This window comes from Luteibacter sp. HA06 (assembly GCF_054061215.1).
Window position 1 is genome coordinate 1,303,973 of record NZ_JBSSDZ010000001.1, and the last position, 114,683, is coordinate 1,418,655.

Sequence of the window (114,683 nt, forward strand, 5' to 3'; positions counted from 1 at the left end):
ACTCAACACCACGGCCAGCAACATGGCCAACGCCGACAGCCTCGCCAGCAGCGAGGCCGGCGCGTACCACGCGAAGCAGCCGCTGTTTTCGGCGGTGCAGCAGCAGGTCAACGGGCAGATGGAAAGCGGCGGTGTCCGCACGCTCGGCGTCACCGAAAGCCAGGCGCCGATCCAGGCGCGCTACGAGCCTTCCAATCCGCTCGCCGACGCGAACGGCAACGTCTATTCAAGCAACGTCAACACGGTCGACGAGCTGGTCAACATGATCTCCGCGTCGCGCTCCTATCAGAACAACGTCGAAGTCATGAACAGCGCCAAGCAGCTCATGCAGAAGACGCTCGACCTCGGCAAGTAAGGAATTCCCATGGTAGACGCCGTCAGCGGTAACAGTTCCTCGTCTTCATCGTCTTCAACCGGCCAGTTGCAGCAGCAGACGCTGAGCCAGTCGGACTTCCTCAAGCTCATGGTCACGCAGATGACCAATCAGGATCCGACCAAGCCAATGGATTCCACCCAGATGGTGGCCCAGATGGCGCAGTTCTCGCAGGTTGCCGCGACGCAGGAGCTGCAAAGCTCTTTCGACACGCTCGCTTCGGGTCTTACCGGCGATCAGTTTGTCCGCGCCGCGGCACTGGTGGGCCAGGAAGTGCTCGTCCCGTCGAACGCCGGCAAGCTCGAGGATTCCTCGCTCAATGGCGCGGTGAACGTGGGTAGCTCGGGCACCTACGTCAACGTGCAGATCAAGGACACCGCCGGCAACGTCGTTCGCACGATCGACCTGGGCCAGCCGGACGCAGGTCTCGCCCAGTTCAGCTGGGACGGCAAGTCCGATGACGGCACCCAGTTGCCCGACGGCACATATCAGATGTCCGCAACTTCCGGCGGCACGGCGATCGATACCTTCGTTCGCGGAAAGGTGGAAGGCGTCGGTGCCTCGGGTACCGATGGAACTTACGTGCAGGTGGCCGGCTTCGGCGGCGCCCTGCTCAGCCAGATCGCGCAAATCCTGTAACTCCAGCAAGGAACCTCCACCATGCCATTCGACATCGCCCTAAGCGGCATCAATGCGGCGTCTTCCGACCTGGAAGTCACCGCGAACAACATCGCCAACGTCAACACCGTCGGTTTCAAGGGCTCGCGCGCCGAGTTTTCGCAGGTCTACTCGGCAGCAGGAAACAATCTTTCCGCTCAGGTCGCCGGCAGCGGCGTGCGTCTGACCAATATCGCCCAGCAGTTCAGCGACGGCGCCGCGACGCAGACCGGTAACTCCTACGATTTCGCGATCAGCGGCGCGGGTTTCTTCACGCTGCGCGACGGCTCGGGCTATTCCTACACCCGCGCTGGCAACTTCCATCCCGATGACAACGGTAACGTCGTCAACGCCACGGGCCAGAACGTGCAGGTCTACCCGCCGACCGCCAACGGCGGCTTCGACGTCAGCAGCCTCGCCGACCTGAAGCTGACCACCGGTTCGGCGCCTGCAAAGGCCTCGACCGCCATCGGCCTGACCGCGAACCTGGCAGCCAGCGCCACGGCGCCGACCGGCGGCGCATTCGATCCGACCAACGACAAGACCTACAACACGTTGTCGACGTTCCAGGCCTACGATTCCCTTGGTGCCTCGCATACGGTCAACATGTACTACGTGAAGGATGCGACCAATCCGAACACGTGGAACACCCACATGACCGTGGACGGTACTGAAGTGGGCACGGCCCAGCAGATGACCTTCAGTGCGGGCGGTGCGATCACGACCCCGGCCGGTGGCAAGCTCAACTACGGCGCCGTTTCGCCCAACCCGGGTGCCGCACCGCTGAACCTCACCGTCGACATGAGCAAGGTCACCCAGTTCGGTGACAACTCCTCGACCACGGCCGTGTCGAACGACGGCTACGCCGCCGGTACCTTCTCCAATATCGACGTCGCCAAGGACGGTACGGTCTCGGCGAAGTATTCCAACGGCGTGAGCACCCCGCTGGGCCAGCTCGCCATCGCCACGTTCGCCAACGACCAGGGCCTGCGTCAGCTGAACGACACCAACTGGGCGCCGTCGTCGGAATCGGGCCAGCCGATCCGCGGCACGGCCAACTCCGGTGATGTCGGCAGCGTGCAGTCCGGCTCGCTCGAGGCGTCGAACACAGCCGACCTGACCGCGCAGCTGGTCAACATGATCAAGGCGCAGCGCAACTACCAGGCGAACGCGCAGGTCATCTCGACCGACAACACGCTCACCCAGACCATCATCAACATCCGCAACTAAGCGTGATCGCTGGCGCGGCCTTCGGGCCGCGCCGGTACGTTTCCGCCGTCGAACAGGGATACCGCCATGGACCGCTCCGTATATGTCGCGATGACCGGCGCCACGCAGATCATGCGCGCGCAGGACGAAGTGGCACACAACCTGGCCAATGCCAATACCACCGGCTTCAAGTCGGAGTTGTCGGCGTTCCAGAGTCTGCCGGTCCAGGGCGACGGCATGCAGACGCGCATCAACGGCGTGGCCCAGGGCACGGGTTGGGACACGACCCCCGGCGCCCAGATGCAGACCGGCAACGATCTGGATATCTCGGTGCAGGGTGACGGCTGGATTGCGGTGCAGGGTGCGGATGGCAACGAGGGTTATACCCGTGCCGGCAACCTGCGTATCAATGCCGACGGTTTGTTGACGGACGCTCGCGGCAATGCCGTGGTCGGCGGGGGCGGTCCCATCACCATCCCGCAGGCCTCCAGCGTGAAGATCGGCACCGACGGCACGATTTCCGTCGTTCCCCTCGGTGAATCGCCGTCCACGATCGCAACCACGGACCGCATCAAGCTCGTTAACCCGGGCAACGACCAGCTGACCTACGGCAGCGACAGCCTCATGCACATGAAAGATGGCAGCACGCCCCAGGCGGACGCCGATGTGCGGGTGGTCTCCGGCACGATCGAATCGAGCAACGTCAACCCTTCCGACGTCCTCGTGAAGATGATTTCCCTGTCCCGCGAGTTCGAAATGCAGGTCCGTTCCATCAAGACTGCCGACGACAACGCCCAGTCGGCATCGAAATTGCTACAGGTGGGTTAACCACCGCCACGCGACGCATTTCCGTCGCCGGCATGTAAAGCGCCCAAGCGCAGGAGTCAACGATGTTCTCGTCCCTCTGGATCGCCAAGACCGGCCTCGATGCGCAGCAGACGCGCATGGACGTCGTTTCGAACAACCTGGCCAATACGAACACGACGGGCTTCAAGCGGGCCCGCGCCGAGTTCGAGGATCTGACCTACCAGAACCGCGGCCAGGCCGGTGCACAGACGACCGAACAGACGCAGTCACCGACCGGCTTCATGATGGGCACCGGCGTGCGTGTCGTCGGCACCCAGAAGATGTTCGACCAGGGTGGCTCACAGCAGACCGACAACCCGCTCGACGTACGCATCGACGGCCGCGGCTTCCTGCAGGTGACCCTGCCGGACGGCACCGTCGGCTATTCGCGTGACGGTTCGCTCAAGCGCGACCAGGACGGCCAGATCACCACCAACGACGGCTATCCGCTCGAACCGTCCATCACCATCCCGGCCAATGCCAGCGCGATCACCATCGGCAAGGACGGCACGGTGAGCGTTACCACCGCCGCCAATGCGACGTCGCAGCAGATCGGCACGATCCAGCTTGCCGACTTCGTCAATCCCGCCGGCCTGCAGCCGCGCGGCGACAATCTCTACCTGGAGACCGCGGCCAGCGGCGCTCCGCAAACGGGCACCGCCGGCCTCAACGGCCTCGGCACCCTCGACCAGAATGCCCTCGAAGCGTCCAACGTGAATGTCGTCGAGGAAATGGTGAACATGATCGAGACCCAGCGCGCCTACGAGATGAATTCGAAGGCGATCTCGACGGCCGATCAGATGCTTCAGTTCATCTCCAACAAGACCTGAGACACGTCATGAATCGTTCCTTCGCTCGCATCCTGCTCGCCGCGCTGCCGTTCGCCGCCCTCACAGGCTGCGCCATCGTGCCGCCGACGCCGAAGCCGATGTACACGGCCACGTTGCCGCCGGAACAGACGGCCGCACCGCAGGCGACCGGCTCGATCTACGCGGATCAGACCTCGCTGGAGCTGTTCTCCGATCCGCGCGCGCATCGTGTCGGCGACATCCTGACCATCTCGCTGGTGGAAAGCACGCAGGCCAGCAAGAAGGCCACGACCGCGACCAGCAAGAAGAACGGCAACAACATCACCGCTCCCACGATCCTCGGCCATGGGCTGAAGATCGGCGGCAACACGGCGAACAGCACGCTCGAAAGCGACAACTCGTTCGCCGGCGATGGCTCGTCCAGCCAGAGCAACGCGCTGACCGGCCAGATCACCGTGACGGTGGCGCAGCGCCTGTCCAATGGCGCGCTTATCGTGCGCGGCGAGAAGTGGCTGACCATCAACCAGGGCGAAGAACTGGTGCGTATCTCCGGCATCGTTCGTGCCCAGGACATCGGCAACGACAACATCGTGCCGTCCAGCCGCGTCGCCGACGCGCGCATCGAGTACGTGGGTAAGGGCACGCTGGCCGATTCGAACACGCGCGGCTGGTTGTCGCGCTTCTTCGACTCGAAGTGGATGCCGTTCTGATGAAGACCTTCGCACTCCGTTTTCGCAGTGTCGTCCGCACGGCCGTGGCCGTGCTGGCCCTGGGTGCCATCGCTCCGGCACAGGCCGATCGCATTCGCGACCTGGTCCAGGTTGGCGGCGTGCGCACCAATCAGCTGATTGGCTACGGTCTCGTCGTCGGCCTCGACGGCAGCGGTGACCAGACCAGCCAGGCTCCCTTTACCACGCAGAGCCTGGAGAACATGCTCCAGCAGTTCGGCGTGACTGTGCCGGCGAACGTGCGTCCGCAGCTGAAGAATGCCGCGGCCGTCACGATCACCGCCGAGTTGCCGCCATTCGCCAAGCCGGGCCAGCGCATCGACGTGACCGTCGCTTCAATCGGTAATGCGAAGAGCATCCGCGGCGGCGAACTCCTCATGTCGCCGCTGAAGGGTGCCGACGGCACACATCTACGCGATCGCCCAGGGCAGCGTCATCGTCGGTGGCGTGAGCGCGCAGGGCAAGAGCGGCTCCAGCGTGCAGGTGAACATTTCCGCGAGTGGTCGCATCCCTGGCGGTGCCAGCATCGAACGCAGCGTGGCTTCGTCGTTCGACAAGGGCGGCGACCTCATGCTCAACCTCAATACCGCCGACTTCACCACCGCCGCGCGTATCGCCGAAGCGGTCAACCACAATTTTGGCTCGGGTACGGCTAATGCCATGGATTCGGGCTCGGTTGCCGTACGCGCACCCCTGGATCCGTCGCAGCGTGTCGCGTGGTTGTCGACCATCCAGTCCCTGGAAGTCACCCCGGGCGATGCGCCGGCGCGCATCATCGTGAACTCGCGTACCGGTACGGTCGTGATCGGTTCCGACGTCAAGGTTGGCGCGGCCGCCGTCGCCCACGGTTCCATCCAGGTCACGATCAGCGAGCAGCCGCAGGTCAGCCAGCCCAACGCGTTCTCGCGTGGACAGACGGCCGTCGTGCCGAGCAGCCAGGTCGCTGTGAGCGAAGATGGCGGCCACATGTTCAAGTTCGGCCCGGGCACCAGCCTCGACGCCATCGTGCGCGCCGTGAACCAGGTCGGCGCCTCGCCGAGCGATCTCATCTCGATCCTGCAGGCCCTGAAGGAATCGGGCGCGCTGCACGCGGAACTGGTGGTCATCTGACATGGCTAACACGGTCGACGCACAGAAGCTTGGCACTTACTCGGACATGTCCGGGTTTGCCGGACTGCGCGCGGCTGCACAGCAGAACTCCAAGTCGGCACTACCTGCCGTCGCAAAACAGTTCGAATCGATCTTCACCCAGATGATGTTGAAGTCCATGCGCGACGCCAGTTCCGCGATGGGCGACGACATGATGGGTTCGCAGGCAGCCAACTCCTACCGTGACATGTTCGACCACCAGCTTTCGGTGACCCTCTCGCAGGGTAAGGGCATCGGCATCGCCGACATGCTGATGCGGCAGCTCGGCGGTACGCCGTCCGTGAAGTCCGACTCGGCCGACAACGGCCTGTTCACCGGCGTGACCGGTGACGCCAGCACGGCGGATGCCGTGTCTTCCAAGTCGGACCAGGACAGCGGCCTCATGGACTCGCTCGAGCGCATGCTTGGCAAGGCAGGCCAGGCGGTGGGCGACGGCGCAAACGCCGTGGCCAACGCGGTCGGCAAGATGTCCATCTCGAGCCCCGAAGACTTCGTGCAGAAGCTCGCGCCGCACGCGATCGAGGCGGCGAAGAAGCTGGGTGTTTCCGTGCGCGCACTGCTCGCCCAGGCCGCCCTCGAAACGGGCTGGGGCAAGCACATGCCGGCGCAGGGCACGACGGCGAGCAACAACATGTTCGGCATCAAGGCCGGCAGCAGCTGGGACGGCAAGCGTGTCAACGTCCCGACGCTCGAATACGAGAACGGCGTGGCCGTGCGCAAGAAGGATGCGTTCCGTGCGTACGATTCACCGTCGGACTCGTTCAAGGATTACGCAAACATGGTCGCCAGCAGCCCGCGTTACGCGAATGCTGTCGGCCGTGGCGATGATATCGCCGGTTTTGCGAAGGCACTCACCAGCGGCGGTTACGCCACCGACCCGAGTTACGCGCAGAAACTCACCGATATCGCCAACGGGCCAGTGATGAAGCAGGCGCTTGCAGCGCTCAAGCAAGTCGCCGGCGATCTGTAAGCACGGGCCCATGAAGAGTTAAACGAAGGAATAGACGATGGCCGATCTGCTCTCCACCGGTGTATCCGGGCTACTTGCCTCGCAAGTGGGCCTGTCCACCGTTGGTCACAACATCAGCAACGTCAATACCGCGGGTTACACGCGGCAGACGACGACATTCAACGCGCGTACGCCCGAATTCAGTGGCGGCTATTACGTCGGCCAGGGCGCCGATGCGATCAGCGTGCAGCGCGCGTACAGCCAGTTCCTGACCCAGTCGGTGTGGTCGGCGAGCTCGGGGCAGAGTCGCGCATCGCAGTATGCCAATCTCACCGCTTCGGTGAACAACGCCGTGAGCGGCTCGGCAAACCTGCAGACGGCACTCGACGGATTCTTCGGCTCGGTGAGCGACGTGGCTAACGCGCCGATCGACACCGCCAGCCGCCAGGCCATGATCGGCAAGGCCAACACACTGGTCGCGACGTTCAAGTCGCTGTCGTCCCAGTTCCAACAGCTGGACCAGCAGACCAACCAGCAGATCAGCGCTGCCGTCGACAGCATCAACTCGCTGGCCAAGAGCATCGCCGATCTGAACGGACAGATTCAGAAGGCCTATGCGGGCGGCGCGGCGCCGAACGACCTGCTCGATGCACGCGACCAGGCTGTGTCGCAGCTGTCGCAGGTGGTTGGGGTAAACGTCACTCAGAACAGCGACCACATGTATACGGTGTCGGTGGGAAACGGGCAGCCGTTGGTCAGCGGCACCAATGCCACCACGCTTAGCACGGCCAGCAACCAGTACGATGCCTCGCGCCTGGAAGTGGTCGGCCCCGGCGGTTCGGTCATCAGCAACCAGCTCGGCTCGGGATCGCTCGGTGCGACCTTCGACTTCCGCACCAACGTGCTGGACCCGGCGCGTAACCAGCTGGGCCGCGCGGCCATCGCCATGACGGATGCCTTCAACAAGCAGAGCGCGCAGGGCATCGACCTGAATGGCGCCGCGGGCGGCGATTTCTTCAGCATTTCCGACCCCGCCGTGTTCAACAATACGTCGAACACGGGTACGGGCACGGTATCGGCCACGGTCAGCGACGTGTCGAAGCTAGATGCGTCCGACTACATCATGCGATTCGACGGTACGAACTGGTCCGCGACGACGACGGCGGGTGTCAGTGTCCCCATGACGGGCGCTGGCACGGCCGCGAGCCCGTTTGTGATCGGCGGCATCAGCGTCACCGTGGGCGCTGGTGCTGCCGCGGGCGACAGCTTCCAGATTCAGCCGACGCGCAATGCGGCGTCCACGATGTCCGTTGCGATCAGCGACACCAACAAGATCGCGGCGTCGGGTCCGCTCGCCGCGACCAAGGGTGCAGGCAACACCGGCAAGGGCGTGCTCGGCAATCTTACGGTCACGGACGTCACCAACCCGGCGTTCAATACCCCGGCCACGATTACCTTCACCTCGCCGACCAGCTATTCCATCAATGGCGGCGCCCCGCAGGCTTACGCCGATGGCGACACCATCACCGGGCCGGGCTGGACGCTAAAGCTAACCGGTGCACCTGCCGCTAACGATACGTTCTCCGTAAAACCGGCGGGTTCGGCCAGCGGTGACAACGGCAATGCACTTGCGATGGCGAACGTGGCCACGAAGGGCGTGCTCGACAACGGCGTCACCACGGTGGGCAAGTCCTATAGCCAGCTGATCGCCCAGGTGGGTACGGCGGGTGCGCAGGCGAACACGGCACTGACGGCGCAGCAGAGCATCCTCGACCAGGCGACGGCGTCACAGCAGAGCCTGTCCGGCGTGAACATGGACGAAGAAGCGGCCAACCTCCTGCGCTTCCAGCAGTCATACGCAGCGTCGGCGCAGGTGATCAATACCGCCAACACGATCTTCAATTCTCTCCTCTCCGCAGTGCAGGGCACCTAATGCGTATCTCGACATCCTGGAGCGCGCAGCAGTCGGTCAACACCATGCTGGATCGCCAGTACGACCTGTCGCAGACGCAGCTCGCGCTCGGCAATGGCAAGGCCATCCAGACGCCCGCGGACAACCCCGCCGCAGCCGCTCGCGCGATCGACGTGAGTTCGGCCAGCGCGCAGAACGACCAGTACACGCGCAATATCCAGTCGGCGAACACCAAGCTTTCCGCCGAGGAGAGCACCATTTCCTCCGCCAGCGACATTCTCGATCGTATTCGCACGCTCACGCTGGAAGGCATGAACGGCACGCAGACCGATGAGTCGCGGCAGTCGATCGCTACCGAGCTGCGGCAGACGCTGGGCCAGCTCGTATCGTTGGGTAACACCAAGGACGGGCAGGGCGAGTACATCTTCGCCGGCAGTCGTACATCCACCCAGCCGTTCACCCAGTCCGACCTGAGTGTGAGTTACGGCGGCGACCAGAACCAGCGCATGGTCGCGGCGGCGGCAGGCTTGCAGGTGGCGACGGGTGACAGCGGGTCCGACGTGTTTATGTCGATTCGCGGTGGTAACGGCACCTTCGTGACATCTGCGGGTGCGACCAATACGGGTACTGCGGTCGTGGGTGCCACGTCGGTGACGGATGCGTCGCAGTGGGACGGCGGTAGCTATACCGTCAATTTCACCTCGGCGACTACCTACGAAATACACGACGCCACGAACCCCGCGGGTCCGGCGCTCTCGACGGGCACGTACTCCGGCGATAGCGGCACGATCAACTTCAAGGGTGCGCAGCTCAACGTGACGGGCACGCCGGCTGCCGGCGATTCCTTTGCCGTCGGACCGTCGTCGTCGCAGGATGTCTTCTCGACCGTGGCGGGCATCATCAACGCCTTCGAAACGCCGGGCGGCGGTACGGGCATGAGCAACCAGCTCAATGCGCAGTTGCAGAACCTCGACCAGGCACAGACGAGCTTCACCGATACGCGCACGAAGATCGGCGCGCGCATGAACATCCTCGATCAGCAGACGCAGATCAGTGCCGATACCTCGCTGCAGTATTCCAGCACGTTGTCCGACCTGACCGAACTCGACGTCGCCAGTGCGGCGAGCAAGTTCTCGCAGCAGCAGGCGGCCCTCGACGCTGCCCAGCAGTCGTACGTAAAGATGCAGAACCTGTCGCTGTTCAATTATCTGAAGTAAGCGCTAGAGATGTGGGAGCCGCTTCAGCGGCGATGGCTGTGAAACACCGAGGCGGCCGCAAGGCCGCCTTCGCTTTTTGCAGGAGCCGATTCATCGGCGAGCTCTTCCCTCAAAATCAGGCCTAAACCTGCGGCCCGAAGTGCCGATAAGGAACCCGACAGAGCCTGGGGCGCAGTTTCTTCCGGACCCTGATCAAGAAAGTTGTTGACAGGCAGAAAAAGTTCTCAAGTTTCTCCCCGGCGTGCCGTAAACCTCTCTGAGGCGGAAGGCTTCCATTACGGAACCCCGCCGGACTACGCCGCACAACCTCCGGCATTTCGGTTCCGCTTACAAAGGATTATTCCCATGGCTCTGACCATCAACACCAACATCATGTCGCTGAACGCTCAGCGTAACCTGGGCGCTTCGCAGACGAAGCTCGCCTCGGCCATTGAGCGTCTGTCGTCGGGTAACCGCATCAACAGCGCGAAGGACGACGCCGCCGGCCTCGCCATTTCGACCCGCATGACCACCCAGATCAACGGCCTCAACCGCGCCGTGCAGAACGCCAACGACGGTATCTCGCTGTCGCAGACGACCGAATCGGCCCTCGACGAAGTCACGAACAACCTGCAGCGCATCCGCGAGCTGGCCGTTCAGTCGACCAACGCTTCCAACTCGGACAGCGACCGCTCGGCCCTCGACGCCGAAGTGCAGCAGCGTCTGTCGGAAGTCACCCGTATCGCCACGCAGACCAACTTCAACGGCATGAAGGTCCTGGACGGCTCCGCCCAGAACCTCAGCTTCCAGGTCGGCGCGAACGTCGGTGAAGTCATCAACGTCAACCTCAACAGCGGCATGAAGGCCAACCAGGTCGGCCAGCTGGCCACGGGTTCGCTCGCCGCCGCCACCTTCCCGAAGGGCCTGACGCTCGGCACCGGCGACCTGACGATCAAACTCGGCGCTGGTACTGCGGTGAATGTTGCCGCTGGCAACTATGGCAGTGTTTCTGACCTGGCCACGGCGATCAACAAGGCTGCTGGCTCCAGTGTCGCCTCGGTTGACGGCACGACCGGTGAGCTGAAGGTCACGGCTGACGCGACCAACACCATCACGTTCGGCGGCGCCGCTCAGGCGACGCTTGGCCTCCCGGCGACGGCTATCGCCGTATCCACCTCTGGCGCCTCGACCGCTGCTGTCGCCAAGACCGCGACCAGCATCGACCTCAAGGCGGGCGAAGCCTCCTTCACGGTCGGCGGCCAGTCGTTCGACCTCGTCGGTTCGTTCAAGTCCGAGCAGGACGTGGCTGACGCGATCAACTCGAAGTCGGGCAAGGGCATCAATGCCTACGTCTCGACGGACGGCTCGCTGAAGTTCTCGTCGGCTTCCGAAATCTCCATCACGGCGACCGGTGCGGGTGCCACGGCCCTCGGCATCACCACCCAGGACGACAAGGTCAGCACGACGCAGACCCTGGCCGACTCCAGCGTGAAGACGGTCGACGGCGCGAACGACACGATCAATCGCATCGATGCCGCCCTGCAGTCGGTCTCCAGCCTGCGTTCCACCCTCGGCGCGGTGCAGAACCGCTTCGATTCGACCATCTCCAACCTGCAGAACATCTCGCAGAACCTGACCTCGTCGAAGTCGGCCATCACCGACGCCGACTTCGCTCAGGAAACGGCGAACATGTCCTCGGCTCAGATCCTGCAGCAGGCCGGCGTCTCGGTCCTCGCCCAGGCCAACCAGAGCCAGCAGATCGTCACCAAGCTGCTCCAGTAACAGCCTTGGCAGGGTAATTGCTTAGTTGTCCGCGGCTGGTCCTCGCAAGGGGGCCAGCCGTCGACAAATTGGCGCCCAGGGCAGTGAGGCGTCCACCAGGAGAGCTTCATGGCCACGACCCCCATCACACTCGGTTCCAGCTCAATCGACGTCGCGTCGATCGTCACCAACCTCGTTGCTAACAAGCGCGCGGCGACGGACAAAGCGCTGGCCGATCAGGCCACGGCCAATACCACCCAGGTTTCCGCGATCGGCAACTTCACGTCGTCCCTGACGAGTTTGCAGAACGCGATCAAGGCGCTCACCGACGGTTCCGCGTTCAGCACGCAGAAGACCTCGGTCGGCGACTCGACCATCATCGGCGCGAGTGCCGACGCTACCGCCCAGCCGAACGACTACAACATCGTGGTCAGCCAGCTGGCCACCGTGCAGAAGACGACCTCCGCGGGCTTTACCGACGCGACGTCCGCGGCTGGCACGGGTTCGCTCACGATCTCCATCGGCGGCAAGTCGATGAACCTGAATGTCGCGACCGGCGCGAATTCATTGCAGAACATCCGGGATTCCATTAACAAGTCCTCGGACAATCCTGGCGTTACTGCCAGTATTGTCACCGGTACGGACGGCGCGCATCTCGTGTTGACGTCCACGGCTACCGGCGCGGCGAATGCCTTCACGGTGACTACCAGTGGGGGCGACGGTAACCTGTCCAAGCTCGACTTCGATCCGGCCACGGACACGGCGACGACCAAGGCACAGGATGCCGCCTTCACCATCGACGGCACGCCCGCTACCAGCACGACCAACTCGGTCGCCGGGGCGATCGACGGCGTGACGCTCACCCTGTCGAAGGTTGGCTCCAGCTCGCTTACGATCGCCAACGATCCGTCGGCGGTGTCCGGGGCCCTGCAGAGCCTGGTGACCTCCTATAACGCGTTCGTGTCCACGTACCAGTCGCTGACCAAGTACGACTCGACCACCAACGAGGTCGGCGCGCTGATCGGCGATGCCACCGTGACATCGCTCAAGAGTCAGGTGACCAGCCTTATCGGCTCCCAGCTTTCGAGCAACGCCCCGGGTCCCACCTCGCTGAGCAACCTCGGCGTGTCTTTTCAGGTGGACGGCACGCTGGCCTTCGACCCGACCAAGCTGACCTCAGCGCTCGCGTCCAACCCGAAGGCCACGCAGAACCTGCTCAGCGGCACGAACGGCATCGCGCCGAAGCTCGACGCCATGATTACCAGCTGGACCTCGTCCAGCGGCATCCTGACTGAGCGCACGACCAACCTGAACCAAAAAGCCAAGGACATCGCGCAGCAGCAGAGTGACTACGAGGTCACCATCCAGGCCTACACGACGCGGCTGACCACGCAGTACACCGCGCTCGACACCATGATGACCAAGCTGAGCAGTACGAGCAGCTTCCTCCAGCAGCAGTTCGATTCGCTGACTGCCTCGAAGAGCTGACCGGACACCCCAGGACAAACTAATGGCACTCGGATATTCCCAGGGCGCAGGCGCCTACCAGCAGGTCCGTACCGGTGGCGGCGTCGAAACCGCCGACCCGCACGGCCTGGTCACCATGCTCATGGATGGCGCCCTTGAGCGCATCCGTTTCGCACGCGGCTGCACGGTCAACGGCAACGTCGCTGGCAAGGGCGAGGCGATCTCCAAAGCGATCGAAATCGTCGGTGCGCTGCAGGGTGGGCTGAACCACAACGTCGAAACGCCGCTCGTCGGCCAGCTGGACAGCCTGTACGACTACATGAGCCGCCGGCTGCTCCACGCCAACCTGCACAACGATATCTCCGCGCTGGACGAAGTCAGCAGCCTGCTTGGCCAGATCCGCGAAAGCTGGGTCGCCATTCCGGCCGAGGCCCGTCAGGCTGCCGGGACCGGGGCGTGAACGACACCGTCTGGTGTGACCTCGACCGCGTGCTCAGCCTCACCGAGGCGATGCACGCCGCCGCGAGCGAATCTCAATGGGACGACCTTGCCGCCCTGGAAGCCGAGCGCGAGCCGGTCATCCGCAGCGGCAGCATGCGCGACACCCCGGAATCCATCGAGTCGCTCAAGGCGATCATGCTGACCGACGGCCTGATCAAAGACCTCGTGTCCGCGGCGCGCGACGAGGCGGCTGCGGCGTGGGATGCCTCCCGGCGCGTGCGCCGGGCCGTCGCCGCGTATAGTTCGTTCTGACCGACGTATCCTCTGGCAGGGGCGGGACGCATGAGTGACGAAGGCTGGGTCGAATTCTCCGAACGCGTCGCCTGGGACGCCCGTTTCCACGCCACGTGCGAGCCGGGCCCGCGCCCGGATGCCGCGGCGCTGGCGCTGATCAACGATCGCAACGCCAGCGTGCTGGTCGCGGTCTCGGCCCTGATGGACCGCCGCAGCGACACCAGCGAGGATGACAGCCCGCTCACCCAGGAAGTTGCCAGGCTCGACGCCAAGCTCAACGTCTTGATGGAGATCGTCAACCGCCTGCTGCTGCCGCAATCGGGCCTGCCACCGCGCATCGCCCTCCGCTTCAATGCCTCCGGGGCTGTGTTGCCCTGGGACGGCCTCCCGCCGGTCGGCCAGACAGCCCTGCTGAAGATCCACTTCGACGCCTGCCGGGCGTTACCTCTGGAGCTGCCAGGCGTTCGCCTCGCCGGTCCGACGGACGGCAAGGGATTTCTTGGCTTCGAGGGACTTACCGAGCCCGTCCGCGACGGCATCGAACGGCTGGTTTTCCGCCAGCACCGGCGCCAGATCGCCGAGGCCAGGGCGCACGTCCGCCCGCAAGAACCCTCGGAAGGGTGAAGTGACATTTTACGTCACGTGACGTTTGAACGTCGCGTGGCGCCCTGCGTCACATTCGTGACGCGTGTCGTCAGCGTTGACGCTCAGGGCCGTCTTCACGCCGCCCACACTTGCCGAAAAGGTTTTCTTCACAGTGGGGGAGGCCGCGACAGAGCGTGAGTTCTTGCCGCGAGGCGCCGGAATTCCGGCGTTGGCACGCTCCTTGATTGATACCTTGCAACGAAGCCGACGGGATTCCACCGCGAACCCTGCTCCGGCCCTTCGATCACACGCAACGTGAGGTATTTCAGGTGAAGTCTTCCAACTTTCTGGTCATCGAATCCGACGCCGCTCGCGCCGACAACGTCATGTCCGCGCTGGCCTTCCTGGGCTACCGTCCGGTCCTGGCGAGTCGCATGTCGACGCTCGACGCGAGCGAGAGCTGGCGCGGTGCCTTCGTCGGCACGGTGGAAGACGAGATCGAACTGGAAGGCTACCTGGCCAGCCTCGGTCGCCACGGCCGTAACCTGCCGCTACTGATCGCCGCCGACTCCCCGATGGCCACGCCCCTGATCGCCGGCGACGATGCCCGCAGCCAGAACATCGAGTTGATCGACGTGCCGCTGCGTTACGAGCGTCTCTCCGAAGCCCTCCGCGCGCTGCATTCGCGTGTCGAGCCGACCCCGTCCAGCCGCCGTCTCGTCGGCCAGTCCGGCCCGATGCAGCGTGTCAACGCGCTGATCCGCCAGGTGGCTCCGTTCGATTCCAGTGTGCTGGTGCTCGGTGAGTCCGGCAGCGGCAAGGAGTTGGTCGCCCGCACCATCCACGATTGCTCGCCGCGCAGGGACAAGCCGTTCGTCGCGATCAACTGCGGCGCCATTCCCGCCGAACTGCTCGAAAGCGAGTTGTTCGGCCACGAAAAGGGTGCCTTCACCGGCGCCATCAGCACCCGCAAGGGCCGCTTCGAGATGGCCGAGGGCGGCACGCTGTTCCTCGACGAGATCGGCGACATGAGCCTGCCGATGCAGGTCAAGCTGCTCCGCGTGTTGCAGGAGCGCGTCTTCGAGCGCGTCGGTGGTAACCGCGCGCAGCGCTGCGACGTGCGCATCATCGCGGCCACGCATCGTGATCTCGAGTCGGCGATCGAGCGCGGCGGCTTCCGCGAAGACCTCTTCTATCGCCTGAGCGTGTTCCCCCTCGAGATGCCGGCCCTGGGCCAGCGCCTGGAAGACCTGCCGGCCCTGATCTCCGAGTTCAATCAGCGCCTGGTGCAGCGTGGCCTGTCGTCCGTCCGCTTCTCGCCCAGCGCCATGAACGCGCTGTGCCAGCATCCCTGGCCGGGCAACGTGCGCGAACTGTCGAATCTGGTCGAGCGCATGGCCATCCTCATGCCGCACGGCGAAGTACGCGCCGCGGACCTGCCGGAAAAATATCGCGGTGCGCAGCCGGTGGAAGAAGTATCCGGTGCCGCCCTCATCGCCATGATGGAAGCCGAGCCGGAGCCGGTGACGGAAAGCTTCAGCTTCAGCGAAGGGGACCCCGCGGTGCTCCCGCTTGGTGGCCTCGACCTCAAGGATCACCTTGCCGGTATCGAGATCGGGCTGATTCGTCAGGCGTTGAATTCAGCCAACGGTGTTGTCGCCCATGCGGCCAAGCTGCTTCGCGTGCAGCGCACGACGCTGGTCGAGAAGCTGCGCAAGTACGGTTTGTCCGAGACGGCGCAGGTGGGCTGATCGCCTGCGTCACAAACGTGTTCGGTTGGCATAGCTCGTGCATCGAGTGTCATTAAGCCGATAACGCGTTGGAAAACCGTCATGACCACCATCGATGTCAACAGCCTCCTGCTCCAGATGCGCCGCATCAGCGCGCAGACCGAGATGCCCGCCATACGTGGCGTGGGCGAGGCGGCCGGCACCGAGAAGAGCTCCTTCGGTGATCTGCTCAAGCAGTCCATCGACGGCGTGGCCAAGACCCAGGAGAAGGCGGGCCAGATGGCCGCCGGATTCGAGCGAGGGGATCCCGGCATCGATCTGGCGCAGGTGATGATCCAGGGTCAGAAAGCCGACCTCTCGTTTCGCGCCATGACCGAAGTGCGCAACAAGATGGTCGATGCCTACAAAGAAATCATGAACATGTCGCTCTAAGCGGCATGCGTCTCCCGAAAGGACTGAAGTCGAACCATGGCAGATAACGGCGTAGCCACCACGGACAAAAACGACGGCAAGCGCATGGACTCGTTGAAGTCGCTGGCGCAGACGCCGGCGGCGCGTCAGCTTTTCATGCTGGCCGGTATCGCCGGTGCGGTCGCCATCGGCATCGCCGCGGTGATGTGGTCGCGGGCGCCGAACTACGGCCTGCTTTACGGTGGACTGGAGCAGAAAGACGCCGCCGCCGTAACCCAGGCACTACAGACGGGAAACACGCCTTACACGCTCAGCGCCGACGGTAGCTCCATCTTCGTCCCGGCTGCCGACGTCGCTGGCGTGCGGCTCAAGCTCGCAGGGCAGGGCCTGCCCCAGGGCAGTGCCGCCAGTGCCGTGCCGCAGGCAGACTCGCCGTTCGGCATGAGCGACATGGCCGAGCGTTCGCGCTACCAGTCCATGCTCGAGAACGATCTCTCCAGCACCATCGCCGGCTTGCAGTCGGTGCGTGCGGCCCGTGTGCACCTTGCGCTCCCCAAGCCTTCCGCCTTCGTCCGTGACAACAAACCGGCCAGTGCCTCGGTCGTGGTTTCGCTGTATCCCGGTCGTCAGATGGACCAGGGCCAGGTCGCCGCCATCGTCCACCTCGTGGCCGCGAGCGTGCCGGATCTCGACACGCGGCAGGTCTCGGTGATCGACCAGGCCGGCAATCTCCTGACGGTGAGCGATCCGGATAGCGCCTCGGCCATCGGCGATAGCCGCCTTCGTTTGTCCAACCGCATCGAAGCTACGTACACCCAGCGCGTCGAAGACCTGCTTACGCCGTTGGTCGGTGCCGGCAAGGTGCGCGCTCAGGTCTTCGCGGATCTCGATTTCTCGCAGACCGAGAAAGCCAGCGAAACCTTCAATCACGACAACCCGGCGCTGCGCAGCGAGCAGACCAACAGCGAGACGCGGACCGACGCTGCCAACAACGGTGGCGTACCGGGTGCGCTGAGCAATCAGCCGCCGAACACTGGCGCGAACGCGACCGCCGCGAACCCTGCAGCGGGTGGGGCCGCAGGTGCCAAGGCCGGCCAGAACGCCGCGACGCAGACCGCGCAGACGCCGACACAGAAGACCGATAGCGCCACGCGCAACTACGAACTCGATCGCACGGTCAGCCACGTTACCGATCCTGCCGGCAAGGTCGCGCGCCTCTCCGTCGCCGTCGTCGTCGACAACAAGCAGGTGCCCGATAAAGACGGCAAGAACAAGAGCGTGCCGTTCTCGGCGGAAGAAATCGCCCGCCTCACCGAATTGACCAAGAACGCCGTCGGCTTCAGCGCCGCGCGCGGTGACAGCGTCAGTGTCATCAACGAAGCCTTTCGCGGCGCCATCGCGGACGACGAGCCGCAGTCCACGCCCTTCTGGGAGCGGCCGGGCATGCTCGACCTGATCAAGCAGGGCATGGGCGTGATGATCGCGCTGCTGGTCGGCTTCTTTGTCCTGCGTCCTATCCTCAAGGGCCTGCTCAAGCCTGCGCCGCTGGCGATGAACAATGTGGCGCTCGCCGGTCCGATGCCGACCGTGTCGGTCATGGTCGACGACGACGACATGACGCCGGACCGTGTTAGCACGTCGCCGCAGCTGGGTTCGCCCGCGCTGCTGGCCTATGAACAGAAGGTCGGCCTGGCCAAGCGCATGGCCGCCGAAAATCCCAAACAGGTTGCGCAAGTCGTGAAGAGCTGGGTATCCGACGATGGCGCTTGAACAGAAAGAAGCCCTGACGGGCGCGCAGCGCGCGGCGATCCTCTTGCTCACCCTGGGTGAGGAAGACGCCGCCTCCATTCTCAAGCACCTCGGCGCACGTGACGTGCAGGCCGTCGGTACGGCCATGGCCGCGCTGAAGAACGTCTCCAAGGAGCAGGTCGAGACCGTCCTTACCAAACTCCAGGAAGACGTCGGCCAGCACACCTCGATCGGCGTCGGCACCGAGGAATATATCCGCCGCATCCTGGTCAACGCGCTCGGCGAGAACAAGGCGGGCGGTCTTATCGACCGCATTCTCCTCGGCCGCAGCAGCAAGGGCCTGGAATCGCTGAAGTGGATGGAAAGCCGCGCCATCGCCGAAATGATCGGCCAGGAACATCCGCAGATCATCGCGCTGGTCATGGCTCACCTCGAAGCCGACCAGGCTGCTGAAGTCATCGGCTACCTGCCGGCGCGCACGCGCAGCGACGTCGTGATGCGCATCGCCACGCTCGATGGCGTGCAGCCGCACGCGCTGAACGAGCTCGACGAAATCATGGAGCGCCAGTTTTCCGGCAACTCCAACAAGCTGAAGTCGGCCAGTGTCGGTGGCCTCAAGGCGGCCGCGGACATCCTCAACGCGATGGAGACCTCGCGCGAAGCCGAGCTGATGGCTTCCATTCGTGGCATCGACACCGGCCTGGGCGAGCGTATCGAAGAACTCATGTTCGTCTTTGACGATCTTGCCGATCTCGACGACCGCAGCATGCAGACCTTGCTGCGCGAAGTACCGTCGGCGCGTCTCATCACCGCGCTCAAGGGTGCGGAAGTCGCGATTCGCGAGAAGATCTTCGCCAATATGTCCAAGCGTGCCGCCGACATGCTGCGCGACGATCTCGAGGTCAAGGGTCCGGTTCGCCTCTCCGAGGTGGATGCGGCGCAGAAGGAAGTGCTGGCTACGGCGCGTCGTCTTGCTGACGCCGGCCAGATCAATCTCGCCGGTGGCGGGGAAGAATTCGTCTGATGAGTCTTACCTCGATCCTCGCCCGCGAACGCTTCGACCAGTTCGAACGCTGGGAGCTGCCCGTGGTGGGTGGTCCGGAACCGCATGTCGCACGCCCCGACGTCGAGGACGAAGGTCCACGTCGGCCTACCGTCGCGGAGATCGAGGCGATCGAGCGGCAGGCGCGCGAGGAAGGATTCAATGCGGGGCTGACGGAAGGCCGCGCTATGGCCGCACGAGAGCTGGCGGAACAGGTCGCGCGACTGGATGCCCTCTTTGCTGCGGTCGAGCGGCCGTTCGCCGAACTCGATCACGACGTTGCCGCCGACCTTGCTGTGCTGGCCACGATCATCGCCGAGCGTGTTCTGGGCTATGAGATCACCACGCAGCCGGAGAAGATCCTCGACGTAGTCCGTCAGGCGGTCGACGCGCTGCCAGCGGCCACACGCCATATCAAGATTCATCTGCATCCCGCCGATGCGGCGATCGTTCGCGATCACCGCACCGGTACCGAACACGACGGCAGCGTGGTGGACGATGCCGCGCTGGAGCGGGGCGACGTGCGCCTGGAGAGTGAGCAGTCCCGGCTCGATGCGCGCGTGCGTACCCGCCTGGCTGCCGTGATCGACAGTGTGCTCGAAGGTCAGGTCGATCCCTCGTGACTGCCGAGAGCCACACCGCCGCCCGCATCGCGCACTGGCGTGAATCCCTTGCCGCGCAGCGCGCAAGCGCCGAACGCGTTCGTCCCTTGCAGGCCGAAGGCAAGTTGCGCCGGGTGGTCGGGCTCACGCTCGAGGCTGTCGGCTGCGAAGCGCCGGTGGGTGCCCGCTGCATGGTCGCGGGTGCCGATGGCCGGCAGCTCGAGACCGAGGTAGTCGGGTTCTCCGACGGCCGTCTCCTGCTCATGCCCACGGGCGAGATGCACGGCGTGTTGCCCAATGCGCGCGTGACGCCGGTAGCGGCTATCTCGGGTGTGCCCGTCGGTGATTCGTTACTCGGTCGCGTCATCGGTCCCGATGGCGCGCCGCTGGATGGCCTCGGCCCGCTGCTGGCGCGTGAGCGTGCGCCACTACGCCGCGATCCCATCAATCCGATGATGCGTCGGCCGATCGATACGCCACTCGACGTCGGGGTGCGGGCCATCAACTCCCTGCTCACCGTCGGCCGGGGTCAGCGTATCGGCCTCTTCGCAGGCTCCGGTGTGGGTAAGTCCACGCTGATGGGCATGATGACGCGCTTCACCGATGCCGACGTCGTCGTGGTCGGGTTGATCGGTGAGCGCGGTCGCGAGGTCAAGGAATTCGTCGACCACACGCTGGGCGAGGAAGGGCGCCGTCGTGCAGTCGTTGTTGCCGCACCGGCGGATGCGCCTCCACTGAGTCGCTTGCGCGGTGCCCAGGTCGCTACCGCCGTGGCCGAGCATTTTCGTGACCAGGGCCTGCGTGTGCTTCTGCTGATGGACTCGCTCACCCGTTATGCGCAGGCACAGCGTGAAATCGCGTTGGCCATCGGCGAACCGCCGGCGACGAAGGGCTATCCACCGTCCGTGTTCGCCATGCTTCCCGCACTCGTCGAGCGCGCCGGTAACGACGCTGAAGGTCGCGGCTCCATTACGGCGTTCTATACCGTGCTCACCGAAGGCGACGACTACCGCCACGATCCGATTGCCGATGCGGCGCGGGCCATCCTCGACGGCCACATCGTGCTGTCGCGCGACCTGGCCGAAGCCGGTCATTACCCGGCGATCGACATCGAGGCGTCGATCAGCCGTGTCATGCCGGCCGTGGTCAGCAAGGAGCACATGCGCTCGGCCCAGCGCTTCCGCCAGGTCTACTCGGCGTACCGCCAGCAGCGCGACCTCATCGCAGTGGGTGCCTACCAGAAGGGCAGCGATCCACGTACCGACGAGGCGATTGCATTCTATCCACGGTTGTCGGCCTTCCTTCAGCAGGAAACCGACGAGCCGGTGAATCTCGCCGATGCCGAGTCCGCCCTCGCTGATACGACGAAGGCCGGCTGATGCCCTCGCGCGCCGACCGCCTGCAACCCGTCGTCGACCTGGCCGAAGAAAAGGCCGAGGACGCCTTGCGCGTGCTCGCCACTCAGCAACGTGCACTCGCCGAAGCCGAGCATCAGCTGGTCGAGCTACGTAAATACCGCAACGAATACGCCGAGATGCCCGACGGCATCGGCATCAGTGCCTTGCTCAACCGGCAGCAGTTCCTGCAGAAGATCGACATGGCCATCGTGCAGCAGCTGGGTGAAGTGCAGCGCCGCGAGCAGGCACTGGAGCACGCACGCCGGCTTTGGACGGATGCGCGGGGTCGCGCGAAGGCGCTGGACTCGGTCACTACGAAATATCGTGAGCAGGAACGCAAGTCGGACGATCGCCGCGAGCAGGCCCAGGCAGACGAACGCTCGCAATACCGCCGCAATCCCCGGAGCGAGGCATGACGCACGCGTGCGTGAGCCAGCTCCTGAACGACCTCATCGAGTATCCCGCATGAACAACGCCACGATCGCACTCAATGTCGCCCGCCCGCCCGCTCCCACGCCGTCGTCGACGTCGTCGGTCGGCAATACGTCTTCTGTCACGGGCAACGGGAATGACGACACGGTGTCGAACAAGCGCTTCGACGCAGCGATGAACGCGGCGCACGCCGATGCCCGCAAGACCAAGGACGAGCCGTCCGACAAGGGTGCGACGACCTCGACAGGGTCCACGACGCCTTCGGGGGGGAAAGACCCGGCTGCCGACAAGACGTCATCGGCCCAGGCCTCTGACAAGAAGTCGGATGATGACGCGACGAAGAAGGATGATGCGGGCGACGCTGACACGTCGCTCGCGACAAGCGTGCTCGCGCTGATCGGCGTACCGCCCAAGTTGGGTGATCTCGCGGCGAAAGCGCTCGCGACGGCGACCACCGCCGCGGGCAAGCTCGGTGGTGCGCTCGGCGCGCTCACCGGTACGGGTGCGACGCCTGGCCTCCCCGCCGCCGCGGACGCCACGGCCGTGGCAAAAGATGGCGCTACGACCGGCACTCAGCTCACCGATGCCCTCGCCACGACGCCGGTGCCGGTCGCTGCCGTCACGGCTTCGCCCTTCGCCAGCCTGCTTGCGGTCCAGGGCGGCGATCTCGCGGCGACGAAAGACGACACCTCGGCGACCGATCCCGCCAACCTCAGCCCCATGCCTCTCGCCCACGCGCCGGCCATGAACGGCGTGACCGCTCCGGCCGTCCAGGTTCAGGCGACGCAGGCCGCCACCTCGCCCCAGTTCAGTCAGGAGCTGGGTGAGCAGATCGCCTGGATGGGCTCGGGCGACGTCAAATCGGCGCGTATCAAGTTGCACCCGGAAGAGCTCGGCAGCATGGACGTTCACGTGACCATGGACGGCGGCAAGGTCAACGTCGCCATCCTCGCGCAGCATCCGGCGGCAGTGCATGCGGTGCAGCAGACCCTTTCCCAGCTGGACACCATGCTCGCGCACCATGGCCTGTCGCTCGGCCAGGCCGACGTCGGTCAGCGTGACCCCGGCCAGAATCCCGCCCAGGGTAACGCGGCGGGCGGGCAGGGCGGTGCGGCCGACGATGCGGCGACCACGGAGACGGTGGCGACCTCGCGCGTGTCGCGTAGCCTGGTCGACGAGGTGGCGTGACGCCGTTCGCGTGACGTGATGCTGACGGGTGTCAAAGTTTCGGCTCGCTCGCCTCGTCCGCACCGCGACGAGAACCGCGTCACAGCGCCATCTTTCCATTCGGCTGGGCCGCGACGCGCGCCGATGGCACGTGGCTTGCAACAATACCCGCAAGCCCCACGGGCACGATCGTTTACGTATTCGCATTCCAGAGGTTCCACGCATGGCCGCAGCACCCAAAGATCCCGCCGAAGTCGCTCCCAAGAAGAAGGGTAAGGGCAAGCTGATCCTGATCGCCGCCCTGGTGGTGCTAGCCGCCGGTGGCGCGGGTGGCTATTTCATGATGAAGGGTGGTCACGGCAAGGCCGGCCCGGCGGACGCGACGGAAGTCGCCAAGTCCAAGCCGGCCGTTTATCTGCAGCTCGACCCCGCTTTCGTGGTTAATTTCCAGGACGAGACCGCTCTGCGGTTCCTGCAGATCGGCGTCAACGTGATGTCCCATGACCCCGAGGCGATCGCCGCCGCCAAGGAAGCCGATCCCGAGATTCGCAATGCACTGCTGATGCTGTTCTCCGCGCAGGACGTGAAGACGCTTTCCGACGTGAAGGGCAAGGTCAAGCTGCAGGCCGCCGCGCTGGCTGAAATCCAGCGCGTGCTCAAGGAAAAGATCGGTCGTCCCGGCGTGGACGCGGTCTACTTCACCAGTTTCATCATGCAGTGACGGGACGTATCGGCCATGAGTGACATCCTTACCCAGGAAGAAATCGACGCCCTCCTGGCCGGCGTGGAAGGTGGCTCGGTTGAAACCGAGATCGAGCTTCCGCCGCCCGGCGGCATCCTGGACTACGATTTCACCCAGCAGGATCGCATCGTGCGCGGCCGGCTGCCGACGCTCGAGATGGTCAACGACCGTTTCGCCCGCTACTTCCGCGCCAATCTCTTCAACGTGCTGCGGAAGTCCTGCGAAGTCTCGGTGCTCGGCGTGAAGATGACCAAGTTCAACGAGTACGTGCACTCGCTGGCTGTGCCGAGCAACCTCAACCTGATCCGCATCAAGCCGCTACGCGGCACCGCGCTGATGGTGTTCGAGCCGCGCCTGGTTTTCACCGTCATCGACAATTTCTTCGGCGGCGATGGTCGCTACCATGCGCGCATCGAGGGTCGGGATTTCACCCCCACCGAAAACCGCGTCATCCAGATCGTGCTGCAGGAGGCCTTCACGGCCATGGCCGAGGCCTGGGCGCCGGTGCTGAAGATGCAGTTCGAGTTCCTCAATTCCGAGATCAACCCCCAGTTCGCCAATATCGTCAGCCCGACCGAGACCGTTGTGGTGTCGCGCTTTCACATCGAACTCGATGGCGGTGGCGGCGAAGTGCACCTGACCCTGCCGTACTCGATGGTCGAGCCGATCCGCGAGTTGCTGGATGCCGGCGTGCAGAGCGACCGTGCGGAACGTGACGAGCGCTGGATCCAGAACCTGCACGAGGAAATCCTCGACGCGGAAGTGGAAGTCACCGCGATGCTTGCCGAGGCGCGCCTCACGATTGGCGACTTCCTGCACCTGCGCAAGGGCGATGTGATTCCGATCACCTTGCCGGAATGCGCCACGATCTTTGCCGAAGACGTGCCGATTTTCCGTGGCCGCATGGCCAATTCCAGCGGTAACAAGGCCATCCAGTTCGATTCGCTGATGCGCAAGCGCGGCGAGAGCAAGGCTATGCCGGTGACTACGACCGAGCCGATGCCTGAGTTGGTTTGAAGCCTGAGCATGGTTGATGCCTGGGCATGTCCGAAGCCTGAAGAGCATCGCCGCTGAAGCGGCTCCCACAAAAGAGCGCGCTCTCGCAGAAGAGTCGGCTCCGCTTTGTGTGGGAGCCGATTCATCGGCGATGGGTCCTTGCCCCAGTCCGCCAACCTGACGTCAATTGACCGTCCCGGTGCGCAACTGCCGTCACGCGTCAGCTTTCCGTCTAGCGTCAGTTTCCGGTCGGCCGGCAAGGTTCGCCGCACCCTGCCAAACGCCTGAAAAAACACAAAAAATTCACTGTCCCCGGGTCGCCGGATCCATGGCACGCCGTTTGCTTCTATGGGTTCATACCCCAGCAACGCGAACACCGGAACGGACATGAACGAACCTACGACGCTCGAAGAGATGGAAGGCGCCAACGAGGCCAACCTGCACAAGTCCATGGGACTGGGCGCCGAGGTCAATCTCGACGTCATCCTGGACGTGCCGGTCACCATGGCCATGGAAGTGGGCCGTACCAAGATCAGCATCCGCAACCTGCTCCAGCTCAACCAGGGCTCGGTGGTCGAACTCGACCGTGCCGCCGGTGAGCCGCTGGATGTGTTCGTCAACGGCACCCTGGTCGCCCATGGCGAAGTGGTCGTCATCAACGAAAAATTCGGTATCCGGCTGACTGACGTGATCAGTCCGGCCGAGCGCGTCCGCAAGCTGCGGTGATTGCCATGCGCCGTATCGTCGCCGCCCTCGTCGGTGGCTTCCTTTCCTGCGCCCTGATGGCGGACCCGGTGCTCGCTCCGGCCGCCACGCCCGCGGTGGACTCGGGCGCGGAACTGGTTCGCGTGCTGATCAGCCTGCTCGGCGTCGTCGCACTCATCTTCTTCGTCGGCTGGCTCAGTCGCCGCGCCCAGGTGCGCGTGCGTCCGGGCGGCCGGAAGATCCGCGTCATCGAATCGATGCCGGTCGGCATCAAGGAAAAGGTCATGCTGCTCGAAGTCGGCGGCACGCAGATCCTGGTCGGCGCCTCGCCCACCGGTGGCCTGCGTACGCTGTATGTCCTGGCTACGCCGGTGCAGGAGGACGCTACGTCGACGGCCAACGCGCCGACGATTCGTGGCTTTCGTGATGTGCTTAACCAGTGGAAGCGGCCGTGATCGGGGCGGCTATCGCGGGCGCAGCCCGCTCCCATAAAAAGCAGGTGCCCAGCGAGCCGTCCCGTAAGGTGCGCTGCTGGTCGCTTCTCGCGCTCCTGTTGCTGCTTCTGCTGCCGATGGCTGCCTTCGCTGCGGATCCGCTGCCGCCGCCGGGTATCCAGCTGCTGAACGTGCAGCCGGGTGCCAATGGCAGCCAGAACTGGTCGCTGTCGATCCAGATGCTGGCGCTGATGACGGCGCTGACGGTCCTCCCGGCGATCCTGCTGATGATGACCTCGTTCACCCGCATCGTGATCGTGCTCGGTTTCCTGCGCCAGGCGCTGGGTACCAACAGCACGCCGCCTAACCAGGTAATCATCGGGCTGTCGCTGTTCCTCACCCTGTTCGTCATGTCGCCGGTGATCAACAAGGCTTACGACACGGGTATCAAGCCATACATGGACGGTCAGATGACCGTGCAGGACGCCGTGCCGCTTGCCGCCGCGCCGTTCCGTCACTTCATGCTCGACCAGACGCGTGAGCCCGATCTGCAACTGTTCACCAAACTGGCGGGCGAGCAGCCGTATGCGAACAAGGACGCGGTGCCTTACCGCGTCGCGCTGCCTGCATTCGTCACCAGCGAGCTGAAGACGGCCTTCCAGATGGGCTTCCTGCTGTTCATCCCGTTCCTGATCATCGACCTGGTCGTGGCCAGCGTGTTGATGTCGATGGGCATGATGATGGTCTCACCGATGATCATCTCGCTGCCGTTCAAGATCATGCTGTTCGTCCTGGTCGACGGGTGGACACTGCTACTCGGCACGCTGGCCGGGAGCTTCTACCAATGACGCCGGAATCGGTCATCGCCTTTGGCCAGCAGGCCCTGCATGTCGCCTTGCTGGTCGGCGCGCCGCTGCTGCTCACTGCGCTCGCGGTGGGCCTGATCGTCGGCATGATCCAGGCGGCCACGCAGATCAACGAACAGACGCTCAGCTTCATCCCGAAGCTGATCTCCATGTCGCTGGTGATGATCATCACCGGGCCGTGGATGCTGCGCACGCTGGTCACCTTTACCCGCACCCTGATCGAAAGCCTGCCGCAGGCGGTTCGTTAATGCCGATCGACCTGAACCAGCTCGAAGGGTGGGTAGGCGGGGCATGCTGGGCACTGGCCCGCATCTCCGGCCTGCTGCTCGTCTCGCCGGTACTGGGTGCGAACACGATCCCGGCCCGGATCAAGATGGGCCTGGCCATCATGCTGACCGTGCTGCTGGCACCGCTGGCACCGATGGAGCTTCGGCCGCTGTCGGCACAGGGCGTGGCGACGCTGGCCCAGCAGGTGCTGATCGGCGCGGCGCTCGGTTTCATCCTCAAGCTGGTATTCGAGGCCGTGGCCTTCGGTGGCCAGTTCGTTTCACAGGCGATGAGCCTTGGCTTCGCCGAGGTACTGAACCCCGGGCTTGGCGGTACCACGCCGGTGCTCAGCCAGTTCTACACGATGATCGTCACCCTCCTGTTCCTGGTGATGAACGGCCATCTGCAACTGATCAACCTGCTCGCCGACAGCTTCCGTACGATGCCGGTGAGTGACCACGGTATCGGCGCGGATGGCATCTGGGGTGTGCTCCAGTTCGCCACCCACCTGTTTGCCGGTGCCGTCCGCGTCGCGCTGCCGGCGCTGACCGCCTTGCTCGTGGTCAACCTCGGGTTCGGTGCGATCAGCCGTTCCGCACCGTCGATGAACCTGTTCGCGGTCGGCTTCCCGATCACCATCTGCCTCGGCATCATCGCCGTCTGGCTCGCGCTGCGCGGCCTGCCGAGCGCCTGGGATTCCCTGCAGACGGACGCCTGGGAAGCCATGCGTTCCATGGTCGGGAGGTCCTCGCCGTGAGTGAGTCCGACCAGGAAGACAAAACCGAATCACCTAGTGACAAACGCCTTCGCGAAGCCCGCGAAAAGGGCGACCTGCCGCGCTCGCGCGATTTGTCGACCGCCGTGGTGGTGCTCGCCGGCGTGACTTCGATGATCGCCTCGCGTGAGCAGATGGCCGTCCACGCTGCCAACATCATGCACGTGGGTCTGCGCTACGGCCGCGAAGACTTGTTCGCGGCCAACGGGATCAGCCGCGCGCTGATGACGGCCGCGGGCGAGGGCCTGAAGATGCTGGGCCCGGTATTCACCGTCACCGCGGTCGCCGCCGTTGCCGCACCCGCGCTCATGGGCGGCCTTAATTTCTCCTTCGAAGCCCTGGTGCCGAAGTTCGATCGCCTGGACCCGATCAAGGGTTTCGGCCGCCTGGTCTCGATGAATGGCCTGGTGGAACTGGGCAAGTCCGTGTTGAAGCTGTTCCTGATCGGCGGGGCCCTGGTGTGGTTCCTCAACCGCACCACGAAGGAGATGTACGCGGTGGGCAGCGGCCCGGTCGCGGACGGCATCGCCCATACCTTCAGCGTGCTCGGCCATGCGTCGCTGATCTTCGCTTGCTCGTTGGGGCTGATCGCCCTGGTCGACGCGCCCTGGCAGGCCTTCAGCTTCACCAAGAAGATGCGCATGACCAAACAGGAAGTGAAGGACGAGCACAAGGAAAGCGACGGTAGTCCCGAACTGAAGTCAAAGATCCGTCAGATGCAGCACCAGATGTCGCGCCGGCGAATGATGGAAGACGTTCCTACGGCGGACGTGATCGTGGTGAACCCGACCCACTTCGCCGTGGCGCTGAAGTACGACGAAGTAAAAATGGGCGCGCCGCGGGTCGTGGCAAAGGGTGTGGACGTCCTGGCCCAGCAGATTCGCGACGTGGCCGGCCATGCGAAGGTTCCTGTCGTCGAAGCGGCGCCGTTGGCACGCGCCTTGTATGCAACGACGGAAGTCGGTCGCGAGATCCCCTCGGCGCTGTATGTCGCCGTGGCCCAGATCCTGGCCTACGTGTTCCGCCTCAAGCAGGCGATCGCCGTTGGCGACCTCCCGCCCGATCTGCCCGAGCAGGAGATCGATCCTGAACTGCTCGGCCCTTACCGTATGGATAACTGACGATGGCAGCGACGACCACCCTCATGGGCACCTTCCGGCAGATCGGCCGGCGGGGTATTGCCGCGCCGGTGGTGATGCTGGTCATGCTCGGCATGCTGATGCTGCCGCTGCCGCCGTTCATGCTGGACCTGCTGTTCACCTTCAACATCGCGTTGTCCCTGGTGATCCTGCTGGCCACCATGTACGTGATGCGGCCGCTGGAGCTGGCTTCGTTCCCGACAGTGGTGCTGTTCGCCACCTTGTTGCGCCTGGCGCTGAACATCGCCTCCACCCGCGTGGTGCTGCTGCACGGTCATAACGGCCCGGGCGCGGCCGGCAAGGTGATCGAGGCCTTCGGTGAGTTTGTCATCGGCGGCAACTTCGCCGTCGGCTTCGTGGTCTTCGCCATCCTCACCATCATTAACTTCGTCGTCGTCACCAAGGGCGCGACGCGAGTGTCCGAAGTCACCGCGCGCTTCACCCTCGACGCCATGCCCGGCAAGCAGATGGCGATCGATGCCGACCTCAACGCCGGCCTGCTCACCCAGGAACAGGCGCGCGAGCGCCGCCAGGAAGTGCGCGAGGAAGCCGACTTCTACGGCTCGATGGACGGTGCGTCCAAGTTCGTCCGCGGCGATGCCACGGCGGGCATGCTGATCCTCGCGATCAATATCATCGGCGGCTTCTTCATCGGCATGCTGCAACACGGTCTCTCCGCTTCCGAAGCCGCGCGCACGTACACGCTGCTGACGATCGGCGATGGCCTGGTCGCCCAGGTACCCGGCCTGATGCTCTCGATCGCCACGGCGGTCATCGTTACCCGTGTCTCCAAGTCCCAGGAAATGGGCAAGCACGTCATGGGGCAGCTCTTCGGCCAGCCGAAGGCACTTGCCGTGGCTGCGGCTGTACTCGGGGCGATGGGCCTGGTCCCGGGCATGCCGAACCTGCCGTTCCTGCTGCTCGCCGCGGGCGCGGGCTTTGGCGCATGGAAGCTCCAGCAGAACAAGGATCGCCTGGCCGACGCCGGCGCGGTCGGTGGCCCTGCTACGCCGGGCACCGAGCTCGCGCTGGAATCGACGCCGCCGGGTGAGCGCCTCGAGCTGTCGTGGGAAGACGTCGCCCAGGTCGACACGATCGGCCTGGAAGTCGGCTACCGCCTGATTCCGCTGGTGGACAAGGCCCAGGGCGGCGAACTGATGGCGCGGATCAAATCCGTGCGCCGCAAGCTCTCGCAGGAGCTCGGCTTCCTCGTGCCTTCGGTACACATCCGCGACAACCTCGATCTTTCGCCGCATGGCTATCGCATCTCGCTGATGGGCGTGCCGATGGGCGAAGCCGAAATCCATACCGAGCGCATGCTGGCGATCGATCCGGGCCGCGTGCACGGCACGGTCAATGGCATCGCCACGCGTGATCCCGCCTTCGGCCTGGATGCCGTCTGGATCGAGCCGGGCCTGCGCGAACATGCGCAGACGCTGGGCTATACCGTGGTCGACCCGGCCACGGTCATTGCGACCCACCTGTCGCACATCCTGCAGAACCACGCCCACGAACTCATCGGCCACCAGGACGTGCAGCAGCTGCTCGACCGTCTCGCCCAGCAGACGCCCAAGCTTGTCGAAGATCTCGTGCCCAAGCGCTTGTCGCTCGGCGCGGTGGTCAAGGTGCTGCAGAATCTGCTCGCCGAACGCGTTCCCATTCGTAACTTCCGCGGCATCGTCGAATCGCTGGCGGAGCATGCGGGCCAGAGCCAGGATCCCGGCGTCCTCGCGGCCAGTGTGCGTGTGACGCTCGGCCGGCAGATCGTGCAGGAGATCGCGGGTCTCGGAACTGAGGTTCCCGTCATTACTTTGGCGCCGGAACTGGAGCAGATTCTTCTTCAGTCCCTGCAGGGCGGCGGTCCCGCCGGCGCGGCTATCGAGCCGGGTCTGGCAGATCGTCTTCAGCAGAACGTGGCCGAGGCGGCGCGACGTCAGGAAGCGGCGGGTGAACCGGCCGTCCTGTTGGTCTCGCCGGCGCTTCGTCCGTGGCTTTCACGCTTCACGCGGCATGTGGCCCAAAACCTGCATGTACTCGCCTACAACGAGGTACCGGACAACCGTCGCGTCAAGCTGGTGACGGCCCTCGGTCGATAGGGATGAGGATCTAACGCATGAAAATCAAACGATTCGTTGCCGCCGACATGCGCCAGGCCATGCGCCAGGTCCGCGATGAGCAGGGCCCGGACGCCGTGATCCTGTCCACGCGTCGGATGGACGACGGCATCGAGATCATCGCGGCGCTCGACTACGACGAAGCGCTGGTCCGCGAAGCGGGCTTTGCCTTCGAGCCGCCGACCGCGGAAGAAACCGCTGCCAAGCATGCCGCCGCGCTGGCTCCGATCCGCGCGACACGTGACAGCGACCGCGCCGCTCGCATCGACCAGGCACGCGCCGCCACGGCCGCAGCCGTCGAGCGCGCTGCCAAGGGTGGCCCGATCAATCCGAATGCGCCGCAGCGCCAGTCCAGCGCCGCGCTCGCATCCAGTGTGGCCGATGTGGTTCGTGCTGCTACGGCGAACCCGAACAGCGATGCAGCCGTGAATGGCGTGCGCGCCGAGATCAACAACCTGCGTGAGATGCTGGAAGTACAGCTCTCCACGCTGGCCTGGAACCAGATGGACCGCGAGCAGCCGCTGCGCGCCCGCGTCCTGCGCGAAATGACCCGCCTGGGTATCGACGGCGACGTGGCGCGTGCGCTGTGCGCCGAGCTGCCGCCGGGCATGACCTCCGAGCAGGCGCGTTACCTGCCGCTGGGCATCCTCTCGCGCAACATCCGCACCAGCGGACGTAACTTCGATACGGTCGGCGGCGGTGTCACTGCGCTGGTCGGCACCACCGGCGTCGGCAAGACGACGACGATCGCCAAGCTCGCGGCTCGCGCCGTCCTCCGCCACGGTGCGTCCAACGTCGCCCTGATCAGCGCCGACCAGTACCGCATCGGTGCTGGCGCGCAGCTGGAGCACTACGGCCGCCTGCTCGGCGTGCGCGTGTATAACGCCCATGACGCCGACAGCCTGCGCAACGTGCTTCTTCAGCTGCGCGGCAAGCACACCGTGCTGGTCGACACCGCCGGCATGGCCGGCAACGATCCCAAGCTGCAGCAGCAGTTCGACACGCTGCGCGCCACGTCGAACCTCCGCGTCTGCCTGGTGCTCGCCGCCAATGCGCAGGCGCAGGCCATCGACAATGCGATCCGCTCATACACGCCACTGTCGCCGCAGACCGCCATTCTTACCAAGCTCGACGAGGCCCCGCTGATCGGCGGCGCACTGTCGGCACTGATTCGTCATGCGATGCCCCTGGACTACACCACCGACGGGCAGCGCGTACCTGAAGATATCGCCTCCGCCGATGCGCGCAAGCTGGTCTGCCTCGCAGCCCAGTTGCTCAAGCAGCGCAACGAGGAGCCCGACGACGCCATCCTTGCCGATCGTTTCGGCACGGCAGCGCCCGCGCTGGCCTGACCGGGAACCCGCAGAACGTGACTACCGCAACCGCACACTCTTTCACGGCAGTGAACTCCTTCATGACCACACACGTCGATAGCACCCAGGCCGCCGGCCTCAACTGGCTTGACGACCGTCGCCCCACACGCAGCATCGCGATCGCGGGCGGCAAGGGCGGTGTCGGCAAGACCACCGTGGCGGTCAATCTCGGTATGGCCCTGGCCATGGGCGGACGCGACGTCGTCCTGCTCGACGCTGACCTCGCCATGGCGAACATCGACGTGCTGCTGGGTCTGCAGCCGACCCGTCACCTCGGGCACATGCTCGAGGGCGAATGCCGCATCGAGGACCTGATCCTCCAGGCGCCGCACGGCCTGAAAGTGATTCCGGCCACCTCGGGCGCGCGCCGCATGGCCCAGCTGCCGAACATCGAGCACGCCGCGGTGATCCGCGCGTTCGACGAATACCCGATCGCCCCTGAATACCTGATCGTCGACACCGCGGCCGGCATTTCCGACAGCGTGTCCATGTTCGCCGCGGCTTCCGATGAGGTGGTGGTGGTCGTGTGCGACGAACCGGCCTCGCTGACCGACGCCTACGCCCTGATCAAGGTCATGAGCCGCGAGTTCGGCGTCAACCGCTTCCGGATCGTGGCCAACATGGTTCGCCACGCCCAGGAAGGCCGCCAGCTTTTCGAGAAGCTCTCGCGGGTGGCCAACCGGTTCCTGGATGTCTCCCTGGATTTCATGGGGATGGTCCCGCACGACGAGTACCTGCGCCAGGCCATTCGCCGTCAGTCGGCCGTGGTCGACGTCTGGCCGAGCAGCCGATCTGCCGTCGGATTCAAGAATCTGGCCAGGTCGGTCGATACATGGGGTGAACCCGAACCCCGTGCTCAGGGTCGCATCGGCTTTTTCGCCGAGCGGTCCCACCTGGGAGGAGGGTTGCCACTGTGAGCGTTGCGACGGAATACCTTGAAGTCACACGGATTCCTGCAGATCAACTGGTGCGCACCCACGCACCGCTGGTCCGCCGGATCGCCTATCACCTGATGGGCCGGCTACCGCCGAGCGTGGATGCGAACGACCTCATGCAGGCCGGAATGATCGGACTGCTCGAGGCCGCAAGAAATTACTCGCCGACTCGCGCGGCCAGTTTCGAGACCTATGCGGGTATCCGCATACGTGGCGCGATGCTGGACGAACTGCGCAAGACGGACTGGACCCCGCGCTCCGTCCATCGGAAGTTGCGCGAGGTGGCTGAGGTAACGAGACAGATCGAAAATGAGACAGGTGGGGATGCCGAAGACGCCGAGGTGATGAAGCGGCTTGGTATCGACGCCATGGAATACAACCAGATTCTGGCCGACGCGGCGAGCGCGCGGTTGCTCAGCCTTACGGCGCCGGAAGGCGACGAAGGCGCAGCGATCGATGTCGCAGACCCCGACGCCGCAGGTCCGGAAGGGATCTTCGAGCAGGACGGCTTGCGCGATGCGCTGGCGCAGTCCATCGACGGCCTGCCCGAACGCGAGAAGCTGGTGATGTCGCTGTACTACGATGAAGAGCTCAACCTGAAGGAAATCGGTGCGGTACTCGGTGTCAGCGAATCGCGGGTGTGCCAGATCCATGGCCAGGCCCTGATTCGCCTCCGCGCTCGCATGACAGGTTGGAAAGAAAAGCATTGACGGCATTACGGTGCCGTCGCCGGTAAGAAACGCGCAGTCAGGCGGAGACGAGTTTTGGACAAGAACATGAAAATCCTCGTGGTGGACGATTTCTCCACCATGCGACGCATCGTCAGGAACCTCCTGGTCGAGCTGGGATTTACGAACACCCTCATCCAGGAGGCTGAAGACGGTACCGCGGCGCTCGTGATGCTGCGTGCCCAGCCCTTCGATCTGGTCGTGACCGACTGGAACATGCCCAACATGACGGGTATCGACCTGCTTCGCGCCATCCGCGCGGATGCCGCGCTGAAGTCGATGCCGGTGCTCATGGTCACGGCGGAAAACAATCGCGACCAGATCATCGCCGCCGCGCAGAGCGGCGTGAACGGCTACGTGGTCAAGCCATTCACGGCGGTCACGCTGAAGGAAAAGCTCGACAAGATCTTTGAACGACTCGCCGCGGCTGCGGGCTAAGGGAATGACGATGAACACCATGCTTACCGCCGGCCACGAGGTCGTTCCCGAGCTGCGCGAGCTGCTCGATGCCGATGACAGCGTCGCCTTCGAACAGGCGCTCGACCGCCTGCTGCGCAGCCGTGAACAGCACCTGTTCCTGGCCTTGGGCCACCTGGCGCGCGATCTCCACGAGTCGGTGCGCCGCCTCGCTTCCGACATCTCCAGCGATGGCGTGCCGGGCAACATGAGCGATGCGCGTAAGCACCTGCGCGACGTCCTCGAAATGAGCTCCCAGGCAGCGCACCGCACCCTCGACTTCAGCGACAAGCTGCGTCCGCAGGCACAGGCGCTGGCCAAGCAGGCCGACGAAGTGCTCGTGCTCGATCACGCTGATCCGTCCTTTGCGCCGAACGCTACGGCGCTCGCCGTCCGCGTGGGCGATTTCGCGCAGAGCTGCGACATCGGCCTGGGTGAGATGGTCGAAGCGCAGTCCTGGCAGGATCTCTCCGGCCAGCGTGTCGCCCAGGTTGAAGCCTTCATGGCCAAGGTGGAATCGTCCCTGATTGAACTGGTGCGCCTCACCGGTTCGCTCGCGGGCGGCACCCATGCACCCGCCGCGGACAAGGTCAGCCAGGACGAAGTGGATCGACTGCTCAGCGAATTCGGGTTCTGAGCGCCGTATGAGCGTGGAGCTGGACAACGAGCTACTCAATGTCTTCCTGATCGAAGCACGCGAACTGCTCGAGAGCCTGGGCGAACAGCTCGTGGACCTCGAAGCATCGCCGGGAGACGCCGAGCTGCTGAACGCGGTCTTCCGCGCGTTCCATACCGTGAAGGGCGGTGCGGGCTTCCTTGGCCTCAACGCCATGGTGGAGCTGTGCCATCGCGCCGAGGACCTCCTCAACGAGGCCCGTAACGGTGCCGTGGTATTGAACCCCGGCTTCATGGATGCGTTGCTCGAATCGCTGGACCTCCTCAACGATATGATGCGTGCGGCCGACGCGGGCGTTCCTGCCGAACCCGCACCGCGTTCCGTGCTCGACCGCCTGCTGATTCCCGGTCGCGCCGGTTCGGCGCCACCGGTAGCCCTGTCACCGGCGGCGACGCCGGCGCCAGCGGTGTCGGCTTCGTCCGCAGCATCGTCCCAGCGTGCTTACGATCCGATCGAAGACGAATTCGAAGCCATGCTCGACGCCGCGCGCAACGATCGCGCGCCGACATCGACGCCCTCGGCCACGATCAACGACGACGAATTCGAAGCCCTCCTAGACTCCCTCTACGGCACCGGCGCCCCCGGCGCCGACACAGCAATTGTGGGAGCCGATTCATCGGCGAATTCTCCTGTCGGAGCCGCTTCAGCGGCGATGCCCCCCGCCGACCCCAACGCCATCAGCGACGACGAATTCGAAGCCCTCCTCGACAGCATCCACGGCACAGCCGCCCCCGGCGCCCTGAACACGCCGGCCGTCGTAGGTGCCGATCCATCGGCGAAGCCCCCTGTGGGAGCCGCTTCAGCGGCGATGCATTCACCGCCAATGAAGCCCGCAGCAACCACGGAAAAACGCACCGCCTCCACCGCCGACACCACCGTCCGCGTCGACACCTTCCGCCTCGACAGCCTCGTCGATGCCGCAGGCGAGCTCGTGCTCGTCCGCAACCGCCTCACCAACCTCGCGCCCCGTGGCACGAACGACCCGATGGAACGCGCTATCGGCGAACTCGAGCGCGTCGCCGAAGATCTGCAGAACGCCGTCCTGCGCATGCGCATGCAGCCGGTCGGCAAGTTGTTCTCACGTTTCCCGCGCATCATCCGTGACCTCGCACGTCAGCTCGGCAAGGACATCGAACTCGTTACCGAGGGCGAAGACACCGACATCGACCGTACCGTGGTGGAAGCGCTGGCCGATCCTCTGGTTCACCTGCTTCGCAACGCGGTGGACCACGGCATCGAAATGCCCGATGTCCGCGAGCGTTCCGGTAAGCCGCGTTCGGGCACCGTGCGCCTGGCCGCCGGCCAGTTCGGCGACCGCATCGTCATCACCGTGACCGATGACGGCAAGGGCATGGATCCCGAAGTCCTCCGCCGCAAGGCCGTGGAAAAGGGCTTGATGGACGAAGAGCAGGCCGCACGTCTCGACGAGCGCGAGTGCTTTGAGATCGTCTTCCGTCCCGGCTTCTCCACCGCGGCCGAAGTCTCCGACATCTCCGGTCGCGGCGTCGGCATGGATGTGGTCAAGACCAAGATTGTCGAGCTCGGCGGCACGCTGTCGATCGATTCGCGTGTCGGCCACGGCAGCACGGTGCGCCTCTCCGTGCCGCTTACCCTCGCGATCATGCGCGTGCTCATGGTGCGCGTCGGCAATCGTCTGCTGTCGCTGCCGCTGTCCAACGTCACCGAAGTCTTCGAGCTCGTTCCGGGGCAGATCCAGGAACTCGACGGCCGCATCGTCGCCTCGCACCGGCAGCGCGCGCTTCCGCTCGCCGACCTCGGCAACTGGGCTGGCGCGGCGGGGAAGGGCGGTCATGTCGTGGTCGTGCACATCGGCCACCAGACACTGGGCTGCCTGGTCGATGAAGTGCTCGGTCGCGAAGACGTCATGGCCAAGCCGCTTGGCCCGTTCCTCAAGGATGTTCCCGGCGTCGCGGGTGCGACGATCACCGGCGATGGCCGCATTTCGCTCGTGCTCGACCTCGCCGGCCTCGCCGACGACGCCGGGCAGGTGCTGCCTTCACTAAGGATGGCTGTCTGACATGGATATCGTGAGCGTCGTCGGAACGATCCTGGCCTTCGTGGTCATCATCGTGGGTACCATCCTCAAGGGCTCGAGCCTCGACGCCCTGTGGAATCCGGCTGCGTTCGTTATCGTCTTCCTCGGCACGCTCGCCGCGTTGCTCGTGCAGACACCCGGCCCCGTGCTCAAGCGCGCGTGGACCATGCTGCCGTGGGTGTACCGGCCACCGGATATCGAATCGGAGAACCTCGTCAGCCGCATCGTCGGCTGGAGCGAAATCTCCCGCCGTACGGGCCTGCTCGGCCTGGAGCCGGCGATCGAGCGCGAATCCGATCCCTTCATCCGCAAGGGGCTGCAGCTTCTGGTGGACGGCACCGAGCCCGATGCCATGCGCTCCGTGCTCGAAGTGGAAGTGTACGCACGCGAGCACACCGACATCGAGGCCGCGAAGGTCTACGAGAACGCCGGTGCCTACTCGCCGACCATGGGCATCATCGGCGCCGTCATGGGCCTGATGTCGGTCATGCAGAACCTTGCCGATCCCAGCAAATTGGGCCACGGCATCGCCGCGGCCTTCGTCGCCACCATCTACGGTATCGGCCTGGCCAATCTGCTCGCGCTGCCGATGGCGTCGCGATTGAAGGGCCTCGCCCGCCAACGCTCGCAGATGCGCGAGATCCTCGTCGAAGGCCTGGTCTCGATCGCACAGGGCGACAACCCGCGGCACATCGAAAGCAAGCTTCAGGGGTACCTCTCGTGAAGCGCCGCCACCACGAAGAACACATCAACCACGAGCGCTGGGCTATCCCCTATGGGGATCTCATCACGCTGCTGCTGGCGTTGTTCGTGGTGATGTACGCCGTGTCGGCCGTGAACGAAACCAAGTTCCGGGTCATGGCGCAGTCGATCAACGAAGCCTTCAACGGCACCGGCAAGGTGATCGAGCCGATCCGCGAGGCCACGCCTGCGGCGCAGGTGCCGCTGCCGAACCAGTCACGCGCACCTGTCGCCGCACCGATCGCCAAGATCGACGTGCCGATTCCGCCGCGCAACCTGCCGCTGCCCGGCCACGAGGGCGCGGCGCCCACGCGCCAGGAATCGGCCAACATCAACACCGCGACGGCGGCGAACACCACGGTCGGCAAGACCGAGGACGCCAGCCTCAGCCAGATTTCCGACGAAGTGCAGCGCGCGATGAAGCCGCTGATCGACAAGAACCTCGTCAGCGTGCGCCAGACCAAGGACTGGCTCGAGATCGAAGTCCGCACCGATATCCTTTTCCCGGTCGGCGTGGCCAAGCTGCAGGGCACCGCTGAAGACGTGCTACGCAAGCTCGCCGGCATCCTTGGCCCGTTCCCGAATGCCATGCGCATTGAGGGCTACACCGACAACACGCCGATCGCGACCGCCACCTTCCCATCGAACTGGGAACTCTCGGCGGCACGCGCGGCCACCGTCGCGCGCCTGCTCACCACGAGCGGCGTGGACCCGCACCGTGTCGGCATCGTCGGCTGGGGCGAGTTCCGCCCGACCACCGACAACGGTACCGACGAAGGGCGCAATCGTAATCGCCGCGTGCTCATCGTCGTGATGAGCGACAAGGCCGAGCCGGCGCGCTTTTACAGCGACGCTGACCGTTTGCCGGTTGTCGGCGCCGTGGCGGCGCCCGTGACTAACCCTGTAGCAGGGGCTCGCTGATGCGCGTCTGGGCGATCTCGAATCAGAAGGGCGGTGTCGGCAAGACGACGACGACGGTCGCGCTCGGCAGTCTGCTCGCCGCCTCCGGCAAGCGCACGCTGCTGATCGACATGGATCCGCATGCGTCGCTGTCCGGCTATATCGGTGTCGAAGGTGGGGCGCATGGCAGCGTCTACGACCTGTTCGGCATCGGCGGTAATCCACTGCCGCCGGGTACCCTCGTGCATGCGACGAAGTGGGATCACCTGAGCGTGCTGCCGGCCTCTGCGGCCATGATCACGCTGGATCGCCAGCTCGGTACGCGTCCCGGCATGGGCCTGATTCTTTCCCAGGCGCTTGCTGAACTCGCCGTCGACTTCGACCATGTATTGCTCGATTGCCCGCCGACGCTCGGCGTGCTTATGGTCAATGCGCTTGCGGCGAGCGATCGCCTTCTCGTGCCGACGCAGACCGAGGCGCTCGCCCTGGCCGGCCTCGAACGCATGCTGCGCAGCCTGTCCATGATCGAGCGCTCGCGTGGCCGCCCGCTGCCGCGGACCATCGTCCCGACGATGTTCGACTCGCGCACGCATGCCTCGCGTGCCTGCCTCGAGCAACTGCGCGAGAAATACGGCGAGGGAGTCAGCGAAGCCGTGATCCCGACCGATACGCAGATCCGTGAAGCCAGCGCAGCTGGCGTGCCCTTGGCCTCGTGGCCTGCCGCGCGCCGCGGTGGCCTTGCGTATCGGCAGCTTCTCGACGAATTGCTGGCCTTGCCGGCAGCCACCGTCGCGGACGCGGCCGCGTGATGCGCGCCTTGCAGGATGCCGAGCAGATCGTCGCCGACTACCTGGCGGAATTGCTGACACCTGCGTTACCTCCGGCCGTGCCTGATGCCGAGGTCAAAGTCGTCTCGATCGATCCCTGGCGGACGATGCTAAATCCTGAGTCGCCGGCACCGGCCGACGCTCGCTACCTGCTGTGCCTGGCCGCGGGCGTGCGTCTCGCCGTACCGATGGCCGACATAACCCACATGCTGCCGATGCCGCCGCTGACGCCGCCGAACACGACGAACCCGATCTGTCTCGGCCGCTGGCGCCATCCGAGCGGTGAAGCACGCGTGGCTGACCTGGCGGCGATTCTGTCGCCCGACATGGCCGGTGCGCAGGCATCTACGCTGGTGCTCCTCGGCGACCGCGCCTGGGCGCTCGCGTGCATCGTCAACGACGAGCCGGTCGAACTCGACGCCTCGGCCATTCAATGGCGCACCGGTGCAACCACGCGTCCATGGCTTGCCGGCATGTCTCAAGAACCCAAATGCGGCGTGGTAGCTACCACGGCGCTGATCGATTGGTTGGAAAAGGAGCTGGGCCCGTGACCGATACCTTCCGCGACGGGCGTGGCGCCTGGCTTGGGTTTTCCCTGAAAGGACAGCGCTATGCGGTGTCGCTGGCCAGCGTGCGCGAGGTCATTCGCTGCGGCGACATCACGCCCGTGCCCGGCGCTCCCGAAGATGTCCTCGGCATCGTCAACCTGCGCGGCCAGATCGTGCCCGTGCTCGACGGCCGTCGCCGCTTCGGCCTTGAAGGCCGCATCGACGTGGCCGATGAAGACGCCCAGCGCGTCATCGTCTTCGACGACTCCGGCAGCATCGTCGGCATGCGCATCGACGTGATCGGCGACATGCTCGAGTTCAACCCCGCGGATGTCGCACCCCCGCCGCCCGGCCGCGCCACCCGACGCGACGACCCCGTCAGCGGCGTCATCACCCGCGACGATGGCTTCATCGCCCTTGTCGACATCCCGAGGCTCTGCCGGGCCTGAGGCTCTGCTGGGTCTGCGGCTCTGCTGACCCAGGGCCTGCTGGCCCCAGGCTCTGTGTGGGAGCCGGCTACGCCGGCGATTGGGTTCACCGCTACATCGCAAGACATCACGCTTCTGCCCGCACCCCCTTTGCGCTACCGTGTCCCCGCTCTCCAGGGAATCACCGAATGAACCCCGTCATCGGATACGTGCTGATCGCACTCGCCGTCCTCAACCTGGTCGGCCTCCTGCTGCTGTTCCGCCGTCTCGGCACAGCGCCTGTCACCGCCCCGGCCGCGACGCCCGTCGCTCCGGCCACAGGTGCCGCGACCGCCTACGAAGACATCCGTGACCTCCGCGACGATGCCACACCAGCCGTCCCGCCCGACGCGCTCGCCGCGATGCTTCGTCGCCTTGAAAACCCGGCTTGGCGATATCGAGGAGCAGGTCCGTCGCAATCCCGCCGTGACAGTCGCCGGTGAACCCGGTGCCGCGACCGACCGGGCGCTTGCGCTTGCCCAGCGTCTTGCTCGCCAGGGTGCCTCGGCGAAGGACATTTCCGAGACGTGTGGGATCTCGTTGACGGAAGCGGAGTTGTTGCAGCGGTTGCACGCGCCTCGCTAATGCACTGTGACGCTCGTCACACTCGGCCTCATCGCGCCGGGACGTCTCGGCACCGAACAGAAGTCAGCGTTGTGGATGTTCATCGCTGTCGTGATGTCAGCTGATGCCGAGCGGTGAGGCAACCTGGTTTTCGCCGATGAATCGGCTCCCACAGGGGTTCCCGCGTTAGCGTTCGAGCCGGTAATTCAACGTGGCCCGACTAAACTCCGTCGCGTTCTGCGCTTCGAAGTTCCACTTTTTGCTGAAGATATACCTCAAGGTAATCACCTGGCCCGGCTCGAACAGGCCGACGCCGTAGCTCAGGTAGAGACGCGGAGATAGGTACTTGCCCACGGTGAACGCGGACGTGCCGCCGAGGGCATCGTTGCTCGACACGCCGATGTCGTCGACGCCGATTTTCGAGCCCACACTCTTCGCCAACAGGTCGCCTGCCGCGGAACCGAGTGCCTGCGCTGCCGCGCCGACCATATTGCCTTCGCCACCGCTTACCTGCGACAGGGGCTTGCCAGTGACGAGATAGGACAGGGCGTCCGACTGTTCCATCACCGGGTTGGAGAACACGGTGAGGATCGGACGCTGCGCTGTGCCTGAAACGTAGAGGCCAACGGTCTGGCCATCGTCGATCGTGGCGTTCGGATTGAGCGTGCGTGCCGCGCGGATGTTGAGGCGAGGGTTGTCGATCGGCGTGGAGGCAAACAGCAGCTGGCCCTGCTGAATTTTCAGGTCCTGTCCGTATGCCTTATAGGTTCCGTCGACGCCAATCTGACCTTGGCCGGTAGTGGCACGGCCCGGTCGCTCGCGTACATCGAGCTGGCCGGTGATGCGGCCGTCGATGCCGAAGCCGACGAGGTGGACTTTCTGACCGAGGTCGACACGAATGTCCGCGGAGATCGGTGACGCCTCCGCAGCGGCTTCCTGCTGCTTGTCGTCAACGACAACGACGTCAGGCGACGCCTTCGTCGCGCCAGCGCCGGGCAGTCGTTCGACGTTGACGTCGGCAAGGTCGATGTTGAGCTTGCCGGTGACGTTCATCCCCTTGGCGTCCTGCACGATCGTGATGTCGGGCGAGACGATGGCTTTGGCGGCGGGAATATCGACGGCTGTGAACTTCGAGCCCTGAACGCCGAGCCGGATCTGCGCGCCGGCGCCGAGCGCAGCGGTGCCCTTGATGCCGAGCGTGCCGTCACCCGAAGCGATCGTGCCGTCAACGGCATAGTTCTTCGCGTCCGTCGTCGTGACGCTGATGCGTCCGTCCTTGAGCTTCAGCCCCGCGCTGGGCACCTCGGTAGCGAAACCGGCAACCAGCGCCTGGCCCGTGATCGCCGGCGCGGCGATGGTGCCGCCGAGATTGAAGTTCGCATCGAGGCCACCCTTTACATCGGCAAGCTCGCTGGTGAACAGCTCGATGACGCCCAGGTCCGTGAGATGCAGGGCGACCGTGCCACCGAGCGCTTGCTGTGCACCACTTATCGAGACGTTGCCGTCCAGCGTGCCGCCCTTGTTGAGCGAAGCACGCACGGTGACATGTTGGTTGTCCGGCGAAAGCTGTGCGTTGGCGACGAGGTTGTCGTAGACCAGCAGCGGATTCTCGCTGCGATCCGTATACGCCACCGAGCCGTGCGCGCTGGTGATGTTCGCCTGACCCGACAACGCGCCCGCCGCCGTGCGACGAATGCTGCCGTCACCTTCGATGATGCCGTCCGCGCGCATGGGGCTGTCCGACGCCTCGGCTGCCGTCATGATCAGGGCGAGCGGCACCTGACGCAGGCGATAGCTGGCATCGAGATTGCCGCCCTTGTCCTGCTTCGCGGCGACGCAGAGCAGCGGCTCGCCCGCCGTGAGGCAGAGATCGCTGAGGCTGGCCGCGCCGTCTTTGTAAGCCAGCTGGCTGGCGTTCTGCAGGCGCCAGCGGGGTAGGCCCTGGTAATCGATGTTGAGCGTGGAGAGCGTGCCGTTCCAGGCACCGTCGCGCAGCGAGCCGGAAAGCTGCAGGTCCGCAGCAAGCGGGCGGCCCGTCGCGTCGATGCTGAGCTGGTGTTTGTCCTGCGTCCCGTTGGCGTTCACAGAGAGGCGGTCGAAGACGAGACCGCCCGACACGACATGCGTGCCGACGATGTCGACCTTGCCCCCGGGCGTACTCACATCAGGGATATCGGCGTTGACGGTGAGCGCGTCGACTTTCTGTCCAGCATAGACAAGAGCACTGCCACGCACGTTCGCCTTCACCGCCAGCTTCGGCACGTTACCCTTCGCGGAGATATCGCCCTGGATCCGCCCGCCGGCATCCGGTAGCCAGTCGCCGAGCGATGCGATCGCGAGATTGAGCGTGGCATCGTTGGCGGTGTCGCCCCTGGCGTCGAGGTGAATCGTGCTGCCGCCCGAGGCGACGTCCAGCGTGCCGTTGACCACTTCGTTGGGCTTGAGCGTGAGCTTGCCGCTGCCGCGCAGCTGGCGCTGCCGAAGCGTGCCGTCGAGCCTGCGCAGGTCCAGCGTGCCGAGAGGGCCGTCTTTCGCCATCTGTCCTTCGGTGGCGATATCGAGATTCAGCGCGCCCGGCCATTCGGCAAGCAGCTGGCTCGGGTCGAAGCGCTCGCCCTTCAGCTCGACATTCCAGGCGAGCTGGGGCTGCAGCGTCAGCGTGCCGCTGGCGGCGAGATTGCCGTTGGGCTGATTCAACGCCACGGTATGCAGGGCGATGGCATCCGGCTTGCCATCCACGTCCAGCGTGAACTTGCCGACGTGTCCGGGCGGACCGATGTCGACGTCGCCCGCGGCGTGGTAAGCGTCTGCGCTGCCTTTGAACGTGAGCTGGCCGACACTGGCAAGGTCCTGCCCGGCGACGTTCGCGGGCACCAGGACATCTTTCCAGTTCAGCGCGAGATCGGCGGAAACCGGTTGGGCGGCGAGTTGAACAGTGCCACGTGCGGTTAGCGAACCTTTGACCTGCGGCGAGCTGACGGTGAGCTCGTCGAGGGTGAGCTGCTTGTACTCGTGATCGAACGCGGCCTTCACCGGTGACAGTCGCACGGCGTAGTCGTTGAGATCGATATCGCCGGTCAGGTTGGCGTGGTACCGGTCGCCGGAGCCCTGCAAGGCGACACCAAGCGCCTGCAGGCTGCTGTCGCCGATGAGCGGTTTCGGATCGAAACGGGGCGCGTCGATCTTCGCAGTCCAGGCGAAGTCCCCGCTCTGTACGAGGTTGGCATCGACCTGCGCGACGAAGGGCAGGGTGAGCTTGACGATGGTGTGCGCCTTGGCACCATCGCTATGCGCTTCGAGATCGCCGGCGTAGTCGATGTCGCCGAGCTTCCAGCGGAAGCTGGCCTTGCCGTCGCCCTTGTAACCCTTGCCCACCGCGAGCGTGCCGCCGAGATCGGCCTGTCCGTCGGGCGCACGTAGCGCGAGGGTCTGCAGCGCAATGCCCTTCGATGTCCACGAACCGACCAGGTCGAGCGAGTTGGATTCAAAAACAGGCTGGCCGGCCTGGGTGACTTTCACGTGGCCGACCTTCACCTTGTCGAGCACGATGTCCAGCGGCGGCTCGAGCGAGAAGGGCTCCGAGGCTGTGTCCGGTTCCGGCTGGCTCGGTGGCAGCGCCACGTCGATCCCATCGGCCGTGAGGTCGTAGACGTGCGCACGCTTGCGTAGCAGGGAGCCGAAGGAGAAATCGACGTGCGCGCGAGCCACGCGAACATCCATGCCCTTGCCGTCGCGGTAACGCACACCGGCGAGATCCAGCGGACCGGCAAGCCGGCCTTCGGCATGCTCGATCGTGAGCGCGTTGTACGTGAACCCCTGTGCGCGAGAGAGGGCGAATCGAAGGCCGGAGGCACTTCCCACCAGCCACCAGACGCCAAGCACGACGACCAGAAGCAGCACACCGAGGGCAGCGCCGGCGCGGATCAACCATTTCATGCCGGTGCTCCTCACAGGTCGGGCCCGATGACGACGTGCAGATGGATACCGTGCGACTCTTTGTTGCCCACAGGTACGGCAAGGTCGGCGCGGATCATGCCGACCGGCGAGAGCCAGCGCACGCCCAGGCCGGTGCCGACAAGCGGCTTATAGTCGGTGCCACTGAATGCGTTGCCCGCGTCCACGAAAGCGGCCATGCCCCAGTTGCGTGTGAAGTAATGCTCCACCTCGGTGCTGCCGACGAGCAGGTTCTCGCCGCCGATGACGCGGTCGTAGGAATTCTTCGGGCCGATGCTCTCGAAATCGTAGCCGCGCACGGAGCGGTCGCCACCGGCGAAGAAACGCAGCTGCGGAGGCAGGGCGCTGAAATCGTCTGTCCAGATCTTGCCCGCCGTGCCGCGGAGAATCAGGCGATTGCGGCCCCAGAAAGACTGGATCCACTTGGCGTCGCCCATCAGCTCCGAGAAGCGTGCATCGGAAAGCAGGGTACCGGCGGTGCTGCGCGCGGTGAGCGTGAGCGACCAGCCGCTGCGTACGAAGGTCGGGTTATCGCCCTTCTTCCGGCTTAGCGTGAGTTCGGGGTAGAGCAGGGTGCTCTGGCCATGATCGAGGCCGAGGGCGTTGTCGCCTTCACCGCCGCGCTTGCCGACGGTGAACGTGCCGGACAGCACATTGATGCCGATGGTGCGGGTCCATCCGTGCCACAGCCGCGTTTCATTGGCGACGAGTTGCACGGTGCGCGACTTGGACGTCACCGTGTTGGCGTCGCGGTAGTTCGCACCGAAGTTGAAGCTGCGTTGGTTCGGGCCCGGCATTGGAATCTGGTAAAGCGTAGAGATGGTCTTCAGCCGTTCCGCCACCACCAGTTCGTTCTTCCACTTGTGGCCGCGGTCGTTCACCCAGCGCTTCTCGATACCACCGCGCAGGCCCGGGCCGGTATCGGTTCCGAAGAACGGGCCGCCGGTGTAGATCGTGCGCTTGGCCGGCGCGAGCTCCACGTTGATGTCGATCGTGCCGTCCTTTGCGTTATCCGTGTCGGGCATGACGTTGACCACGGCGAAGTAGTCGGCGCCATTGAGCGCCTGCTGCAGGTCGAGAAGTTGCGTCTGCGAGAAATAATCGCCGCTCTTGAAGGGCACGTAGCGGTCGAGGAATCCATCGCGGAACTGCGAGTTCTCGAAGTGGATCTTGCCGTAGCGGTATCGCTTGCCCGTTTCCCAGGCCAGTTCCACGGTGGCGCTGTGTTCGGCGCGGTTCACTTCGACCCGATGGGTTACCAGCTTGGCGTCGAGGAAGCCAGTTGCGGTGAGCGCTCCGCTCACGGCGTCGCGCGCTGCATCGTACTGGCCGTCGTTGAGAGGCTTGTCCTTCAGGCCAGTGACACCGCGCATGGCGCGGGCGATCGGCGGTAGCTTGGCCGGTTCCTTGTCGATGCTGACGTTCACCGCTTTGACCGTGACCGGCGTGCCGGGCACCACATGCAGCGTGACCTGCCAGTCGCTTCCGACTTGCTTGATGTCCCCGGTAGCCGTGGCCTCGTAATACCCGTAGGGCCGAAGCGCAGCCTGCACCTCGTCCGGGGCCTTGTCGTAGAGCCGTCGGATCTGCGCCGCGGTGGCGTCACGCTTGGCGTACTGACTGAGCTCCACGCCGGCGACGACGGCGTTCTTCAGGTTTTCGTCGACACCGTCCACGGTGAGGACGACACCGGCATGGGCGAGGCAGGGCAGGAGGAACCACGGCAGAAGCAGCAGTCCATGGCGTCTGGTTCGGCGCATGAGCATCCCGTTCCGTTCGTGGTCCAACGCCGTGGGGCACGGCGGCGAGCGGGGGCGCCTCCGGCGTCCCCTGACATGAAGTCTGGGCGTAACTTACCGCGCGTAGCGTGCAGGGTCGATACACATACGTGAAAGACCCCCCCGCTTGTTCAGCCTGCCTCGTCACCCGCCGTGTGCGCAATCCAGGCGCCGACCAGTGCCGACACGTACGGAATGGACTGTGCGGCGAGGATGAACATCCACAGCACGCTCTCCACATAGTTCGTGCCGTAGTGCAGCGCCATGCCGATCACCGCGCAGAGCAGGGCGATCGCCATGAGACCTTCCTCACGCACCGGGGCAAAAGCGGCAAAACTGCTGCCACCCATGCGACGGCTCTTGGCGGTCACCACGAAGGCCGTTTTCTCGCGCGTCAGGCCGTGCAGGATGCCGCGTGCGATAGCGTGCGACAGGCCCATGCTAGCCACGGAGGCCATGATGGTGTCGTACCAGCTACACGGGACACGGGCGCGATACAGCACGAAACCGAAGATCGCCTTGGCGAAGAAGAACCCGATCACGGGGATCAGGAACAACTGCATTGGCAGGTTGAAGTACTGCGGCGCGTAGATCATGCCGGCCGTCCACAACAGGCCCATCATCGTGAAGATGAAGTGCAGGGCGTCGGCGAACCAGCTGAACCACCCGGTGAGGAAGTGGAAGCGCTGGCCGGCCGAGAGCGGCCCCTTGCGGGTCATCCAGCTCCAGCGACCCTTGAGGATCTGCATGGCGCCGAAGGCCCAGCGGTAGCGCTGGCTCTTGTATGCCTTGAAGTCGGCAGGGGTCAGGCCCTTGCCCATCAATTCATCGACGTAGACCAGTTCGTAGCCCGCATGCATCAGGCGCAGGCCGAGCTCGGCGTCCTCGCAGATCGTCCACTCGGACCAGCCGCCGGTGCCTTCCAGCGCCGAGCGACGCACCATGGTCATTGTGCCGTGCTGGATGATCGCGTTGCGCTCGTTGCGGTGATGCATGCCGATGCGGAAGAAGCCGTCGTATTCCCAGGCGGTCATGCGGCGGAAACGGTTGTTCTCGAATTCGCGATGGGCCTGCGGGCACTGCACCACGGCCACCTTGGAGTCGTGGAAGTAGCCGGTGAGGGCCGCCAGCCAGTCCTCGCGGACCTCGTAGTCGGCATCGATCACGGCGACGACGTCGGCGCGCTCGTCCGTGGCGGTGAGGCCGAAGTTCAGCGCACCCGCCTTGTAGCCCGGCCAGGGCTCGAGGTGGAAGAAGCGGAACTTCGGACCGAGCTGTTCGCAGTACGCCTTCACCGGTTCCCACACCGCGGGATCCTTGGTGTTGTTGTCCAGCACCAGGACTTCGAAATTCTCGTAGTTCAACCTGGCCAGCGAATCCAGGGTGATCTGGACCATTTCCGGCGGCTCGTTGTGGCACGCCAGGTGGATGGAGACGAAGGGCTGCTTCTCGACCGGGTCGTACGGCAGCATGCCGGCATGGCGGATCCATTCGCGACGCCACAACACTTCGGTGAACTCGAAGCCGTTGATCAGGAGAATGGCGAGGATGGCGATCTGCGCCGGGAACAGCAGGATCAGCATGGCCCAGTCGAACGGGCTCAGGTAGAAATTGAACGGCAGGGTGGCCGACCAGACGATCAGGCCGCAGGCCAGCTGCAGCAGGGCCATGAAGAACAGGCGGCCCATCAGCTTGAAGCGGCGGAAGCGGCTGCCGAACCAGACCATCGGGAAGAAGGCCAGCGCCGAGGCCGCGAACGCCTTCCACGGCCAGCTGGTGTCTTCGGTCACCGGGCCCTTGAACGGGAATTTCAGCTGGCGATCGGCATTGAACATGCCCCAGTACGCGCCGGTGCGGCCTTCGCCCAGGTTTTCCTTCCACGGCTGGTCGATGGCTTCGAGGACGTAGTAGTCATCGATGCCCTTGCGCTTGGCGACGTTGAAGAAGTCGCGCAGGAAGATCGCTTCGTTCGAAATGGTGGGGTAGGCGTACTCGTGGCGGTCGCCGTTCGAGGGCCAGCCAATCTCGCCGATGACGATGTGCTTGCCCGGGAAACGATGCTGCAGGGCCTGGAAGCTGCCGTCGGTGTCCCTGGATCCATCTGCTTCGCGCGTGCCGATCGAGTCGGGTACGGCGTCCTTGCGGTCGATGCCGTTCCAGTAAGGGAACAGGTGGACGGTGATGAAGTCCACGTGGTCGGCCAGCTCGGGATTCTGCATCCAGATGTGGAAGGGTTCGGCGATGGACACCGGCTGGCGCACGGCGGCGCGCACGCGATCCAGGTAGGCCATCATCTGGTCGGGCTTGAGATCGCCGCGATAGAGCACCTCGTTGCCGACGATGACACGCGAGATGGTCTTGGGGAATCGATGCGCCTGGGCGATCAGCGCGTCGATCTCGCGCTCGTTGTTCTCGATACGGGTATCTATGTTCGCGCCGGCCATGACGTCCAGGCCTTCCTTGTCGGCCAGCCGGATCGTCTGCGGGTTCTCCAGCATCGAATAGGTGCGGATGCGCGGCGAGTAGCGATGGACCAGGCGAAGGTCGCCCGTGATCTCGGGGTCGGTGGAGAGATCGCCCCGCATCGGATTCTGGTAGCGCTGGTACGCCGTGAAGGCGAAACCGGAGATGGGTCCGTTCCAGTCGTCCGGGCCACGCGGGATATTGCCCAGGAACCACAGGCCCACGTTGAGGCCCGCAACTAGGACCGCCAGCAGCAGCGCGGTAAGGATCGGATGGCTTCGTTCGGTCGTGGTAACAGCGCTCAAAAACAATCCCCGGACCGGTCGGCCCCCAAGTGGCATCAAGTGAGGTAACCGGGGGAGCTTAACGAACAGGGCGTTACGTCTCAACGCATAACGGGTCGACCGGTCAGGCTGAACTCAGAGAGTGGGGTGTTCGGGGCCTGTCTGATGTCCGCGCCGCTGGGCTACCCAAGCCCCTGTGGGAGCCGCTTCAGCGGCGATCCCGCAGCAGCGGGCAGGGGTGGGGCGAGCACCGATTTCGCCGCTGAAGCGGCTCCCACATGAGGGCCGGGAGCGCTTACCTCAGCAGCGAGCGGAGCATCCAGGCTGTCTTCTCGTGGTCCTTCAGGCGGCCCGTGACCATGTCGGCGGTGCCTTCGTCTCCGGCAGCCTCGGCACCCTTGATGGTGTCGCGAGCCGTTGCGGCGGCAATTTCATGGCCTTCGACCAGCTGGGCGACCATGTCCTTCCACTCCGGTACGCCAGCTTCTTCCTTGATCGAGGTGAGCTTGCCGAACTGGCTGTACGAGCCCGGTGCGAACACGTCGAGGATGCGGATGCGCTCGGCAACTTCATCGGCAGCCAGCCACAGGGCGTTGTACTGGACCTCGAACATGGCGTGCAGGCTGTTGAACTGCGGGCCCGTCACGTTCCAATGGAAATTATGGGTCTTCAGATAAAGCGAATAGGTGTCCGCGAGGAGCTTGGACAGGTGCTTCGCGACCGCTTCACGGTCTTTCTTGGCAATACCGATATCGATGGCCATGTGACGACTCTCCTTGGTTTTTTCTTTCTTGAAGCAAAATCTTAACGGGCGGGGCGGTCTACGTGAAATGAAACGTTCCGATGTCGTCGATAGACGCACGCTATTATTGTCGTTCCCATGAGTACCTCCACAAGCCCCGCACGACACCCCTCCCCGGATCCGCGCCTGCGCGAGCTTCGCGATGCGCTGGGCCAGGTCACCAGCCGTGACTACGGCCGGCTGTCCGGCCGCTGGCGCGCCCTCTCGCGCAAGCCCGAACCGGCGAAGATCGACGCGCTCGCAAAGGACATCGCCACCTCGGTGGCGCGCCGAGCGGCGCGCGCGGCTTCCAAGCCGCCGATCAACGTCGATGAGTCGCTACCGATCGCCGCACGGGCCGAGGACATCGTCAAGCTCATTCGCGAGAACCAGGTGGTGGTGCTCGCCGGTGAGACCGGATCGGGCAAGACCACCCAGCTGCCCAAGCTGTGCCTTGCCGCCGGACGAGGCGAAGCGGGGATGATCGGTTGCACGCAGCCACGCCGGCTGGCGGCGCGCTCGGTGGCGACCCGCGTGGCCGAGGAGCTCGGCACACCGCTGGGCGACAAGGTCGGCTTCCAGGTGCGCTTTACCGAGAAAGTCTCGGACCAGGCCCTGATCAAGTTCATGACCGACGGCATCCTGCTGGCCGAGACCCAGTCGGATCCCTGGTTGTCGGCTTACGACACGATCATCATCGATGAGGCGCACGAGCGCAGCCTCAACATCGATTTCCTGCTCGGCTACCTCAAGCAACTGGCGAAGCGCCGGCCGGAGCTGAAGATCATCGTCACCTCGGCGACGATCGACACCGAGCGCTTCTCCGCGCATTTCGACAACGCGCCTGTCGTCGAGGTGGAAGGTCGCACCTATCCGGTCGACGTGCGCTACCGCCCGCCGGGCGAACGTGGCGAGGGCAACGTCGCCCAGATGATCACCGATGCCATGGACGAGATCACCCGGGAGGACCCGCGCGGCGACGTGCTGGTGTTCCTGCCTGGCGAGCGCGAGATCCGCGACACCCATCTGTTGCTTTCGCGCAAGCAATACCGTGAAACCGAGGTGCTGGCGCTTTATGCCCGCCTCTCGGCCAACGAACAGGACCGGGTGTTCAAGCCGGGGACCAAGCGCCGCATCGTGCTGGCCACCAACGTCGCCGAAACCTCGCTCACGGTACCGCGCATCCGCTATGTGATCGATCCCGGCACGGCTCGCGTGAAGCGCTACAGCCAGCGTAGCCAGCTCGAACGTCTGCATATCGAGCCGATCTCGCAGGCGGCGGCCAATCAACGCAAGGGCCGTTGCGGCCGCGTCGGGCCGGGTATCTGTTACCGGCTTTATGACGAAGCGGACTTCAACCTGCGCCCCGCCTTCACGGATCCGGAGCTGTTGAGGTCGTCGCTGGCGAACGTCATCCTGCGCATGCTCGCCCTGGACCTGGGCGACGTAGAGCAGTTTCCTTTCCTCGAAGCACCGGACCCGCGCGTGGTGGCGGACGGTTACCGTCGCCTGGCAGAGATTGGTGCCATCGACGAGAGCCAGCGCCTGACCACGATCGGGCGTACGGTCGCTCGCTTGCCCATCGACGTGCAACTGGCGCGCATGCTGGTTGAGGCGCGCCGTCTGGGTAGCCTCGCCGAGCTCACGACCATCGTGGCCTTCATGAGCATCCAGGACCCGCGCGAGCGTCCGCCAGAGGCTCGCGGCCAGGCCGACGCGGCACACGCGCAGTTCGCCGATCCCAAATCGGACTTCGTCGGCGTGCTCAATCTGTGGCGCGCCCACGGCGACGCCGCCGAAGAACTCACCTCGTCGAAGTTGCGTGACTGGTGTTCGCGCCACTTCCTCAGTTTCATGCGCATGCGCGAATGGCGCGAACTGCACCGGCAGCTCGTGCTGGTCACGCGCGAGCTCGACTGGGGCAGCAAGGCGCCGGCCGCCACCGGTGCTCTCGAAGGCGATACGCTTTTCGAAGCCGTTCACCGCAGCCTCCTCGCGGGCCTGCCAACCCAGGTGGGCCACAAGGACGAGAAGGGCATCTTCCGCGGCACCCGCGAACGTCGCTTCCAGGTCTTCCCCGGCTCTGCACTGGCGAAGGCGCCTCCGGCATGGATCTTCGCCGGGCAGATCATCGATATCGGCGGGCGCGTCTGGGCCATGATGGGTGCCCGTGTGGATCCCGCATGGATCGAATCGCAGGCCAGCCATCTGGTCCGTGCCACGGCGCGCGATGCGCACTGGTCGCGCAAGCGCGGCACCGTGATCGCCTACGAGCAGGTCACCTTGTTCGGGCTCGTGCTGGTCGAGCGTCGCCCTGTCACGTTCCACAAGCAGGACCCCCGGCTCGCCCACGAGATCTTCGTGCGTGAAGCGCTGGTTCGGGCGGATATCGACAGTCGTGCCGATTTCGTCCGCGCCAATGCACGCGTCCTCGAACAAGCCCACGACATCGAGGCCAAGCAGCGCCGCGCCGGCCTGCTGCGTTCGGAAGAGGAACTCTCCGCTTTCTTCGACGGCAAGTTGCCGGAGGAGATCGCGGACGTGCGCGCACTGGACGCGTGGTACCGCAAGGCGGCGCCCGGCGAGCAGGCCGCTTTGCGCTGGACGCTTGCCGATGTGATGGACAGCGGCACCGGTCTCGACCCGAAGGCCTTCCCTGCGTCGCTCGATATCGACCAACATCGCTATCGACTGGAATACCGCTTCGTCCCGGGTGACCCGGCCGATGGCGTCACCATCCAGGTGCCGCTCGCCTTCCTCAACGCCTTGCCCATCGCGCGCGGCGAATGGCTGGTAGGCGGTCTGGTCGTGGACAAGGTCGCTGAACTGATTCGTGCCTTACCCAAGGCACTCCGTCGCAACTTCGTGCCGGCGCCGGACTTTGCCCGCGCGTTTGCCGAAGCGGAAGCGCCGCGCGACGAGCCGTTGGCCCGGGCGCTGGCACGTTTCCTCAAGCGTACGACGGGTGTCGACGTGGATCCTGCGGCATTTGCGAGCGCCAAGTTGCCGGCGCATCTGCTCATGCGCTACCGCATTCACGACGAGAACGGACGCACGCTGGCAGAAGGGCGCGACCTGGCCGGCATCCGCGCCGGCTGGGAGGACAAGGCGCGCGAAGCGTTCTCGCGCAAGACGGATATCGAGCTCACTCGCGAAGACATCGTCGCCTGGGACTTTGAATCGATTCCGAAGGAAGTTCGCTCCGAAGGTGGCCTGACCGCGTATCCCGCCCTCGTCGATCTTGGCGAGGCGGTTGCCCTGCGCGTGTTCGAACGGGCCGACGAGGCGGCGGAAGCGCATGTCGGTGGCGTCGAGCGCTTGCTCCGGCAGGCGCTGGCTCCCGAGTTCAAGCGTGCGCGGCGGCAGCTGCCGATCGCGAATCCGTTGTCGCTCAAGTACGCCCCGATGGGTAGCGTGGAAGGCCTGCGCGAGGATCTGGTCGAGGGGGGTTTCAGCGACCTGATTGCCGATCGCCGCCTGGATGCCCGCACGCAGGGTGAGTTCGAAGCCCTGCATGTGCAGCTCGGCCGGGAACTGTTTGCCGCCGCGATGACCCGGCAGAAGCTGGCCGAGCCGATCATCGAGGCCCAGGCCGAGCTCCGGCCGTGGATGGAGCCGCCGCTGATGGGCTTTGCCAAGGCCAGCTACGACGACCTTCGCGAGCAGCTCGCCGGCCTGCTGCAGCCCGGCTTCCTGCGTGAGCTGCCAATCTCGCGCCTCGCCCATCTCCCGCGGTACCTCAAGGCCATGCGCCTGCGCGCGGAACGCCTGCGCCAGGACCCGGCGCGCGATCAGTCGCGTATGCTGCAGGTGTTGCCGTACTGGCGCGCATTGCTCAATGCGGGGGGTACCGCCCTGGATGCGGTGGTCTGGAGCGAACTGCGCTGGTTACTCGAGGAATGGCGCGTGTCGCTGTTCGCGCAGGAGCTGAAGACTGCTGAGCCGGTGTCGGCCAAACGCCTTGCACGCGCGTTGGACGTGGCCCAGGCAGCACAACGATGACCACCCGGAAGGACGACGCGACGATGAGCGAGCCCCGCTCCCCCGACGCCAAGGCTGCGGCACTGCCGCTGACCGACCGTGCGCGCGAGGCCTGTGCGTCATTACCCGTGGCGGCGCGTGCCGAAGCGGAAACCGTCATCGAGCTCCTGCGGCTGCTCGGCTGTGATGACGAGACGTGTGCATCGGCGCTGTGGTTCTCATTGATCAACGGGGCGCCGGGCGCCGCGGACGAAGCGTCGAAAACTTGGAAGCCGTCGCTTCGCCGCCTCATTGAAGGTCAGGGCGAAGCCGAGAAGGTCTGGGCGCTGCATGCGCAGAAGGGGCCGGTCGGTGGTGCAGAGGGACTGCGCCGTCTTCTGCTGGCGATCATCCGCGACCTCCGCGTGGTCTTCGTGCTGCTCGCCCGTCAACTGGCAGCCATGCGCACGGCCATGGCCCTGCCAGACCACGAACGTCGCGAACTGGCCCAGCTCACCTCCGACATCCACGCGCCGCTGGCGAACCGGCTGGGCATCTGGCAGCTGAAGTGGGAGCTGGAAGACCTCGCTTTCCGCTACCTCGAGCCGGACACCTACCGGCGCATCGCGCGGTTGCTGGACGAGCGCCGTACGGATCGCGAAACCTTCATCGCCTCGAGCCTGGCGACGCTACGCAGCACGCTGGAGGGCGCGGGCGTGCACGCGGAACTGGCGGGCCGGCCGAAACACATCTTCTCCATCTGGAAGAAGATGAAGAAGAAGGGCTTGGAATTTTCCGACCTCTACGACATCCGCGCCGTGCGCATCCTGGTCGACAGCGTGGCCGACTGTTATGCCGCGCTGGGCCTGGTGCACAGCCTGTGGCCGCACCTTCCGGGTGAGTTCGACGACTATGTGGCCCGACCCAAGGGCAACGGTTACCGCTCGCTGCATACGGCGGTGATGGGGCCGTCTGGCAAGACGCTCGAGGTGCAGATCCGCACGCACGAGATGCACCGGGCGAACGAACTCGGCGTCGCCGCGCACTGGCGTTACAAGGAAGGCGGCGGTGCCGATGCCGAGTTCGAGGCGAAGATCGCCTGGATGCGCAAACTGCTGGAGCCACGCGGCGAGGACGAGGCCGAGCTGGCTGCCGGCTTCGAAACCGAGCTCATGGAAGATCGCGTCTACGTGCTCTCGCCCAAGGGCGAAGTCATCGACATGCCGCGCGGCGCCACTGTGCTCGACTTCGCGTATCACATCCATACCGAAGTCGGGCATCGCTGCCGTGGCGCCAAGGTCAATGGCCGCATCGTGCCGTTGACCACGCAGCCGCGCAGTGGCGACACCATCGAGATCCTGACGACGAAGAGCTCCGAGCCGAGCCGTGACTGGCTCTCCTCGCACCACGGTTACCTCAATACGTCGCGCGCAAAGGAGAAAGTACGCGCCTGGTTCCGTCGCACTGCGCATGACGCGAACATCATCGCTGGCAAGGCGGCACTCGAAAAAGAGCTGCGCAAGCTCGCGCTCGACGATGTGGACCTGGCCAAGCTGGCCACGCACTTCCGTTTGAAGGGTGTCGAAGAACTCTTTGTCACGATCGCGCTCGGCGAGGTCTCGCTGGGGCAGATCGCCCGCTCGCTGCAGGAGCCCGTCGAGCAGGAGATCACCCAGTCGGGTACGCCCGTGGCATCGCGCGCCGCACAGCACGACCGCGGTGCGCTCTCCATCGAGGGCGTCGGCAACCTGCTGACCACGCTGGCGCGTTGCTGCCAGCCCCTGCCCGGGGATCCCGTGCGCGGCTTCATCACGCGCGGACGCGGCGTCTCCGTCCACCGGGCCGACTGCGCCAGCCTGTCACGTCTTGCGCGGAAGAATCCCGAGCGGGTGATCGACGTGAGCTGGGGCAGGGTGGAAGTGCAGAACTACGAGATCGACATCGAGTTGCGCGGCTATGACCGCAAGGGCCTGCAAAAAGACGTAGCCACCACCATCAGCAATACCGGGCCGCATATCGTCGCGTCGTCCAGCCGCGTGCACGTGCAGACCGGCGAGGTGGAGATGCGCTTCACGCTGCGAGTGAAGGATTACGAGCAGCTGTCGATGGTGCTGGGGAGGCTTGGGGCGTTGCCGAATGTCACCGATGCCCGCCGTTTGGGCGGTAGGTGACCTGCGGGAGCCGCTGACTTCAGCAGGAGCCGTTCTCTGTGGGAGCCGCTTCAGCGGCGATGAACCTTGCCCGCTGCCGCGGGATCGCCGCTGAAGCGGCTCCCACAAGAAGCAGCGGCTCCTGCGAGAAGGCGTCGGTTAGAGCCCGCCCATCATCATCGCCACGCCCCAGTCCTTGATCGGCGCCGCAACAAGCATGCGTGCCAGGATCAGGGCGAGGATGACCACCGTCGGCGAGAAATCCAGGCCGCCCAGCGTCATGCGACCGCGCAACGGGCGCACCAGGGGATCCGCCAGGCTGGTGACCAGCCGCGCCACCGGGTGGTAGCGATCGGTCGAAAGCATGCTCATCAGCGACCAGACGAACACCAGAACCACCCAGGTCAGCAGGAAGAAGTCGAGCGTCTCGCCCAGGCTGACGATCACCAGGCCGAGCACGTTCGGCATGATGCCGGCCATCGCCATGACCAGCAGCCACTTCACGCATTCCAGCAGGAAGACCGCCAGCAGCGCCCCGGTATTCACCCGGCGGATGCTGGGCAGCACCTTGCGCACGGGGCGCAGGATCGGGTTGGTGAAGCGGTAGAGGAACTGGCAGATCGGGTTGTTGAAGTCCGCGCGGAAGGCTTCGGCCAGCAGCCGCAGCACGAAGAGAGTGACGAGGGCCCCGAAAATGAAGTCCAGGATCAGGGAGCCCGCGTTGGTCAGGTAGTTCACGTGTTCGATTCCATGTCTTCGGAAAGTTCAAAGCTGCGGCGGCGAGCGGAGTCGACGGCACGCGCCACGATGGCAGGGAAGTGGTCGTCGCGGAAGCTGTCGAGCGCCGCCTGGGTGGTGCCGTTGGGCGAAGTGACCCGCTGGCGCAGCGTGGCCGCGCTTTCGCCGCTCTCGATCAGCATGCGGCCGGCGCCGAGGGCGGTCTGGGCGGCGAGGGCCCGCGCCGTTTCACGCGACAGACCTTGAGAAAATGCCGCGTTCTCGAGGGCTTCGACCATCAGGAAGAAGTAGGCCGGGCCACTGCCGGACAGGGCGGTGACGATGTCCAGTTGGTCCTCTTCCGGTACCCACACGGTGAGGCCGGCGGCGTCGAGGACATGCTGGGCTTCGGCACGCTGCGGTGCGCTGACCCGGCCGTTGGCGAACAGGGCGGTTGCCCCGGCACTGATCATGGCCGGGGTGTTCGGCATGCAGCGGACGACGGGTAGGGCACCGTCCAGCCAGCGTTCGATCTGGGCGATGCGGATACCCGCAGCGATCGAGATGATCACTGGACGGTACTTCTGAACCACCGGCCGCAGGCCCCGGCAGACATCGGCCATCATCTGCGGCTTGACCGCCAGGACGAGGATCGACGCGCCTTCGGCGGCGTCCAGGTTGTCGGTGTAGGTGGCCACGCCGTACTCGCGGGAGAGCTCCTGCAGGGCCTCGGCGCGCGGTTCGGCCACGGCGATGCCGCCAGGTTGGGCGCCGTGGCGGATCATGCCGGCGATCAGCGCCGTGGCCATGTTGCCGCCGCCGATAAAGGCGATCCGATTCATGGGGGTGTCCGCTCCATACGCGACGTCTTTCACAGTCATCGAAGCATATATGGTGCCGCGCCTTGCCGCCGACCCCCGGGCGTGTTTACCTATGCCCACAAAGATAGGGGACCCAAATGGATATCGCCGAACTCCTTGCCTTCTCCGTGAAGAACAAGGCCTCCGACTTGCACCTTTCTGCGGGCCTCCCGCCGATGATCCGCGTCGACGGCGACGTGCGCCGGATCAACATCCCGGCCCTGGAGCACAAACAGGTCCATTCGCTGATCTACGACATCATGTCGGACAAGCAGCGTCGCGACTTCGAAGAATTCCTCGAGACCGACTTCTCCTTCGAGATCCCCGGCCTGGCCCGTTTCCGCGTCAACGCCTTCAACCACAACCGTGGCGCGGGCGGCGTGTTCCGTACCATTCCGTCGGAAGTGCTCTCCCTGGAAGACCTCGGCGCGCCGAAGATCTTCCGTGAGCTGATCGAGCAGCCGCAGGGCCTGATCCTGGTGACCGGGCCGACCGGCTCGGGCAAGTCGACCACCCTCGCGGCCATGGTCGACCACATCAACAAGACCGAATACGGTCACCTCCTCACCGTCGAGGACCCGATCGAATTCGTCCATACCTCGCAGAAGTGCCTGGTCAACCAGCGCGAAGTCCACCGCGATACCCATGGCTTCAACGAGGCCCTGCGTTCCGCACTCCGCGAAGATCCCGACTACATCCTGGTCGGCGAGCTTCGCGACCTGGAGACCATTCGCCTGGCCCTGACTGCCGCGGAAACCGGCCATCTGGTGTTCGGTACCCTGCATACCTCGTCGGCGGCCAAGACCATCGACCGCATCATCGACGTGTTCCCGGCCGGCGAGAAGCCGATGGTCCGCTCGATGCTTTCCGAGTCGCTGCGCGCGGTCATTTCGCAGTCCCTCCTTAAGAAGGTCGGTGGCGGCCGTATCGCGGCGCATGAAATCATGACCGGCATCCCGGCGATCCGTAACCTGATCCGCGAGGACAAGGTCGCGCAGATGTATTCGGCGATCCAGACCGGCCAGCAGTACGGCATGCAGACCCTCGACCAGAACCTGCTGGATCTGGTCAAGCGCGGCCTCATCACCCGCCAGGAAGGCCTGATGTACGCCAAGAACAAGGAAAGCTTCCGCTAAGTCGGTTCGGGCAGCCGTTCTGCCGTGGGCAGAACGGCTGCAGACCGTGAAGGCGGTCGCTGCAGGTCCCATCGCGGCGGTATATGATCGCCCCAGGGGCGCCGGCCCGGTCCGGCCATGGGGATACACGCGATGAGCGACTTCGATTTCACCTCTTTCCTGAAGCTGATGGTGCATAAGCAGGCATCCGACCTGTTCATCACCGCCGGCGTCGCGCCGTCCATGAAGGTGCAGGGGCGCATCGTCCCGATCACGCAGAGCCCGTTGTCCGCGCAACAGTCGCGCGACATGGTGCTTAACGTGATGACTCCCGCCCAGCGCGAGGAGTTCGAGAAGACCCACGAGTGCCAGTTTGCGATCAGTGCATCGGGCGTCGGCCGCTTCCGCGTGTCGTGCTTCTACCAGCGCAACTGCGTCGGCATGGTGCTGCGCCGGATCGAGTCGAAGATCCCGACGCCGGAAGAGCTCAACCTGCCACCGGTGATCAAGCAGCTGGCGATGACCAAGCGCGGCATCATCATCTTCGTCGGCGGTACCGGTACGGGTAAGTCCACCTCGCTGGCCTCGATGATCGGCTACCGCAACCAGAATTCCACCGGTCACATCATCACGATCGAAGACCCGATCGAATACGTGCACAAGCACGAGGGCTGCATCGTTACCCAGCGCGAGCTCGGCATCGATACCGACAGTTGGGAAAACGCGCTGAAGAACACCCTGCGTCAGGCTCCGGACGTGATCATGATCGGCGAAGTGCGTACGCGCGAGACCATGGAACACGCGATCAACTTCTCCGAAACCGGCCACCTTTGCCTGTGCACGCTGCACGCGAACAACGCGAACCAGGCACTGGATCGCATCCTCCACTTCTTCCCGGAGGATCGCCGCAGCGCGCTGTTCATGGATCTTTCGCTGAACCTCAAGGGCATCGTGGCGCAGCAGCTCATCCCGACGCCTGACGGCAAGGCGCGTCGCGTCGCGGTTGAAGTGCTTCTCGGCACGCCACTGGCCCAGGATTACATTCGCCAGGGCGAGGTGCATAAGCTCAAGGAGCTCATGCGCGACTCCAATCAGCTGGGCATGCGCACCTTCGACCAGAGCCTCGTGGAGCTTTATCACGCCGGCGAGATCTCCTACGAAGACGCCCTGCGCCACGCCGACAGCTCCAACGAAGTGCGCCTGCGCATCAAGCTCGCCCAGGGCGGCGACGCGCATACGCTGTCGCAGGGGCTCGAGGGTGTCGAGATCGACCAGGCCAACGACAAGCAGACGTTTGGCGGCATGCTGAGCCGCTGACGCGTTGTTCCATGTGGGAGCCGATTCATCGGCGATGTGCATCGCGCACAAAAAAGAGGGCGCCACGAGGCGCCCTCTTCTCATTTGTAACGACTATCCGAGAGCAGCGATTACTTCGCAGCTGCCGAAACAGTCAGACCCGAAGCATCGACGCTCTTCACGCCCTTGACGGCCTTGGCAATCTTCTCGGCGTTGCTCTTTTCCTTAGCCGTCGAGACCGTACCAGTCAGCGCTACGACGCCTTCGGTGGTGGTGACCGAGATATCGCTACCCTTGACCGCCTTCTTGGTGGCGAATTCCGACTTCACCTTGGTGGTGATCCAGGTGTCGTCGGTCTTGCCAGCGACGGTCTGGTTGTCAGCCTTGGCAGCGGCCGGGGTGGAGTCCTGCGCATTCACCTGGGCGAACGGGACCGTACCGAGACCGGCGACGAGGGCAGCAGCGAACAGGGCCTTGCGGAGGTTGGCATGGTTCATGGTGAACTCCTTTTTACGAATCTGTTTATGGGACTGGGGAACGGCGCCACGGGCTGTGGCTGCCTGTCCGGGACCTATGGAAACAGCGCATCCGTGAACGATTTGTGCCCAAACAACAGCTTCGTTCAGGATTTGCCGAAGTCGCGTCCAGGTGCCGTGTGGGAGCCGCTTCAGCGGCGATAACGGGCCGTCGTCAACCTCCTGACGGCGCAGCGCAGAGCCTTCGGTGTCCACCCTCGCTACTCAGACACCCCTTCGCGTTTCGTACCGGAAAGGCCGTCGCGCGGCACATGTATCCATCTGGCCTACGGCCGCTCGCCCAAGCCCCGGTAATCCGCGAAGAACCAAACAAAAAGCCTGGGTCCGGTGTAGCCGGACCCAGGCTTTCTTTGCCACTAAATACCGAGAAGTCGGCTTACTTGTATTCGACCGCGCCGGAGATCACGAGACCCTTCTCTTCCATGTGCGCTTCGCCAGTGACCTGGACCACGCGAATGGCCTGGGCCTTCATCGCGTCGAACTGCGCCTTGGAGCGCTGCGCTGCTGCGGTGTCGTCGGCCTGGCTATCCGGGGCACCGTCAGCGCCCGCAGCCGTGGTCATCGCGTTAGCGTAGGTCTGGGCCTTCTCGGCCATCACGTCGACCCATGCGCGGTACATGTCGCCATTGAGGTGCATGCGGCTGAGGCGGCCGGCATCGCCGGTGCTGGCCATGAGCACTTCATCGAGCTTGGCGTCTTCGCCCGGACCGACGCCGATGGCGATCGCCTGACCGTTCATGGCGGCCCAGCCCGGCATGCCGAGCATGCCGACGATGTTCGCCGGCAGGGCAGCCGGCTTACCGTCGCCAGCGAGCTTGAAGTCACCACCGAGCACAGCCTGGCCCATGGCCAGCAGGCCCGGGGCGTTGCGCGTGGCAAGCACGACGCGTCCGGTGATCTGCGGCATCTGCGCCGCGGAGGCCGCGGGCTTGAACGAGTCGATGACGATGCGTACGCCACGGATGTCACCAAACGGCGGAATCGCCGCCTGCTGCATCGTCGAGCCCATCTTGGTGAAGCTGTCGTTCATGCTGGCGAAGGCCGGGCATTCGAACGGCTTCGCGGCCACGGCTTCGGACTGCGTCGTCATGAACGTGCGGATCTGCTCGACAGGCAGCGCGAGGCTGACGTCGAACGGTGCGCTGGCGTCCTGGCCGAGGCCCGGCAGCTCCACCTTCAGACCCGAGAAGGCCTTGGTGATGTCGTCGGCAAGCGTGATGTCGACGCGCTGGGCCTGGTGGTGCAGGTCGAGCTTGGTATAGCCGAAGCTGATCGACGGCACGCGCGCAGCGATGCGCGAGGCTTCGGTCTGGCAGCTCGGCGGAAGCACCGGTGCCGGCTCGCCCGTTTTCACCGACTGCTGCTTGATGAAGGCGGCGAAGAGGGGATCCTTGCCCGTCGCGATCAGCGGCAGGAGTCGGGTCAGGTCGACCTGACCGACAGCGTAGTCCTTGTAACCCTTGTCCTTGGCGAGGTCGGCGAGGCGGCCGTCTTCCTGCAGGCTCTTTTCCGGACGGTCGGCACCGAGTGCCTGGCGGATCGTCGGCTGCGGCGCATCGGCGGGCAGCAGCGAGACCACGGCCTGCTTGCCCACGGTGGCGATGACCAGCTGGATGCCGGTGTCCGAAATGGCGACATGGCGGTAAGCCTGGCCGCCGGCATCGGCGGTCTCGAGCTTCTTGCCGTAGGCAGTCTCGAGACGGCCGACAAACGCTTCCCAGGCGGCGGGATCGGCCAGCGAGACGCGTGCGACGGGGCTGAGGCCGAGGCCATAGATGGCCGAACCGGTCTTGATGTCGAGGCCGAGGTTCTTCAACGCGGCTTCGGCGGTCTTGCCGTCGAATTCAGCGGCCACAGCCTTCATCAGGTGCGAGCCGTCGACGTTGCCCTTGGCTTCCATGTCCTGGGCCAGGGCCTTCATCTGGGCGACCTGCCCGGGCAGCTCGGTGTTGACCTGGCTGAGCATGGCCTCATAGGCATCGTCGTCCAGCTTGTCGAGGCTGGCCGCAACGTACGGTGTGTCGGCCGGCACGAAGGCCAGCGGGGCGTCCTTGTCCTTGTGGCCGCAGGCCGCCAGCAGCACGCTGACGACGCCGAGCGCGATGAGTCGCTTCGTCGGTCGCATTTCGTATCCCATTGTTTGAGTTGTCCCTTGGTCGGGCCATTATGCCGGAAGCGGACCCCGGCGCGGGATCAGCGTCCCATCACCTCGGCAAGCACCGCCATTCTCACGAACACCCCATTGCCCACCTGCTCGAGAATGCGCGACTGCGCGCCGTCGGCGACCTCGGTGGCGATCTCGATGCCGCGGTTGATCGGGCCCGGATGCATGACCAGGCAACCCTTCGCAGCGCGCGCGAGGCGGTTCGTGTCCAGGCCGAATCGCTCGAAGTAGGCGGCTTCGTCGGGTAGATCCGTGGTGGCCATGCGTTCTTTCTGAAGGCGCAGCATGATCACCGCGTGCGCGCCCTCGATGGCTTCGTTGAAGTCGTCATGCAGCGTGACGCCTTCCAGTTCGCCCTCCGTCGGCAGCAGCGAGGAAGGACCGACCAGGCGAATGTCCTTCGCGCCGAGCGCCGCAAATGCGTGTACGTCCGACCGGGCGACGCGCGAATGCCGTACGTCGCCGCAGATCACGATGCGCAGCTTGCGAAAATCCGGATGATGGTTGCGGATAGTCAGCGCGTCGAGGAGGCCCTGCGTCGGATGGGCGCGGTTGCCATCGCCGGCATTGACCACGGCCACGCCGCTCATCGCATGCTTGACCAGGGCGTCAGGCGTACCCGACTCCTTGTGCCGCACGATGATCGTGTCCAGGTGCATCGCTTCGAGCGTGTGCAAGGTGTCGAAGAGTTCTTCGCCCTTCGCCGTCGACGAGAAGCCGATATCGAAGTTGATCACGTCGGCGCCGAGCCTGCGCGCCGCCAGCTCGAACGAGGTGCGCGTGCGCGTGGAGGGCTCGAAGAACAGGTTGAGCACGGTACGCCCGCCCAACAGGTCGAGCTTCCGCGTGCCGTGGGCGGTCGCTTCACGCATGCTGTTGGCGCGATCGAGCAGGCGCTCGATGGTTTCGCGCGGCAGGTTCTCGAGGGTGGTCAGGTGGCGCAGGCGTTGTGACATGACGTCGACGTCCTCAAGGTGGAATCAGGGTTGGGCTAGATGCGTTTCGAGAATGACAGCCGCGGCTTCGGCATCGATCGACTTCACATCGGATTTCTTGCGCGTGCCGGCTGCGCGGGCCGCAGCGAAGCGTCGCGCGGCTTCCTGTGAGCTCATCCGCTCATCGGCGAATGCGACCGGCAGGCCATAACGTTCGCCGATGCGTTCGGCGAACCGGCGCGCGGTGCGCGTCATCGGTTGTTCCTTGCCTTCATTGTCGAGGGGCAAGCCGACAACCAGTTCGGCGGGCAGCCATTCGCGACGTAGCGTATCGAGGATTTGCCAATCCGGCTGGCCATCACGGACGGGTATGGCGGCAAGCGCACGTGCGGTGCCGGTGAGGCGATTACCAACGGCCACGCCGACGATCTTCGTCCCGACGTCGAACCCGAACAGACAGCTCATCGTGCCCCTTGCTCAGGCGTGGCCGGCATAGCCGGCGATCTGGGAGGGGTCGGTCACACCCAGCTTGCGCGTGGCGGCGGTCCAGCGTTCGTCGAGTGGCGTGTCGAAGATGATGCGTTCGTCCGCTCGGGTGGTCAGCCATGCGTTGTCCATGACTTCCTGCTCGAGCTGGCCGGCTTCCCAGCCCGCGTAGCCCAGGGTGACGAGGGCGCGACGCGGGCCTTCGCCCTTGGCCATGGCGACCAGGATGTCGCGCGAGGTCGTGACGGACCAGTCTTCGTTGACGCGGTAGCTGGAGTCCCAGCGGCCCGGCTCGCGGTGGAGGACGAAACCGCGCTCCTGCTGCACAGGGCCGCCGATGAGTACCGGGTAATCCACGATCTCGGGGTCTTCGCAGTCGAGCTTCATCTGCGCGAGTACATCGCCGAGGCGGTACTCGGAAATCTGGTTGATCAACAGGCCAACCGCGCCGTCTTCGCCGTGCTGGCAGAGAAAGGCAACGCCTCGCGCGAACGGCGGTTCGGCGAGGGAGGGCATCGCGATAAGGAACTGCCCCGCGAAGGTGTTGGCGATCGTCATGGCTTCATTGTAGCCGCTACGAACATGACTCGTGCGCGAATGTTCAGCGCCGGAAGGCTACTGTGCAGGCCTATGCCGAAGGAGGTTGCCTGATGGGGAAGATGATGTTTGCAAAGGCTTTTGTCGTGATCACCGGAGTCGCCGTGGCCTCAGCCGCACTCGCTTCGTCTCCTTCTGCCTGGAAGGACTATGACCAGCGGCTGACGAAGGCCTGCGTAGCCGCGAGCGGGCTGAAGGACGTCAAGCCGGTGGGTGGGCCGATCCAGTATGACGACCGGGTCCCCGTCACGGCGCTGGTCCTGGCGGGGCGCTATCCGCAGAAGCACATGAACAACCGGCCCGGACGGGAGTTGTGCGTCTGGGACCGCAAGGCGGAGAAGGCGTACGTCAGCGAGGCCGACCAGCTGTTGCCCAAATAGGCAAAAAGTCCCCACTGAGCCCTTCAAACCCTCAGTAATTCCTCAGCACGTTCCCCGGCAAAAACTGCCAGGTACGCGTGATGTACAACTCGTCGACCCGCGTCTTGTCCGTCGGCAGGGACGGGAAGGGCGCGGCGAGACGCACGATGCGCTGCGCTGCCTCATCAAGCAGCTTGTGCCCGGAACTCTTGATCACGTCCATGCTCTTGATCGTGCCGTCGCGGTTGAGCCCTACCGTGAGTACGAGCTCCCCATAGACGCCCTGGCGGCGTGCCTCGTCGGGGTAGTTGAGGTTGCCCACCCGCTCGACGCGACCCACCCAACCCTTCATGTAGGCCGCGTAGACATACTCGCGAGTATTCGACGAGATGAATTTCTTTTTCGGGCGCTTCGCATAGGCCTGCGACTGCTCGCGCACCTCGGCCGAGAGCTTCGCCATCTCCAGCTTGCGCTGCACGTCCTCGTCCGAGACCGGGACGGGACGCTCTTTCTGCTCGGCCTGCTCCTTCGTGGAATCGACCGTAAAACCGGTCTCACCCGACGTAGTCAGCAGCTGGGCCGGCGTGCGCTCGGTGGGCGCGGGCGCCTGCGCCTCCTTGGGTTCCGCCGTCACGCCCTGGGTGGGCGTGGGCAGCGGGCCGGACACGGGCTCTGAAGGCCGTGCGGCCTTGTCCCGGTCGCCGCCGCCCGAATTGCTGGCCTGGGCAAGGAAGTCGGCCTTGTCCGGCTGCTCCTGGTTAGCGACGTCCACGAGCGTGACGTCGAGCGTGGGAACGCTCGGTTTGGGCTTCTCCGCGTCGAAGGTGATGCCAAGGATGACGACACCGTGCAGCAGCAGCGAAAACAGCAGGGTCGCGCCGAACAGGTCGGCGCCGGTGGTGCGGGTCGTCATCGGGCCTCGATTGCGTCGAACATCAGCCCCGCGATGTTAATGCCGAACTGGGCATCCAGTTCGCGTATGCACGTCGGAGATGTGACGTTGATCTCGGTCAGGTAGTCGCCGATGACGTCCAGGCCGACGAAACGCAGCCCGCGGCGGACCAGTTCCGGACCGACCTGGGCGGCGATCCACCGATCGCGGTCGGAAAGCGGGATGCCCTCACCGCGACCACCGGCCGCCAGGTTGCCGCGGAATTCGTCGCCCTGCGGGATGCGGGCGAGGGCGTAGGGCACGGGCTCGCCGTCGATCAGCAGGATGCGCTTGTCGCCAGCGGTGATCTCCGGGATGTACTTCTGGGCGATGGCGAAATGGTGGGCGCCGTCGAGCAGAGTCTCCAGCATGGAGTTGAGGTTCGAGTCGCCGTGCTTGACCCGGAATATGCCGCGCCCGCCCATCCCGTCCAGCGGCTTGAGTACCGCCTCGCCGTGCTCGGCTACGAAGCGTCGTAGCTCACCGGCATCGCGCGAAACCATGGTCGGGGCGATGCACTGGGGGAAATCCAGGGCGAACAGCTTCTCGTTGCAGTCGCGCAGGCTGCGGGGGTCGTTGACCACCTTGCAGCCGGCTCGCTGGGCGCGTTCCAGGACCATGGTGTCGTAGATGAACTGGGAATCGACCGGCGGGTCCTTGCGGGCCAGGACGATGTCGATCTCTGCCAGGGGGCGCCATGACGACTCGCCGAGGGTGAACCAGTCCTTCGGGTCCTCCTTCACCGTGAGCGGGCGCAGGCGGGCCCAGGCCTCGCCGTTGCGCAGCGCCAGGTCGCCCTGCTCCATGTAGAACAAGGTGTGGCCCCGGCGGGAGGCTTCCAGCAACATGGCGAAGGTGGAGTCCTTGGCGATCTTGATGGCGCGGATAGGGTCCATCAGGACGGCAACGGAGAGCGACATGGCGGTGTCCCGGAAGAGCAGGAAAGGTGCCAAGTCTAGTGGGGGAGGGCTCGCAATTTCACAAGGATTTGTCCCTTTAAGAACAATTCATCTTGACGGCGACCCGGCCAACCATTAAACAGCGAACGGGAGGAACGCCGAAGAGCGGGCCACCGGAGCCCAGGTTCCGGACGACGACCCAGCGCACGGATAAGCCGGCACAAACCAGCTATCCTGCGGTGGGATTTGCGGTTTTTTTGTGCGTGCTACGGGGGCGCAGTGAACGAAAACGGACGTGGTACCGATCTGACCGGCTTGCGGGTCATGGTCATCGACGATTCGAAAACCATCCGACGCACGGCCGAAACCCTGCTGAAGAAGGAAGGCTGCGACGTTCTTACCGCGGTCGATGGGTTCGAGGCGCTGGCAAAGATTTCCGACCAGAAGCCGAACATCATCTTCGTCGACATCATGATGCCGCGCCTGGATGGCTACCAGACCTGCGCGCTGATTAAGAACAACGCCCAGTTCCGCGGAACGCCAGTGATCATGCTGTCTTCCAAAGACGGCCTGTTCGACAAGGCGCGTGGGCGCATCGTGGGCGCGGAGCAGTACCTGACCAAACCCTTCACCCGCGACGAGCTTCTCGGCGCGATTCATCGCTATGCGACGGCAAGCTGACTCAAAATCCGCTTAACGACGTCCAGGGGGACGTGTGGCAAACATCCTGATCATTGACGACTCGCCCACCGACGTACGCGTGTTCACCACGCTGCTGGAGAAGGCGGGTTTTTCCGTTTCCAGTGTCGACAACGCCGAGTCGGGTATCGATCGCATCCGTGCGAGCAAGCCCGACCTGGTCATCATGGACGTCATCATGCCCGGCATGAACGGCTTCCAGGCTACCCGTACGCTGAGCCGCGACCCGGCCACGGCGGACGTGCCCGTGGTGATGATCACGACCAAGTCCATGGAGACGGACCGCGTATGGGGGCTGCGCCAGGGCGCGAAGGCCTTCATCACCAAGCCGGTGAACGAGAAGGAACTTCTCTCGACCATCGCCAGCCTGCTTCCGAACAAGCACTGAGGGCGCCATGAGCGAGAACACGGCATTTACGCCTTTCGAACTGCTCGCCCACTACGAACGCGCCTGCCTGGCGCACTCGGCGGGCGCGCCCGAGCGGGTCGAATCGCTGGGCCTGTGGCGCGGCATCGGCTTCCGTATTGGTCGGCGCGCCTTCGTCAGTGGCATCGAGGAGATCAACGAACTGCTCGCCGTGCCTCCGCTCACCAATGTGCCGGGCACGCAGCCCTGGTTGATGGGCGTGGCCAACGTGCGCGGCAACCTCGTCCCGGCGATCGACCTGGGTCGGTTCCTGTTCGACGAGCGCACGCCTTCGTCCGAGCGTACGCGCCTGCTGCTGGTTCGCCAGCACGGCGGAACCGTCGGCCTGCTGGTCGACGAAGTGTTCGGCCAGCGCACCATGGACGAGGCGCAGCGCGGTACCGGTAGTGAGGAACACGATCCGCGCCTGGCGCGGTTCGTCGCGGAAAACGTACAACTGGGCGAGCAATCGTTCGGGCTTTTCAGCATGAGCCGCCTGGCTCGTGCGCCGGATTTCCGGCAGGCGGCGCTCTAAAGCGTCTCCAAGGGGGGACGGGACGGCCGGATGGTCGCCCCGCACCAGGATCGGCGGGGACGGGAACGTCCTTGCGATGGGAACGGAGGGGCGGCCAGTGCGGCCGCTTCGTCATGCCGACGACCTCATTCGGGGCGCCGGTGACTAGCTTTGCCAGGTTTGGTCGAGGTGAGTATGAGTACGACAACAGGGGGCGCAGGCCGGGAACGTGGCTACACGATGGTTATCGTGGCACTGCTTCTGGCTATCGGTTTGGCGTCGGTCGACTTCTGGTGGCTGAATATCAAGAACGGTGAGGATCGCGAAGCCATCGCGCTGACGACCCAGGTGCAGGTGCTTTCGCAGCAGACCGCGAAGTACGCACTCGAGGCGTCCGACGGCAACCGCGATTCCTTCCGCGAACTGGCGGCCACGCGCAACACCATCGATTCGGCGGTGCAGCGACTGGTCAAGGGCGACGACAAGACCGGCATGCCTTCCTACGCCGAGAATGACGCGACGCCGTCCGGCCGTTCGGTGGGTGCGCTGGCCAACGCCTGGCACCAGTTGGACGCGGACATCGGCAAGATCCTCTCGAACAAGGACCTCGTCCTGAGCTCGGGTGAGCGCGCCGACCTGTTCTCCAAGCAGATGCCTCTGCTGAACTCGCGTACGGACGAAGTGCTGAACATCGTCCAGCAGAAGAATGCATCGTCCGAACAGACCTTCACCATCGCCCGCTGGATGCTGATGGCTGACCGCATGATCCGCCGTGTGCAGGAAATCCTGCAGGGTGGCGACGGCGCGCAGTCCGCGGCCGACGGTCTCTCTCGTGACGCGCAGCTCTACGGCGCGGTGCTCAAGGGCCTGATCGACGGTAACGCCGATGGTGGCGTCCGCGCGATGACCGACACCAACGCACGCAAGATCCTCGAAGGCATGCAGACCTCCTGGGGTGACCTGGTAGATCCGGTGGCCCAGCTGGTCGCGGCATCGCCCAACCTGCAGGACGTGAAGCGCGCCGGTAACCAGGCCTCGCTCGATTCGCAGACCGTGTTGCTCCGCGCGAACGAGTCCGCAGATCAGATCGCGAAGAAATTCCGTCTCTTCCCGAACGTGGGCTGGGGTCTCGTCGGCGCGCTCGCGACGGTTGCCTTCGCCCTGCTGCTCGTCGTCACCCTGGTCCGCGACCAGCGCCAGCGCCTCGAGAGCACGTCCGAACTGAACCAGCGTAACCAGACCGCGATTATGCGGTTGCTGGACGAGATGGGCACGCTCGCCGAAGGCGACCTGACCATCAAGGCCACGGTGACCGAGGACATCACGGGCGCCATCGCGGACGCCATGAACTCCGCGGTCGACGAGATGCGTAACCTCGTGACCACGATTAACGAGACGGCGGTTCGCGTCTCGGCGGCGGCACAGGAAACGCAGGCGACCGCGATGCACCTGGCCGACGCAGCGGAACAGCAGGCGCAGCAGATCACCTCGGCGACCTCCGCGATCAACCAGATCGCGACCTCCATGGATACCGTGTCGAAGGATTCCGCGGAATCCGCGGACGTGGCGCAGCGCTCGGTGCAGATCGCATCGCGCGGTGCGGAAGTGGTGCGCGAGACGATTCAGGGCATGGACTCGATCCGTGACCAGATCCAGGAAACCTCGAAGCGAATCAAGCGACTGGGTGAATCGTCGCAGGAGATCGGCTCGATCGTGGAACTGATCAACGACATCGCCGAGCAGACCAACATCCTCGCGTTGAACGCGGCCATCCAGGCGGCGTCGGCCGGTGAGGCAGGCCGCGGTTTCGCGGTCGTCGCGGACGAAGTCCAGCGCCTCGCAGAACGTTCCGCGAGCGCGACCAAGCGAATCGAAACGCTGGTGCAGACCATTCAGTCCGATACCAACGAGGCGGTCAGCTCGATGGAACAGACCACCGCCGAGGTGGTCGCCGGTGCGCGACTGGCGGAGGACGCGGGTACCGCGCTGGGTGATATCGAGCGCGTATCGAACGATCTGTCGGCGCTGATTCAGAACATCTCCGCCGCGGCACGCCAGCAGTCCGCTGCGGCGACCGATACCTCGGCGACGATGAACGTCATCCAGGAGATCACGTCGCAGACGTCGTTGGGCGCAAGCCAGACGGCCGAATCGATCGGCAACCTGGCCCAGCTCGCGAATGACCTGCGCCTGTCCGTCGCGAACTTCAAGCTGCCGGGCTGATGCCGTGAGACTTCAAGACCATACCGATTTCACTACGCTGCATTGGGTCAAGGCGGAGCTCGACGACGCCCTGTCCAAGGCACGCCAGGCCCTCGAGTCGTATGTCGAGGATTCTCGCGACGCCTACGTCATGCACACTTGTGCCGCCGACCTGCACCAGGTCCACGGGACGCTGCGTATGGTCGAGCTCTACGGCGCCGCGATGGTAGTCGGCGAAATGGAGCAGCTGGTCGCCGCGCTGATCGACGACCGCGTCGCCCACCGCGATGACGCCTATGCCGCACTGATGCGCGGCATGATGCAGATGCCCGATTACCTCGAGCGCCTGCAGAGCGGCCACCGCGATGTGCCGATCGTGCTGCTGCCCCTGCTCAACGATCTTCGTGCGAGTCGCGGCGAGCAGTCGCTTCACGAGTCCGCCCTGTTCACGCCGAATCTCGACACGATGCTGCCGGTCGGCGCACCCGGTGCGAGCGATCCGTCGGTGGCCGAGGCGCATCGCGCCGAGCTGGCCGAACTGCGCGTGCGTTTCCAGCAGCAGTTGCTTGCCTGGTTCCGCGGGCAGGGTAACGAACGCCAGCTTCTCGGCATGCGCGCCACGCTCGATGCGATCGCCGCGCGCTGCTACACGATCGCCGGCCGTCGCCTCTGGTGGATTGCCGCCGGCGTGCTCGAAGGCCTCGAACGCGGCGTGTTGCGCGCTCATGAGAAGGATGTTCGCCAGCTGATCGGCCGCGTGGATCGTTCGATCCGCGAGCTGGTGGAAGGCGGTGAGGAAGTACTGCTCACCGGCGAGTCCGACGATCTCGCGCGCAAGCTGCTGTATTACGTCGCGCAGGCGAAAACCGGCAGCGACCGTATCGAAGAGCTGCGTCAGACCTATCGTCTCGACGGCCTGCTGCCGCGTGCCGCCGAACTCGAACATGCCCGTGGCTCCATGTCCGGGCACAACCGCGCGCTGCTCGACACCGTGTCGGTGGCGATCAAGGAAGACCTGCTGCGGGTAAAGGAATCGCTCGACCTTTTCCTGCGTCGTCCTGACGGCGACCCCGCACAGCTCGGCCCGCAGGCTGACGTGCTGGACCGCGTCGGCGATACGCTGGGCATGCTTGCCCTCGGCGTGCCGCGTCGCGTCGTTGGCGAACAGCGCCGAATCCTCGGCGAGATCGCCACGGGCCAGCGCCTGCCGGACGAAGAATCGCTGCTCGATGTCGCTGGCGCGCTGCTCTATGTCGAAGCGTCGCTGGATGACCACATCGAACGCCTCGGCGCGGAAGGCGACGTCGAAGCCCAGGTTTCCGATTCCGGTCCGTCGCCGTTGCCGCGCAGCGAAGCGCGGCACATCCTTTCCACGCTGATGCGTGAAGCGACCGCCAATACGTCGAAGGTGAAGGACGCGATCGTCGCCTTCGTCGAATCCTCGTGGGATCACTCCCAGCTTGAGGGGACGCCCGAACTCATGGGCGAGATCGGCGGCGCCATGAACATGCTCGGTGCTCCGCGCCCGGCGGAACTGGCCGACGGCATTGGCCTGTTCATTCATCGCGAACTGCTCGGTGACCGTCGCGTACCCAATGGTGCGCAGATGGATCGCCTCGCCGATGCGCTGGCCGCACTCGAGTACTACCTCGAAGCCGCCCGCGAACATCGTGGTGGCCTCGAGCACATCCTCGACGTCACCCAGCAGAGCCTCGCCGAACTCGGTTACTGGCCCGTACCCGCAGCGGAAGAGCCGGAATCGCTCGGTGACGCCGCGCTCGAAGCCATCGACAGTGCGGCTATCGAGCACATCGCCGTGCCGTCGACCAGCGTCGACGCAGGCGAGACGGTCTCCAGCTTTGCCGAGACGTTCGACCTGCTTGACGAGCCGCCCACCGAGGCGGAGATCGAAGCGGCGCATGTCCATGCCGGCGAAGCCGTGACGCACGATGCGGCTGCTGCCGCAACGGGCGAAGAAGACTGGGTCGAGATCGAAGAAGAAGTCGAGCAGGAAGTCGGTGGCAGCGGCAATGCCGAGTTCGCCGGTTTCCAGATCACCGTCGACGGTATCGACGACGAGATTCGCGAGATCTTCCTCGAGGAAACCGAGGAAGAGATCGGCAACCTGCTCGCCGCACAGGACGCCTGGCTGAAGGATCCGGAACGGATCGAGGCGCTGGTGCCGATTCGCCGTTCGTTCCACACCTTGAAGGGTTCCGGCCGCCTGGTCGGTGCTCGCCTGATGGGCGAGTTCTCCTGGAAGGTCGAGAACATGCTCAACCGTGTGCTCGATCACACCATCACGCCGCACGACGGCGTGCAGGCGCTGATTCGCCATGCGGTGGATGCACTGCCTCAGTTGAAGTCCGCGCTGGAAGGCGAGTCGACGCCGGGTGCGCCGATCGCCGCCATCATGGAGACAGCCGATCGTCTGGCCATGGGTGACAGCGCTTTTGTCGAAGATGTCGCCAAGAGCTCGGTCCACACCGTCCGCACGAAGGTCAAGCGTCGCGTTCCGCGCGACACGATCGCCGCGGTACCGACCGCCGCGTTCGCCGGTTACGGCCACACGCCGTCGGAGCCGGTGGAAGCCGCCCCGATGGATCCGCCGTACATCGCGCCGCCGCTTCCGCCGGTCGATGCGGTGCTGCTGGACATCCTGCGAACCGAGGTGGCCCAGTACCTGCATGTGATCCGCGCCAACCTCGCCCTTGCCGGCGACGGCGATCTTCCCGTGGACGACGGCCTGCTGCGCGCGGTGCACACGTTGCATGGCGCCATCGGCATGGTCGACATCCCGGTGCTCATCCAGGTCCTTGCGCCACTCGAAGGCCTGATCAAGCGCGTTCGTGCCAGCGGCGTGCCGCTGCGTCCGGCAGGCGTCGATGCCCTTACGGATGCGGCCGACCTGGTCGACCACGTGATGGAGCAGTTCGATGCTCCGGATCCGCGCGTGCCCGATGTTTCGGCCCTCGCCGCGCAGATCATCGCGTTGCGTGACGAGCAGCCGGAAGCCACGGTTGCGCACATCCTGTACGAGCCGGATCCGCAGCCGCTGGAAGACGAAGTGGCGCCGGAAGCGGAAGCATCGCCGGAAGCTCCGGTCGTGCACGACGAGGCACCGGTTATCGTCGAGAAAGTCGAGCCGTTTGCGGAGTTCGAGGGCATCGACGAGCTTGAGATCGTTGAAGCGCACGACATCGCTGAAGACGTTCCGGTTCTCCACGCCACCGAGGTGTCGCTCGATGACGTCACGTTCGACGAGGACGAGCTGGAGGCCTTCCTGCGCGACAGCGCCCCCTCTGTTGAACAATCGCCCGTCAGCGAACCGGTTGCCGTGTCCTTCGTTGCCGAAGAGCCTGTGGCCGAGGAAGCTTCAGCCGAGGAATCCGTCGCCGACGAACCCGTCGCCGAGGAAGCCGCGGCCCCGATCGATATGTCTCTCGAGGCCGAACTCGAAGCGATGCTGGCTGGCGAGCTCGCTGCTCGTGAGGCGGCCGCGGCCCAGCACGCACAGCAGCATGCCGTCAGCGAGCCGGTCGAGTCCGTTACGGCCGCCGATGCACTGGACGAGAACGATGCCATTCCCGGCATCGAACTCACCCCGATCGACACGACCGACGAGACCGCCGATCTCACTGCCGAACTGCTCGCTTCTTTCGAGGGCTTCCAGATCGACAAGCCGGAAGGCGACGTCAAGCCGATCCTTAAGTACGACGCGGAAGAAGACGCTGCCTGGCGTTCGCTGATCGGCAACCTTGCCGATGAAGCGCCTGCCGTCGAGGCGCCTGCCGCGGAAGAAGCCCTGCCGCAGCCGATGTCGCACGACGGCGACGTCCTGCACGGCGACGACGGCCTGGTCGATCCGCGTCTGGGCGACGATGAAGAAATCATCGACGAAACCGCGTCTGAGGAGGAAGGATTCCTCGCCGATGAGGCCTTCGCGCTCGATACATCTTCCGCCGAGTCTGCACCTGCAGAGCACACGGAACTCACCGAGCTTGCCGACATTGACGAGACCGTGGGCGTCGACGACGAAAACGTCGTCGAACCGTCGCACGAGCCCGTGGTGATCGAAGACCAGTCGCACGAACCCGTCGCCACGCCGGTGCACACGCCGGTCGAGCAGCCGGTCGTCGCCATGGTTCCCGAGCTTTCGCCGTACGCCGATATCGATCCCGACCTGCTCGAGGTCTTCGTCGAGGAAGGACGCGAGATCCTCGATCACGCCGATGGTGCCCTCGCGGCATGGCGTATCGAACCGCAGATGGCGGAGCACATCACTGCTCTGCAGCGCGACCTGCATACGCTCAAGGGCAGCGCGCGCATGGCCGGTCTGGCCGTGTTGGGCGATCTTGCCCATGCGATGGAAGCCTTGCTCGACGCGGTGGCCGGTGGCCAGCGCGACAGCGATCGCCCGTCCATCGAAGCGACCGAGGTGGGTTTCGACCGCCTGCACGGCATGATCCAGAGCATCGCCCTGGGCCGCGCGATCACGTTGAACGATGCCGACATCGAGCCGTTCGCACGCCTCGCCGGCGCCCCGATCGCGCCGGACACGCTCACGGCGGAAAGCTACCGCGAAGAGCGCGAAGCCGAGATCATGGAGCCGTCGCCGATTCCCACCTTCGAGCCGATGGCGGATATCGAGACGATTCCCGTGCTCGATCGCGACCTGCCGGAACTCCTGCCGGAGTTCGAGGAAGAGGAACTGCAGCGTTCGTCGCAGGAGCAGATCCGCGTTCGCGCAGACATGCTCGACACGCTCGTGAACCATGCAGGCGAGGTGTCGATCTACCGCTCGCGCCTGGAACAGCAGACGGCCAGCTTCCGTTCGACGCTCACCGAGCACGAACAGACGGTCAGCCGCCTGCGCAGCCAGCTGCGCATGCTCGAAATCGAAACCGAAGCGCAAATCATCGCGCGCTATCACCAGGAACATCGCGAAACGGGTGCGACGAATTTCGATCCGCTCGAGCTCGACCGCTTCTCGCAGCTGCAGCAGTACTCGCGAGCACTGGCCGAGTCGGTCTCCGATCTCGTGTCCCTGCAGACGATCCTCGATGAGCTGACCCGTCAGTCCGAAAACCTCCTGCTCCAGCAGCAGCGAGTGAACGCGGAACTGCAGGAAGGTCTCATGCAGACGCGCATGTTGCCGTTCGACGCGATGGTGCCCAACCTGCGCCGCACGTTGCGCCAGGCGGCCGGCGACGTTGGCAAGCGGGCCCAGCTGGTGGTGGAAGGCGCCAACGGCGAAATGGACCGCAACATGCTCGACCGCATCAAGGCGCCGTTCGAGCACATGTTGCGCAACGCGGTTGCCCACGGCATCGAGTCGCCCGACACGCGCGAGGCCACCGGTAAGAACCCGGAAGGCACCGTTCGTATCCAGGTGTCCCGCGAAGCGACCGAGGTCGTGGTGCGCCTGTCCGACGACGGTGCCGGCATGGATCGCGATGCGATTCGCGCCAAGGCCATCGAACGCGGCCTGCTGCGTCCGGAAGCCCGTGTCTCCGACGACCAGATCTTCCAGCTCACCCAGGTGCCTGGCTTCTCCACGGCGGAGAAGGTCACTCAGGTTGCCGGTCGTGGCGTCGGCATGGACGTCGTCGCCAATGAGATCAAGCAGCTCGGCGGCACGCTGGGCATCGAGTCGCAGAAGGGCGTCGGTACGACGTTCGTGATGCGCCTGCCATTCACCCTCGCGGTGACCCAGGCCCTGATCGTTCGCATCGGCGAAACCAACTTCGCGATCCCGATGACGTCGGTACACGGTGTGGCGCGCGTGGCTCCCAACGAGCTGGCGCATCGCATGGCCGACGCCGAGCCGAGCTTCGATTACCTGGGCGACGACTACACCATCCACGACCTGCCGCAGCTGCTTGGCGTGCATGTCATTGCCTCGCCTGAGGAAGGTGACGTTCCGCTGCTGCTTGCCCGCTCGGGCGACCTGCGTGCTGCGATCCGCGTCGATGCCGTGCTCGGTTCGCGCGAAATCGTGGTCAAGCCGGTCGGTCCGCAGGTCAGCTCGGTGCCGGGTATCCTGGGTGCGACGATCATGGGCGACGGTTCGGTGCTGATGATTCTCGACCTCGCGCCGATGGTGCGTCACGGCGTTGCACGCCGTGCATTCGAAGCCGAGGCGGAGATTCCACATGCACCGCGCGTGCAGGACGAAGTCCGCGTGAAGCCGCTGGTGATGGTGGTCGACGATTCGATCACCATGCGCAAGGTCACCGGCCGCGTACTGGAGCGCCACGAGTTCGAAGTCATGACGGCGAAGGACGGTATCGATGCGCTCGAGAAGCTCAATGAGCGCGTCCCCGACCTGATGTTGCTCGATATCGAAATGCCACGCATGGACGGCTATGAGCTGGCAACGCAGATGAAGGCCGACGAACGCCTCGCCGGCGTGCCGATCATCATGATCACGTCGCGTACCGGCGATAAGCATCGCCAGCGCGCTTTCGATATCGGCGTCAATCGCTACATCGGCAAGCCGTACCAGGAGAACGACCTCATCGTGCAGATCAACGACGTTCTCGGAGAGACTCATGGATGATCGCGAGACATCGGTCGCACTGCTGTTCGACGATGCGGGGCTGGCCGCACACCTGCGCGACGCTCTCGTCGCGCACGGTGCGCGCATAGTCTACGAATCGGACCTGCGGGCTTTCGCGCCGGCCGAGCTGGTCGGCTCGTCGGCCGATGTCGTGGTCGTCGACCTCGACGACCCCAGCGACACTGATCTCGACCGTCTCTACGACACCGTCGAGGGCGGTCACCCGCGGCTGGTCTTCAACGACGCGGACGCCAGCCGGAATCTGGAAGGTTGGGATCGCGCCCGCTGGGCGCGTCACCTTGCCGCCAAGCTCGTTGGAACGGACCCGCTGGATCCGCCGAGGCCGGAAGACGCGCGTGCGATCGAGCCGCGCATCGAAGCGATCGCCGGTGTCGCCGCACCGTCCGAAGAGCGTTTCGACGAGGTGCTGGTCGACGATCTCGCTATTACCGGGAGTCACGGCTATGCCGAGACGCCGACGGTCGCCAGCGATGACGTTACGGACTACATCGTCACGAACGACGAGCCTGCGACATCCGGCGCCGATGATCTGGCCGATACGCTGAACTTCTCCACGCCGCTGGCCGACGATCCGGAGGACGGCGAGGGTACGGATCCGCAGGCGCTCGCGGCTGAACTCGAAGCCCTGCTCGCAGACAGCGATGCGGCATCGATCAACGGTTCCGACGGCCTCGAAGACATTCCTTCCGCGCCGCTGGAGCTCACCGAGCTGGCGTCGCTGGATCTGTCGGGTTTCGAAGTGGTCGACGAAGCGCCGCCCCCGGCGCCCGCCGTGGAGCGGGAGTTCGACATCAACCAGTTCAGTCTCGCGGACGATATGGCGGCAACGCCGGAGCCGATCGACGCTGGTGTCTCGTCGGTCCAGATCGAGTCCCGTGCCACCGAATATGTTCCGCCGCCGGCCCCGGAATGGGACCTGCTGGATCACGACACCATCGTCATCGAAAGGCCCGCGCCGGGTAATCCTTCCGATTTCGGCATCGAGACGATCAGTGCCGCGGAATTCCTCGCGCAGGACGTCGTCGACGACGGAACCCATGGTCTCGAGGCGGGTTTTTCCCTCGAACTGGTGTCGATGGAAGAGGCGATTGCCCCGCGTACCGATGGCGACTTCTCGCACGAGATGTTCCTGGAAGGCAGCTCGCGAGCGGTCCGCCGAATCGTCGCGCTGGGCGGCGCACGCGAGAGCGAGGCAACCGTGGCGACGTTCGTTGCCGCTTTGCCGAAACGCATGCCGGCTGTGATTCTGGTTGCAGTCCATCACGATGCCGATCCGAACGGCTTCGCGCAGCGCCTGGGGCGCGCGCGCGTTGCTACCGATGGTTCGCACACCGAACACGGTGAGATCCTCGTTGTACCGCGTGGCTCGCATGTCCAGATTCGTCGCGACGGCAGCGTTACCGTGCGCGAGGATGGCAGCCCGGCGTCCGCGCCGGGTCCCTCCATCGACGGCATCTTCAGCACGCTTGCGGGTGGCTTCGGCTCGGACGCCCTGGCGATCGTCTTCGCGGGGCAGGGCAACGATTCCGTGGCCGGTTCCCAGGCGGTGTATGACGCCGGCGGCCGCGTATGGGTCGAAACCGTCGCTCCCGACGTGGAAGCAGGACACATGGTTGCCGGTATCCGCGAGGAACGCGTGGCCGGCTTCGCCGGTGACGTCCACGCGCTGGCGCAGAAATTGATCGAGGAATTCCCATGAGCGAGCCGTTACCGCGCGAAATCCGCTGCGTCCTGATTCCCAGCGGTGGTGTTCGCCTGCTGTTGCCGAACGCCGCCGTAGCCGAAGTGATCACCCTGGCCGGCGTCGAGCCTGTCGCCGATGCGCCGGAGTGGCTGGTCGGGCGCATCGCATGGCGCGGCTGGCGGGTGCCCCTGGTCCGTTTCGACCATGTCGCCGCGCTCCCGGAAGACGGAAGCAACCAGGCGTCGCGCGTGGCCGTCATCAAGGGCGTGTCCAATCATCCCGACATGCCCTATCTCGCGGTGCTGACCCACGGCTTCCCGCGTCTGACCACCCTCAACGCGGAACTGCTCCTGCCGACCCACGACGGCCACGACCTTCCTTTCGGCGTCCGCGCCCGTGTCCTCGTCCGCGACGATACCGCCGTGATCCCCGACCTGGAAGCGCTGGAAGACACCCTGGTGGGCATGCTCGCCGAGGCCTGATGCGCGGGAATTGTGTGGCACCCCTTGACGTGTAAATGAGAATCGTTATCATCAGAGTCGAACCCAGACACACGGAGTCGAGCCATGTTGATGAGAACGCTTCCCCTGACCGACAACGGCGGCCGTGACAAGGTCGTTGCGCTGCGCGCCGCCCCCTCTGTGACCCGTCGCATTGAAAGCGCGCATCTGCTGGACGGCTCGCGTGAGCTCGTCATCGAGCACCAGGGCAACGAGTACCACTTGCGCCTGACGCGCAACGACAAGCTCATTCTTACCAAGTAAGGGCCCGCTCCAGTAGGCCTGCTCCACCAGGTACATTCTCCCCGACGCCAAGCCACGCAGGCCCTCCCAGGCCGCCCAGCCAGGCATCCCATTCCGGCAGTCACCCGGGAGACACGGCATGTTCGGCTGGTTAGCTTCCTTCGGCATGCACTCGCGTGCCCGTTCAACCCCCACCACGCGCTGGCTCGCGATCACCCCGCGCACGCTGGTTGAAGGCCTCGGCCAGTTGGGTGGCGTGCTGTACCTCTCACCAGGATCGGCGGCGTGTCCGCTGGCGGAGCAGGCGCCCTCCGGCTGCCTGGTCGAATCGTCGGACCTCGCTCCGCTTCTGGCAACGCGTCATGCCGGACTCACCTGTGCGATCACGGCGGAAGGTCCGCGCGAATGGATCGACTGCGTAGGCACGGGTGGCGAGGCGCTCGCTCGTATCTATCTTCTTCCCGATACCGACTACCTGGCGTGGGACGGCCTCTTCGCAGGCGCGACGCCCGCCGAAGCCCCGGACCGCGAACTGCCGGATCGCGAATGGCTGCGTGCGTCGCGTGCGCGCGTACTTTCCTTCACTCGCCTGCGGCTGGTCGGATTTACCGTGCTCGGTGCCCGTGATGTGCCGATCTCCTCGCTGGGCCGCGGGGTGGCGCGCGACATCGCTGTCTCCGAGTCGGTGGGTATCACGGTCTGACCGGCCGTCTGTCCGGTCGGCGCAGTGTCCGGACATTCTGTCCGCGGACACGGCTCCGTTCGCCGGAAAGTGATCTAAGGTATTGTTTTATAATGATCTAATGGCTTGGCACGCGGCTTGCTCTGTTTTCTTCAAGAGAATCCAGGGAAGCCAGCATGATCCGCGATACCTCCGCTACGGACCGCCTCGTCGCAGTCGGTTCCACCCGTAACCGTAAGCTGATCTACATCGGCGCAGGCGTCGTCGCCGTCGCCGCACTGGCTTTCGCGGTCCCTCACGTCGCCACGATGTTCTCGGCCGATAGCTCGGTGAGTGCCTCGCGTCTTAGCTTCGCCACCGTGACGCGCGGCCCCTTCGTGCGCGACATCGCTGCCGAAGGCAAGGTTGTCGCCGCCGTGAGTCCCACGCTTTACGCGACCTCCGCCGGCGCGGTCGTGCTGACCGTGCATCCGGGCGATGTGGTGAAGAAGAACCAGGTGCTCGCCGTCATCACCAGCCCGGACCTCGCCGCAAAGCTCGCGCAGGAGCGTTCCGCCGCCGATGCCGCGAAGGTCGACTTCCTTCGTGCGCAGGTCGACGCGACGAAGAAGCGCTCCGAGCTGCAGAAGTCCTATGACAACGCCGTGATCGACCAGACCGCCGGCCAGCGCGACCTCAAGCGTTATGAAGGCGCCTTCGCCAAGGGCGCGGTGCCCGTTGCCGACGTCGACAAGGCGAAGTCGACGCTCGACAAGGCCGACGTCACCGTCAAGCACGCCAAGTCCGATCTCACTACCGACAACGGCAGCCTGACCTTCGATATCGAGGCAAAGAAGCTCGCTTATGACCGCCAGGTGCTGCTCGTGCAGGATCTCGAGCGCCAGGTGGAAGAGCTCAATGTGAAATCACCGGTCGACGGCCAGGTGGGTCAGGCGTTCATCGCCGAGCGCGCCACGGTGGCGAAGGACGCCCAACTGGTCAGCGTCATCGACCTCTCCGCCCTGCAGGTGGAAATGAAGGTGCCCGAGAGTTTTGCACGCGACCTCGCGATCGGCATGCCCGGCGAGATCAGCGGCAACGGCAAGGTGTGGAATGGCAAGGTGAGCGCGATCTCCCCCGAAGTGGTCAACGGCGAAGTGGCTGCGCGCCTGCGCTTCGACGGCGCCACGCCCAGCCAGCTTCGCCAGAGCCAGCGCCTTTCCGTCCGCGTGCTGCTCGACAAGCGTGACAACGTGCTCACCGTGCAGCGCGGTTCCTTCGTCGACGAAAGTGCCGGCCGCTACGCTTACCTGGTGGCAGACGGCATGGCCGATCGCCGCGACATCCGTGTCGGCGCAAGCAGCATCGACAAGGTCGAAATCCTGAGCGGCCTGAAGGAGGGCGACAAGATCGTCATCTCTGGTGCCGACACCTTCGGTGACGCGAAACACGTCGCCATCAGCCGCTGAACCAACGACATTCCCTTACCAACGAAGGAACCGCCATGCTCAAGATGACCCATCTCGCCAAGGTCTACCGCACGGAAGTCGTCGAGACCTACGCCCTGCGCGACTTCAACATCGACGTGAAGGAAGGCGAGTTCGTCGCCGTCACCGGCCCGTCCGGCTCGGGTAAGACCACCTTCCTGACCATCGCCGGCCTGCTTGAAACGTTCACGGGCGGCCAGTACCACCTCGACGGCGTCGAAGTGAGCCAGCTCGACGACAACGCCCGTTCGCGCATTCGCAACGAGAAGATCGGCTTCATCTTCCAGGCCTTCAACCTGATTCCCGACCTCAACGTGTTCGATAACGTCGAAGTCCCGCTGCGCTATCGCGGCATGAAGGCTGCCGAACGCAAGCAGCGCATCATGGATGCACTGGAACGCGTCGGTCTCGCCTCGCGCGCCAAGCACTATCCGGCCGAACTCTCCGGCGGTCAGCAGCAGCGCGTCGCCATCGCGCGTGCCCTTGCCGGCTCGCCGCGCCTGCTTCTGGCGGATGAGCCCACGGGTAACCTCGATACGCAGATGGCCCGCGGCGTGATGGAACTGCTCGAAGAAATCCATCGCGAAGGCGCGACCATCGTCATGGTCACCCACGATCCCGAACTCGCCGCACGCGCCCAGCGCAACGTGCACGTGATCGACGGCCAGGTGGTCGACCTCTCCGAAGAACCGCGGTTCCACACACAGCCGCACGCCGCTCTTTCCTGATCCGTCGGTCCAACGTTCCGGGGACACCCATGTTCAGTTATTACCTCCAGCTCGGCCTGCGCAGTCTTCGCCGCAACCCGGTCCTCACCGGGTTGATGGTGATGGCGATCGGTTTCGGCGTCGCCGCGTCGATGACGACGTATTCGGTGTTCCGCGCGACGTCCCGGGATCCGATCCCGCAGAAGTCGAGCCAGCTGTTTAACACCCAGCTGGACAACTGGGGCCCCGATCACATCGAGAAGAGCGAACCACCCCAAGCGTTGAGCTACAAAGACGCCACAGCCTTGCTGCGCGCCCATAAAGCCAAGCGGCAAACGGTGACGTACCCGATTGGTGTTTCAGTCATTCCGGACAATGCCGGCCGCTTGCCGATCCGCGAGGGCGCGTATGCCACGGGTGCCGAGTTCTTCCCGATGTTCGACGTGCCGTTCCTGCAGGGTGGGGGCTGGACGCTTGAGGACGACGAGAAGCATGCCAGTGTCGTTGTCATCGCCAAGTCCCTCAACGACAAGCTGTTCGACGGCGGGCAAAGCGTGGGCAAGGAGCTCAACCTCGACGGTCACCTGTATCGGATCACTGGCGTGATCGAAGACTGGGCGCCGCAACCGCTTTTTTTCGACGTGCCCAATACCGGCGGCTTCGACGACGGCGCGAAGGTGTACGTGCCGTTCAATCGCGCCGTGGACCTCAAGCTGCCAAACGCAGGTAACAACAGCTGTGTCGCGGAACCTGGCGAAGGCTGGGACAACTACCTTCGCTCCGAGTGCATCTGGCTATCGCTGTGGAGTGAACTGCCCACCAAGGCGGACGTCGACGCCTACCGTCAATACATCGAGGGTTACGCCGCCGACCAGCAACGGGCCGGTCGCTTCAGCTGGGCGCCGAACGTCAAGGTGCGTGACGTGATGACCTGGCTGGACGTGCAGCACGTCGTGCCGAAGGAATCCCAGGTTTCACTGATCGTTTCGCTTGGCTTCCTGGTGATTTGCCTGGTCAATACGATCGGCCTGCTGCTCGCCAAGTTCATGCGTCGTGCCCCGGAGATCGGCGTGCGTCGCGCCCTCGGTGCGTCGCGCAAGGATATCTACGCGCAGTTCCTCATCGAAGCGGGCACGATAGGTATCGCCGGCGGCGTCCTCGGACTGATCCTTACTGGCATAGGCATTCTGGGTGTCGGCCTGGTGTTCCCCGAGCCTGTCGCACGCCTTGCGAAGCTCGATCCGGTGCTGATCATGCTCACGCTGGTCGTTGCGATCGTCGCCTCGCTGATCGCCGCCTTTTATCCCACATGGCGCGCCGCACAGGTCCAGCCGGCCTGGCAGCTGAAATCCAATTGAGGACATGATCATGCAGATCAAGCCCATTCTTTCCGCGTTGCGCCGGCACAAGTCGGGCACGATCCTCATAGCGCTGCAGATTGCGCTCACCCTGGCCATCGTCTGCAATGCTTTGTTCATCGTGCACGAGCGCGTCGACAAGGTGAACCGCACGACTGGCCTGGACGAGACAAACCTCATTGCGGTCTCGAACGATTACGTTGGCGCGCCGGACGACTTCACGCCGATCATGAAGACCGACCTGCAGACATTGCGTTCGCTTCCCGGTGTCGTGGATGCATATGTCACCAACTCCTATCCGTTGCGACAGGGTGGCTGGTCTACCGGTGTGCAGGTCGACCCGGATTCGAAGAAAGCGATCCTCCAGTCTGCCCTGTACTTCGGTGACGAGCACTCGCTGAAGACGCTGGGCGTGCGCCTGATCGCGGGAAGGAACTTCAACGCTGGCGAAGTCGTTACCGTCGGGCGCCAGCAGCAGCCGGGCACCGCACAGGTTATCGTCACCAAGGCGCTGGCGGACAAGGTGTTCCCGGAAGGTAACGCGCTCGGCAAAGCAATCTACCTCGCCAAGGGCAAGCCCTCGACGATCATCGGCATCGTCGAAAAGCTCACGACGCCGTGGATCCAGAACGACTTCGTCGAGGGTGATTACGTCACGATCATGCCGGTCATGTTCAACAGCAGCTTCCAGCAGTTCCTCATCCGCACGCAGCCTGGTCAGGAAGACGCCGTGTTCAAGGCTGTCCCTCCCGCCCTGTACGCCTCTAATCGCATGCGTGTGCTGCCGGATAAAGTGGGCATTCGCAAGTTCGAAGAGGTGCGCCGCCGCGCCTATGACGCCGACCGCGGCATGGCAATCCTGATGAGCGTGGTCTGCGGCGTACTGCTGGCCATCACGGCAGCGGGTATCGTCGGCCTGTCGAGCTTCTGGGTCGGTCAGCGCCGCAAGCAGATCGGCGTGCGGCGTGCATTGGGTGCGCGGCGCAGTGACATCCTCAGTTACTTCATGACCGAGAACTTCCTGATCGCCCTGGTCGGCGTCATCGTCGGTGTGATCCTGGCGGTGGGCTTGAGCCAGTGGATGTTCACGCACTTCGAGATGAAGCGTCTGTCGCTCACTTATGTCGCCATCGGCGTGGTTGCCTTGCTCGCACTAGGCCAGGCGGCGGTGTTCGCACCGGCGCTGCGTGCGTCGCGGGTGTCGCCCGTCGAAGCGACGCGCAGCGTCTGACGTTACATCACGGAGAACGGAATGTTTGGTTACTACATGGAACTCGCGCTCCGCAGCCTCAAGCGGAGCCGGGCACTGACGGCACTGATGATCCTCGCGATCGCCCTGGGCATCGGCGCGTGCATGACCACGCTCACCGTGTTGCACGTGCTGTCGAGCGATCCCCTGCCGGGACGCAGTGCATCGATCTTCTTCCCGCAGATGGATCCGCGCGATATGAAGGACTACGCCTCGGACCAGACGTCCCCGGGTCAGGAATTCCCCCGGCAGCTCACCTGGGTCGACGGTATGAATCTGCTCCGTTCGCGGCGGGCGGATCATCAGGCCCTGATGGTTGGTGGGCAGATCGCGATGCAGGGTCCTGACGAGCGCACCGACCCGTTTTTCTCGGCGTCGCGTTACACCACGACCGATTTCTTTCCGATGTTCGAGACACCATTCCGCTATGGCAGAGCATGGACCGCGGCGGAAGACGATAATCGCTCGCGGGTCGCCGTAATAGGCAGCAATCTTAACGACAAGCTCTTCCACGGCGAGGACAGCACCGGCCGCATGGTCCACGCCGACGGCCACGACTTGCGTGTGATCGGCGTCCTCAAACCGTGGCGGCCGGCGCCGCATTTCTTCGACCTCAACGTGGGAACGTATTCAGGACAGGATGACGTTTTTATTCCCCTGTCGACGGCGCGCGATTTCCTGCTCACACGGGCCGGTGGCATTCAGTGCTGGGGGAAAGGTTCGGCCGACGAAGCCTCGCTGGAGACTTCCGATTGCGCGTGGCTGCAGTTCTGGGTCCAGCTCGATACTCCGGCAAAGGTGGCAGCCTACCGTGACTTCCTTGCCCACTACGTGGCAGAGCAGAAAGCCATCGGTCGCTTCGAACGTCCGGCGAAAACACGCATGCTCGACCTCATGGGCTGGCTCGACCACGAGAAGGTCGTGCCGAGCGACGTGCGTCTGCAGGTGTGGTTGGCACTCGCGTTTTTTCTTGTCTGCCTCATCAATACCGTGGGATTGATGCTGGCGAAGTTCATGCGTCGCTCGGGTGAAGTGGGCGTCCGCCGCGCGCTCGGCGCGTCGCGCACGAGTGTGTTCGCGCAGCTGTTGACCGAGGCCGGCATGGTCGGCCTGGCAGGTGGCCTCGCCGGTCTTCTGCTGTCGTGGCTGGGCTTGTGGGTGGTCAGGTTGCAACCCGTGTCCTACGCTTCGCTGGCCCATCTGGACGTGCTGATGCTCGGCGCAACCTTCGCGGTTGCGATCGGCGCGACGGTGGCCGCAGGTGTGTTGCCCGCCTGGCGTGCCTGCCGCATCACTCCCGCGCTGCAACTGAAGAGCCAATAATATGCTGAAGGACATCGGTCCGATTCTTTCCGCCTTGCGCAAGCACCGGCTCACCGCCAGCCTGGTCGTGCTCGAGATCGCCCTGACCTGTGCGATCGTGTGTAACGCCATTTTTCTCGTCGGTGACCGCTTGGCTCTCGCGGATACACCCAGTGGCATCGACGAAGCGAACGTGGTGCACATCGTCGCTTCGGATATGGGCAAGCACGGCGATGACCACGCTCGTGCCGAAGCCGACCTCGCCGCGCTTCGGGCCATTCCCGGGGTGGCGGCCGCCACCATTTCCAACAGCGTGCCGTTCGGCGATACCAGTTGGGGTAGCACGCTAAACCTGGCACCCCACCAGCAAGCGTCATCTGTGGATGTGAAGAATTTCTATGGCGAAGCCGTCGGCGAAACGCTGGGCACGCGTCTTGTGGCTGGACGCTATTTCAACCCGTCCGAGTACGTCTGGCTGGACGATCTGGTAACCGGCAAAGCCAAGCCGTCGCCCGTCATCGTGATCACCCAAGGTCTGGCCCGACATCTCTTCGGTGACGCCTCGCCGCTCGGCCGTTCGGTCTGGGTGGGTAGCAGCGACACGGAGATGCGCGTGATCGGCGTTGTTGAGCGCCTCGCGGCTGCGGGCGGTGTGAATCGCGCGGTTACGGAGTACACGACGCTCATGCCGTGGCGCGAGATTTCGGCGGGCGGCAACTACGGCGCTTTCATTATCCGGAGCATGCCAGGGCAGGCCGACCGGGTGCTTGCACTCGCCGTCGAAAAGTTAAAGCAGATCGACCCGCGGCGCGTCATCGTCAAGAAGGAGACCTACAAGGCTATCCGTGACGATCGCTTTGCCGGCGATCGCGCCATGGCCGGCCTGCTGGTGGCCGTCTGCGTCATCCTGCTCATCGTCACTGCGCTGGGTATCGTTGGCCTGGCCAGCTTCTGGGTAGGCCAGCGTCGCCGCCAGATCGGCGTACGCCGTGCCCTTGGTGCTCGTCGGGTGGATGTTCTGCGTTACTTCCAGACGGAGAACTTCCTGCTGGCCACAATGGGCATCGTGCTCGGTATGGCCCTCGCCTACGGAGTGAATCTGTTCCTGATGCGAGAGTACGAACTGCCGCGCCTGCCGCTTGTTTACCTGCCCGTGGGTGCTGCGCTGCTGTGGGCGTTGGGGCAGGCGGCTGTACTTGCCCCGGCACTACGCGCCGCATCGGTTCCCCCGGTCGTGGCAACCCGTGGCTAGAATGGACCCCAGGAAAAAAAGTGCCGAAGGCATTACAACCCTTTCGGCGGGGGAAGCATCCATGGCTGCATGCGAAGGGTACAGATGCGCTGCGTATTGATTATTGACGACAACCCCGCCGTGGGCGAGGCGCTTTCGCTTGCCCTTTCCCTGCGGGATATCCGTGCCCTGGTGGCGATGACGCCCGAAGATGGTCTCGCCACGCTTGCGACCGAGCGCGTGGACGTGGTCATCCAGGACATGAACTTCACGGCGGACACCACTTCAGGGGAGGAGGGCGTTGCGCTGTTCAAGGCGATCCGTGGCCGCCACACCGACCTGCCCGTGATCCTGCTGACGGCATGGACGCACCTGGACACCGCAGTCGAGCTGGTGAAGGCGGGTGCCGCCGACTACCTCGCCAAGCCCTGGGACGACACCAAGCTGCTCGCGACGGTGGAGAACCTCCTCGAACTCTCCGAGTCCACGCGTGAAGTGACGCGGGCCCGTGTCGAGCGCCGCAAGCGGCGCGAGATCCTCGAAGGTCGCTACGACCTGGACGGCCTCGTGTTCGCCTCCGAGGCGATGAGCCGAACGATCGAGCTGGCCTGCCAGGTGGCGCGTTCGGACGTGCCCGTGCTGATCACCGGCCCCAATGGCTCGGGCAAGGAGCGCATCGCTGCGATCGTCCACGCCAACTCGGCCGTCCGTCGGGGGCCGTTCGTCGCAGTCAATTGCGGTGCGCTCCCGGGCGAGTTGATTGAGGCTGAACTCTTCGGTGCCGAGGCCGGTGCCTATACCGGTGCGAACAAGGCTCGCGAGGGCCGTTTCGAGATGGCCGACGGCGGCACGCTGTTCCTCGACGAGATCGGCAACCTGCCACTACCCGGCCAGATGAAGCTCCTGCGCGTGCTGGAGACCGGCCAGTTCGAACGGCTGGGCTCGGGCCGCACACGCCAGGCGAAGGTGCGCGTGCTAAGCGCGACCAATGCCGACCTCAAGGCCATGATCGCCGCCGGTACCTTCCGCGAAGATCTGTACTACCGCCTCAACGTGATCGACGTGAACCTGCCGGCGCTGGCCGATCGCACGGACGACATCCTGCCACTGGCGGAGTTCTTCCTCGCCGGTCAGGCCGAGCTAAGTGAAGACGCGCGCGAGGCACTGCTCGCCCATCCCTGGCCGGGCAACGTGCGCGAACTGAAGAACGCCATCGCCCGCGCCGCACTGCTTGCCAGCGAAGGGCGCATCGAGCCCGGCCACCTGAACCTGCCGCCGCCCGCGCCCAGTGCGAGCCGTAACCTCGACGAGCCGACCCGCGAGTCGGTCGAAGCGGCACTGGCCTCCGCCGGTGGCGTGGTCAGCCGTGCCGCGAGCAACCTGGGCCTCTCGCGACAGGCGCTGTACCGGCGCATGGAGCGTTACGGACTGGCGGTGTGATCTGCTAGCGTCCCTGCCATGAAGACGCTCTCGCTCGAAGGACGGATGACCCTGGTCGTCGCCGGCTCGGCGATCGTCGGTGCACTGGTGTTTGCCGGTGTATCGATCTGGCCGTTCCCCCAGCTGGTGGCGTGGATGCGCGAAGCACCCGCCGCGCCAGGCAAGATTCCCCATGCCGTACCTGTCGAGTTTTTCGACGGGGGCACGGCGCTGCTGATCTGCCTCCTGGTACTTGTCCCGCTTTCCGTATGGGTTGCCCACGCCCTGGTGGAACCGCTGCGTCGCCTGATTCGCGCACTGGAAAGCGCCGTCGCCAGTTACCGTGACGGCGATTTCAGCATGTCGATCGGCACCACGCGTCGCGACGAGCTGGGCGACCTGATCCGCATGCACAACGCGCTGGGCCAGACCCTGCGGGATCAGCGCCAGCATCTGGCCCAGCGTGAGCTGTTGCTGGACACCGTCGTGCAGAACACGCCGGTCGCACTTGTCCTGACCGACGCCGCCGACAACATCACCTACGCGAACATCGCGGCGCGCCACCTCTTCAATGAGGGGCGTTCGTTAGCCGGACTCGATTTTTCGACGGTGCTGGCGACCATGCCCGAGAGCCTGCGCGACGCAGCTGCCACCGGCGAGGATGCCTTGTTCTCGGTGGAGATGGAGGGTAGCGAGGAGACCTTCCATCTGTCCCAGCGCGGCTTTCGCCTGCAGGGGCGTCCGCATCGCCTGCAGCTGTATCGACGCATGACGCGCGAGCTCTCGCGCCAGGAAGTGCATACCTGGAAGCGCGTGATCCGCGTGATCAGCCATGAACTGAACAACTCACTGGCACCGATTTCTTCACTGTCGCATTCCGGAGCGGAGCTTGCGCGGCGCGGCGACCTTGCGCGCCTGCCGGGTGTGTTCGCCTCGATCGGCGATCGCGCGAAACATCTGCACACTTTCATTTCCGGCTACGCGAGCTTCGCCAAGTTGCCAACACCGCTGGCGCGGGCGGTCCCCTGGGGTCCGTTCCTCGACGCGCTGGGGCTGCACGCGACCTTCCGCCTGGCTGGAACGCTGCCGGATCATCCGGGTTGGTTCGATACCACGCAGGTCGAGCAGGTCCTGATCAACCTGATCAAGAACGCCCACGAGGCAGGGGGCGAGTCGAGCGAGGTCACGCTCGCCGTGCATGCGTTGGGACGCGAAACCCTGATCGAGGTATCCGACCGGGGTCCAGGCATGAGCGAGACCGTCCTGGCCCAGGCCCTGCTGCCTTTCTATTCGACCAAACGTTCGGGAACGGGCCTGGGACTCGCCCTGGCCCGGGAAATTTCGGAAGCCCACGGCGGGCGCATTGCGCTGGCCAATCGCGAAGGCGGTGGGCTACGCGTCACCCTGGTACTCCCCGCCGGAACGCCCTGACCCGCTTCGCCTATACTCCGGGACATATTCGGATGAGGGAGTGCAAGGGATGGGAAGCGTCGTAGCGTTGGTTGTCGTCGTAGTCGTCGTGATCGTGCTGGCCAAGCTGATCCGCATCGTGCCCCAGGGCTACGAGTGGACGGTGGAGCTGTTCGGCAAGTACACCGGCACCCTTAGCCCGGGCCTGCATTTCCTCATTCCGTTCGTCTATGCCATCGGGCGCAAGATGAACATGATGGAGCAGGTGCTCGAAGTCCCCTCGCAGGACGTCATCACCAAGGACAACGCGGTCGTTCGTGTCGACGGCGTCGTCTTTTACCAGATCCTCGACGCCGCGAAGGCCGCTTATGAGGTCGCCAACCTCGAGGGCGCGGCGCTCGCGCTCATCATGACCAATATCCGCACGGTGCTCGGTTCGATGGATCTCGACGAGAGCCTCAGCCAGCGTGACGCGATCAACGCCAAACTGCTCGGCGTGATCGACGAAGCGACCCACCCCTGGGGCGTGAAGGTCACCCGTATCGAGATCAAGGACATCTCGCCGCCGCGCGACCTCGTCGATGCCATGGCGCGGCAGATGAAGGCCGAGCGCGAAAAGCGCGCCAACATCCTCGACGCCGAGGGCTATCGCCAGGCCGCCATCCTCAAGGCGGAAGGCGAGAAGCAGTCGGCCATCCTGTCCGCCGAAGGCAAGAAGGAAGCCGCCTTCCGTGAGGCCGAAGCTCGTGAGCGCCTGGCCGAGGCTGAAGCGAAGGCGACCACCATGGTCTCCAACGCGATCGCCGGCGGCAGCGTCAACGCGCTGAATTACTTCGTCGCTAACAACTACGTCGACGCGTTGAAGGAAATGGCGCGTTCGCCGAACCAGAAGATGCTCCTGCTACCGATGGAATCCGCCGGCATCCTCGGTTCCCTTGCGGGTATCGCCGAACTGGCCAAGGATTCCCTGACCGCTCAGCGTGCGCCGACCACGCCCGTCGCCGGCGACCGTCCGCCGTTACCGCCGCGTTGATGCCATGACCGAACTGGCCCTGCACTATTTCTGGTGGATCGCTGCGCTGGTGCTGATCGGTGGCGAAGTCATGCTTCCCGGCTACTTCATGCTGTGGATCGGCATTGCCGCTGCTGTCATGGGCGGCTTCGTATTCGTCATGCCGGAGATGAGCGCGCTGACCCAGGCGATCGTGTTCGGCGTGCTCGCTTTCGTGTCGTGTTTCGCCTACTGGAAGTTCGTCCGTCCGCGGCTCGAGCGCATCGTGCCGGTCGGCAACGAGCGCCTGAACCGTCGCGGCGACCAGCTTATCGGGCAGCGCTTCTCGTTGTGCGAACCGATCGTCAATGGTCGCGGCAAGGCGCGCGTGGGCGATGGCATGTGGCTGGTCATCGGCCCGGACCTCCCTCTGGGCGCGACGATCGAAGTCGTCGGCATCGACGGGACCACCCTGCGCGTCAAGGCGGTGGACGTTGCCTGAGGCCGTGCCGCTGAGCGTACCGGTGAGTTTCGCCACCACGGCGATCAACACTCGCATCGCTTTCCTGACCGAACTCGCCCGTCGTCTGCATCAGTACGGCACCACCGCGCCTCGCCTGGAAACGGCGATCGCGCGTTCGGCCCAGCGCCTCGGTCTCTCCGCCGAAGTCTGGTCGAGTCCCACCGCGATCATCGTGTCCTTCGCCGACCTGGGGCAGGGCGACGACGGCGTGGCGCAGGTCACCCAGGTGATGCGCCTGCCGCCGGGCGACGTGAATCTGGCTCGCCTGTGCGAGGCTGACCGCATCGCGGATTCGGTGATCGACGGGCAGATGGAACTGCGCGAGGGCTTCCATCTGCTGCGCAAGCTCGGTGCCCCCGAGACGTTCCTGTCACAGCTTGGCGTGATCGCGAGTTACGGGCTTTGTGCGGCCAGCGTCGTCGCCTTGCTGTTGCACAGCTCCTGGCCCGACCTGATCACAGCCGGCGTGATCGGTGTGCTCATCGGCCTGATCACGGTGGCCTCGGGTAGTCGTCCTCGCCTTGCCGCCGCGAGCGAAGCCATCAGCGCCATGGTGGCGACAATCATCGCCACGGTGGTCAGCGCTTATGTGGTGCCGCTGGCGTTGAAGTCCGTGATCCTCGGCAGCCTCATCATCCTGATGCCGGGTATGGCCCTGACCACAGCCGTGCGCGAAATCTCCAGCCAGCACCTGGTGGCAGGCGTCGCGCGCATGGGTGGTGCGATTGCGACCCTGCTTAAGCTCACCTTCGGTACGGTGGCCGCGAGCCAGCTCTGCGAGGCGGTGGGCATCATTCCGCGCAGCTACGCCCTGCCGCCCTTGCCGGGCTGGGCGGACTGGCCATCGCTCATCCTCGGTGCCTTCTCGTTCGCCATCCTCTTCCGTGCCGCAAAGCGCGACTGGCTGGTCGTCATGGGCTCGGTGGTGCTGGGCTATCTGGCCACACGGTGGGGCGGCAGTATTTCCGGCTCGCTTCCGGGGGCGCCGTTCGGCGTTTTTGTCGGCGGGCTGTTACTCGGGTCGCTGAGCAACGTCTACGCACGGTACGCGCAGCAACCCGGTGCGGTGGTACGTGAGCCCGGGATCATCCTTCTCGTGCCCGGCTCGGTCAGTTTCCGCAGCGTCTCCTACCTGCTGGATCGCGATGCGTCGCTGAGCATGGATACCGGGCTTCTCGGTATAACCCTGCTGGTTTCTCTCGTCGCCGGCCTGTTGTTCGGCGACCTTATCGTGGCGCCCCGCCGGTCGCTATAAGGCATTGTGGGAGCCGATTCATCAGCGAATAGTGAATACGCTCGCTGCGCAGCAGCGATCCTCGAGGTTGCTGGCCTCGCTCCCACCAAAGAAAGAGCTCGCCGATGAATCGGCTCCCACAGACAGCTTAAAAACCCCCCGCGTTAGCGGGGCGGTTCGTTTTCCGCATTAATGGCGGGGATCAGACCAGCAGGTCGGTTTCTTTCTTGCCGGCCTTCAACGCTTCATTAAACCAGCGCGGGCGCTTGCCGCGGCCGGACCAGGTCTGTTCGGCGTCGTCGGGGTTGCGGTACTTCGCGGCGACGGTGGTGCCGGCGCGCTTGGATTTAGGAGCGCGCGCACCGAATACATCGTCGAACGTGAACCCCTCCGCCTTCAGCAGCGCATTGATCTTCTCGCGAAGCTTGGCGACCTTTTCCTTGCGCAGTTCGGTCTGGCGGACCTGTGCTTTGGAAATCAGCTCATTGAGCTGGTTGTGATTGAGGTTCTTGATATCGACAGCCATTGGAGTCTCCCGTGGAGGATTAACGTTCGCGCCGGGATTTTTAGCTGGTTATGCGCCAAAAAGCAAAATGCCGGATGTTTCCATCCGGCATTTTCTTCGATTACCGGGTTTTCACCTACACGGATTAGTGGCAGATAACCTCGCCATTAATCGGCCGATTACAGGGCGCCGAGAAGAGCCAGCAGTTCCTGGTGCGACACGTTGCGGCTTTCGGTGTCGGTGCGGGCGCGGTACTCGAAGGTGCCCGCCTCCAGACCGCGTGCGCTTACGACGACACGGTGCGGGATGCCGATCAGCTCGATATCCGCGAACATCGAGCCGGGGCGCAGCCCGCGATCGTCGAGTACGGTGTCGACACCAGCCTGCGAAAGTTCTTGGTAGAGCGACTCGCCGGCTTCGGCGACGACGGCGTCGGTGTTCTTCGGGTTGATGACGCACACCGCGACGCGCCACGGCGCCATGGCATCCGTCCAGATCATGCCGGCCTCGTCATTGCGCTGTTCGATGGCGGCAGCCACGATGCGGCTTACGCCGACGCCGTAACAGCCCATGTACATGGTGGCTTTCTTGCCGTTGCTGTCGAGCACGTCGGCGCCCATCGCTTCGGCGTACTTCTGGCCAAGCTGAAAAATGTGGCCGACTTCGATGCCGCGCGCGAGGCGGATATGCCCCTTGCCATCCGGCGACTGGTCCCCGTCGACGACCTTACGGATATCCGCGATGCGATTGATCCGCGCGTCGCGCTGCCAGTTGGCGCCGGTGTAGTGGGTGCCATCCTGGTTGCCGCCGCAGACGAAGTCGGCGAGCAGGGCCGCGCTGCGGTCCACGATGACCGGGATCGATTCGGGCAGGCCGACGGGACCGATGGAGCCCGGACGGGCGCCGGTCGCGGCGAGAATTTCCGCTTCCGTCGCGAGTTCGGAATCGTCCGGCAGCTCGGGCAGGTGTGCCGCCTTCACTTCGTTGATCTCGTGATCGCCGCGCACGCACAGGGCAACCAGGCCCTCGCGGCCACGCACGAGGATCGTCTTGACCACCTGGCTGGCCGGCACGCCGAGGAAGGCGGTGACCTCGTCGATCGTGCGCTGCTTCGGCGTGTCGACACGGGCGAGTTCGGCCGAGGGAGCGGGGCGCTCGCCGGCGGGCGCCAGGGCCTCTGCCTTTTCGATGTTGGCCGCGTACGACGAGGCATCGGAGAACGCGATGGCGTCTTCGCCGGACTCGGCAAGTACCTGGAACTCGTGGCTGGCGCTGCCGCCGATGGCTCCGGTATCGGCGTCCACCGCCCGGAACTCCAGCCCGAGGCGGGTGAAGATGCGCGAGTAGGCGTCGTACATCACCTGGTAGGTTTCGCCGAGCGATTCCGGGGTGAGGTGGAAGGAGTAGGCATCCTTCATGAGGAACTCGCGCGCACGCATCACACCGAAGCGCGGACGGATCTCGTCGCGGAACTTGGTCTGGATCTGGAAGAAGTTGAGCGGCAGCTGCTTGTAGCTTTTCAGCTCGTTGCGCGCGAAGTCGGTGATGACTTCCTCGTGCGTGGGGCCGTAGCAGAACTCCTGCTCCTTGCGATCCTTGATCTTGAGGAGCTGGCCGCCGAACTTCTCCCAGCGGCCGGTTTCTTCCCACAGCTCGCGCGGCTGCACGGATGGCATCAACACCTCGATCGCGCCGGCGCGAACCATCTCTTCACGGACCACGTGCTCGACCTTGCGCAGCACGCGCAGGCCCAGCGGCGACCAGGTGTAGAGGCCTGAGGCCAGCTTGCGGATCATGCCCGCGCGCAGCATCAGCTTGTGGCTGGCGACTTCCGCGTCGGCGGGGACTTCCTTGACGGTGGCGAGGTGGAACTGGCTGAGGCGCATGCGGGATGTCTTTCGGGTGAAAGCGGGGATTATAGGCTGGCTACTCGCCCCGCGAGCGGCTGATTACTTGCAGTAGAGCGTTATCTGCGCCTGGGTGGTTTCGACCTGGCGTGCCCGGCCGGCATCGTCGAGGGTGCGCGAACCGCCCTTGCCATCGTCCACGGAGACGACTTTTTCCTTGCTGAGCGTGTCGGCGTTCTTGTGAAGCTGGTCGCACAACTTCGCCCGATTGGCCGGCGTATCGGATACCGGGCCCGCCGGGGCGGGCTTCGCGGCAGCCGTCGACGCCGCGGCAGGTGCTGGCTCGCCCGCGGGGGGCACCACGACACCGCTGGTCTTGATCTTCTCGACCTTCGTGCCTGCCGGCGGAGGGGAGTCGGAATAGTGCGTGACGCCCTGGGCGTCCTTCCACTTATAGGCCTGGCCGAACGCCAGAGGACAGACCGCCACGAGAAGGGCGAGGACGAGGTAACGGCGCATGCGGGCCATCCGGCAGGGTGAATAGTGGCGCAAACAACTATCACCGGAAGGTTGGGCACGCAAGCGACGATGTCGCGTTTCGTGCGCCGCAGCCCACGCAGCCGGTCGCCTGACGCTTTGCGACGCCTGGGCTACACTGTCCCCCCACGTCACGGCATTGGCCCATGAGCGATCCGATCCAGGCCCAGGGGCCGCGACATCGCGGCATTTACCTGCTCCCCAATCTGTTTACCACCGGCGCCATGTTCGCCGGTTTCTACGCGATCGTCTCGGCGATCGGTGGGCACTACCAGACCGCCGCGCTGGCGGTTTTCGTCGCCGCCATCCTGGACGGCATGGACGGTCGCGTCGCGCGGATGACCAATACGCAGAGCGAATTCGGCGTCCAGTACGACTCCCTGTCGGATCTGGTCAGTTTCGGCCTGGCCCCGTCGCTGGTGATGTACACGTGGTCGCTGTCCTCGCTGGCCGCCTACGGCCCGGTGTGGGGCAAGATCGGCTGGGCCGCCGCCTTCATCTACGCCGTCTGCGCGGCGCTGCGTCTGGCCCGTTTCAATACGCAGGTGGGCGTGGCCGACAAACGCTATTTCCAGGGTCTGGCCAGTCCGGCCGCCGCCGGGCTGTGCATGTCCTTCGTCTGGACGATGGAAAAGTTCGATATTTCCGGGCCGTCGGTGGCGTTCTTCGCCATGCCGCTGGCCGTGATCGCCGGCCTGCTGATGGTCAGCAACGTGCGTTACTACAGCTTCAAGGCGTGGCCCAAGGGGGATCGCGTGCCCTTCATCTGGTTGATTGCCGCCGTGCTGGTCGTGGTCCTGCTACTGATCGACACCGCGCGCGTGCTGTTCGCCGTGGCCGTCTTCTACACGATTTCCGGTCCGATCCACACCTTGTGGGGCCGTGCCACGCACCGCCGTCGCGTCCGCCGGCATGCCAAGGTATCGGAGTAAGTACAGCAACCATGCCAGCCATCGCCGACCGCCGCGAACGTCTCCTTCGTGTCATGGGTGTCACTCCGTGGCGCCTGCGGGTGGGCGAGGTCGTTGCAGGCGACGACGCACAGCCGGCGAATGCCGACCCGGGCCCGGGCGAGCATGTCGGTTGCGTCGTGATCCTCCCGGCCGGGAGCAGCGCCCGCGAACTCGACCTGCTGGGAAAGGCCCTGCGTGCTTTCGGTCCGGTCACCGGCCGTGCGGCGCGCCTGGAGGTCGGAGAGCGTGGCCTCGGCCAGGTTCCGGTCGCGGGGGCCTATCTCGTGTTCGGCGAGGCGCAGGCTCGTGCCCTTGGCAGGGACCTGCCGGCCGCCGTGCTGAGCGCCGCGCAGATCGTGCTGGTCGATCCACCCTCGGCGATCCTTGCCGACTCGGCCGCCAAGCGACGCCTGTGGAATGGCCTGCGCGCGCTTGGACGCGCCTTCGTCACGGGCTGACACCATGGTCGCCGTGACCCGCCCCGCCACGGAAGTACGCGCGATGCGTCGCGAAGATCTCGACGCCGTCGTGGCGATCGAGCACGCGTCGTACGAGTTTCCCTGGAGCGCGGGCATCTTCCGCGACTGCCTACAGGCCGGACACAACTGCTGGGTGCTGGTTCACGAGGGCGAGATCGCCGGCTACGGCATCCTCTCGGTGGCCGCCGGCGAGGCGCACGTGCTCAATGTCTGCATTGGCGACGCGCACCGCGGGCTGGGTTATGGACGCCGCATGATGCGCCGGCTTATCGATCTCGCCCGCTGGTACGGTGTCGAACGGATCTTCCTGGAAGTCCGTCCGTCGAATCCCGTGGCCAAGACGCTTTACGACACGCTCGGCTTCACCGAGATCGGTCGCCGCCCCGCGTACTACCCCGCCAAGGGTGGTCGCGAAGAGGCGATCGTCATGTCGCTGGAAATGCACATTTCCAGCTAGCCAGGCCTCAGCCCTCGCGCAGCAGGGCCATGGGAGAGGTGCGTAGCACACGGCGCGTACCGAGCAGGCCGATCAACATGACCACCAGCGCAGCCAGCACGGCGGCGCCGACCAGTGGCCAGACCGGCGGCACGAAGTGCTCGATGTGGAACACGGCATTGCCCAGCCAGAAACCCGCGCCGCTGGCGCCGAGCGCCGCGGTGAGGCCGGCGACCAGGCCGAGCAGGGCGAACTCGCAGGCCGCGGCGGCCCGCAGCTGGGCGCGCGTGGCGCCGAGCGTGCGTAGCAAGGCAGCCTCCTTGCGTCGCTCCTGCGCGCTCGCCGCAAGGGCGGCGGCAAGCACGAGGGCACCGGCGAGCAGGCTGAAGCCGAGCACCCAGCGCACCGCACCGCCGACGCGGTCGACGATGTCGCGAACGCGATCGAGCAGGGCATCCACATCGATCAGGCTGAGATTGCCGAAGTCGCGCGAGACCTTCGCCAGGTCGTCGGCGTGGCCGCGCGGAAGGTAGAAGCTGGTCAGCCAGGTGTGGGGAAGTTCGGTCGCATGCGCCGGGTCGATCATCAGGAAGAAGTTGACCCGGAACGAACCCCAGTCGACCTGCCGGACGCTGGTCACGCGTGCATCCACGGTGCCCTCGCCGACCTCGAAGCGCAGCGTGTCGCCGAGCTTGAGATGGAAGCGATCGCGCCATGAGGTATCGACCGACACCTCGGCCTGCGCGGGCGACGGACCCGGCCACGCGCCGGCGACCACCTTGTTGGATGGCGGCAGGTCGTTACTCCACGACAGGCGCAGCTGACGGTCCGCGGCGTCTTTGGCCTGGCCGTCGACGAACGCGATGCTGTCGATCGACTTCCCGTTGATCGCCGTGAGCTTGCCGACGGCGAGGGGCATCATGTTGGTCTTGGTCGCGCCCATGCGCTCGAGCGCATGGGCGAACTCGTCGCGTTGTTCATCCTGGAGGTTCAATGCGAACCAGTTCGGCGTATCCGCCGGGAGCTCGCGTCGCCAGCCATCGAGCAGGGACGGTGCGATGACGGCAAGCAACAGGAGTGCGCATAGGCCCAGCGACAACGCAGTGGCCTGGACCAGGGAAAGGCCGCGGCGTCGGGCGAGCGCAGCAAGCCCGAGACGCAGGGCAGGATGTGCCCCCGGCGCGATGCGCCGCGCGAGCACCAGGAGCAAACCGGACAGCAGCGCCGCCACCACGGCGACACCGGCGAGGCTGGCGGCGAGGATGCCGGCGAGCTTCGCCGAATCGCTTTGCAGCCAGACCAGGGCGACCGCGGTCAGCACCGGTACCAGGTAGAGCGCATCGAAGCGGCGTACGCGGCGCTGCATGGACTCGCGGAAGACCGCGACGGGTGGCACCTCGACAAGGCGCACGAGCGGCGGCAAAGCGAAGCCCGCGAGCACGGCGAGGCCCATGGCTGCGGCGGCGAATGCCGGCCCAAGAGGCAACGTCGTAGGGATGTTGTCGAACAACTGGCTGGCGAAATACCAGGCGCCTTGGGCGAGTCCGAGCGCGATCGCCATGCCCACGGCGGCGGCTGGAATTGCCAGGGCGGCGAGCGTCATTACAAGCAGGGCAGCGATGCGTCGGCGCGGGGTGCCCAAGGCACGCAGCAGGGCAACTTCGGCGGCCTTGCGACGGGCGTACCGCGAGGAGGCCAAGGCGATCGCGACGCCGGCGAGCAGGGCCGAAAGCAGGGCCGTAAGGCGCAGGAACGCGCTGGCGCGATCGAATGCCGAGCGCATGCGCTCCTGCATCTTTTCAGGGGTGATCAGCTCGCCGCCATGCGGTAGCGAACCCTGCTCCACGGTGGCGCGCCATGCCGCTACCCCCGCAGGCGGGCCGGCCACGAGCAGGCTATGACGTGCGCGACTGCCAAGGGAGAGCAGCCCGGCGTCGCTGGCATCCTCCAGGCTCATGAGCGCGCGCGGAGCGAGGGCGAAGAGTTCGCCACCGTCGGGCTGCCGGATCAGCTCGGCGGCTACGGTAAGGTCGCGGCCGCCGATCTGGAGCTTCTGCCCTGGCTTGATGCCGAGCCCAACGAGGGCACGATGGTCGAGGAAGACTTCGCCGCGAGCGGGGCCATGGCTAGCGTGGTCGCTTCCTGCCGCGTCGCGTACTTCGAGGGTGCCGCGCAGTGGATACGCGGCGTCGGTTGCCTGCACGTCGAGCAGCTGGCTGTGTTCGCCGACGAAGGCGACGCTGCGGAACGCGGCACCGCGGGTGGTCTTGAGGCCGTCGTTCCTGGCCGATTGCAGAAGTGGCTCAGGCAGCGGCGCCGGAGCAGAAACGCCCATATCGCCACCGATCAACTCGGCGGCGCTAGCCAGGATGCCGCGCTCGATGCGCGTCGACAGCGTCGCGACCACGCCCAGCGCGATGACCGCCAGCACAAGCGACGCTGCCAGTGTGCGCAGCTCGACGAGGTGCCATTCGCGCCGCAGCGTGCGCAGGGCCAGCCGGGTGACGTTCACGCGGGCACGCCCAATCGGCCTTCATGCAGTTCGGCCGAGCGCGCACAGCGGGCGGCGAGGCGGGCATCGTGCGTGACCAGGATCAGGGTGGTGTTGTGTTCGCTGTTCATGGCGAAGAGCAGGTCGCCGATGTGTTCGCCCGTGTGCTGGTCGAGGTTACCGGTGGGTTCGTCGGCGAAGAGGATGCGTGGCCGGTGCACGAAGGCGCGGGCCAGTGCCACGCGCTGCTGCTCGCCACCGGATAGCTGGGCCGGGTAGTGGCGGCGCCGCGCGCCGAGGCCAACCGAATCGAGCGCGGCATGGGCACGGTCGCGCGCCGTATTGTCGCCTTCCAGTTCCAGCGGCAGCATCACGTTCTCTTCGGCGGTGAGGGCCGGCAGCAGGTGGAAGGACTGGAACACGAAGCCGACCAGGCGGCGGCGAATGGCTGCGCGGGCTTCCTCGTCGATCGTTTCCAGCGGCTGGCCGTCGAGTCGAACGCTGCCCGAGGTGGCGACATCGAGTCCGGCCAGGAGGCCCAGGAGGGTGGTCTTGCCCGAGCCGGACGCCCCAACGATGGCGAAGCTTTCACCGGCGGCGACGCTGAGGTTCACCCCGGACAGGATGTCCAGCCGTCCCTCCGGGCCGAAAACCGACTTGCTAACATCGACCACTTCAAGAAGACCTCGGGAAGAATCGCTCATGCGTCGTTGCCTGTTCCTGTTGCTGTTCGTCTGGTGCGCCATCGCCTCCGCGGCGGATTCGCCGCGCAAGGTGCTGGTGCTCGGGGACTCGTTGTCGGCGGCGCACAACATCCCGGTGGAGGCCGGGTGGGTGCGTTTGCTGGACGCTCGCACATCGAAGATGGCGACGCCGTGGTCGATGGTCAATGCCAGCATCAGCGGGGAAACCTCGTTGAGCGGGCGCAACCGGTTGCCCGGCCTGCTGCAGAAGCAGCATCCCTCGGTGGTGGTGATCGAACTGGGCGCAAACGATGGCCTGCAAGGGCTGCCCCTCGGACAACTCGCCGGCAATCTCGATACCATGATCGACGCCGCCAAGGGCGCGGGGGCAAAAGTCCTGCTGCTGGGCATCGAGCTGCCGGTCAATTACGGCCCGCAATACCGCGACGGCCTGCGCAAGGTGTATACGGACGCCGCAAAGAAACATGACGTTGGCCTGGTGCCCTTCCTGCTCGATGGTGTCGCCCTGGATCCGGCCCTGATGCAGGACGACGGGCTTCATCCGACAGCTCAGGGAGAGCCCCGGGTTGCGGACAATGTGTGGAAAGCGCTTACGCCGTTGCTCCACTAAACGACACGGCCTGCACGTAGTCATACGCAAAATGAATGCTCGTTTTCGGTCTTCACACGGTTCTCACTGGTCCGGCCGTTAACTCTTCACATTTGTGAATCACAGAGGAGTGGCAACGATGAGCAACCGCGACGAACAAGCCGGCCTGATCCTTCTTGTCGAGGACAATCGCCAGATCGCCGAGATGGTGGGCGAATTCCTTGAGCGTCGGGGCTACTCGGTCGATTACGCTGCTGACGGCGTCAGCGGCCTCCACCTGGCGGTCTCGAATAGCTACGACGTCATCGTGCTGGATCTCATGCTCCCGGGCATGGACGGCCTCGACGTGTGTCGCAAGCTTCGTAAGGACGGCAAGAAGTCGACCCCGGTCCTCATGCTGACGGCGCGCGACACCCTGGAAGACAAGCTGGTGGGCCTCGAGGCCGGCGCCGACGATTACCTGGTCAAGCCGTTCGAAGTGCGTGAGCTCGAGGCTCGCCTGCGCGCGCTGATCCGTCGTGATCGTCGCCAGGTGTCCTCCGAAGTGCTCAACGTGGGCGACATGACGCTGGACACGGCGACGCTGCGCCTGACCCGTGGTGGCCAGGAACTCACGGTGTCGCCAATCGGCCTGAAGTTGCTCGCGATCCTTATGCGTGAATCCCCGCGAGTCGTCAGCCGTCGCGACATCGAACGCGAAATCTGGGGCGACACCTTGCCCGACTCCGACACCCTCCGCTCGCACCTGTACAACCTGCGTCGCGTGATCGACAAACCGTTCGACCGACCGCTCCTGCACACGATCCACTCGGCGGGTTATCGCCTGGCCGACCTCGATTCCGAAGTCGCGGCTTCGCAGACGGCATGAAGGCTTCGCGGCTCCGGATGTAAACGATGGAAGGCAGCAAATCGCAGGGGACGAAGCGTCGGCGCGGATCATTCCGCGCGCGGATCGCGATCGTCTTCGTTCTGCAGACCGTGGTCGTCGTCATCGCTTCCCTGATGGCGGCGAACAACGTCGCGCCGATCGGTGCGGCGATCGCGATCATGCTCTCGTCGGGCGCGCTGGCGTGGCTGGCGGTGTCCCGCGAGTGGGTGCCCATCGCCGCGCTCGCACGCCTTCTGGATGGCTGGGACCCCGACAAGCCGGACATGGCCCAGCTCGACGAAGAAAACGGCAAGCGTTCGAACAACGACGTGGGGTCACTTATCCGTGGCCTGCACGGGCTTGCCTCGCGTATCGACGGTTTCGGCGAACGCGAGCGCAACTTCACTCGTGATGCCAGCCACGAGCTGCGCAGCCCGCTTACGGTTATCAAGATGTCTTCCGACATGCTGGCGGACGAGACCGATCTTTCGGATTTCGGTCATCGCTCGCTGGAGCGGATCCGTCGCTCCACGCGCGAGCTGGAAGCACTGGTCGAGGCGTTCCTCATTCTCTCGCGGGAATCCGACCAGGGCCTCGCCGAAGAGGACTTCGTGGTCAACAAGGTGCTCCGCCAGGAAGTCGAATACGCCCGTGAACTGATCGCCGGCCGTCCCGTGGAGCTCATCCTCGACGAGCCCGCCAGCTTCGCCTTGCATGCATCACCGCGCGTGTTCGCCGTGCTCTGCGGTCAGCTGATTCGTCACGCCCTGCAGCAGACCGACCAGGGCGTGATCGTGGTGACGGTGATGCCTGGCAGCGTCAGTGTGATCAACCCCGCAGTGGACATGCCGGAGGAGGGCAGTCGCCGTCATGCTGCGGTCGATCGCCACGGTTTCGACCTGGCCATTGCCCGGCGCTTGTCGGATCGTTTCCAGTGGCCGTTGGAATTGCGTTCGCTACCCGGCGCCAATCGTGTGGCGAGCGTGCGCTTCCCGCATCCCCAGCCCGTCGAAGCCTGAATAGAGCTGCGTTTAACGCATCAACGCGGCGATGCGCTCCGTATTGAGTGCCCCGCTGAACGCCTTGCGCGTTCCATCCGCCCGAATCACCAGCGTCCGTGGTGTCTCGCCGCCCCAGCCCGGGTCGATGAGGTAATTGATCCGGTCCGGCGTCGCGTCGGCGTACGCCCGTGACGGCACGCCATCGAGTCCGGCCGCTTTCAGTCGAGCCGCCAGGACGTCACGCTGGCCCATCGAATCGGTCGCGATGAACGCCAGGTCGACATCCGCATGCTGGCGTTGCCAGGTGGCCAGTGCCGCGAGATTCTCTTCGCAGTAGGCGCAATCGAGGGCCCACAACGCGACGATGCGTACGCCTTTGGCGGGCGGTGCCACCAGGGCTTGCACGTCGGTCGACGCGAGCGCGACAGGCGGCGCCGCGAAAGCAGGCACCGTAGCTGTCAGCGCGGTCAGGAGGATCAGGTGCTTCATCATGGCAGCGCCTCCGTCGGTACCAAACGGAACTGTCCTTCAGGATTCCATGCCACGAAAGCACGATGACCCCAGAGCACCAGTTTCGGCCAGCCCGATGCATCGGCGGTGTGTGCAATCTGTCGTGCCTCGCTGAAGCTCGCACCGCCGTCGGTGGACTCGCGCAGCATCAGGTCGAGACCTTCCGGCGACACCTGGTGATACGCGATCCACACGTGCTTGCCGTCGGCGAGAAGATCCGCGTGCGACGCACCGGCGGTAGCGACGGTGGTGAGATGCGCCGGGGGCGAGCCCGGGATCAGCTGGCCGTACCAGATCGTCGCCTTGCCGTCGGCCGCACTGAACCACACGGCGTGACGCGTGCCTTTCGCATCGATCGACAACGAAGGGCCGTGGTGAGGGCAACCTTCGATGTGCCACTGAGTGAAGGTCGCACGCTCCACTTTCGGCGATGTACCGCCGACCGGCAAGCTGGCGAAGGTATGGTCACGAATGTTGTCGCCATAGATGGCGCGGAAGAACGCATCGACCGACCCATCGGGTGCGCGCGCCAGGGCGATACGACAGCACTCGCAGCTCTCGTCGACGATCTTCCGCTCCGGGGCGAAGTGCGCGCCGCGATCCGTCGACCAGCTGTAATACGTTGCCGCACCGAGATACGGTTTGCCCGCCACCTTGGCGGCTTCGACATCACGCTTGTCGATCCAGGCAACGATGATGTTGCCCTTGCCGTCGACAGCGAGCGAGTCGAAGCGATGCGTGATCTCGGCGCGATCCGTGTGCACGGTTTTCGGCGTGTCGAAGTGGGCGCCGCCGTCGAGGGAGCGCGAGAAGCGGACGAAACCGGTCCACGGCAGCTTGCGCGGTTGCGACCAGCTGACATACAGCTCGCCCTTGGTTCCCAGCGCGATCTTCGGCCGGTTCTCGCCTTCGGCATAGATCGGCTCGCCGGTGGGATTGACGATGGTCGACACAGTGAAGGTGCGGCCCATGTCGTCGGAGCGACGTGCGCGCACGTGCTCTCCCACGGTATCGACCACCCAGAGATGACCGCTGGCATCGAGAGCCGCATCGAAACCGAGCGGCGCCTCGTGGCCCATGGCCATGCCATGCATGTCGTCGGCGTGACCGGAGGCGATTCCGGCAAGGAGCAGTGCAGCCAGGAAGGAGAGGCGGCGCATGTTCAACGCTCGTCCGGACGTTCGCGCACCGGGTGCTTGCTGAGCTTCCGCTGCAGCGTACGCCGGTGCATGCCGAGGCGCCGTGCCGTCTCGGAAATATTGCCTTCGCACTCGGTGAGGACGCGCTGGATGTGCTCCCACTCCAGGCGACGCAGCGGTAGCGGGGCGTCCGGCGCGTCGACGAGATCGTCGGGGTCGGCAGGGCCGGAGTCGCCGTCGAGCAGCGCGCGAACGACGGCATCCGCGTCCACGGGCTTGGCCAGATAGTCGTGTGCACCACGCTTGATCGCTTCGACCGCGGTCGCGATCGAGGCATACCCAGTGAGCAGCAGGACACGGATGTCCGGCACCAGCGACTGCAGTTCGGGAATCAGGCGCAGCCCGTTCTCGTCGCCCAGCTTGAGGTCGAGCACGCAATAGCGCGGCTGGTGGCGACGGGTGAGGGCGCGCGCATCGTCCGCATTGTCGGCGGTGATGACTTCGAAACCTCGCGAGGTCATGGCGCGGCCGAGTACGCGTGCAAAGGTCGGATCGTCATCGACGATCAACAACGGGCGCCCGCCGGGCGGGACGAGTTCGTTCATGCCGGATCTCCAATCACTGAAAGAGGCAGGCGCAGGCGCATCTGTGCACCGTGGCCGGTATTGCTGGCGGCGAGTTCGCCTTCGAGACGCTCCGCGGTCGCTTCAGCCAGCGCAAGGCCGATGCCGAGGCCGGTCGCTTTTTGCGACAGGCCGAGCGTACCGAGGTCGTCGAACTCGTCAAATCCGGGGCCCTCGTCGGTGACGACGAGTTCCAGCCAGCGGTCGTCACGGCGGATGGCCAGCGAGACGGCGGCACTATCGTTCATCGCCGAGGCATCGGCGGCATTGTTGAGCAGGTTGATCAGCGCATGGCGCAAGCCCGGTGGCGAGCGCAGGCGCAGGCGCGCTGCGTCGCCGGCGACATGGAGCGTCACCTCCGCTTCGGGACGCAGCAACTGGAAGCGCTCCATGCAGCCATGAATGAATTCATCGAGAGTGATCCTCTCCGGTACCTGCGACAGCTGTGCCTGCCCGAAGGCGACCATCTCTCTAAGAATGGTCCGACAACGCTCCACCTGGCCCTGGAGCAGATCCAGGTCGTCGCCGAGTGCATTGTCGCTCGCATGCTCGCGGCGGATCTCCGGCAGCAGCGTGCGCATGGTGGACAACGGGGTGTTGAGTTCGTGCGCCGCACCGGCCGCCTGCGTGGCGATGGCGAGGATGCCCTCGTCACGCAAGGCGCGTTCGCGCACCCGCTGTACCTCACCCTGTTGATGCCGGATGGCCTTTGCGAGGTTACTGATGAACACGCCGAGCAGGATCGCCATGATGACGAAGTTGACACCCATGCCCGCGACGTAGAGGTCAAGATCCAGGCTGCTGTTGCCCAGCGTCGGCAGCGGCAGGTGGTACGGAACGAGAAGGACGTAGGCGACGCCGGTGAGGATCGCCACCAGCGACACGCCGGCTATCGACAGCGCGGCGGCTGAAAGCGCAATCGGTACCAGCAACAGGGTGACGAACGGATTGCTCGCGCCGCCGGTGAAGTACAGCAGGTAGCCGAGCAGCAGCGTATCGGCCGCGATGTGCACGATGGCTTCGCCTTCGGTCACCTTCCACGGCATGCCCAGGCGGAACGAAGCGGCCGCCGCGAATACGGCGAGCATGCACACGCCGATCATCAGCGGGAGCAAAGGAACATCGAGGTTGAGCAGGGTGACGCAGGAGAGGATCGCCACGCTCTGCCCCGCGATGGCGCAGAGGCGGAGCCAGGCAAGGGTACGCGCGAGTGCGAAGGGACCGGAGCGGGATGACGGCGAGTGCAGGTTGTCGCTCACGAGGGTCTCTTCAAGAAGGAAGGGCCGCCCGGGGGCGGCCCTTCGGCGCGTTACAGGTCTTCGTTGTGTACCGGCGGGAACGGCGGCACGTTAGCCAGTGCATGGTTGAGCGAAAGCTTCTTCATCAGCGGGAGCATGGCCACCGCGATGCCCGTGCAGAGGATGCCGACCATGCCGAGCTTGTTGAACAAGCTGGTGTAGATGGTCAACGACTGGAGCGGATCGGTGATGTTGTCAGGGATGGCGGCGTAATTGGCAACCACGCTGCCCATGTACTGGGCCACGCCCGACGCGACGTAGTACGCACCCATCATGAAGCCACCCATGCGAGCTGGCACGTAGCGGGCGATCATGGCCAGGCCGAGGCCGCTCACCAGCACTTCGCCCAGCGAGTACAGGCCGTAACCCCACACCATGTACCAGGACGAGATCTTGCCAGCGATCGCGGTCGTTGCGCCCAGGCCATACATGAAGAAGCCAGCGGCGACGGCGGCGAAGCCGAGGGCGAACTTGGCCGCGACGGGGAAGTCTTTCCCGTGCCGGCCGAGCGTGTTGTACAGCCACACCAGGATCGGCGACAGAATCACGATCCAGATCGCGTTGAGCGACTGGAACTGCTCCGGAATCCACGTGAGCATGTGCCAGCCGAACAGGTTGAACTCCAGGTCCACATTGCGCTGCGCGAACAGGTTCAGCGAGGTCGACATCTGCTGGTAGAAGATGAAGAAGAAGATCGTCTGCACCGTCAGCACGAGCGCGGCGATGAGGCCGGCGCGTTCGCCCTGTGCACTCGAGCGGATCAGGTGCACGAAGATGCCGAGGATGACGACACCCGCGATGTACACGCAGGCCTGGGCCACGCCCTGGTTCTGCAGGATGTACGCCGAGGCGGCGATGATCAGGATGCCTGCGCCGATGATGGCGAGGATGTTCTTGATCAGCGGCGGGTGCTCGTCCGGCTCGGAACCGACATGGGCCAGCGTGCGGCGCATGAAGAAGTAATTGACCAGGCCGAGGATCAGGCCGATGGAGCAGACGCCGAAGGCGGTATGCCAGCCAAGCGCGTCGCTGTAGTGCGTGCCGACGTAGTCGCGGATCCACGGGGTCAGCAGCATCGAGATCGTCGAGCCGACGTTTACCGCCATGTAGTAGATGGTGAACGCGCTATCGATCTTGACCTCGTCGCCCTCGTAGATCTTGCGCACGAGGTTGCCGGCGTTTGGCTTGAACAAGCCGTTGCCGAGGATGATCACGCCGAGTGCGATGTACAGGAACCAGGTGCTGTTCGTCGGGATCCAGAGCAGGGCATAGCCGAACATCAGGATCACGGCGCCGGTAAGCATCGTGCGACGCGTACCGAGGAATTTGTCGCCGATCCAGCCGCCGATGGCGGGTGTGGCGTAGATCAGGGCCGAGGCGGCGCCCCAGACCAGGTTGGCATCAACATCGGGAAAGCCGAGCTTCTTCACCATGTAGGTGACCATCAGCACCTGCATGCCGTAGAAGCCGAAGCGCTCCCACATCTCAATGAGGAAGACCGTGCTGAAAGACTTGGTCTGTGAAACGGGCGGGTTCTGGATTGCCATGTATTTTCCGGAAGCATTGGAAACAGCGAGCCGGGTGGTGGAACCCAGGCTCCCGTCGCCGTGACCCTGAACGAAGTCACAACCGTTCAAGCGTAATACAAATGTTCCGCCGGGTTGTGCTGCAGCGCCAGAGGGGCGCGGCGATACGCCACGGCGCAAGGAATAAGCGGCTGCGAAGGCGGGCTATGGCATCATACGAGGCCTACCGCCACTTCCAGCCCAGAGCCATGGTCCTGAATTCCGTCCTTTTGTCCGCTTCGGCGACCTGACTGCCCATGGCATCCACGATTCCGCGCGGGCCGCGGCAGGTATTTTCGGCGTTCCAGTGGTCCATGAAGGGCCTGAAAGCGTGCTACGAGCACGAGGCCTCGTTCCGGCTTGAGGTTTATCTTGCGGTGATCCTCGTGCCGCTCGGTCTCTGGCTGGGCAACGGCGGTATCGAAAAGATCCTCCTGATCACCTTCCCGATCCTCGTTCTTGCCGCCGAGTTGCTCAATTCGGCCGTCGAGGCGGTGGTCGATCTGGTCAGCCCCGAGTTCCACGAACTGGCCGGCCGTGCCAAGGACATGGGCTCCGCGGCGGTGTTTTTCCTGCTGCTGATGGTCGGCATCAGCTGGGCCCTGATCCTGGTCCCCCACTACACCCACTAAAGCCTGCTTCCTGTGGGAGCCGATTCATCGGCGATGCTCTTCCAGCAATTCCCTGCGAACCGACCGGGTTTGGGTTAACTTGTTCCCGCGCACCCCAAGGAATCGCCGCCATGAAGACACTCGTCCGTGCTTTTGCCCTCGTCCTGCTCGCCGGTTTTCTTTCCGGTTGTGGTTACAACGCCATCCAGCGCGAAGACGAGTCAGTCAAGGCCGCCTGGTCCGAAGTCCTGAACCAGTACCAGCGCCGTGCCGATCTGGTGCCCAATCTCGTCAACACCGTGAAGGGCTATGCCCAGCACGAAGAGCGCGTCCTCACCGAGGTGACCAACGCCCGCGCGAAGGTCGGCCAGACCCAGATCACGCCCGAGCTCGCCAACGATCCCGAAGCCCTGGCCAAGTTCCAGGCCGCCCAGGGCCAGTTGTCCGGCGCGCTCTCGCGCTTGATGGTGGTCAGCGAAAACTACCCCCAGCTCAAGGCCGACGGTTCCTTCCGTGATCTCCAGGCCCAGCTCGAAGGTACCGAGAACCGGATCACCGTTGCGCGCAATCGCTACGTGGCATCCATCCAGTCGTACAACACGCTGATCCGTTCCTTCCCCAACAACCTGACTGCCAAGGTCATGGGTTACAAGGTGAAGCCGAACTTCAGCGTCGAGAACGAGAAGGCGATCTCCACCGCGCCGACCGTCGACTTCGGTTCCACCCCGGCTCCGGCCCAGGCACCGGCTCCCGCGGCCAGCCGCTGATGTTCCGGGTCACGGCGCGGCTTCTGCTCGCCGTCGCCCTGCTGGCGTCGCCACTGGCGGTGCTGGCAGACGGCGATGCCGCCGTGCCGACGCTGCAGCGGCACGTCACCGACCTCACCGGCACCTTGAGCGCCGACCAGATCAGTCAGCTGGACACGAAGCTGGCCGATCTGGAAAAGCGCAAAGGTGCCCAGGTGGTCGTGCTGATGGTGCCCACCACCCAGCCGGACGCCCTCGAGGACTACTCGCTCAAGGTGGCCGAGGCCAACAAGGTCGGGCGCAAGGGCCCCGACGACGGCGTACTGCTGCTGGTAGCGAAGGACGATCGGCGGGTGCGCATCGAGACGGGCTACGGCCTTGAAGGCGCACTGCCTGACGCCATTGCCTCGCGGATCATCCGTGAGTACATGGCGCCCAAGCTGCGGACCAATGACTACTACGGCGGCATCAGCGACGCGCTCACGGCGATCACCCAGATCGTCGATGGCGAAGCCCTGCCGCCGCCGGTCAATCCTGACGAAAGCCACGAGCGACGCCGCGGTGGCGGTGGCAGCCTGTTACTGCCGCTGATCTTCGGCGTGCTGTTCCTGCGCGGCATTCTCGGGCGCGCACCACTGTGGGCGCGCATGCCCGTCGGCGGAGCGGTCACGGGTGGCCTTGGCTGGCTCTTCATGCACTCTGTCTTTGGCGGTGTCATCGGTCTCGTGGCCGGTGCCCTGTTCATGGCTATCCCGGGCGGCGCCGGTCGGTCCATCGGCGGTGGCGGCTGGGGTGGCTTCGGGGGCTGGGGCGGTGGCGGTGGCTTTGGCGGGGGTGGTTTCGGCGGCGGTGGTGGAGGGGGCGGCGGCTTCAGTGGCGGCGGCGGTAGCTTCGGTGGCGGCGGCGCGTCGGGGAGCTGGTGATGGACATGCAACGGATCACCACCAACCTGTTCGGCGCCTGGTTCCAGATCGGTCGCCAGTTCGGACCGGAGACGCTCGACGCCATCGCTGGCACGGTCTCGGCGGGAGAAGCGACGCACCGTGGCGAACTGCGCGTTGCCATCGAATCGCGACTGCCGCTGTCCGCCGTGACATCGGGCGTCACGGCCCGTGACCGCGCGGCCATGTTGTTTGCGCACCTGCGCGTCTGGGACACGGACGATAACTGCGGTGTGCTGCTGTATGTGCTGCTCGCAGAGCATCGCATCGAAATCATCGCCGACCGAGGTATTGCCAAGGCGGTCGGCCCCGCCGAGTGGGAGGCCATCGCTGCCCATATGCGGGACGCGTTTGCCGAGGGGCGCTTTCGTGAAGCCGTGCAGATCGGTGTGGCCGAAGCCGGTGCCTTGCTCGCACGGCACTTTCCGGCCGACGGACGCCCGCGCGAGAACCAGTTACCCGACCGGCCGCTGGTGCTGTAACCGATGCGTTACGCACCCGTGGCGGGGCAGGCATACGCCATTCGGGGAATGGCAGGGCCGCTCTCGCCGGAGCACGCTCGTCAGGTCATTTCCGTCCGGTGCGACGCATGAAGACTTTCCTGCTGCTCATTCTCTTGCTTGGTCCCTCACTGTCCCTGGCGCAGTCGGCGAACGACGAAGCGGCACTCACGGCGTTACCGCAGGCTTTCATCGATGCGTGGAATCGCCACGACGGCCACGGTCTCGCGGTACTCACCGAACGCGACGTGGATTTCGTCACGGTGGACGGCAAATGGATGCGCGGGCAAAAGGACTTCGAGACCTATCACACGCGCATCCTGGGCGATCGTTTCCGCCTCTCGGTGAATCGCGTCATGGGTACGAACGTGCGTTTTCTCGCGCAGGATCTCGCGTCCATTCATTACACGTGGCAGATCACGGGCGCCACCGATGCGGCCGGCAAACCCGTGCCGCCACGCTCGGGCATCATGGTTCTGCTGGCGCGCAAGGAACATGGACAGTGGCTGATCGCGGTGGGCCAGAACACCAATGGCGCCCCGCCGCGCGCCGAGGGCGCAGATATCGTTTCACCGCTGGCGCTGGTGCCCTGACGCCAGCAGGACGCTACACCGCGACAGGTGCCCTGATCGCCGGATACGGATCGTAATCCACGATGGCGACGTCTTCGAAACGGAAGTCGAAGATCGACTTCACTTCCGGATTAAGCGAGAGCTTCGGCAGCGCGCGTGGCTCGCGCAGCAGCTGTTTGTCCGCCTGCTCGATATGGTTCGAGTAAAGATGCGCGTCGCCCAGCGTATGCACGAAATCGCCCACTTCCAACCCGGTCACCTGGGCGATCATGTGGGTGAGCAAGGCATAGCTGGCGATGTTGAACGGGATGCCGAGGAAGATATCGCCCGAGCGCTGGTACAGCTGGCAGCTCAGTTTCCCGTTGGCCACGTAGAACTGGAACATCGTGTGGCAGGGCATCAGCGCCATTTTCGGCAACTCGCCGACATTCCACGCCGAGACGATCAGGCGGCGCGAATCCGGATTTCGCTTGATCTCGTCGACCACCCAGGCGATCTGATCGACCACCTTGCCGTCCGCGGTCGGCCACGCGCGCCACTGGCGCCCGTAGACGGGACCGAGGTCGCCGTTGGCGTCGGCCCATTCGTCCCAGATGCTGACACCGTTTTCCTTCAGGTAGGCGACATTCGTATCGCCCTGGAGGAACCAGATCAGTTCATGGACGATGGAGCGCAGATGCAGCTTTTTCGTCGTGACCAGGGGAAACCCCCTGGCCAGGTCGTAGCGCATCTGCCAGCCGAAGACACTGCGTGTGCCGGTGCCGGTGCGATCCGATTTCTCGGTGCCGTGGTCGCGCACGTGGCGCAGGAGTTCGAGATAGGGCTGCATGGCTCGGGACGATATCAGGTCGCGGTCGCGGGGGTGCCCGCGACAGGGGCGACGGGCGCGTAAGGCGCACGACGCGACATGACCAGCCACAGGATGCCGAGGGCGATCAGCGGCAACGAGAGGATCTGCCCCATCGTCACCCAGCCGAAGGCCAGATAGCCCAACTGGGCATCGGGGACGCGGACGAATTCGATGATGAAGCGGAAGCTGCCGTACATCAGCGCGAACAGCCCCGAGACCGCATAGCGACGTCGCGGCTTTAGCGAGAACAGCCACAGCACCGTGAACATCACCACGCCCTCGAGGGCGAACTCATAGAGCGGATTCGGGTGGCGGGGCAGGGCATCAGGCGCGTGCGGGAAGATCATGCCGATGGGCAGGTCCGTGGGCTTGCCCCACAGTTCGCCATTGATGAAATTGCCCAGGCGGCCGAGGCCAAGGCCCAGGGGGACCAGCGGCGCGACGAAGTCGATCGTGTCGAAGAACTTGACGTGGTTGCGTCGCGACCACCAGATGCCCGCGACGACGACGCCGAGCAGGCCGCCATGGAAGGACATACCGCCGTCCCAGATGCGGAAGATGGCGAGCGGGTCGGTCCAGATCCAGGAAATGGCCGTGTAGAACAGCATGTAGCCCACGCGGCCGCCCAGCACCACGCCCATCATGCAGTAGAACATGAGGTCGCCGAAGCGGTCGGCGCTGACAGGCAAACGGCCCTGGCGGCGGCGATACTCGCCCAGTGCCCAGCCGCCCAGAAAGCCGCCGAGGTACATCAGTCCGTACCAGTGGACCTGAAGAGGCCCGAGGGACAGCGCGACGGGATCGATATTGACGACGAACGGAGTTGCCATGGAAGGCCCAGGAAGAACGCAGGCGCCAAGTGTACCGCCCTCTCAGTGCCGCACATCGCCTTGTGGCCGGAGCCGGAATCGGCTATATCCCGGCGTGGGCGCTGTCCGGGGAGGACGGCGTGTAAAGGATGTACCCAACCGTGGGGAGTCGAACATGATGTACCGCCTCGCGCGGCCGTTGCTGGCAGCGCTGTGTCTCGCCGCG

106 protein-coding genes and 1 pseudogene (2 of these 107 running past the window's edge) are annotated in these 114,683 nt (G+C 64.9%); 82 read left to right on the forward strand and 25 right to left on the reverse strand.

Annotated features, from left to right (window positions below):
* From flgC to ACVWWJ_RS06025, 45 genes and pseudogenes are all read left to right on the forward strand, one after another.
* On the forward strand, positions 1-355 hold the 3' portion of the coding sequence (gene flgC / locus ACVWWJ_RS05805) for a flagellar basal body rod protein FlgC (RefSeq protein WP_456967078.1). The gene continues 59 nt to the left of window position 1, outside the view; only the last 355 of its 414 coding nucleotides appear in the window; the start codon falls outside the window, past its left edge; it ends in the stop codon at positions 353-355.
* A 9-nt stretch (positions 356-364) separates the two neighbouring features.
* The gene (locus ACVWWJ_RS05810; protein ID WP_159893531.1) at positions 365-1,012 is read left to right on the forward strand and encodes a flagellar hook capping FlgD N-terminal domain-containing protein; all 648 of its coding nucleotides are present in this window, start codon (positions 365-367) and stop codon (positions 1,010-1,012) included.
* Positions 1,013-1,033: 21 nt separating this feature from the next.
* Positions 1,034-2,260, forward strand: a complete 1,227-nt coding sequence (flgE, locus tag ACVWWJ_RS05815; protein ID WP_159893533.1) for a flagellar hook protein FlgE — start codon at positions 1,034-1,036, stop codon at positions 2,258-2,260.
* A gap of 66 nt (positions 2,261-2,326) precedes the next feature.
* Positions 2,327-3,067 (forward strand): flagellar basal-body rod protein FlgF, encoded by a 741-nt coding sequence (flgF, locus tag ACVWWJ_RS05820; protein WP_159893535.1) that lies wholly within the window; start codon positions 2,327-2,329, stop codon positions 3,065-3,067.
* 62 nt (positions 3,068-3,129) lie between these two features.
* On the forward strand, positions 3,130-3,915 hold the full coding sequence (gene flgG / locus ACVWWJ_RS05825; RefSeq protein WP_159893537.1) for a flagellar basal-body rod protein FlgG: 786 nt from the start codon (positions 3,130-3,132) through the stop codon (positions 3,913-3,915).
* Between the two features lie 8 nt (positions 3,916-3,923).
* Positions 3,924-4,604, forward strand: coding sequence for a flagellar basal body L-ring protein FlgH (flgH, locus tag ACVWWJ_RS05830; RefSeq protein WP_159893539.1), 681 nt, complete (start codon positions 3,924-3,926; stop codon positions 4,602-4,604).
* Positions 4,604-5,732 (forward strand): annotated as a pseudogene (locus ACVWWJ_RS05835) (flagellar basal body P-ring protein FlgI). The gene flgH and the pseudogene ACVWWJ_RS05835 overlap by 1 nt, the downstream one beginning before the upstream one ends.
* A 1-nt stretch (position 5,733) precedes the next feature.
* On the forward strand, positions 5,734-6,741 hold the full coding sequence (gene flgJ, locus ACVWWJ_RS05840) for a flagellar assembly peptidoglycan hydrolase FlgJ (RefSeq protein ID WP_456967079.1): 1,008 nt from the start codon (positions 5,734-5,736) through the stop codon (positions 6,739-6,741).
* 37 nt (positions 6,742-6,778) lie between these two features.
* Entirely contained in the window at positions 6,779-8,653 is a 1,875-nt protein-coding gene (flgK, locus tag ACVWWJ_RS05845) for a flagellar hook-associated protein FlgK (RefSeq protein ID WP_159893545.1), read from the forward strand.
* The gene (flgL, locus tag ACVWWJ_RS05850; RefSeq protein WP_159893547.1) at positions 8,653-9,849 is read left to right on the forward strand and encodes a flagellar hook-associated protein FlgL; all 1,197 of its coding nucleotides are present in this window, start codon (positions 8,653-8,655) and stop codon (positions 9,847-9,849) included. Before flgK ends, flgL begins: the two co-directional genes overlap by 1 nt.
* Positions 9,850-10,194: 345 nt before the next feature.
* The gene (locus ACVWWJ_RS05855) at positions 10,195-11,610 is read left to right on the forward strand and encodes a flagellin N-terminal helical domain-containing protein (protein ID WP_159893549.1); all 1,416 of its coding nucleotides are present in this window, start codon (positions 10,195-10,197) and stop codon (positions 11,608-11,610) included.
* Positions 11,611-11,718: 108 nt separating this feature from the next.
* The gene (fliD, locus tag ACVWWJ_RS05860) at positions 11,719-13,077 is read left to right on the forward strand and encodes a flagellar filament capping protein FliD (RefSeq protein ID WP_456967080.1); all 1,359 of its coding nucleotides are present in this window, start codon (positions 11,719-11,721) and stop codon (positions 13,075-13,077) included.
* A 22-nt stretch (positions 13,078-13,099) separates the two neighbouring features.
* Entirely contained in the window at positions 13,100-13,516 is a 417-nt protein-coding gene (gene fliS / locus ACVWWJ_RS05865) for a flagellar export chaperone FliS (RefSeq protein WP_159893553.1), read from the forward strand.
* Positions 13,513-13,809 carry a flagellar protein FliT gene (locus tag ACVWWJ_RS05870; RefSeq protein WP_159893555.1) on the forward strand — a complete coding sequence of 99 codons (297 nt, stop codon included), beginning with the start codon at positions 13,513-13,515 and terminating at the stop codon, positions 13,807-13,809. The genes fliS and ACVWWJ_RS05870 overlap by 4 nt, the downstream gene beginning before the upstream one ends.
* Positions 13,810-13,839: 30 nt before the next feature.
* Positions 13,840-14,415 (forward strand): PilZ domain-containing protein, encoded by a 576-nt coding sequence (locus tag ACVWWJ_RS05875; RefSeq protein WP_456967081.1) that lies wholly within the window; start codon positions 13,840-13,842, stop codon positions 14,413-14,415.
* Between the two features lie 290 nt (positions 14,416-14,705).
* Complete coding sequence (locus tag ACVWWJ_RS05880; protein ID WP_159893559.1) at positions 14,706-16,127, forward strand: sigma-54-dependent transcriptional regulator; 1,422 nt, start codon at positions 14,706-14,708, stop codon at positions 16,125-16,127.
* A gap of 81 nt (positions 16,128-16,208) precedes the next feature.
* Positions 16,209-16,538: a flagellar hook-basal body complex protein FliE gene (fliE, locus tag ACVWWJ_RS05885; protein WP_159893561.1), complete on the forward strand. Its 330-nt coding sequence runs from the start codon at positions 16,209-16,211 to the stop codon at positions 16,536-16,538.
* A 36-nt stretch (positions 16,539-16,574) separates the two neighbouring features.
* Complete coding sequence (fliF, locus tag ACVWWJ_RS05890) at positions 16,575-18,287, forward strand: flagellar basal-body MS-ring/collar protein FliF (RefSeq protein WP_456967082.1); 1,713 nt, start codon at positions 16,575-16,577, stop codon at positions 18,285-18,287.
* A 13-nt stretch (positions 18,288-18,300) separates the two neighbouring features.
* Entirely contained in the window at positions 18,301-19,290 is a 990-nt protein-coding gene (gene fliG / locus ACVWWJ_RS05895) for a flagellar motor switch protein FliG (RefSeq protein WP_456969666.1), read from the forward strand.
* Complete coding sequence (locus ACVWWJ_RS05900) at positions 19,290-19,931, forward strand: flagellar assembly protein FliH (protein WP_159893567.1); 642 nt, start codon at positions 19,290-19,292, stop codon at positions 19,929-19,931. The genes fliG and ACVWWJ_RS05900 overlap by 1 nt, the downstream gene beginning before the upstream one ends.
* Positions 19,928-21,289 (forward strand): flagellar protein export ATPase FliI, encoded by a 1,362-nt coding sequence (gene fliI, locus ACVWWJ_RS05905; RefSeq protein WP_456967083.1) that lies wholly within the window; start codon positions 19,928-19,930, stop codon positions 21,287-21,289. Before ACVWWJ_RS05900 ends, fliI begins: the two co-directional genes overlap by 4 nt.
* Positions 21,289-21,723 carry a flagellar export protein FliJ gene (gene fliJ, locus ACVWWJ_RS05910; protein ID WP_456967084.1) on the forward strand — a complete coding sequence of 145 codons (435 nt, stop codon included), beginning with the start codon at positions 21,289-21,291 and terminating at the stop codon, positions 21,721-21,723. The genes fliI and fliJ overlap by 1 nt, the downstream gene beginning before the upstream one ends.
* 49 nt (positions 21,724-21,772) lie before the next feature.
* Positions 21,773-22,927, forward strand: coding sequence for a flagellar hook-length control protein FliK (locus ACVWWJ_RS05915; RefSeq protein ID WP_456967085.1), 1,155 nt, complete (start codon positions 21,773-21,775; stop codon positions 22,925-22,927).
* Positions 22,928-23,129: 202 nt separating this feature from the next.
* Positions 23,130-23,627, forward strand: coding sequence for a flagellar basal body-associated FliL family protein (locus ACVWWJ_RS05920; RefSeq protein ID WP_159890823.1), 498 nt, complete (start codon positions 23,130-23,132; stop codon positions 23,625-23,627).
* A gap of 15 nt (positions 23,628-23,642) precedes the next feature.
* Positions 23,643-24,665, forward strand: coding sequence for a flagellar motor switch protein FliM (gene fliM / locus ACVWWJ_RS05925; protein WP_456967086.1), 1,023 nt, complete (start codon positions 23,643-23,645; stop codon positions 24,663-24,665).
* Between the two features lie 393 nt (positions 24,666-25,058).
* Complete coding sequence (gene fliN / locus ACVWWJ_RS05930; protein ID WP_200851586.1) at positions 25,059-25,370, forward strand: flagellar motor switch protein FliN; 312 nt, start codon at positions 25,059-25,061, stop codon at positions 25,368-25,370.
* 5 nt (positions 25,371-25,375) lie between these two features.
* The gene (locus ACVWWJ_RS05935; RefSeq protein ID WP_456967087.1) at positions 25,376-25,804 is read left to right on the forward strand and encodes a FliO/MopB family protein; all 429 of its coding nucleotides are present in this window, start codon (positions 25,376-25,378) and stop codon (positions 25,802-25,804) included.
* 116 nt (positions 25,805-25,920) lie between these two features.
* On the forward strand, positions 25,921-26,631 hold the full coding sequence (fliP, locus tag ACVWWJ_RS05940; protein ID WP_456969667.1) for a flagellar type III secretion system pore protein FliP: 711 nt from the start codon (positions 25,921-25,923) through the stop codon (positions 26,629-26,631).
* The gene (gene fliQ, locus ACVWWJ_RS05945; protein WP_456967088.1) at positions 26,628-26,897 is read left to right on the forward strand and encodes a flagellar biosynthesis protein FliQ; all 270 of its coding nucleotides are present in this window, start codon (positions 26,628-26,630) and stop codon (positions 26,895-26,897) included. The genes fliP and fliQ overlap by 4 nt, the downstream gene beginning before the upstream one ends.
* Positions 26,897-27,673, forward strand: a complete 777-nt coding sequence (fliR, locus tag ACVWWJ_RS05950; RefSeq protein ID WP_456967089.1) for a flagellar biosynthetic protein FliR — start codon at positions 26,897-26,899, stop codon at positions 27,671-27,673. Before fliQ ends, fliR begins: the two co-directional genes overlap by 1 nt.
* Entirely contained in the window at positions 27,670-28,812 is a 1,143-nt protein-coding gene (gene flhB / locus ACVWWJ_RS05955) for a flagellar biosynthesis protein FlhB (RefSeq protein ID WP_456967090.1), read from the forward strand. The genes fliR and flhB overlap by 4 nt, the downstream gene beginning before the upstream one ends.
* A 2-nt stretch (positions 28,813-28,814) precedes the next feature.
* Positions 28,815-30,926 carry a flagellar biosynthesis protein FlhA gene (gene flhA, locus ACVWWJ_RS05960; RefSeq protein WP_159890833.1) on the forward strand — a complete coding sequence of 704 codons (2,112 nt, stop codon included), beginning with the start codon at positions 28,815-28,817 and terminating at the stop codon, positions 30,924-30,926.
* Positions 30,927-30,943: 17 nt separating this feature from the next.
* Positions 30,944-32,296 (forward strand): flagellar biosynthesis protein FlhF, encoded by a 1,353-nt coding sequence (gene flhF / locus ACVWWJ_RS05965; RefSeq protein ID WP_456967091.1) that lies wholly within the window; start codon positions 30,944-30,946, stop codon positions 32,294-32,296.
* 62 nt (positions 32,297-32,358) lie between these two features.
* On the forward strand, positions 32,359-33,234 hold the full coding sequence (locus tag ACVWWJ_RS05970; protein WP_159890837.1) for a MinD/ParA family protein: 876 nt from the start codon (positions 32,359-32,361) through the stop codon (positions 33,232-33,234).
* Positions 33,231-33,962: an RNA polymerase sigma factor FliA gene (locus ACVWWJ_RS05975; protein ID WP_063573200.1), complete on the forward strand. Its 732-nt coding sequence runs from the start codon at positions 33,231-33,233 to the stop codon at positions 33,960-33,962. The genes ACVWWJ_RS05970 and ACVWWJ_RS05975 overlap by 4 nt, the downstream gene beginning before the upstream one ends.
* Positions 33,963-34,016: 54 nt before the next feature.
* Positions 34,017-34,418: a chemotaxis response regulator CheY gene (cheY, locus tag ACVWWJ_RS05980; RefSeq protein ID WP_159890839.1), complete on the forward strand. Its 402-nt coding sequence runs from the start codon at positions 34,017-34,019 to the stop codon at positions 34,416-34,418.
* Positions 34,419-34,428: 10 nt separating this feature from the next.
* Positions 34,429-35,073, forward strand: a complete 645-nt coding sequence (locus tag ACVWWJ_RS05985; protein WP_159890841.1) for a protein phosphatase CheZ — start codon at positions 34,429-34,431, stop codon at positions 35,071-35,073.
* 7 nt (positions 35,074-35,080) lie between these two features.
* The gene (locus ACVWWJ_RS05990; protein ID WP_456967092.1) at positions 35,081-37,150 is read left to right on the forward strand and encodes a chemotaxis protein CheW; all 2,070 of its coding nucleotides are present in this window, start codon (positions 35,081-35,083) and stop codon (positions 37,148-37,150) included.
* Between the two features lies 1 nt (position 37,151).
* A complete protein-coding gene (locus tag ACVWWJ_RS05995) occupies positions 37,152-37,892 on the forward strand; it encodes a flagellar motor protein (RefSeq protein WP_159890845.1) in 741 nt (246 codons plus the stop codon).
* Positions 37,889-38,830 carry a flagellar motor protein MotD gene (gene motD / locus ACVWWJ_RS06000; protein ID WP_456967093.1) on the forward strand — a complete coding sequence of 314 codons (942 nt, stop codon included), beginning with the start codon at positions 37,889-37,891 and terminating at the stop codon, positions 38,828-38,830. Before ACVWWJ_RS05995 ends, motD begins: the two co-directional genes overlap by 4 nt.
* Positions 38,830-39,618: a ParA family protein gene (locus tag ACVWWJ_RS06005; RefSeq protein WP_159890849.1), complete on the forward strand. Its 789-nt coding sequence runs from the start codon at positions 38,830-38,832 to the stop codon at positions 39,616-39,618. Before motD ends, ACVWWJ_RS06005 begins: the two co-directional genes overlap by 1 nt.
* A complete protein-coding gene (locus ACVWWJ_RS06010; protein WP_456967094.1) occupies positions 39,618-40,187 on the forward strand; it encodes a hypothetical protein in 570 nt (189 codons plus the stop codon). The genes ACVWWJ_RS06005 and ACVWWJ_RS06010 overlap by 1 nt, the downstream gene beginning before the upstream one ends.
* On the forward strand, positions 40,184-40,633 hold the full coding sequence (locus ACVWWJ_RS06015; protein ID WP_456967095.1) for a chemotaxis protein CheW: 450 nt from the start codon (positions 40,184-40,186) through the stop codon (positions 40,631-40,633). Before ACVWWJ_RS06010 ends, ACVWWJ_RS06015 begins: the two co-directional genes overlap by 4 nt.
* 167 nt (positions 40,634-40,800) lie before the next feature.
* A complete protein-coding gene (locus ACVWWJ_RS06020) occupies positions 40,801-41,094 on the forward strand; it encodes a hypothetical protein (protein WP_456969765.1) in 294 nt (97 codons plus the stop codon).
* Complete coding sequence (locus ACVWWJ_RS06025) at positions 40,976-41,236, forward strand: DUF2802 domain-containing protein (protein WP_456969668.1); 261 nt, start codon at positions 40,976-40,978, stop codon at positions 41,234-41,236. The genes ACVWWJ_RS06020 and ACVWWJ_RS06025 overlap by 119 nt, the downstream gene beginning before the upstream one ends.
* Before the next feature lie 165 nt (positions 41,237-41,401).
* Here ACVWWJ_RS06025 and ACVWWJ_RS06030 read toward each other — a convergent pair whose 3' ends face one another.
* From ACVWWJ_RS06030 to ACVWWJ_RS06045, 4 genes are all read right to left on the reverse strand, one after another.
* Positions 41,402-45,151, reverse strand: a complete 3,750-nt coding sequence (locus ACVWWJ_RS06030; RefSeq protein WP_456967096.1) for a translocation/assembly module TamB domain-containing protein — start codon at positions 45,149-45,151, stop codon at positions 41,402-41,404.
* Positions 45,152-45,162: 11 nt separating this feature from the next.
* On the reverse strand, positions 45,163-46,929 hold the full coding sequence (locus tag ACVWWJ_RS06035) for an autotransporter assembly complex protein TamA (RefSeq protein WP_159890859.1): 1,767 nt from the start codon (positions 46,927-46,929) through the stop codon (positions 45,163-45,165).
* A gap of 149 nt (positions 46,930-47,078) precedes the next feature.
* A complete protein-coding gene (locus ACVWWJ_RS06040; protein WP_456967097.1) occupies positions 47,079-49,715 on the reverse strand; it encodes a glycosyltransferase in 2,637 nt (878 codons plus the stop codon).
* A gap of 274 nt (positions 49,716-49,989) precedes the next feature.
* The gene (locus ACVWWJ_RS06045; RefSeq protein ID WP_159890861.1) at positions 49,990-50,457 is read right to left on the reverse strand and encodes a Dps family protein; all 468 of its coding nucleotides are present in this window, start codon (positions 50,455-50,457) and stop codon (positions 49,990-49,992) included.
* A 117-nt stretch (positions 50,458-50,574) separates the two neighbouring features.
* Between ACVWWJ_RS06045 and hrpA the strand changes: the two genes are divergently transcribed.
* Both hrpA and ACVWWJ_RS06055 read left to right on the forward strand, forming a co-directional pair.
* Positions 50,575-54,477, forward strand: a complete 3,903-nt coding sequence (gene hrpA, locus ACVWWJ_RS06050; RefSeq protein ID WP_456967098.1) for an ATP-dependent RNA helicase HrpA — start codon at positions 50,575-50,577, stop codon at positions 54,475-54,477.
* Between the two features lie 23 nt (positions 54,478-54,500).
* Positions 54,501-56,606: a RelA/SpoT family protein gene (locus ACVWWJ_RS06055; RefSeq protein ID WP_159890953.1), complete on the forward strand. Its 2,106-nt coding sequence runs from the start codon at positions 54,501-54,503 to the stop codon at positions 56,604-56,606.
* 138 nt (positions 56,607-56,744) lie between these two features.
* Here the strand turns inward: ACVWWJ_RS06055 and ACVWWJ_RS06060 are convergent, their stop codons facing one another.
* Positions 56,745-57,323: a YggT family protein gene (locus tag ACVWWJ_RS06060; RefSeq protein ID WP_159890864.1), complete on the reverse strand. Its 579-nt coding sequence runs from the start codon at positions 57,321-57,323 to the stop codon at positions 56,745-56,747.
* Positions 57,320-58,144, reverse strand: a complete 825-nt coding sequence (gene proC, locus ACVWWJ_RS06065) for a pyrroline-5-carboxylate reductase (RefSeq protein WP_159890865.1) — start codon at positions 58,142-58,144, stop codon at positions 57,320-57,322. The genes ACVWWJ_RS06060 and proC overlap by 4 nt, the downstream gene beginning before the upstream one ends.
* Positions 58,145-58,260: 116 nt before the next feature.
* Here proC and ACVWWJ_RS06070 point away from each other — a divergent pair, with 116 nt between their 5' ends.
* Positions 58,261-59,298 carry a type IV pilus twitching motility protein PilT gene (locus tag ACVWWJ_RS06070; RefSeq protein ID WP_063573399.1) on the forward strand — a complete coding sequence of 346 codons (1,038 nt, stop codon included), beginning with the start codon at positions 58,261-58,263 and terminating at the stop codon, positions 59,296-59,298.
* Positions 59,299-59,430: 132 nt separating this feature from the next.
* The gene (locus tag ACVWWJ_RS06075; protein WP_159890867.1) at positions 59,431-60,594 is read left to right on the forward strand and encodes a PilT/PilU family type 4a pilus ATPase; all 1,164 of its coding nucleotides are present in this window, start codon (positions 59,431-59,433) and stop codon (positions 60,592-60,594) included.
* A 110-nt stretch (positions 60,595-60,704) separates the two neighbouring features.
* Here ACVWWJ_RS06075 and ACVWWJ_RS06080 read toward each other — a convergent pair whose 3' ends face one another.
* The 5 genes from ACVWWJ_RS06080 to ACVWWJ_RS06100 all read right to left on the reverse strand — a co-directional run bounded on the left by ACVWWJ_RS06080 (position 60,705) and on the right by ACVWWJ_RS06100 (position 65,252).
* On the reverse strand, positions 60,705-61,070 hold the full coding sequence (locus ACVWWJ_RS06080; RefSeq protein ID WP_159890869.1) for a BON domain-containing protein: 366 nt from the start codon (positions 61,068-61,070) through the stop codon (positions 60,705-60,707).
* Between the two features lie 415 nt (positions 61,071-61,485).
* Positions 61,486-63,234, reverse strand: coding sequence for a hypothetical protein (locus ACVWWJ_RS06085; protein WP_456967099.1), 1,749 nt, complete (start codon positions 63,232-63,234; stop codon positions 61,486-61,488).
* Positions 63,235-63,302: 68 nt separating this feature from the next.
* On the reverse strand, positions 63,303-64,229 hold the full coding sequence (locus tag ACVWWJ_RS06090; RefSeq protein ID WP_159890873.1) for an aspartate carbamoyltransferase catalytic subunit: 927 nt from the start codon (positions 64,227-64,229) through the stop codon (positions 63,303-63,305).
* Between the two features lie 24 nt (positions 64,230-64,253).
* Positions 64,254-64,673, reverse strand: a complete 420-nt coding sequence (gene ruvX, locus ACVWWJ_RS06095) for a Holliday junction resolvase RuvX (protein ID WP_159890875.1) — start codon at positions 64,671-64,673, stop codon at positions 64,254-64,256.
* Between the two features lie 12 nt (positions 64,674-64,685).
* Positions 64,686-65,252 (reverse strand): YqgE/AlgH family protein, encoded by a 567-nt coding sequence (locus ACVWWJ_RS06100; RefSeq protein ID WP_456967100.1) that lies wholly within the window; start codon positions 65,250-65,252, stop codon positions 64,686-64,688.
* A gap of 62 nt (positions 65,253-65,314) precedes the next feature.
* Here ACVWWJ_RS06100 and ACVWWJ_RS06105 point away from each other — a divergent pair, with 62 nt between their 5' ends.
* Positions 65,315-65,671 (forward strand): hypothetical protein, encoded by a 357-nt coding sequence (locus ACVWWJ_RS06105; RefSeq protein WP_456967101.1) that lies wholly within the window; start codon positions 65,315-65,317, stop codon positions 65,669-65,671.
* A gap of 31 nt (positions 65,672-65,702) precedes the next feature.
* On the opposite strand, the gene ACVWWJ_RS06110 is transcribed toward ACVWWJ_RS06105, so the two are convergent.
* Positions 65,703-66,563, reverse strand: a complete 861-nt coding sequence (locus ACVWWJ_RS06110) for an energy transducer TonB (RefSeq protein WP_159890879.1) — start codon at positions 66,561-66,563, stop codon at positions 65,703-65,705.
* Entirely contained in the window at positions 66,560-67,501 is a 942-nt protein-coding gene (gshB, locus tag ACVWWJ_RS06115) for a glutathione synthase (protein WP_456967102.1), read from the reverse strand. Before gshB ends, ACVWWJ_RS06110 begins: the two co-directional genes overlap by 4 nt.
* A gap of 303 nt (positions 67,502-67,804) precedes the next feature.
* Between gshB and pilG the strand changes: the two genes are divergently transcribed.
* The 20 genes from pilG (at position 67,805) to ACVWWJ_RS06215 (ending at position 93,904) form a co-directional block, all read left to right on the forward strand.
* On the forward strand, positions 67,805-68,161 hold the full coding sequence (gene pilG, locus ACVWWJ_RS06120; RefSeq protein WP_051944199.1) for a twitching motility response regulator PilG: 357 nt from the start codon (positions 67,805-67,807) through the stop codon (positions 68,159-68,161).
* A 34-nt stretch (positions 68,162-68,195) separates the two neighbouring features.
* Positions 68,196-68,567, forward strand: coding sequence for a response regulator (locus tag ACVWWJ_RS06125; protein WP_046968466.1), 372 nt, complete (start codon positions 68,196-68,198; stop codon positions 68,565-68,567).
* A gap of 7 nt (positions 68,568-68,574) precedes the next feature.
* Positions 68,575-69,120 (forward strand): chemotaxis protein CheW, encoded by a 546-nt coding sequence (locus tag ACVWWJ_RS06130; protein ID WP_159890883.1) that lies wholly within the window; start codon positions 68,575-68,577, stop codon positions 69,118-69,120.
* Between the two features lie 174 nt (positions 69,121-69,294).
* Positions 69,295-71,322, forward strand: coding sequence for a methyl-accepting chemotaxis protein (locus ACVWWJ_RS06135; protein ID WP_107915234.1), 2,028 nt, complete (start codon positions 69,295-69,297; stop codon positions 71,320-71,322).
* A gap of 4 nt (positions 71,323-71,326) precedes the next feature.
* Entirely contained in the window at positions 71,327-77,863 is a 6,537-nt protein-coding gene (locus ACVWWJ_RS06140; RefSeq protein ID WP_456967103.1) for an Hpt domain-containing protein, read from the forward strand.
* Positions 77,856-79,583 (forward strand): chemotaxis protein CheB, encoded by a 1,728-nt coding sequence (locus ACVWWJ_RS06145; RefSeq protein ID WP_456967104.1) that lies wholly within the window; start codon positions 77,856-77,858, stop codon positions 79,581-79,583. The genes ACVWWJ_RS06140 and ACVWWJ_RS06145 overlap by 8 nt, the downstream gene beginning before the upstream one ends.
* Positions 79,580-80,050, forward strand: coding sequence for a chemotaxis protein CheW (locus ACVWWJ_RS06150; RefSeq protein ID WP_456967105.1), 471 nt, complete (start codon positions 79,580-79,582; stop codon positions 80,048-80,050). The genes ACVWWJ_RS06145 and ACVWWJ_RS06150 overlap by 4 nt, the downstream gene beginning before the upstream one ends.
* Before the next feature lie 84 nt (positions 80,051-80,134).
* Positions 80,135-80,332, forward strand: coding sequence for a hemin uptake protein HemP (hemP, locus tag ACVWWJ_RS06155; protein ID WP_159890891.1), 198 nt, complete (start codon positions 80,135-80,137; stop codon positions 80,330-80,332).
* Between the two features lie 118 nt (positions 80,333-80,450).
* A complete protein-coding gene (locus tag ACVWWJ_RS06160; protein WP_456967106.1) occupies positions 80,451-81,014 on the forward strand; it encodes a hypothetical protein in 564 nt (187 codons plus the stop codon).
* 155 nt (positions 81,015-81,169) lie between these two features.
* On the forward strand, positions 81,170-82,441 hold the full coding sequence (locus ACVWWJ_RS06165) for an efflux RND transporter periplasmic adaptor subunit (protein WP_159890895.1): 1,272 nt from the start codon (positions 81,170-81,172) through the stop codon (positions 82,439-82,441).
* Positions 82,442-82,476: 35 nt separating this feature from the next.
* Positions 82,477-83,187 (forward strand): ABC transporter ATP-binding protein, encoded by a 711-nt coding sequence (locus tag ACVWWJ_RS06170; RefSeq protein ID WP_046968474.1) that lies wholly within the window; start codon positions 82,477-82,479, stop codon positions 83,185-83,187.
* 29 nt (positions 83,188-83,216) lie between these two features.
* Positions 83,217-84,524, forward strand: a complete 1,308-nt coding sequence (locus ACVWWJ_RS06175) for an ABC transporter permease (protein ID WP_159890897.1) — start codon at positions 83,217-83,219, stop codon at positions 84,522-84,524.
* Positions 84,525-84,534: 10 nt separating this feature from the next.
* On the forward strand, positions 84,535-85,755 hold the full coding sequence (locus ACVWWJ_RS06180; RefSeq protein ID WP_200851582.1) for an FtsX-like permease family protein: 1,221 nt from the start codon (positions 84,535-84,537) through the stop codon (positions 85,753-85,755).
* A gap of 21 nt (positions 85,756-85,776) precedes the next feature.
* Positions 85,777-87,096 carry an ABC transporter permease gene (locus tag ACVWWJ_RS06185; RefSeq protein ID WP_456967107.1) on the forward strand — a complete coding sequence of 440 codons (1,320 nt, stop codon included), beginning with the start codon at positions 85,777-85,779 and terminating at the stop codon, positions 87,094-87,096.
* A 1-nt stretch (position 87,097) separates the two neighbouring features.
* A complete protein-coding gene (locus ACVWWJ_RS06190; protein WP_456967108.1) occupies positions 87,098-88,327 on the forward strand; it encodes an ABC transporter permease in 1,230 nt (409 codons plus the stop codon).
* Positions 88,328-88,411: 84 nt separating this feature from the next.
* Positions 88,412-89,746 carry a sigma-54-dependent transcriptional regulator gene (locus tag ACVWWJ_RS06195; protein ID WP_456969669.1) on the forward strand — a complete coding sequence of 445 codons (1,335 nt, stop codon included), beginning with the start codon at positions 88,412-88,414 and terminating at the stop codon, positions 89,744-89,746.
* Between the two features lie 18 nt (positions 89,747-89,764).
* Positions 89,765-91,156 (forward strand): sensor histidine kinase, encoded by a 1,392-nt coding sequence (locus ACVWWJ_RS06200; RefSeq protein ID WP_456967109.1) that lies wholly within the window; start codon positions 89,765-89,767, stop codon positions 91,154-91,156.
* A 49-nt stretch (positions 91,157-91,205) separates the two neighbouring features.
* Positions 91,206-92,168, forward strand: a complete 963-nt coding sequence (locus tag ACVWWJ_RS06205; protein ID WP_159890907.1) for an SPFH domain-containing protein — start codon at positions 91,206-91,208, stop codon at positions 92,166-92,168.
* Positions 92,169-92,172: 4 nt separating this feature from the next.
* Positions 92,173-92,628, forward strand: a complete 456-nt coding sequence (locus ACVWWJ_RS06210; RefSeq protein WP_456967110.1) for an NfeD family protein — start codon at positions 92,173-92,175, stop codon at positions 92,626-92,628.
* Entirely contained in the window at positions 92,621-93,904 is a 1,284-nt protein-coding gene (locus ACVWWJ_RS06215) for a threonine/serine exporter family protein (protein WP_200851584.1), read from the forward strand. Before ACVWWJ_RS06210 ends, ACVWWJ_RS06215 begins: the two co-directional genes overlap by 8 nt.
* Before the next feature lie 181 nt (positions 93,905-94,085).
* Here ACVWWJ_RS06215 and ACVWWJ_RS06220 read toward each other — a convergent pair whose 3' ends face one another.
* The 3 genes from ACVWWJ_RS06220 to ACVWWJ_RS06230 all read right to left on the reverse strand — a co-directional run bounded on the left by ACVWWJ_RS06220 (position 94,086) and on the right by ACVWWJ_RS06230 (position 96,754).
* Complete coding sequence (locus tag ACVWWJ_RS06220; protein WP_159890913.1) at positions 94,086-94,409, reverse strand: H-NS histone family protein; 324 nt, start codon at positions 94,407-94,409, stop codon at positions 94,086-94,088.
* Between the two features lie 158 nt (positions 94,410-94,567).
* Positions 94,568-96,274, reverse strand: coding sequence for a proline--tRNA ligase (locus ACVWWJ_RS06225; protein WP_456967111.1), 1,707 nt, complete (start codon positions 96,272-96,274; stop codon positions 94,568-94,570).
* Between the two features lie 63 nt (positions 96,275-96,337).
* Complete coding sequence (locus ACVWWJ_RS06230) at positions 96,338-96,754, reverse strand: DUF4124 domain-containing protein (protein ID WP_456967112.1); 417 nt, start codon at positions 96,752-96,754, stop codon at positions 96,338-96,340.
* A gap of 164 nt (positions 96,755-96,918) precedes the next feature.
* Between ACVWWJ_RS06230 and pssA the strand changes: the two genes are divergently transcribed.
* From pssA to rimI, 3 genes are read left to right on the forward strand one after another with little or no spacing between them, the layout of a single operon-like run.
* Positions 96,919-97,704, forward strand: coding sequence for a CDP-diacylglycerol--serine O-phosphatidyltransferase (pssA, locus tag ACVWWJ_RS06235; protein WP_159890919.1), 786 nt, complete (start codon positions 96,919-96,921; stop codon positions 97,702-97,704).
* A gap of 11 nt (positions 97,705-97,715) precedes the next feature.
* Positions 97,716-98,183 carry a hypothetical protein gene (locus ACVWWJ_RS06240; protein ID WP_456967113.1) on the forward strand — a complete coding sequence of 156 codons (468 nt, stop codon included), beginning with the start codon at positions 97,716-97,718 and terminating at the stop codon, positions 98,181-98,183.
* A 4-nt stretch (positions 98,184-98,187) separates the two neighbouring features.
* Complete coding sequence (rimI, locus tag ACVWWJ_RS06245) at positions 98,188-98,661, forward strand: ribosomal protein S18-alanine N-acetyltransferase (protein WP_159890923.1); 474 nt, start codon at positions 98,188-98,190, stop codon at positions 98,659-98,661.
* A 7-nt stretch (positions 98,662-98,668) separates the two neighbouring features.
* Here the strand turns inward: rimI and ACVWWJ_RS06250 are convergent, their stop codons facing one another.
* On the reverse strand, positions 98,669-101,152 hold the full coding sequence (locus tag ACVWWJ_RS06250) for an ABC transporter permease (protein ID WP_456967114.1): 2,484 nt from the start codon (positions 101,150-101,152) through the stop codon (positions 98,669-98,671).
* Positions 101,149-101,835, reverse strand: a complete 687-nt coding sequence (locus ACVWWJ_RS06255) for an ABC transporter ATP-binding protein (RefSeq protein ID WP_456967115.1) — start codon at positions 101,833-101,835, stop codon at positions 101,149-101,151. Before ACVWWJ_RS06255 ends, ACVWWJ_RS06250 begins: the two co-directional genes overlap by 4 nt.
* Here ACVWWJ_RS06255 and ACVWWJ_RS06260 point away from each other — a divergent pair.
* From ACVWWJ_RS06260 to ACVWWJ_RS06270, 3 genes are all read left to right on the forward strand, one after another.
* The gene (locus ACVWWJ_RS06260) at positions 101,834-102,445 is read left to right on the forward strand and encodes an arylesterase (protein ID WP_456967116.1); all 612 of its coding nucleotides are present in this window, start codon (positions 101,834-101,836) and stop codon (positions 102,443-102,445) included. The two genes, ACVWWJ_RS06255 and ACVWWJ_RS06260, sit on opposite strands and share 2 nt — an antisense overlap.
* 118 nt (positions 102,446-102,563) lie before the next feature.
* A complete protein-coding gene (locus tag ACVWWJ_RS06265; protein WP_036111366.1) occupies positions 102,564-103,292 on the forward strand; it encodes a response regulator transcription factor in 729 nt (242 codons plus the stop codon).
* 26 nt (positions 103,293-103,318) lie between these two features.
* Complete coding sequence (locus tag ACVWWJ_RS06270; RefSeq protein ID WP_159890931.1) at positions 103,319-104,311, forward strand: sensor histidine kinase; 993 nt, start codon at positions 103,319-103,321, stop codon at positions 104,309-104,311.
* A gap of 12 nt (positions 104,312-104,323) precedes the next feature.
* On the opposite strand, the gene ACVWWJ_RS06275 is transcribed toward ACVWWJ_RS06270, so the two are convergent.
* Genes ACVWWJ_RS06275 through ACVWWJ_RS06295 form a run of 5 tightly spaced genes read right to left on the reverse strand, consistent with a single transcriptional unit; the run spans position 104,324 to position 109,410 of the window.
* Positions 104,324-104,785: a TlpA family protein disulfide reductase gene (locus ACVWWJ_RS06275; RefSeq protein ID WP_456967117.1), complete on the reverse strand. Its 462-nt coding sequence runs from the start codon at positions 104,783-104,785 to the stop codon at positions 104,324-104,326.
* On the reverse strand, positions 104,782-105,963 hold the full coding sequence (locus ACVWWJ_RS06280; RefSeq protein WP_456967118.1) for a sialidase family protein: 1,182 nt from the start codon (positions 105,961-105,963) through the stop codon (positions 104,782-104,784). The genes ACVWWJ_RS06275 and ACVWWJ_RS06280 overlap by 4 nt, the downstream gene beginning before the upstream one ends.
* Positions 105,964-105,965: 2 nt before the next feature.
* Positions 105,966-106,547, reverse strand: a complete 582-nt coding sequence (locus tag ACVWWJ_RS06285) for a response regulator transcription factor (protein WP_046969596.1) — start codon at positions 106,545-106,547, stop codon at positions 105,966-105,968.
* Positions 106,544-107,824, reverse strand: a complete 1,281-nt coding sequence (locus ACVWWJ_RS06290; RefSeq protein WP_200851585.1) for an ATP-binding protein — start codon at positions 107,822-107,824, stop codon at positions 106,544-106,546. The genes ACVWWJ_RS06285 and ACVWWJ_RS06290 overlap by 4 nt, the downstream gene beginning before the upstream one ends.
* A gap of 50 nt (positions 107,825-107,874) precedes the next feature.
* Complete coding sequence (locus ACVWWJ_RS06295) at positions 107,875-109,410, reverse strand: oligopeptide:H+ symporter (RefSeq protein WP_159890939.1); 1,536 nt, start codon at positions 109,408-109,410, stop codon at positions 107,875-107,877.
* A gap of 275 nt (positions 109,411-109,685) precedes the next feature.
* Here ACVWWJ_RS06295 and ACVWWJ_RS06300 point away from each other — a divergent pair, with 275 nt between their 5' ends.
* The 5 genes from ACVWWJ_RS06300 (at position 109,686) to ACVWWJ_RS06320 (ending at position 112,819) form a co-directional block, all read left to right on the forward strand.
* The gene (locus ACVWWJ_RS06300) at positions 109,686-110,060 is read left to right on the forward strand and encodes a diacylglycerol kinase (protein ID WP_159890941.1); all 375 of its coding nucleotides are present in this window, start codon (positions 109,686-109,688) and stop codon (positions 110,058-110,060) included.
* Positions 110,061-110,170: 110 nt separating this feature from the next.
* Entirely contained in the window at positions 110,171-110,806 is a 636-nt protein-coding gene (locus tag ACVWWJ_RS06305; protein WP_159890943.1) for a LemA family protein, read from the forward strand.
* The gene (locus ACVWWJ_RS06310; protein WP_456967119.1) at positions 110,806-111,708 is read left to right on the forward strand and encodes a TPM domain-containing protein; all 903 of its coding nucleotides are present in this window, start codon (positions 110,806-110,808) and stop codon (positions 111,706-111,708) included. The genes ACVWWJ_RS06305 and ACVWWJ_RS06310 overlap by 1 nt, the downstream gene beginning before the upstream one ends.
* Before the next feature lie 5 nt (positions 111,709-111,713).
* Positions 111,714-112,208, forward strand: coding sequence for a TPM domain-containing protein (locus ACVWWJ_RS06315; RefSeq protein WP_456967120.1), 495 nt, complete (start codon positions 111,714-111,716; stop codon positions 112,206-112,208).
* Between the two features lie 107 nt (positions 112,209-112,315).
* On the forward strand, positions 112,316-112,819 hold the full coding sequence (locus ACVWWJ_RS06320) for an SgcJ/EcaC family oxidoreductase (RefSeq protein ID WP_456967121.1): 504 nt from the start codon (positions 112,316-112,318) through the stop codon (positions 112,817-112,819).
* A gap of 13 nt (positions 112,820-112,832) precedes the next feature.
* On the opposite strand, the gene ACVWWJ_RS06325 is transcribed toward ACVWWJ_RS06320, so the two are convergent.
* Entirely contained in the window at positions 112,833-113,627 is a 795-nt protein-coding gene (locus tag ACVWWJ_RS06325; RefSeq protein ID WP_456967122.1) for a thymidylate synthase, read from the reverse strand.
* A gap of 14 nt (positions 113,628-113,641) precedes the next feature.
* Positions 113,642-114,478, reverse strand: a complete 837-nt coding sequence (lgt, locus tag ACVWWJ_RS06330) for a prolipoprotein diacylglyceryl transferase (RefSeq protein WP_159892283.1) — start codon at positions 114,476-114,478, stop codon at positions 113,642-113,644.
* Between the two features lie 154 nt (positions 114,479-114,632).
* Here lgt and ACVWWJ_RS06335 point away from each other — a divergent pair, with 154 nt between their 5' ends.
* Positions 114,633-114,683, forward strand: the 5' portion of a protein-coding gene (locus ACVWWJ_RS06335) for an alpha/beta hydrolase family protein (protein ID WP_456967123.1). It continues 1,926 nt past the right edge of the window; 51 of the gene's 1,977 nt are visible here — the first part of the coding sequence; it begins with the start codon at positions 114,633-114,635; its stop codon lies off the right edge, out of view.

Coding starts and splice junctions, on each gene's coding strand:
- ACVWWJ_RS05810 (WP_159893531.1), top strand. CDS start 365: ATGGTAGACGCCGTCAGCGGTAACAGTTCCTCGTCTTCATCGTCTTCA.
- flgE (WP_159893533.1), top strand. CDS start 1,034: ATGCCATTCGACATCGCCCTAAGCGGCATCAATGCGGCGTCTTCCGAC.
- flgF (WP_159893535.1), top strand. CDS start 2,327: ATGGACCGCTCCGTATATGTCGCGATGACCGGCGCCACGCAGATCATG.
- flgG (WP_159893537.1), top strand. CDS start 3,130: ATGTTCTCGTCCCTCTGGATCGCCAAGACCGGCCTCGATGCGCAGCAG.
- flgH (WP_159893539.1), top strand. CDS start 3,924: ATGAATCGTTCCTTCGCTCGCATCCTGCTCGCCGCGCTGCCGTTCGCC.
- flgJ (WP_456967079.1), top strand. CDS start 5,734: ATGGCTAACACGGTCGACGCACAGAAGCTTGGCACTTACTCGGACATG.
- flgK (WP_159893545.1), top strand. CDS start 6,779: ATGGCCGATCTGCTCTCCACCGGTGTATCCGGGCTACTTGCCTCGCAA.
- flgL (WP_159893547.1), top strand. CDS start 8,653: ATGCGTATCTCGACATCCTGGAGCGCGCAGCAGTCGGTCAACACCATG.
- ACVWWJ_RS05855 (WP_159893549.1), top strand. CDS start 10,195: ATGGCTCTGACCATCAACACCAACATCATGTCGCTGAACGCTCAGCGT.
- fliD (WP_456967080.1), top strand. CDS start 11,719: ATGGCCACGACCCCCATCACACTCGGTTCCAGCTCAATCGACGTCGCG.
- fliS (WP_159893553.1), top strand. CDS start 13,100: ATGGCACTCGGATATTCCCAGGGCGCAGGCGCCTACCAGCAGGTCCGT.
- ACVWWJ_RS05875 (WP_456967081.1), top strand. CDS start 13,840: ATGAGTGACGAAGGCTGGGTCGAATTCTCCGAACGCGTCGCCTGGGAC.
- fliE (WP_159893561.1), top strand. CDS start 16,209: ATGACCACCATCGATGTCAACAGCCTCCTGCTCCAGATGCGCCGCATC.
- fliF (WP_456967082.1), top strand. CDS start 16,575: ATGGCAGATAACGGCGTAGCCACCACGGACAAAAACGACGGCAAGCGC.
- ACVWWJ_RS05900 (WP_159893567.1), top strand. CDS start 19,290: ATGAGTCTTACCTCGATCCTCGCCCGCGAACGCTTCGACCAGTTCGAA.
- fliJ (WP_456967084.1), top strand. CDS start 21,289: ATGCCCTCGCGCGCCGACCGCCTGCAACCCGTCGTCGACCTGGCCGAA.
- ACVWWJ_RS05915 (WP_456967085.1), top strand. CDS start 21,773: ATGAACAACGCCACGATCGCACTCAATGTCGCCCGCCCGCCCGCTCCC.
- ACVWWJ_RS05920 (WP_159890823.1), top strand. CDS start 23,130: ATGGCCGCAGCACCCAAAGATCCCGCCGAAGTCGCTCCCAAGAAGAAG.
- fliM (WP_456967086.1), top strand. CDS start 23,643: ATGAGTGACATCCTTACCCAGGAAGAAATCGACGCCCTCCTGGCCGGC.
- fliN (WP_200851586.1), top strand. CDS start 25,059: ATGGAAGGCGCCAACGAGGCCAACCTGCACAAGTCCATGGGACTGGGC.
- ACVWWJ_RS05935 (WP_456967087.1), top strand. CDS start 25,376: ATGCGCCGTATCGTCGCCGCCCTCGTCGGTGGCTTCCTTTCCTGCGCC.
- fliP (WP_456969667.1), top strand. CDS start 25,921: ATGGCTGCCTTCGCTGCGGATCCGCTGCCGCCGCCGGGTATCCAGCTG.
- fliQ (WP_456967088.1), top strand. CDS start 26,628: ATGACGCCGGAATCGGTCATCGCCTTTGGCCAGCAGGCCCTGCATGTC.
- fliR (WP_456967089.1), top strand. CDS start 26,897: ATGCCGATCGACCTGAACCAGCTCGAAGGGTGGGTAGGCGGGGCATGC.
- flhA (WP_159890833.1), top strand. CDS start 28,815: ATGGCAGCGACGACCACCCTCATGGGCACCTTCCGGCAGATCGGCCGG.
- flhF (WP_456967091.1), top strand. CDS start 30,944: ATGAAAATCAAACGATTCGTTGCCGCCGACATGCGCCAGGCCATGCGC.
- ACVWWJ_RS05970 (WP_159890837.1), top strand. CDS start 32,359: ATGACCACACACGTCGATAGCACCCAGGCCGCCGGCCTCAACTGGCTT.
- ACVWWJ_RS05985 (WP_159890841.1), top strand. CDS start 34,429: ATGAACACCATGCTTACCGCCGGCCACGAGGTCGTTCCCGAGCTGCGC.
- ACVWWJ_RS05990 (WP_456967092.1), top strand. CDS start 35,081: ATGAGCGTGGAGCTGGACAACGAGCTACTCAATGTCTTCCTGATCGAA.
- ACVWWJ_RS05995 (WP_159890845.1), top strand. CDS start 37,152: ATGGATATCGTGAGCGTCGTCGGAACGATCCTGGCCTTCGTGGTCATC.
- ACVWWJ_RS06005 (WP_159890849.1), top strand. CDS start 38,830: ATGCGCGTCTGGGCGATCTCGAATCAGAAGGGCGGTGTCGGCAAGACG.
- ACVWWJ_RS06010 (WP_456967094.1), top strand. CDS start 39,618: ATGCGCGCCTTGCAGGATGCCGAGCAGATCGTCGCCGACTACCTGGCG.
- ACVWWJ_RS06020 (WP_456969765.1), top strand. CDS start 40,801: ATGAACCCCGTCATCGGATACGTGCTGATCGCACTCGCCGTCCTCAAC.
- ACVWWJ_RS06025 (WP_456969668.1), top strand. CDS start 40,976: ATGCCACACCAGCCGTCCCGCCCGACGCGCTCGCCGCGATGCTTCGTC.
- ACVWWJ_RS06030 (WP_456967096.1), bottom strand. CDS start 45,151: ATGAAATGGTTGATCCGCGCCGGCGCTGCCCTCGGTGTGCTGCTTCTG.
- ACVWWJ_RS06035 (WP_159890859.1), bottom strand. CDS start 46,929: ATGCGCCGAACCAGACGCCATGGACTGCTGCTTCTGCCGTGGTTCCTC.
- ACVWWJ_RS06045 (WP_159890861.1), bottom strand. CDS start 50,457: ATGGCCATCGATATCGGTATTGCCAAGAAAGACCGTGAAGCGGTCGCG.
- hrpA (WP_456967098.1), top strand. CDS start 50,575: ATGAGTACCTCCACAAGCCCCGCACGACACCCCTCCCCGGATCCGCGC.
- ACVWWJ_RS06055 (WP_159890953.1), top strand. CDS start 54,501: ATGAGCGAGCCCCGCTCCCCCGACGCCAAGGCTGCGGCACTGCCGCTG.
- proC (WP_159890865.1), bottom strand. CDS start 58,144: ATGAATCGGATCGCCTTTATCGGCGGCGGCAACATGGCCACGGCGCTG.
- ACVWWJ_RS06070 (WP_063573399.1), top strand. CDS start 58,261: ATGGATATCGCCGAACTCCTTGCCTTCTCCGTGAAGAACAAGGCCTCC.
- ACVWWJ_RS06075 (WP_159890867.1), top strand. CDS start 59,431: ATGAGCGACTTCGATTTCACCTCTTTCCTGAAGCTGATGGTGCATAAG.
- ACVWWJ_RS06080 (WP_159890869.1), bottom strand. CDS start 61,070: ATGAACCATGCCAACCTCCGCAAGGCCCTGTTCGCTGCTGCCCTCGTC.
- ACVWWJ_RS06085 (WP_456967099.1), bottom strand. CDS start 63,234: ATGCGACCGACGAAGCGACTCATCGCGCTCGGCGTCGTCAGCGTGCTG.
- ACVWWJ_RS06090 (WP_159890873.1), bottom strand. CDS start 64,229: ATGTCACAACGCCTGCGCCACCTGACCACCCTCGAGAACCTGCCGCGC.
- ruvX (WP_159890875.1), bottom strand. CDS start 64,673: ATGAGCTGTCTGTTCGGGTTCGACGTCGGGACGAAGATCGTCGGCGTG.
- ACVWWJ_RS06100 (WP_456967100.1), bottom strand. CDS start 65,252: ATGACGATCGCCAACACCTTCGCGGGGCAGTTCCTTATCGCGATGCCC.
- ACVWWJ_RS06110 (WP_159890879.1), bottom strand. CDS start 66,563: ATGACGACCCGCACCACCGGCGCCGACCTGTTCGGCGCGACCCTGCTG.
- gshB (WP_456967102.1), bottom strand. CDS start 67,501: ATGTCGCTCTCCGTTGCCGTCCTGATGGACCCTATCCGCGCCATCAAG.
- pilG (WP_051944199.1), top strand. CDS start 67,805: ATGGTCATCGACGATTCGAAAACCATCCGACGCACGGCCGAAACCCTG.
- ACVWWJ_RS06130 (WP_159890883.1), top strand. CDS start 68,575: ATGAGCGAGAACACGGCATTTACGCCTTTCGAACTGCTCGCCCACTAC.
- ACVWWJ_RS06135 (WP_107915234.1), top strand. CDS start 69,295: ATGAGTACGACAACAGGGGGCGCAGGCCGGGAACGTGGCTACACGATG.
- ACVWWJ_RS06145 (WP_456967104.1), top strand. CDS start 77,856: ATGGATGATCGCGAGACATCGGTCGCACTGCTGTTCGACGATGCGGGG.
- ACVWWJ_RS06150 (WP_456967105.1), top strand. CDS start 79,580: ATGAGCGAGCCGTTACCGCGCGAAATCCGCTGCGTCCTGATTCCCAGC.
- hemP (WP_159890891.1), top strand. CDS start 80,135: ATGTTGATGAGAACGCTTCCCCTGACCGACAACGGCGGCCGTGACAAG.
- ACVWWJ_RS06160 (WP_456967106.1), top strand. CDS start 80,451: ATGTTCGGCTGGTTAGCTTCCTTCGGCATGCACTCGCGTGCCCGTTCA.
- ACVWWJ_RS06165 (WP_159890895.1), top strand. CDS start 81,170: ATGATCCGCGATACCTCCGCTACGGACCGCCTCGTCGCAGTCGGTTCC.
- ACVWWJ_RS06170 (WP_046968474.1), top strand. CDS start 82,477: ATGCTCAAGATGACCCATCTCGCCAAGGTCTACCGCACGGAAGTCGTC.
- ACVWWJ_RS06175 (WP_159890897.1), top strand. CDS start 83,217: ATGTTCAGTTATTACCTCCAGCTCGGCCTGCGCAGTCTTCGCCGCAAC.
- ACVWWJ_RS06180 (WP_200851582.1), top strand. CDS start 84,535: ATGCAGATCAAGCCCATTCTTTCCGCGTTGCGCCGGCACAAGTCGGGC.
- ACVWWJ_RS06185 (WP_456967107.1), top strand. CDS start 85,777: ATGTTTGGTTACTACATGGAACTCGCGCTCCGCAGCCTCAAGCGGAGC.
- ACVWWJ_RS06190 (WP_456967108.1), top strand. CDS start 87,098: ATGCTGAAGGACATCGGTCCGATTCTTTCCGCCTTGCGCAAGCACCGG.
- ACVWWJ_RS06195 (WP_456969669.1), top strand. CDS start 88,412: ATGCGCTGCGTATTGATTATTGACGACAACCCCGCCGTGGGCGAGGCG.
- ACVWWJ_RS06200 (WP_456967109.1), top strand. CDS start 89,765: ATGAAGACGCTCTCGCTCGAAGGACGGATGACCCTGGTCGTCGCCGGC.
- ACVWWJ_RS06205 (WP_159890907.1), top strand. CDS start 91,206: ATGGGAAGCGTCGTAGCGTTGGTTGTCGTCGTAGTCGTCGTGATCGTG.
- ACVWWJ_RS06210 (WP_456967110.1), top strand. CDS start 92,173: ATGACCGAACTGGCCCTGCACTATTTCTGGTGGATCGCTGCGCTGGTG.
- ACVWWJ_RS06220 (WP_159890913.1), bottom strand. CDS start 94,409: ATGGCTGTCGATATCAAGAACCTCAATCACAACCAGCTCAATGAGCTG.
- ACVWWJ_RS06225 (WP_456967111.1), bottom strand. CDS start 96,274: ATGCGCCTCAGCCAGTTCCACCTCGCCACCGTCAAGGAAGTCCCCGCC.
- ACVWWJ_RS06230 (WP_456967112.1), bottom strand. CDS start 96,754: ATGCGCCGTTACCTCGTCCTCGCCCTTCTCGTGGCGGTCTGTCCTCTG.
- pssA (WP_159890919.1), top strand. CDS start 96,919: ATGAGCGATCCGATCCAGGCCCAGGGGCCGCGACATCGCGGCATTTAC.
- ACVWWJ_RS06240 (WP_456967113.1), top strand. CDS start 97,716: ATGCCAGCCATCGCCGACCGCCGCGAACGTCTCCTTCGTGTCATGGGT.
- rimI (WP_159890923.1), top strand. CDS start 98,188: ATGGTCGCCGTGACCCGCCCCGCCACGGAAGTACGCGCGATGCGTCGC.
- ACVWWJ_RS06260 (WP_456967116.1), top strand. CDS start 101,834: ATGCGTCGTTGCCTGTTCCTGTTGCTGTTCGTCTGGTGCGCCATCGCC.
- ACVWWJ_RS06255 (WP_456967115.1), bottom strand. CDS start 101,835: ATGAGCGATTCTTCCCGAGGTCTTCTTGAAGTGGTCGATGTTAGCAAG.
- ACVWWJ_RS06265 (WP_036111366.1), top strand. CDS start 102,564: ATGAGCAACCGCGACGAACAAGCCGGCCTGATCCTTCTTGTCGAGGAC.
- ACVWWJ_RS06270 (WP_159890931.1), top strand. CDS start 103,319: ATGGAAGGCAGCAAATCGCAGGGGACGAAGCGTCGGCGCGGATCATTC.
- ACVWWJ_RS06275 (WP_456967117.1), bottom strand. CDS start 104,785: ATGATGAAGCACCTGATCCTCCTGACCGCGCTGACAGCTACGGTGCCT.
- ACVWWJ_RS06280 (WP_456967118.1), bottom strand. CDS start 105,963: ATGCGCCGCCTCTCCTTCCTGGCTGCACTGCTCCTTGCCGGAATCGCC.
- ACVWWJ_RS06285 (WP_046969596.1), bottom strand. CDS start 106,547: ATGAACGAACTCGTCCCGCCCGGCGGGCGCCCGTTGTTGATCGTCGAT.
- ACVWWJ_RS06295 (WP_159890939.1), bottom strand. CDS start 109,410: ATGGCAATCCAGAACCCGCCCGTTTCACAGACCAAGTCTTTCAGCACG.
- ACVWWJ_RS06300 (WP_159890941.1), top strand. CDS start 109,686: ATGGCATCCACGATTCCGCGCGGGCCGCGGCAGGTATTTTCGGCGTTC.
- ACVWWJ_RS06305 (WP_159890943.1), top strand. CDS start 110,171: ATGAAGACACTCGTCCGTGCTTTTGCCCTCGTCCTGCTCGCCGGTTTT.
- ACVWWJ_RS06310 (WP_456967119.1), top strand. CDS start 110,806: ATGTTCCGGGTCACGGCGCGGCTTCTGCTCGCCGTCGCCCTGCTGGCG.
- ACVWWJ_RS06315 (WP_456967120.1), top strand. CDS start 111,714: ATGCAACGGATCACCACCAACCTGTTCGGCGCCTGGTTCCAGATCGGT.
- ACVWWJ_RS06320 (WP_456967121.1), top strand. CDS start 112,316: ATGAAGACTTTCCTGCTGCTCATTCTCTTGCTTGGTCCCTCACTGTCC.
- ACVWWJ_RS06325 (WP_456967122.1), bottom strand. CDS start 113,627: ATGCAGCCCTATCTCGAACTCCTGCGCCACGTGCGCGACCACGGCACC.
- lgt (WP_159892283.1), bottom strand. CDS start 114,478: ATGGCAACTCCGTTCGTCGTCAATATCGATCCCGTCGCGCTGTCCCTC.